Origin of the sequence: Pseudomonas sp. CCI1.1 (genome assembly GCF_034348165.1) — a bacterium.
In the GTDB taxonomy this organism is placed as follows: Bacteria; Pseudomonadota; Gammaproteobacteria; order Pseudomonadales; family Pseudomonadaceae; genus Aquipseudomonas; species Aquipseudomonas paracarnis.
This window is the reverse complement of record NZ_CP133780.1, coordinates 5556980-5671464: the sequence shown is the minus strand read 5'-3', so window position 1 is coordinate 5671464 and position 114485 is coordinate 5556980. Positions and strand designations below refer to the sequence as shown.

At 54.0% G+C, this 114485-nt stretch carries 109 protein-coding genes, 4 tRNA genes and 7 pseudogenes (2 of these 120 running past the window's edge); 70 read left to right on the top strand and 50 right to left on the bottom strand.

The annotated features are described in order from the left end of the window. The 9 genes and pseudogenes from RHM69_RS25650 to RHM69_RS25610 form a co-directional block, all read left to right on the top strand. Positions 1–298, top strand: partial view of a hypothetical protein gene (locus tag RHM69_RS25650; RefSeq protein ID WP_164545322.1) — the 3' end only. It extends 386 nt beyond the left edge of the window; 298 of the gene's 684 nt are visible here — the last part of the coding sequence; its start codon lies off the left edge, out of view; its stop codon occupies positions 296–298. 68 nt (positions 299–366) lie between these two features. Further along, on the top strand, positions 367–1092 hold the full coding sequence (locus RHM69_RS25645; RefSeq protein ID WP_008437331.1) for a PFL_4669 family integrating conjugative element protein: 726 nt from the start codon (positions 367–369) through the stop codon (positions 1090–1092). Positions 1093–1097: 5 nt separating this feature from the next. After that, positions 1098–1637: a DUF3158 family protein gene (locus tag RHM69_RS25640; protein WP_008437334.1), complete on the top strand. Its 540-nt coding sequence runs from the start codon at positions 1098–1100 to the stop codon at positions 1635–1637. A gap of 15 nt (positions 1638–1652) precedes the next feature. Further along, positions 1653–2117 (top strand): single-stranded DNA-binding protein, encoded by a 465-nt coding sequence (locus RHM69_RS25635; protein WP_008437336.1) that lies wholly within the window; start codon positions 1653–1655, stop codon positions 2115–2117. A gap of 110 nt (positions 2118–2227) precedes the next feature. Beyond that, positions 2228–2653, top strand: a complete 426-nt coding sequence (locus RHM69_RS25630; protein ID WP_008437339.1) for a hypothetical protein — start codon at positions 2228–2230, stop codon at positions 2651–2653. A 178-nt stretch (positions 2654–2831) separates the two neighbouring features. Then, complete coding sequence (locus RHM69_RS25625; protein ID WP_073845721.1) at positions 2832–3029, top strand: CrpP family ICE-associated protein; 198 nt, start codon at positions 2832–2834, stop codon at positions 3027–3029. Between the two features lie 99 nt (positions 3030–3128). Beyond that, a pseudogene (gene topA / locus RHM69_RS25620) lies at positions 3129–5032 on the top strand (type I DNA topoisomerase). A 110-nt stretch (positions 5033–5142) separates the two neighbouring features. Beyond that, entirely contained in the window at positions 5143–7023 is a 1881-nt protein-coding gene (locus tag RHM69_RS25615) for a hypothetical protein (RefSeq protein WP_019818088.1), read from the top strand. Next, complete coding sequence (locus tag RHM69_RS25610) at positions 7020–8975, top strand: DEAD/DEAH box helicase (RefSeq protein ID WP_024073377.1); 1956 nt, start codon at positions 7020–7022, stop codon at positions 8973–8975. The genes RHM69_RS25615 and RHM69_RS25610 overlap by 4 nt, the downstream gene beginning before the upstream one ends. Positions 8976–9230: 255 nt before the next feature. On the opposite strand, the gene RHM69_RS25605 is transcribed toward RHM69_RS25610, so the two are convergent. Genes RHM69_RS25605 through RHM69_RS25585 form a run of 5 tightly spaced genes read right to left on the bottom strand, consistent with a single transcriptional unit; the run spans position 9231 to position 12675 of the window. Continuing rightward, positions 9231–9779: an arsinothricin resistance N-acetyltransferase ArsN1 family B gene (locus tag RHM69_RS25605; RefSeq protein WP_008437347.1), complete on the bottom strand. Its 549-nt coding sequence runs from the start codon at positions 9777–9779 to the stop codon at positions 9231–9233. 19 nt (positions 9780–9798) lie between these two features. Beyond that, on the bottom strand, positions 9799–10533 hold the full coding sequence (gene arsH, locus RHM69_RS25600) for an arsenical resistance protein ArsH (protein WP_008437348.1): 735 nt from the start codon (positions 10531–10533) through the stop codon (positions 9799–9801). Continuing rightward, complete coding sequence (locus RHM69_RS25595; protein ID WP_008437349.1) at positions 10533–11003, bottom strand: arsenate reductase ArsC; 471 nt, start codon at positions 11001–11003, stop codon at positions 10533–10535. The genes arsH and RHM69_RS25595 overlap by 1 nt, the downstream gene beginning before the upstream one ends. Before the next feature lie 9 nt (positions 11004–11012). Further along, a complete protein-coding gene (locus RHM69_RS25590; protein WP_008437350.1) occupies positions 11013–12302 on the bottom strand; it encodes an arsenic transporter in 1290 nt (429 codons plus the stop codon). A 22-nt stretch (positions 12303–12324) separates the two neighbouring features. Then, the gene (locus RHM69_RS25585) at positions 12325–12675 is read right to left on the bottom strand and encodes a metalloregulator ArsR/SmtB family transcription factor (RefSeq protein ID WP_008437351.1); all 351 of its coding nucleotides are present in this window, start codon (positions 12673–12675) and stop codon (positions 12325–12327) included. Between the two features lie 456 nt (positions 12676–13131). Here RHM69_RS25585 and RHM69_RS25580 point away from each other — a divergent pair, with 456 nt between their 5' ends. The 15 genes and pseudogenes from RHM69_RS25580 to RHM69_RS25510 all read left to right on the top strand — a co-directional run bounded on the left by RHM69_RS25580 (position 13132) and on the right by RHM69_RS25510 (position 27381). Then, positions 13132–14289 carry a TcpQ domain-containing protein gene (locus tag RHM69_RS25580; RefSeq protein ID WP_019818090.1) on the top strand — a complete coding sequence of 386 codons (1158 nt, stop codon included), beginning with the start codon at positions 13132–13134 and terminating at the stop codon, positions 14287–14289. Next, entirely contained in the window at positions 14289–16103 is a 1815-nt protein-coding gene (locus tag RHM69_RS25575) for a PilN family type IVB pilus formation outer membrane protein (RefSeq protein ID WP_019818091.1), read from the top strand. Before RHM69_RS25580 ends, RHM69_RS25575 begins: the two co-directional genes overlap by 1 nt. Before the next feature lie 3 nt (positions 16104–16106). Beyond that, positions 16107–17438 (top strand): annotated as a pseudogene (pilO2, locus tag RHM69_RS25570) (type 4b pilus protein PilO2). Continuing rightward, positions 17428–18000 (top strand): type IV pilus biogenesis protein PilP, encoded by a 573-nt coding sequence (gene pilP / locus RHM69_RS25565; protein WP_008437355.1) that lies wholly within the window; start codon positions 17428–17430, stop codon positions 17998–18000. Before pilO2 ends, pilP begins: the two are co-directional and overlap by 11 nt. Positions 18001–18012: 12 nt before the next feature. Beyond that, positions 18013–19572 carry a GspE/PulE family protein gene (locus RHM69_RS25560; RefSeq protein ID WP_019818093.1) on the top strand — a complete coding sequence of 520 codons (1560 nt, stop codon included), beginning with the start codon at positions 18013–18015 and terminating at the stop codon, positions 19570–19572. After that, positions 19562–20701 (top strand): type II secretion system F family protein, encoded by a 1140-nt coding sequence (locus tag RHM69_RS25555; protein WP_019818094.1) that lies wholly within the window; start codon positions 19562–19564, stop codon positions 20699–20701. Before RHM69_RS25560 ends, RHM69_RS25555 begins: the two co-directional genes overlap by 11 nt. 88 nt (positions 20702–20789) lie before the next feature. After that, positions 20790–21242 (top strand): type 4 pilus major pilin, encoded by a 453-nt coding sequence (locus RHM69_RS25550; RefSeq protein WP_171902656.1) that lies wholly within the window; start codon positions 20790–20792, stop codon positions 21240–21242. 10 nt (positions 21243–21252) lie between these two features. Next, positions 21253–22194 carry an ATPase, T2SS/T4P/T4SS family gene (locus RHM69_RS25545; protein WP_008437359.1) on the top strand — a complete coding sequence of 314 codons (942 nt, stop codon included), beginning with the start codon at positions 21253–21255 and terminating at the stop codon, positions 22192–22194. Next, the gene (pilV, locus tag RHM69_RS25540; protein WP_019818096.1) at positions 22184–23500 is read left to right on the top strand and encodes a shufflon system plasmid conjugative transfer pilus tip adhesin PilV; all 1317 of its coding nucleotides are present in this window, start codon (positions 22184–22186) and stop codon (positions 23498–23500) included. The genes RHM69_RS25545 and pilV (RHM69_RS25540) overlap by 11 nt, the downstream gene beginning before the upstream one ends. Next, a complete protein-coding gene (locus tag RHM69_RS25535) occupies positions 23433–23870 on the top strand; it encodes a hypothetical protein (RefSeq protein ID WP_124356003.1) in 438 nt (145 codons plus the stop codon). Before pilV (RHM69_RS25540) ends, RHM69_RS25535 begins: the two co-directional genes overlap by 68 nt. A gap of 57 nt (positions 23871–23927) precedes the next feature. Beyond that, positions 23928–24368: a type IV pilus biogenesis protein PilM gene (gene pilM / locus RHM69_RS25530; RefSeq protein ID WP_019818097.1), complete on the top strand. Its 441-nt coding sequence runs from the start codon at positions 23928–23930 to the stop codon at positions 24366–24368. 931 nt (positions 24369–25299) lie between these two features. Further along, a complete protein-coding gene (locus RHM69_RS25525; RefSeq protein ID WP_073451708.1) occupies positions 25300–25599 on the top strand; it encodes a hypothetical protein in 300 nt (99 codons plus the stop codon). 304 nt (positions 25600–25903) lie between these two features. Further along, the gene (locus RHM69_RS25520) at positions 25904–26155 is read left to right on the top strand and encodes a hypothetical protein (RefSeq protein ID WP_008437363.1); all 252 of its coding nucleotides are present in this window, start codon (positions 25904–25906) and stop codon (positions 26153–26155) included. A 95-nt stretch (positions 26156–26250) separates the two neighbouring features. Next, a complete protein-coding gene (locus tag RHM69_RS25515) occupies positions 26251–26787 on the top strand; it encodes an STY4534 family ICE replication protein (RefSeq protein ID WP_019818099.1) in 537 nt (178 codons plus the stop codon). Between the two features lie 108 nt (positions 26788–26895). Then, the gene (locus RHM69_RS25510) at positions 26896–27381 is read left to right on the top strand and encodes a hypothetical protein (protein ID WP_322255321.1); all 486 of its coding nucleotides are present in this window, start codon (positions 26896–26898) and stop codon (positions 27379–27381) included. Here RHM69_RS25510 and RHM69_RS25505 read toward each other — a convergent pair. Beyond that, the gene (locus RHM69_RS25505; protein ID WP_004577240.1) at positions 27304–28266 is read right to left on the bottom strand and encodes an IS30-like element ISPpu17 family transposase; all 963 of its coding nucleotides are present in this window, start codon (positions 28264–28266) and stop codon (positions 27304–27306) included. The two genes, RHM69_RS25510 and RHM69_RS25505, sit on opposite strands and share 78 nt — an antisense overlap. A 273-nt stretch (positions 28267–28539) precedes the next feature. On the opposite strand from RHM69_RS25505, the gene RHM69_RS25500 reads away from it, so the two are divergent. The 3 genes from RHM69_RS25500 to RHM69_RS25490 all read left to right on the top strand — a co-directional run bounded on the left by RHM69_RS25500 (position 28540) and on the right by RHM69_RS25490 (position 29866). Continuing rightward, positions 28540–28875 (top strand): hypothetical protein, encoded by a 336-nt coding sequence (locus RHM69_RS25500; protein ID WP_019818101.1) that lies wholly within the window; start codon positions 28540–28542, stop codon positions 28873–28875. Positions 28876–28952: 77 nt separating this feature from the next. Then, positions 28953–29558, top strand: coding sequence for a DUF3275 family protein (locus RHM69_RS25495; RefSeq protein WP_019818102.1), 606 nt, complete (start codon positions 28953–28955; stop codon positions 29556–29558). Positions 29559–29641: 83 nt separating this feature from the next. Continuing rightward, positions 29642–29866: a hypothetical protein gene (locus tag RHM69_RS25490; protein WP_019818103.1), complete on the top strand. Its 225-nt coding sequence runs from the start codon at positions 29642–29644 to the stop codon at positions 29864–29866. Between the two features lie 485 nt (positions 29867–30351). On the opposite strand, the gene RHM69_RS25485 is transcribed toward RHM69_RS25490, so the two are convergent. Next, complete coding sequence (locus RHM69_RS25485) at positions 30352–31107, bottom strand: NADPH-dependent F420 reductase (protein ID WP_019818104.1); 756 nt, start codon at positions 31105–31107, stop codon at positions 30352–30354. An 833-nt stretch (positions 31108–31940) separates the two neighbouring features. On the opposite strand from RHM69_RS25485, the pseudogene RHM69_RS25480 reads away from it, so the two are divergent. From RHM69_RS25480 to RHM69_RS25465, 4 genes and pseudogenes are all read left to right on the top strand, one after another. Continuing rightward, positions 31941–32847: pseudogene (locus RHM69_RS25480) on the top strand (cation diffusion facilitator family transporter). A 486-nt stretch (positions 32848–33333) separates the two neighbouring features. Then, positions 33334–34008 carry a heavy metal response regulator transcription factor gene (locus tag RHM69_RS25475; protein ID WP_019818106.1) on the top strand — a complete coding sequence of 225 codons (675 nt, stop codon included), beginning with the start codon at positions 33334–33336 and terminating at the stop codon, positions 34006–34008. Further along, positions 34005–35420, top strand: coding sequence for a heavy metal sensor histidine kinase (locus tag RHM69_RS25470; protein WP_019818107.1), 1416 nt, complete (start codon positions 34005–34007; stop codon positions 35418–35420). Before RHM69_RS25475 ends, RHM69_RS25470 begins: the two co-directional genes overlap by 4 nt. A gap of 602 nt (positions 35421–36022) precedes the next feature. Beyond that, the gene (locus RHM69_RS25465) at positions 36023–36253 is read left to right on the top strand and encodes a hypothetical protein (RefSeq protein WP_019818108.1); all 231 of its coding nucleotides are present in this window, start codon (positions 36023–36025) and stop codon (positions 36251–36253) included. A gap of 187 nt (positions 36254–36440) precedes the next feature. Here the strand turns inward: RHM69_RS25465 and RHM69_RS25460 are convergent, their stop codons facing one another. The 7 genes from RHM69_RS25460 to RHM69_RS25430 form a co-directional block, all read right to left on the bottom strand. Next, positions 36441–37880 (bottom strand): ArnT family glycosyltransferase, encoded by a 1440-nt coding sequence (locus tag RHM69_RS25460; RefSeq protein WP_019818109.1) that lies wholly within the window; start codon positions 37878–37880, stop codon positions 36441–36443. Beyond that, positions 37874–38857 carry a glycosyltransferase family 2 protein gene (locus RHM69_RS25455; protein WP_024073373.1) on the bottom strand — a complete coding sequence of 328 codons (984 nt, stop codon included), beginning with the start codon at positions 38855–38857 and terminating at the stop codon, positions 37874–37876. Before RHM69_RS25455 ends, RHM69_RS25460 begins: the two co-directional genes overlap by 7 nt. Then, positions 38823–39242: a GtrA family protein gene (locus RHM69_RS25450; protein ID WP_024073372.1), complete on the bottom strand. Its 420-nt coding sequence runs from the start codon at positions 39240–39242 to the stop codon at positions 38823–38825. Before RHM69_RS25450 ends, RHM69_RS25455 begins: the two co-directional genes overlap by 35 nt. 789 nt (positions 39243–40031) lie before the next feature. After that, positions 40032–40358, bottom strand: a complete 327-nt coding sequence (locus tag RHM69_RS25445) for a DUF2790 domain-containing protein (RefSeq protein ID WP_019818112.1) — start codon at positions 40356–40358, stop codon at positions 40032–40034. Between the two features lie 149 nt (positions 40359–40507). Beyond that, the gene (locus RHM69_RS25440; RefSeq protein WP_024073371.1) at positions 40508–43660 is read right to left on the bottom strand and encodes a CusA/CzcA family heavy metal efflux RND transporter; all 3153 of its coding nucleotides are present in this window, start codon (positions 43658–43660) and stop codon (positions 40508–40510) included. 24 nt (positions 43661–43684) lie between these two features. After that, a complete protein-coding gene (locus RHM69_RS25435) occupies positions 43685–44929 on the bottom strand; it encodes an efflux RND transporter periplasmic adaptor subunit (protein ID WP_024073370.1) in 1245 nt (414 codons plus the stop codon). A 67-nt stretch (positions 44930–44996) separates the two neighbouring features. Beyond that, a complete protein-coding gene (locus tag RHM69_RS25430) occupies positions 44997–46268 on the bottom strand; it encodes a TolC family protein (protein ID WP_131672237.1) in 1272 nt (423 codons plus the stop codon). Between the two features lie 392 nt (positions 46269–46660). On the opposite strand from RHM69_RS25430, the gene RHM69_RS25425 reads away from it, so the two are divergent. Both RHM69_RS25425 and RHM69_RS25420 read left to right on the top strand, forming a co-directional pair. Further along, positions 46661–48004 carry an OprD family porin gene (locus RHM69_RS25425; RefSeq protein ID WP_024073368.1) on the top strand — a complete coding sequence of 448 codons (1344 nt, stop codon included), beginning with the start codon at positions 46661–46663 and terminating at the stop codon, positions 48002–48004. Between the two features lie 495 nt (positions 48005–48499). Next, positions 48500–49174: a heavy metal response regulator transcription factor gene (locus tag RHM69_RS25420; protein WP_019818115.1), complete on the top strand. Its 675-nt coding sequence runs from the start codon at positions 48500–48502 to the stop codon at positions 49172–49174. A 761-nt stretch (positions 49175–49935) separates the two neighbouring features. Here the strand turns inward: RHM69_RS25420 and tnpC (RHM69_RS25415) are convergent. Beyond that, positions 49936–50780, bottom strand: a pseudogene (gene tnpC, locus RHM69_RS25415) (IS66 family transposase); the annotation flags it as partial. 233 nt (positions 50781–51013) lie between these two features. On the opposite strand from tnpC (RHM69_RS25415), the gene RHM69_RS25410 reads away from it, so the two are divergent. Continuing rightward, positions 51014–51295 carry a DUF411 domain-containing protein gene (locus RHM69_RS25410; protein WP_181125140.1) on the top strand — a complete coding sequence of 94 codons (282 nt, stop codon included), beginning with the start codon at positions 51014–51016 and terminating at the stop codon, positions 51293–51295. 124 nt (positions 51296–51419) lie between these two features. On the opposite strand, the gene RHM69_RS25405 is transcribed toward RHM69_RS25410, so the two are convergent. The 4 genes from RHM69_RS25405 to RHM69_RS25390 form a co-directional block, all read right to left on the bottom strand. After that, a complete protein-coding gene (locus RHM69_RS25405; RefSeq protein ID WP_073844972.1) occupies positions 51420–51818 on the bottom strand; it encodes a zf-TFIIB domain-containing protein in 399 nt (132 codons plus the stop codon). Positions 51819–51864: 46 nt separating this feature from the next. Further along, positions 51865–54324 carry a heavy metal translocating P-type ATPase gene (locus RHM69_RS25400; RefSeq protein ID WP_024073364.1) on the bottom strand — a complete coding sequence of 820 codons (2460 nt, stop codon included), beginning with the start codon at positions 54322–54324 and terminating at the stop codon, positions 51865–51867. A gap of 514 nt (positions 54325–54838) precedes the next feature. Next, a complete protein-coding gene (locus RHM69_RS25395) occupies positions 54839–54970 on the bottom strand; it encodes a hypothetical protein (RefSeq protein WP_024073362.1) in 132 nt (43 codons plus the stop codon). Between the two features lie 265 nt (positions 54971–55235). Beyond that, positions 55236–55670, bottom strand: a complete 435-nt coding sequence (locus RHM69_RS25390) for a MerR family transcriptional regulator (protein ID WP_024073361.1) — start codon at positions 55668–55670, stop codon at positions 55236–55238. 93 nt (positions 55671–55763) lie between these two features. Here RHM69_RS25390 and RHM69_RS25385 point away from each other — a divergent pair, with 93 nt between their 5' ends. Then, positions 55764–56726 carry an arsenic resistance protein gene (locus RHM69_RS25385; protein ID WP_024073360.1) on the top strand — a complete coding sequence of 321 codons (963 nt, stop codon included), beginning with the start codon at positions 55764–55766 and terminating at the stop codon, positions 56724–56726. 38 nt (positions 56727–56764) lie between these two features. On the opposite strand, the pseudogene RHM69_RS25380 reads toward RHM69_RS25385, so the two are convergent. The 5 genes and pseudogenes from RHM69_RS25380 to RHM69_RS25360 all read right to left on the bottom strand — a co-directional run. Then, positions 56765–56986 (bottom strand): annotated as a pseudogene (locus RHM69_RS25380) (transposase domain-containing protein); the annotation flags it as partial. Between the two features lie 104 nt (positions 56987–57090). After that, positions 57091–58752, bottom strand: a complete 1662-nt coding sequence (gene ltrA, locus RHM69_RS25375) for a group II intron reverse transcriptase/maturase (protein WP_024073359.1) — start codon at positions 58750–58752, stop codon at positions 57091–57093. 578 nt (positions 58753–59330) lie between these two features. Continuing rightward, positions 59331–60638 (bottom strand): annotated as a pseudogene (gene tnpC / locus RHM69_RS25370) (IS66 family transposase); the annotation flags it as partial. A 61-nt stretch (positions 60639–60699) separates the two neighbouring features. Continuing rightward, positions 60700–61035 carry an IS66 family insertion sequence element accessory protein TnpB gene (gene tnpB, locus RHM69_RS25365; RefSeq protein ID WP_024073357.1) on the bottom strand — a complete coding sequence of 112 codons (336 nt, stop codon included), beginning with the start codon at positions 61033–61035 and terminating at the stop codon, positions 60700–60702. Next, positions 61032–61337 carry a transposase gene (locus RHM69_RS25360; RefSeq protein ID WP_093235877.1) on the bottom strand — a complete coding sequence of 102 codons (306 nt, stop codon included), beginning with the start codon at positions 61335–61337 and terminating at the stop codon, positions 61032–61034. The genes tnpB and RHM69_RS25360 overlap by 4 nt, the downstream gene beginning before the upstream one ends. Before the next feature lie 191 nt (positions 61338–61528). Here RHM69_RS25360 and RHM69_RS25355 point away from each other — a divergent pair. Then, positions 61529–61760: pseudogene (locus RHM69_RS25355) on the top strand (DEAD/DEAH box helicase); the annotation flags it as partial. Positions 61761–62019: 259 nt separating this feature from the next. Here the strand turns inward: RHM69_RS25355 and RHM69_RS25350 are convergent. Then, a complete protein-coding gene (locus tag RHM69_RS25350; protein WP_010466230.1) occupies positions 62020–63000 on the bottom strand; it encodes an IS5-like element IS1384 family transposase in 981 nt (326 codons plus the stop codon). Positions 63001–63113: 113 nt separating this feature from the next. Here RHM69_RS25350 and RHM69_RS25345 point away from each other — a divergent pair, with 113 nt between their 5' ends. The 21 genes from RHM69_RS25345 to RHM69_RS25245 all read left to right on the top strand — a co-directional run bounded on the left by RHM69_RS25345 (position 63114) and on the right by RHM69_RS25245 (position 80023). Continuing rightward, on the top strand, positions 63114–63830 hold the full coding sequence (locus RHM69_RS25345) for a hypothetical protein (protein ID WP_024073356.1): 717 nt from the start codon (positions 63114–63116) through the stop codon (positions 63828–63830). A 40-nt stretch (positions 63831–63870) separates the two neighbouring features. Next, on the top strand, positions 63871–64623 hold the full coding sequence (locus RHM69_RS25340) for a TIGR03759 family integrating conjugative element protein (RefSeq protein WP_024073355.1): 753 nt from the start codon (positions 63871–63873) through the stop codon (positions 64621–64623). Then, the gene (locus tag RHM69_RS25335) at positions 64608–65165 is read left to right on the top strand and encodes a lytic transglycosylase (RefSeq protein WP_008437382.1); all 558 of its coding nucleotides are present in this window, start codon (positions 64608–64610) and stop codon (positions 65163–65165) included. Before RHM69_RS25340 ends, RHM69_RS25335 begins: the two co-directional genes overlap by 16 nt. After that, entirely contained in the window at positions 65162–65665 is a 504-nt protein-coding gene (locus tag RHM69_RS25330) for an integrating conjugative element protein (RefSeq protein ID WP_008437383.1), read from the top strand. Before RHM69_RS25335 ends, RHM69_RS25330 begins: the two co-directional genes overlap by 4 nt. Positions 65666–65672: 7 nt before the next feature. Next, positions 65673–65957, top strand: coding sequence for a hypothetical protein (locus RHM69_RS25325; RefSeq protein WP_024073354.1), 285 nt, complete (start codon positions 65673–65675; stop codon positions 65955–65957). After that, the gene (locus RHM69_RS25320) at positions 65917–66327 is read left to right on the top strand and encodes a hypothetical protein (protein WP_008437384.1); all 411 of its coding nucleotides are present in this window, start codon (positions 65917–65919) and stop codon (positions 66325–66327) included. The genes RHM69_RS25325 and RHM69_RS25320 overlap by 41 nt, the downstream gene beginning before the upstream one ends. A gap of 3 nt (positions 66328–66330) precedes the next feature. Beyond that, positions 66331–68547 carry a type IV conjugative transfer system coupling protein TraD gene (gene traD / locus RHM69_RS25315; protein WP_024073353.1) on the top strand — a complete coding sequence of 739 codons (2217 nt, stop codon included), beginning with the start codon at positions 66331–66333 and terminating at the stop codon, positions 68545–68547. Between the two features lie 18 nt (positions 68548–68565). After that, positions 68566–69321: a TIGR03747 family integrating conjugative element membrane protein gene (locus RHM69_RS25310; RefSeq protein ID WP_008437388.1), complete on the top strand. Its 756-nt coding sequence runs from the start codon at positions 68566–68568 to the stop codon at positions 69319–69321. A 9-nt stretch (positions 69322–69330) separates the two neighbouring features. After that, entirely contained in the window at positions 69331–70809 is a 1479-nt protein-coding gene (locus RHM69_RS25305) for a UvrD-helicase domain-containing protein (RefSeq protein ID WP_008437391.1), read from the top strand. A 75-nt stretch (positions 70810–70884) separates the two neighbouring features. Beyond that, entirely contained in the window at positions 70885–71196 is a 312-nt protein-coding gene (locus tag RHM69_RS25300) for a hypothetical protein (RefSeq protein ID WP_008437393.1), read from the top strand. A 157-nt stretch (positions 71197–71353) separates the two neighbouring features. Beyond that, entirely contained in the window at positions 71354–71662 is a 309-nt protein-coding gene (locus RHM69_RS25295; protein ID WP_178110642.1) for an RAQPRD family integrative conjugative element protein, read from the top strand. Next, positions 71659–71898, top strand: coding sequence for a TIGR03758 family integrating conjugative element protein (locus RHM69_RS25290; RefSeq protein WP_008437400.1), 240 nt, complete (start codon positions 71659–71661; stop codon positions 71896–71898). Before RHM69_RS25295 ends, RHM69_RS25290 begins: the two co-directional genes overlap by 4 nt. Before the next feature lie 18 nt (positions 71899–71916). Beyond that, positions 71917–72255 (top strand): TIGR03745 family integrating conjugative element membrane protein, encoded by a 339-nt coding sequence (locus RHM69_RS25285; protein ID WP_008437401.1) that lies wholly within the window; start codon positions 71917–71919, stop codon positions 72253–72255. Between the two features lie 13 nt (positions 72256–72268). Then, complete coding sequence (locus RHM69_RS25280; protein WP_008437403.1) at positions 72269–72649, top strand: TIGR03750 family conjugal transfer protein; 381 nt, start codon at positions 72269–72271, stop codon at positions 72647–72649. Beyond that, positions 72646–73299, top strand: a complete 654-nt coding sequence (locus tag RHM69_RS25275) for a PFL_4703 family integrating conjugative element protein (RefSeq protein ID WP_020302977.1) — start codon at positions 72646–72648, stop codon at positions 73297–73299. Before RHM69_RS25280 ends, RHM69_RS25275 begins: the two co-directional genes overlap by 4 nt. Next, positions 73299–74201, top strand: coding sequence for a TIGR03749 family integrating conjugative element protein (locus RHM69_RS25270; RefSeq protein WP_008437410.1), 903 nt, complete (start codon positions 73299–73301; stop codon positions 74199–74201). Before RHM69_RS25275 ends, RHM69_RS25270 begins: the two co-directional genes overlap by 1 nt. After that, a complete protein-coding gene (locus RHM69_RS25265) occupies positions 74191–75681 on the top strand; it encodes a TIGR03752 family integrating conjugative element protein (protein WP_024073352.1) in 1491 nt (496 codons plus the stop codon). Before RHM69_RS25270 ends, RHM69_RS25265 begins: the two co-directional genes overlap by 11 nt. Continuing rightward, positions 75659–76087 (top strand): TIGR03751 family conjugal transfer lipoprotein, encoded by a 429-nt coding sequence (locus RHM69_RS25260; protein ID WP_008437412.1) that lies wholly within the window; start codon positions 75659–75661, stop codon positions 76085–76087. The genes RHM69_RS25265 and RHM69_RS25260 overlap by 23 nt, the downstream gene beginning before the upstream one ends. Then, positions 76087–79050 carry a conjugative transfer ATPase gene (locus tag RHM69_RS25255; protein ID WP_024073351.1) on the top strand — a complete coding sequence of 988 codons (2964 nt, stop codon included), beginning with the start codon at positions 76087–76089 and terminating at the stop codon, positions 79048–79050. The genes RHM69_RS25260 and RHM69_RS25255 overlap by 1 nt, the downstream gene beginning before the upstream one ends. Further along, entirely contained in the window at positions 79047–79343 is a 297-nt protein-coding gene (locus RHM69_RS25250) for a hypothetical protein (RefSeq protein ID WP_008437414.1), read from the top strand. Before RHM69_RS25255 ends, RHM69_RS25250 begins: the two co-directional genes overlap by 4 nt. After that, entirely contained in the window at positions 79340–80023 is a 684-nt protein-coding gene (locus RHM69_RS25245; RefSeq protein WP_008437415.1) for a DsbA family protein, read from the top strand. The genes RHM69_RS25250 and RHM69_RS25245 overlap by 4 nt, the downstream gene beginning before the upstream one ends. Before the next feature lie 105 nt (positions 80024–80128). Here the strand turns inward: RHM69_RS25245 and RHM69_RS25240 are convergent, their stop codons facing one another. The 8 genes from RHM69_RS25240 to RHM69_RS25205 all read right to left on the bottom strand — a co-directional run bounded on the left by RHM69_RS25240 (position 80129) and on the right by RHM69_RS25205 (position 90302). Continuing rightward, positions 80129–83287, bottom strand: a complete 3159-nt coding sequence (locus tag RHM69_RS25240; RefSeq protein WP_008437418.1) for an efflux RND transporter permease subunit — start codon at positions 83285–83287, stop codon at positions 80129–80131. Continuing rightward, entirely contained in the window at positions 83284–84768 is a 1485-nt protein-coding gene (locus RHM69_RS25235; RefSeq protein ID WP_008437420.1) for an efflux RND transporter periplasmic adaptor subunit, read from the bottom strand. The genes RHM69_RS25240 and RHM69_RS25235 overlap by 4 nt, the downstream gene beginning before the upstream one ends. Beyond that, a complete protein-coding gene (locus tag RHM69_RS25230; RefSeq protein WP_008437421.1) occupies positions 84765–86021 on the bottom strand; it encodes a TolC family protein in 1257 nt (418 codons plus the stop codon). The genes RHM69_RS25235 and RHM69_RS25230 overlap by 4 nt, the downstream gene beginning before the upstream one ends. A gap of 99 nt (positions 86022–86120) precedes the next feature. Next, positions 86121–86462, bottom strand: coding sequence for a hypothetical protein (locus RHM69_RS25225; RefSeq protein WP_073844967.1), 342 nt, complete (start codon positions 86460–86462; stop codon positions 86121–86123). Positions 86463–86536: 74 nt separating this feature from the next. Beyond that, positions 86537–87475 carry a copper homeostasis membrane protein CopD gene (copD, locus tag RHM69_RS25220; protein WP_008437423.1) on the bottom strand — a complete coding sequence of 313 codons (939 nt, stop codon included), beginning with the start codon at positions 87473–87475 and terminating at the stop codon, positions 86537–86539. Between the two features lie 3 nt (positions 87476–87478). Continuing rightward, the gene (copC, locus tag RHM69_RS25215) at positions 87479–87862 is read right to left on the bottom strand and encodes a copper homeostasis periplasmic binding protein CopC (RefSeq protein ID WP_008437424.1); all 384 of its coding nucleotides are present in this window, start codon (positions 87860–87862) and stop codon (positions 87479–87481) included. A gap of 359 nt (positions 87863–88221) precedes the next feature. Then, positions 88222–89610, bottom strand: a complete 1389-nt coding sequence (gene copS / locus RHM69_RS25210) for a copper resistance membrane spanning protein CopS (protein ID WP_008437425.1) — start codon at positions 89608–89610, stop codon at positions 88222–88224. Further along, the gene (locus tag RHM69_RS25205) at positions 89607–90302 is read right to left on the bottom strand and encodes a heavy metal response regulator transcription factor (RefSeq protein ID WP_008437429.1); all 696 of its coding nucleotides are present in this window, start codon (positions 90300–90302) and stop codon (positions 89607–89609) included. Before RHM69_RS25205 ends, copS begins: the two co-directional genes overlap by 4 nt. A gap of 205 nt (positions 90303–90507) precedes the next feature. On the opposite strand from RHM69_RS25205, the gene RHM69_RS25200 reads away from it, so the two are divergent. From RHM69_RS25200 to RHM69_RS25180, 5 genes are all read left to right on the top strand, one after another. Then, a complete protein-coding gene (locus RHM69_RS25200; RefSeq protein WP_008437430.1) occupies positions 90508–90861 on the top strand; it encodes a co-regulatory protein PtrA N-terminal domain-containing protein in 354 nt (117 codons plus the stop codon). Between the two features lie 165 nt (positions 90862–91026). Beyond that, complete coding sequence (locus tag RHM69_RS25195) at positions 91027–91563, top strand: cupredoxin domain-containing protein (protein ID WP_008437431.1); 537 nt, start codon at positions 91027–91029, stop codon at positions 91561–91563. Positions 91564–91657: 94 nt separating this feature from the next. After that, positions 91658–91903: a DUF2933 domain-containing protein gene (locus tag RHM69_RS25190; protein WP_032899631.1), complete on the top strand. Its 246-nt coding sequence runs from the start codon at positions 91658–91660 to the stop codon at positions 91901–91903. Between the two features lie 2 nt (positions 91904–91905). Continuing rightward, positions 91906–94263, top strand: a complete 2358-nt coding sequence (locus RHM69_RS25185) for a heavy metal translocating P-type ATPase (protein WP_024073349.1) — start codon at positions 91906–91908, stop codon at positions 94261–94263. Between the two features lie 111 nt (positions 94264–94374). Beyond that, on the top strand, positions 94375–94575 hold the full coding sequence (locus RHM69_RS25180) for a heavy-metal-associated domain-containing protein (protein ID WP_008437435.1): 201 nt from the start codon (positions 94375–94377) through the stop codon (positions 94573–94575). Between the two features lie 30 nt (positions 94576–94605). Here the strand turns inward: RHM69_RS25180 and flgB are convergent, their stop codons facing one another. Next, positions 94606–95019, bottom strand: coding sequence for a flagellar basal body rod protein FlgB (gene flgB, locus RHM69_RS25175; protein WP_008437437.1), 414 nt, complete (start codon positions 95017–95019; stop codon positions 94606–94608). Between the two features lie 386 nt (positions 95020–95405). Here flgB and RHM69_RS25170 point away from each other — a divergent pair, with 386 nt between their 5' ends. The 5 genes from RHM69_RS25170 to RHM69_RS25150 all read left to right on the top strand — a co-directional run bounded on the left by RHM69_RS25170 (position 95406) and on the right by RHM69_RS25150 (position 99606). Next, positions 95406–95612, top strand: a complete 207-nt coding sequence (locus tag RHM69_RS25170) for a co-regulatory protein PtrA N-terminal domain-containing protein (protein ID WP_019821302.1) — start codon at positions 95406–95408, stop codon at positions 95610–95612. Positions 95613–95789: 177 nt separating this feature from the next. After that, positions 95790–97694, top strand: a complete 1905-nt coding sequence (locus tag RHM69_RS25165; RefSeq protein ID WP_008437439.1) for a copper resistance system multicopper oxidase — start codon at positions 95790–95792, stop codon at positions 97692–97694. 12 nt (positions 97695–97706) lie between these two features. Next, on the top strand, positions 97707–97952 hold the full coding sequence (locus tag RHM69_RS25160) for a hypothetical protein (RefSeq protein ID WP_024073347.1): 246 nt from the start codon (positions 97707–97709) through the stop codon (positions 97950–97952). Beyond that, a complete protein-coding gene (locus tag RHM69_RS25155; RefSeq protein WP_008437443.1) occupies positions 97924–98976 on the top strand; it encodes a copper resistance protein B in 1053 nt (350 codons plus the stop codon). Before RHM69_RS25160 ends, RHM69_RS25155 begins: the two co-directional genes overlap by 29 nt. 162 nt (positions 98977–99138) lie before the next feature. Continuing rightward, positions 99139–99606: a DUF411 domain-containing protein gene (locus tag RHM69_RS25150; RefSeq protein ID WP_008437448.1), complete on the top strand. Its 468-nt coding sequence runs from the start codon at positions 99139–99141 to the stop codon at positions 99604–99606. 303 nt (positions 99607–99909) lie between these two features. On the opposite strand, the gene RHM69_RS25145 is transcribed toward RHM69_RS25150, so the two are convergent. The 11 genes from RHM69_RS25145 to rluD form a co-directional block, all read right to left on the bottom strand. After that, on the bottom strand, positions 99910–100107 hold the full coding sequence (locus tag RHM69_RS25145; protein WP_008437450.1) for a DUF1289 domain-containing protein: 198 nt from the start codon (positions 100105–100107) through the stop codon (positions 99910–99912). A 43-nt stretch (positions 100108–100150) separates the two neighbouring features. Further along, positions 100151–101080, bottom strand: coding sequence for a CDF family Co(II)/Ni(II) efflux transporter DmeF (gene dmeF / locus RHM69_RS25140; protein WP_322255320.1), 930 nt, complete (start codon positions 101078–101080; stop codon positions 100151–100153). A 178-nt stretch (positions 101081–101258) separates the two neighbouring features. After that, complete coding sequence (gene istB, locus RHM69_RS25135) at positions 101259–102062, bottom strand: IS21-like element ISPsy20 family helper ATPase IstB (RefSeq protein ID WP_029241171.1); 804 nt, start codon at positions 102060–102062, stop codon at positions 101259–101261. After that, positions 102055–103554, bottom strand: a complete 1500-nt coding sequence (gene istA, locus RHM69_RS25130) for an IS21 family transposase (RefSeq protein WP_102619021.1) — start codon at positions 103552–103554, stop codon at positions 102055–102057. The genes istB and istA overlap by 8 nt, the downstream gene beginning before the upstream one ends. Before the next feature lie 569 nt (positions 103555–104123). Further along, a tRNA-Pro gene (locus RHM69_RS25125) sits at positions 104124–104200 on the bottom strand. A gap of 188 nt (positions 104201–104388) precedes the next feature. Further along, positions 104389–104464 (bottom strand) — tRNA-Lys (locus RHM69_RS25120). 5 nt (positions 104465–104469) lie between these two features. Continuing rightward, positions 104470–104546 (bottom strand) — tRNA-Pro (locus tag RHM69_RS25115). Between the two features lie 9 nt (positions 104547–104555). Then, positions 104556–104631, bottom strand: a tRNA-Asn gene (locus RHM69_RS25110). A 295-nt stretch (positions 104632–104926) separates the two neighbouring features. After that, positions 104927–107491, bottom strand: coding sequence for an ATP-dependent chaperone ClpB (clpB, locus tag RHM69_RS25105; protein WP_014716867.1), 2565 nt, complete (start codon positions 107489–107491; stop codon positions 104927–104929). Between the two features lie 135 nt (positions 107492–107626). Beyond that, entirely contained in the window at positions 107627–108352 is a 726-nt protein-coding gene (gene pgeF / locus RHM69_RS25100) for a peptidoglycan editing factor PgeF (protein WP_019817499.1), read from the bottom strand. Further along, positions 108349–109311 (bottom strand): 23S rRNA pseudouridine(1911/1915/1917) synthase RluD, encoded by a 963-nt coding sequence (rluD, locus tag RHM69_RS25095; protein WP_003188422.1) that lies wholly within the window; start codon positions 109309–109311, stop codon positions 108349–108351. The genes pgeF and rluD overlap by 4 nt, the downstream gene beginning before the upstream one ends. A gap of 149 nt (positions 109312–109460) precedes the next feature. Here rluD and RHM69_RS25090 point away from each other — a divergent pair, with 149 nt between their 5' ends. Continuing rightward, positions 109461–110486 carry an outer membrane protein assembly factor BamD gene (locus RHM69_RS25090; protein WP_003188421.1) on the top strand — a complete coding sequence of 342 codons (1026 nt, stop codon included), beginning with the start codon at positions 109461–109463 and terminating at the stop codon, positions 110484–110486. Positions 110487–110613: 127 nt separating this feature from the next. Then, positions 110614–110847: a PP0621 family protein gene (locus RHM69_RS25085; protein WP_014716865.1), complete on the top strand. Its 234-nt coding sequence runs from the start codon at positions 110614–110616 to the stop codon at positions 110845–110847. On the opposite strand, the gene thiO is transcribed toward RHM69_RS25085, so the two are convergent. From thiO to pilV (RHM69_RS25060), 5 genes are read right to left on the bottom strand one after another with little or no spacing between them, the layout of a single operon-like run. Beyond that, the gene (gene thiO / locus RHM69_RS25080; RefSeq protein ID WP_014716864.1) at positions 110834–111943 is read right to left on the bottom strand and encodes a glycine oxidase ThiO; all 1110 of its coding nucleotides are present in this window, start codon (positions 111941–111943) and stop codon (positions 110834–110836) included. The two genes, RHM69_RS25085 and thiO, sit on opposite strands and share 14 nt — an antisense overlap. Before the next feature lie 59 nt (positions 111944–112002). Further along, complete coding sequence (locus tag RHM69_RS25075) at positions 112003–112407, bottom strand: type IV pilin protein (RefSeq protein ID WP_014716863.1); 405 nt, start codon at positions 112405–112407, stop codon at positions 112003–112005. An 11-nt stretch (positions 112408–112418) separates the two neighbouring features. After that, positions 112419–112949 carry a pilus assembly PilX family protein gene (locus RHM69_RS25070; protein ID WP_019817500.1) on the bottom strand — a complete coding sequence of 177 codons (531 nt, stop codon included), beginning with the start codon at positions 112947–112949 and terminating at the stop codon, positions 112419–112421. A gap of 5 nt (positions 112950–112954) precedes the next feature. Then, complete coding sequence (locus tag RHM69_RS25065) at positions 112955–113662, bottom strand: PilW family protein (RefSeq protein WP_014716862.1); 708 nt, start codon at positions 113660–113662, stop codon at positions 112955–112957. Continuing rightward, positions 113659–114141 (bottom strand): type IV pilus modification protein PilV, encoded by a 483-nt coding sequence (gene pilV, locus RHM69_RS25060; RefSeq protein WP_014716861.1) that lies wholly within the window; start codon positions 114139–114141, stop codon positions 113659–113661. The genes RHM69_RS25065 and pilV (RHM69_RS25060) overlap by 4 nt, the downstream gene beginning before the upstream one ends. Positions 114142–114337: 196 nt before the next feature. On the opposite strand from pilV (RHM69_RS25060), the gene RHM69_RS25055 reads away from it, so the two are divergent. Continuing rightward, positions 114338–114485 carry the 5' portion of a GspH/FimT family pseudopilin gene (locus tag RHM69_RS25055; RefSeq protein WP_019817501.1) on the top strand. Its footprint extends 434 nt past the window's final position, so only the first 148 of its 582 coding nucleotides appear in the window; the start codon lies at positions 114338–114340; its stop codon lies off the right edge, out of view.

Genomic DNA, 114485 nt, shown 5'->3' with positions numbered 1-114485 from the left:
CACCACCTTGGCAGGATCCGGCATCCGTGCCGGCGACATGGCAAGTGTTGTGGCCCACAACACCCTGACAGCATCCGGCACCGGAGGTGGCAGCCATATAAGTGGTGCGGCCCGCACCACCTTGGCAGGATCCGGCATCCGTGCCGGCGACATGGCAAGTGTTGTGGCCCACAACACCCTGACAGCATCCGGCACCGGAGGTGGCCGCCACGCAAGGGATTCGGTCCGCACCGGCGAGTTTCAGCTCTTCCTATATAGAAGCCTCAACAAATCCCCTTCCATCGGGCTACGTATTTAATGCTGCGTCTCCTATAGCCAAATTGCAGCATGGGTACGTCAATCCTCTTCCCAAGGAAACACTGCACCATGGCTGATAACTTCCGGCTCAACATCGGTTCACTGCGCAGCGATGTGAAGCTCACCCTTCACACTCACCACGCCGCTCGTATATGGATGGGGCGCCCTAAAAATGACCTCAAAGCCGGCATCATTGGTCTGTCAGGGTTCTGCACTGTCGTCAATCGAATGTCTCGAGGCGCCCAACAGGATGATCCCTACTCTGACTGGTGGATGATCCTCCTCGAGGAAAAGATCAACGATTCCAAGGAAGCGTTAAAGACCATCGAAGATCGCCTGGACACAGCCATGGCCTCTCTTCCACCGGCCATCAGCATTAGCGAAAACCTCTCGATCCAGCCTGTCAGCCTCCCGCTGTACATCTCCAATCCCCTGGGATTTCAGGCTGTGTACCTGCTGACGAACTACGACGAAATTGTCAGACGCATTCTGTTGGCCCAGCACGTTGGCCTTGTCGGGCGCCACGATATGGAAACCTGGATCGACGAAGGCGCAGCGGTACTGCGGAGACTGTTTGGTCTGGCCCAGATCTATAAGTACTCAGGCGCTGCCCGCGACGACTTCGCTGCAAACAATGCCAAGGCTGAAGCAGCCCGCAAAATGTACGAGCGGTACGGTGAGCTGCCACAAGACATCCTGGAAGGCACCCGCCGTTCGAATTTCGCGCCACCGATCATCCGCGGTCAGCAGCAAACCGAGACGGATGATCATCTCGATGACCCCGTTGAGGGTTAAAGAGCATGGGCCAGATTCCCTCCAATGATGGGTCGCTGCAACAGACCGCCTTCCGGCCACTGCAACAGGAAGCCTTTCAGCGACTGCAACAGGCTGCCTCACTAAAGGGCCTTTTAAAGCCTTTTAAAGGTAAGGGGGAGCTGACCCAATTTGCCGATCTTTGCCGAGCTCAAGAATCGGACTTAAAAGCTCTTGCCCAGGAAGTGCTGAGCCAGGCCCGCCGATATCCATTCACCCTAGTTCCAGTGCGGTTGACTGAGCAGAACACCCAAGCCGGCACCCAGTTTTTGAGATGGCAGCAGGTGACAGATCGGCGGATGGGCGTAGGGGTTTGGGCAGAAATGATGGGCTCACCCAGAACACCGGAATCCATGCTGCAGGATCTTTACGTGATGGAGCTGCAGCGCATCACCTTGAATATGCAAATGAGTTTGCTGCACTCGATCACCAAACAGGCCGCCGAGTGCGCAGAAAAAATGGGCCAGGCAGAGGCCGTGTATACCGCTCGCCTGCAGCAGCTCAACAACCCAACGCAACACCAATAACCTCGGAGAATACTCATGGGCACGCCCGTACAAGGCTGGGAAGGCAATATCGGTTCTGCACCGGAATTCAAAGAATTCCCCAACGGCAATAAAGACCCACGTCGACTCATGCGAGCCAACGTTTACTTCGACAATTCGATTCCGGATGGCAAAGGCGGCTACGAAGATCGTGGCGGTTTTTGGGCGAATGTGGAGTGGTGGCACAAGGACGCCGAGCATTATTCGCAACTGTTCCAGAAAGGTATGCGAGTGCTGGTTTCCGGTCGCGCCGTTATGGACCGTTGGAAGAACGACGATGGCGAATTCGAAGCTTTGAAAATCCAGGCCAGCCGGGTCGGCATGCTGCCACACCGCGTGACCATGGTGAATCTGGCGCCTTCGCAAAACCAGAATTCGCAACAGTCCAACAGACCCGAATCGCGGCCGCAGCCAGCTCCAGGCCCGGATGAATATCCAGATACCGATCCACCGCAATTCTGAAAACAGGGGCTTAATTTTTCGGCCCATTCGTGTAGCTGTCGGTGTTGGGGGAAACAGCTCATCGTTTCCCCCGACCTCATTAGAGAACCACTACAAATTAGGACGTGCCGATGGATGAAGTTTTGAGGGACCCAACAGGGTACGTTGTCATTGGCGCAGAGCACCCAGCTTTAGGCCGTGTTTACTGGGCTTACTTTGATGAAAGCGAGGTGAATGCTCCGGACTACTACGGGCTCACCCTGGACATAAACCGAGCATCATGGGCTCCAGTTGGGTGGCGAACGGGAGAGTATCTGATGGGGGGCCGTGGAGAGACAGACCTTGATACCTGGCAAGCCCGCCGATTTATCAACACCTTGCTCGATGAATACCGCTTAGATACTGAATACCGCGTCGACTTTGACGACGACGACGAAATGACTGAACACTTATACGGCAAGCTGGAACAACTACGTGTTCAAAGCGGACAATCCACTCAGGACTTCATCGCGTGGATCAGAGTTGCGAACTGGACGGACGAGCCAGCTTCGAATTGACATCAAACCGCCAATTGGTTGGCAAAAAATCGCGCCATTCGTTAACTTTCAGGTTGAGTCACACTTCCATTCGGCTATCTCAAGCACAGAAGTTTAAAACTTCCGTTTTTGATGCAAAAAAATGCGCTATTCGTGATGTTACTGTCTGATAGATCTGTTCTTCGGGGACCGATAGCCAATGGCGCAATCTCGAACTTCTTTGAAACCAGCAGATAGGCGGCAATTCAATAACCCCCATACTGCCGTTCAAATAGCCGGTGCTGACGCCGCCCGAAAAGGGCTACGGGTGTATGACTGCCCTTACCACCATCCTGCGATGCGCGCGTCGTGGCTAAAGGGCTTTGCCCAGGAACAGCAGCTGACGCTGGACCTCTAGCCGCTAAAAGCCTCCCGTTGTGCATTGACCATTTCCCATTGAAGCCTTACCTGCCATGACGTGACAGTCCCGCTCTGCATAATTGAGAAGGGGCACACCGTGAAGCTATTGATCATCGAGGCACCTGGGAAGCTGAAAAAGCTTCAGCCAATGATGAAGAAACTGCGCCCAGGCGAACACTGGTTGGTTGTCGCCAGTGGTGGGCACATACGTGACTTGCCCGCCAGAGGGCAGGACGACAGCATGATCACCACAGGCGTCCGCAAAAATTACACACCGGTGTACGAGATCCTGGATAAGAGCGCCAAGGCCGTGCGGACCATCAAGGCCGCAGCTAAACAGGCCGATGAAATCTACCTCGCAACCGATCCGGATCGCGAAGGTGAAAGCATCAGCTGGCACATCCAGCAGGTACTGGCGGTCAAATCCTACAAACGCATCACCTTCAATGAAATCACCCTGAAGCGTGTCGCAGAGGCTCTAGCCAATCCTCGCCAAATCGATTTGAACAGAGTCGCGTCACAAGAATGCCGGCGTGTACTTGATCGTTTGGTGGGTTACCTGGTGACTCAGGAGCTACGCCGACTGATGGGCAAGCCCACCTCTGCAGGCCGCGTGCAATCGCCTGCCGTATACCTGGTGGTTTTGCGCGAGCGCGAGATCCGCAACTTTCAGGTAATCAACCACTTCGGTGTGCGTCTGAACTTTGTGGATATGAATCAGGGCACCACCTGGTATGCAGACTGGCAACCGGTACCGGATTTCGCGAGCAAAGACTTTCCTTACGTTCAAGATGCCAACCTGGCCCGACTCGTCGCCGGCACACGTAATGTCGTCGTCGAGTCCTGTGAAGACCGCAAGGCCGAGCGCCACCCACCCGCGCCCTTCATCTCTTCCACCCTTCAACAAGCAGCCAGCAACGCCTTGAAATGGGACCCGGACAAGACCATGCAAGTCGCCCAGCGATTGTATGAACAAGGCGTGATCACCTACCACAGGACGGATAATCCCAACGTACCAGACGAGGCCATGGAGGATATTAGAACCGTAGCTAGATCTATCGGATTGAAGACCGTCGACGAGCGACGTACATTCAAGGCCGCCGAAGGCGCGCAGGAAGGCCACCCCGCTATTACCCCGACGCATTGGGCTGATACAAAAGCTGGTGAGAACGACGAGGAACTCGCCCTGTACAAGTTGATTTGGGTCCGGGCGCTGGCCAGCCAGATCGAAGCGGCGGTATTCGACGTGCGTGCTGTAAAACTGCTCGCGGTTGGCCCAAATGGTAAGGCTTTGCGATTCAATGCAACTGGTGAAACCCTTTTTCATCCTGGGTGGCGGAAACTGCTCAAGGGCGATGACACAGACGATGAGGAAGATGGAGCAGCGAGCAACCCAGTTCCTGCACTCACACCAAAACAGATCATCTCTGTGCACAACGGAGAACTGCTGAAGAAGAAAACTCAGCCGCCATCCCGCTACACCAAGGCCAGTCTAATCAAAGAAATGGAGCGCCGCGGTATTGGTCGTCCCAGCACGTTCGCCTCGATCTTGAAGAACATCACCAGCAAAGGAATGATTGAGGAAAAAAGCCGCAAGCTGGTACCGGCGCCGCTGGGGGAGGAAACAATCGCGAAGCTGGAAGGGTTCTACAGTTTCGTGGAGCTCGATTTTACGAGAGAGCTGGAGCGGGATTTGGACAAAGTCGCCCAGGGCCAAGACACCTATGGAGCTGTCGTTGCGCGTCTGCATAGACGCCTGGAAGAGGAACTGTCTCAGCAACGTGGAATGCCGAGTGTGCCGATGGCGTCCGCTCCACGCCCAGCCACAGCAGGTGGCGCTTTCAACTGTCCCAAGTGCAATCAACCCCTCGCAAGGCGACAAAAAAAGGGGGCGGTGGCTATGACTTTTGGGGTTGCACAGGCTTCAAATCGAATGGATGCAAGGTGAGTTTTCCAAACTTGAATGGCAAACCAGATCTCAATAAACCCAGAGGGGTGTGACTTCTGCCATTGCCGATATAAATCACCGACAACGCCGTTACGCATTAACCCTAGAAGCCCACCATTCCTATACCTGACAGTCCTCTGCGAAATTGCAGAGGAGGTCATGGGTGAGCGTACAGAAGAGACAATCGGTGGTGGGGCTGCGCATCTTAGCGCCGAAGCTGGAGAAGTTCTCAGACCGGCAAATTGAAGTCGCCCAGACCTGGGCTTTACAATTTAACGTACCGCCCTCCCAGCTGACCTCCTTCATCGATACCTATCTGAGTTCCACTGTCCATACTCGTTGCTGGTGCGTAGCCCTGCCCTCTACAGATGATCAAACACGGCGGCTCCTGGCCAGAATCGGCGATCACCTCCAGTACTTCGATGGTCATCAGGTTAAGGCCTGCAAAATCTTCAGCAAGGACCGCGTGCATAAGAGAAAACCCACCGCAATGGTGGCCCAGCAGCTACTGCTCAGGTTTGAAAAACGCTGGTATGCAGACGTCCTACTGACCTCCTTCTGCAAGTCTGCTGGAGAGAGGGCGAAAGCCCTTTCGATTGAAGATCTAGGAAGCTTTAATCGCCGCGGCTTCGATTGGACGGCGAGCAACAATCGGTACTTCAATCCCCGCACCCGATTTTACCTGAAGCAGATTGGCAGCACGCTGAAGCAGTTTTGCCAGTGTCTGGACCAAGAGCTTTTATTCGCCATTCGTTCAGCGCAATGTCCCTCACCCAAGCTCTATAACTGGCTGGCTCAAGGTGACCGAAAACGCCGCCTTCAGGCCCTAAAAGCCCAGCCAGTACTGATTCCACTTCTGGTACTAGCAGATCAATGGCCGTGGCCGTGGGATGGGCAGCAGCAGGTATACATGAACTGCCCATGGGATGAACTTCAGGCGTGGCGCCCATACTGGAGTGAGGACCGTTATTTGATTTCCGCTGAAGAGTGCCTGGTAGGTCGCATAGCCGACGCGGGCCTCCCCCTTTCCGACACACTGGCTTGGCTGCTACAGGCGCCGCGCGCTGCAGTGCGCTACCTGGGTCAACAGCGGGTATTCGATACCGGCAGTGCATTGACCCGTATCAGCCGCGAGGGGCCACAAGGACCCTGGCATCGACTGCTGCTGGGAGCCTCACTGGGCAATCGCCGTCCTCTTAAAAAAGCGCACTGGATCACTCTCTTCGCGCTGCTGGATAAAATCCCGTATCAACTGCTGGATCAAACGCAGGACTGGAACAGGCTGCTGTCAGGGTGTCCAACTGATTGGTCGGACGACAATTGGTCCAAAATCGCCGACGACTTTCGAGACCTGAACGAGCTCTTTAACAACGTTGATGAGAGCGACGGACCAGCTTCTGGTGAAGCACTGCAGAAACTCAAAAGCTTCATTGCTACTGCTTCCTATCACCAGATCGCCAGCTTGGTGAATGGCTTTCACCTCGCGTTGATAGACATCCGTGAGGCTTTAGATGCAGTAGATCCACAAACAAGAACAGACTCTTTAACGCCCTGGAAGCCGCTGCTTTATTCAACCAGCACACCCCTCGTGAGTCCAAATGGGCTGCAAATTATCGAACTGAAGTGCCCCGCCGATCTTGATGCGGAACATCGAGCGCTGGGCCATTGCATTGATGGTTACGACTACAGTGCTTATCGGGGCATCTGCCGTCTTTTTTCGGTTCGCGAAAACGGGAAATCGTTGGCCTCTGCAGAAATCCAAATGGATGAAAGTGCCTGGGGCGAAACGTTAGCAAAATTGACTCCCAAACACCTGGTGACGATACAACTGAGAGGGCTCCGCAATCGCACACCTAAGTCGGGCTCCAGGGTTGACCGGGCCTATCAATGGTTTTGGGCAAAGATCAAATCGGGTGAGCTCGCCATTAACCTGGAATGGCCCGACCAAACACTATCCATGTCGCGCTATACAAATCGAAACCGGAAAAAAATGCATGCCCAGGCCTGTGCGGAATGGATCAACCAACGATTGAGCAGGACATGAGTCGTCCACGTCTGATGAACCGCCGGCAGGACCTGGTCGAAAAAGTCATTTTTGACGGCTATGACTTCGGGGTCTTAATGCAATACGTTGAGGGTGCGAACCGGCTGTTTCTCGAACGTAATGGTTTCTATATTCGGCGTGCCGAGCATCCTCAACATCGCTATTGGCGATTACCAAAAGGCAAGTTGCTGGATGACCTGGATGTGCTCTTCCACCGTTTGATGGAGTTGTCCGAGGACCGTTTCAATGAAAGTTGGGAGACGTTTTCACATAAAATCACAGCCGCACAAAACGACCCAGATCGGCAGGCATTCACGTGGGGGCTGACCTTTCGGATAGCTCCACTCGTTCAGGGCGGGATCCTGCTGTCAGGTGACTACCATCCTGGCGCGGTCGCCGTTTCAAGGCGCATGCACGGCGTGTTTCTCGGGCATTCCAAGTCCTGGCGCATTGACGCTGGTGCGGAAGTGGTGCGAAGCAACTTGATCCTGGAGCTTGGATTGTCGGAGGATCAGTTCGAAATCCTCGACACCGTGCAAGAGCTGCTGACCGACGGATCCGTTGTTCCAGCTGATGAAATCACCCGCATCAGTCTTGGTGGACCGCCACAAGAGCGCGCAGCAAAAGCGGCTGACGATAGCACCTCAACCGATGTGTATTTAGCCGCGGTGCCCTCAATCGAGCGCACCGGGTCCACTACCGAACAGATTAACCAGGCATTGGCTGGTTATTCTTTACTGGACCATCAACCGGCAGGCATCCGGCACTTGCTACAGCGCACAAGCGCCTTGCTTGCGGATGACATGGGGCTTGGTAAAACTCGCCAAGCAATCATTGCCGCTGCAATCCGAGCAGCTAATAGACCCATCTTGGTTATCACCCTGTCGACGTTGATCATCAACTGGCAACGCGAAATCCAGATGGTGTATCCCAAGGCCACTATCGGCCAACAGGTCTTTGATCCCTCTTCGCAATGGATTATCACCAACTACGAACGCCTTGGCGATTTTGTTCTGCATGCAGGACACTTTGAAGTGATGATCATCGACGAGGCGCACCGCCTGAAAGAGCCGACCGCCGCGTGGACACGTCACGGCTTCGACATTGCCGCCAAGATACCCAACCGTTACCTGCTGACGGGTACGCCAGTCCTCAACCGAGAATCTGAGCTGCACACGCTGCTACGGCTATCCGGCCACCCCGTTGGGAAACTGCCCTTGAAAGAATTCTGCGAACAGTTCGCCGGCAGTCAGGATTTCCGCATGAATCTGCGGGGCGCAATCGGCGATTGGATGCTCCGTCGACGCAAGGATGTCTTGCCCGGTCTCAAGGGCAAACAGCGCCAAACTTTACCCATCGAACTCACTGCTGAAGAGCGCAAGCAATACGATCAAATTCGGCTCGAAGACAGGCCTAGCCTCGCCAGGTTGGGATCACTGCGTCAGTTGCTTGAGCAGGTAAAGATTCGTGTCGTAATGGATCTGCTGTGCGAACTGGACGCGGAGGACAAAGTAATCTTGTTCTGTGAGTTCAAGGATACGGTAGGAACACTTCGCACTCGGTGCAAGCAAGCTGAGTACGGGTGCGTCACGGTTGTCGGCAGTGACTCTGTAGGCAAACGGCAGAAGGCGATCGATCAATTCCAAAGTGATCCAGAAACCCGCGTCTTTGCCGCCACTACCTCCGCTGCCGGCACCGGCAACAACCTCACTGCGGCCAACTATGTGATGTTCCTGGGCCTCCCCTGGACGCCTGGACTGCAGGACCAGGCTGAGGACAGGGCCTACCGCAATGGGCAATTGCGCATGGTCGTGGTGAAAATCCCGCTGGTGGAAAACACAATCGACCAGATGCTTTGGCAAATGCTGCAGGATAAGCGTCAGTTGGCAAGTGACCTCATTGAGCCCGACGCGGCCGGCAACGCGAGACAAGCATTGGCGACCAATTTGTAGATCTGCGGTATATCACTGCTTCTTAGTGGCTGAGACCTTGTAAACGTACTTGGAACCATTACTTTTGTTTTCTGGAATCTAATAGGCCTCCCCATCGGCAACAATAGTTTCGTTCGATATCTGCAAACTTCCGAAAGTGGCAAATCTATTTCGATTTTACCCACTTTGCTCGTATTCATTTCGAGGAGTCGAACATAATTGACTTTGTTACGTATTAGAATCTTCCCATCGCTCATAATGGCCGTCGAGACCCATTCAGAAGAGACTGATCTCACTGAAAGGCACGGACAGTTTTGGCGGACTCGTTGAATCCAGCGCGATACGCCAATATCCAACATCATGCCAAGCGCCATGCTTGAATCCTACTTCTGGATACGTACCGATGTGAGCGAAGCCTAGTGCTTCATGCAGCCCCACGCTGCCATCGTTTGGCAGCGCGATCCCGGCAAAGGCTGCGTGAAACCCTTGCCTTTTCAATGTCGGCAGCAACACGCCATACAGTGCCCGGCCGACCCCGCTACGGTGCGCTTCTGGCGATATATAAACGGTGACGTCGACCGACCAGCGATAGGCCTCACGAGCCCGGTGCTGACTGGCATATGCATAGCCGATGAGCTGGCCGTCTCGCTCCGCTACCAGATACGGGTAAGTCGGCAAAGTCGACCCAATCCGCTTGGCCATCTCTTCGACTGTGGGCGGCTCAAGCTCAAACGAAATCGCCGTATGCTCAACCATCGGTGCGTAAATTGCCTGGATGGCTTGAGCGTCCGAAATCTGCGCAATCCTTACTGTGGTGTTGCTCATCCTCTATCCCCTTGGTCGCTCAAATCGATCTTTGATTGACTCGTTTCGAGAGTGCTTCGGCGCTTTCCTTGCGCTCCGAATAGCGGTCTACCAAATACGTTTCCCGGCCCCGAACCATCAGCGTGAACTTCATCAGTTCCTCCATCACGTCCACAACACGGTCGTAGTAGGCGGATGGCTTCATACGCCCTGCGTCGTCGAACTCCAGAAAGGCTTTGGGTACTGACGACTGGTTTGGGATGGTGATCATCCGCATCCAGCGCCCGAGGATCCTAAGCTGGTTTACCGTGTTGAAGGACTGTGATCCACCGCAGACCTGCATGACGGCCAACGTCTTGCCCTGGCTGGGGCGGACAGCGCCCAACGTGAGAGGTATCCAGTCTATTTGGGCTTTGAATACAGCAGACATTGCACCGTGACGCTCTGGCGAACACCACACCTGTCCCTCTGACCACAGAACCAGATCCCGCAGCTCTTTAACCTTTGGATGGTCTTCCGGAGCGTCATCAGGGAGAGGCAGACCCGAGGGATCAAAGATGACGGTCTCGGCTCCCATTAGGGTCAGGATGCGCGCGGCCTCTTGGGTCAGCAGCCTGCTGAAAGAGCGCTCACGGGTTGAGCCATACAGCAACAAGATGCGTGGTTTGTGAGTCGGTTGCTCGTTGCCTTGCAGGCGATCCAGTGTGACGAAGTCGATTAGCGACTGATCCAGATTAGGTAGATCCAGGCTGCTTTCCGAGGAAAATTCGTCCATTACAGTTCACCTATTTGATCTAGCTCGCGCTTCAGTTCCTGCGGTGTGAGCGCCGAATGATCCAAGCTGAAGAATGCCTCGAAACGCTTTTTAATCTGGACGACGGTCGCGTCAAATGCGGCTTGGATGTCGCTGTCTGTGCCTTCTACATCGGAAGGGTCGGCGAGGCCCCAGTGGCTTTTGACAGCAGGCCCGAAATAGACCGGGCAGGGTTCGCCTCCAGCCTTATCACACACGGTGATCACCACATCCGGTGGTGAGTCCGAAAACACCTCTGAGCCTTTGCTGTAGAGATCTGTGGTGTCGATACCAAGCGCTTGCAACGTACTCACGGCGCGTGGATTCAGTTGTCCGCTTGGGAAGCTGCCCGAACTGACGGCGTTAAAACCGCTCGGGGCCAGGTGGTTGAACAACCCCTCCGAGAGAACGCTCCGGCAGCTGTTTGCCGTACACATAAATAGCACTTTCATGGGTTTCTCCTAGACAGGGATGCTCAGCCGCGACGCCAGTGCCACCAGCGTTACCAGCAAGATAGGGAGGGTGAGGATGCTGCCGACTTTGAAGTAGTAACCCCAGGTGATGCGGATATTTTTCTGCGCTAGCACATGCAGCCACAGCAACGTGGCCAGGCTTCCGATGGGCGTGATCTTGGGGCCAAGATCGCAACCGATGACGTTGGCGTAGATCATGGCCTCACGTACCAGTCCTGTAGCGTCGCTGCCCTGAATGGACAGAGCGCCGATAAGCACACTCGGCATGTTGTTCATGATCGAGGACAACAGCGCAGCGGTGATACCGGTGCCCAAGGTAGCGGCCCATAGGCCATGCTCGGCAAATATGTTCAGCAGCCCCGAGAGCGAGTCGGTTAGGCCAGCATTACGCAGGCCATAGACCACCAGATACATGCCCAGCGAAAACACGACAATTTGCCAGGGCGCGTCCTTGATGACCCTTCTCGTGGAGATGATTTGGCCTTTACCTGCGATGACCAGCAGGATCATTGCACACGCAGCAGCAACAGCGCTGATGGGGATACCTAACGGCTCCAGTGCGAACAGACCAACCAGCAGCAGGCCAAGTACCCACCAGCCAGCAATGAAGGTCGCCCGATCTCGAATCACCGACTCCGGGGCCTCAAGCTGATCCGCGTCGTACTGGGCGGGAATGTCCTTGCGATAGAACATCCAGAGCATGAACAGTGTCGCGGCCACGGCCACTAGGTTCACTGGCCACATGACAGAAGCGTATTCACCGAAACCCACGCCAAAAAAGTCTGCCGAAACGATGTTCACCAGGTTGGACACCACCATCGGCAGACTGGCGGTATCAGCGATGAAGCCTGCGGCCATCACGAATGCCAAGGTGGATGCCGGGCTGAAGCGAAGCGCCGTCAGCATCGCGATGACGATTGGGGTCAGAATCAGTGCGGCTCCATCATTGGCGAACAGTGCCGAAACGGCTGCACCGAGCAGGATCATCAGCGCAAACAGACGTCCGCCTTTGCCCCGACCCCAGCGAGCGACATGAAGCGCCGCCCATTTGAAGAATCCCGCTTCATCGAGCAACAAACTGATGATGATCACAGCAATGAAGGTCGCGGTAGCGTTCCAGACGATGTGCCACACAACCGGCACATCCCCTAGACTTACGGCGCCAGTCAGTAGTGCCAGAACGGCACCCGCTGCCGCGCTCCAGCCGACACCTAACCCCTTGGGTTGCCAGATAACAAAGACGAGCGTAACTACGAAAATCGATGCTGCGATGAGCATGAGTATGTTCCAGATCAGGATGTCAGCAGCAGGAGGCTTGGCGCACGGGTCTGTCTTCCATGGAAGCCAGCCGTCCTTGATGGTCGTTAACCCAGGACTGGTGTGCCTGCGTAGTGACGTTCAGAACATCCAGTGCCCACTGTTCAAGCTCGGGATGCAGCCGGTAGTAAACCCACTGACCCTGCCTCCGATCTGCGAGTAACCCGCAAGCACGCAGTTGGGCAAGATGCCTGGAGACCTTCGACTGGTTATCGTCCAGTGCCCAGATTAACTCGCACACGCACAACTCACCCTCAGCCGAAAGCATGAGCATGATCCGGGCGCGAGTTTCATCACCCAAGCACTTGAAGAATGTGTGTGGTGTAAGGCTCATAAGCAATCGCTCTGCATATGTGGATAATCGAATATGCAGATTTAACCACGTTCAGCCTGCTTGCACAAATGCCTGTGGCGGGAGTTAACGATGGGGATCAATGCTCACCGGTCGACCACAGGGTAACGACCAGGAGGGATTAACAATCGCCTCAGCACGCGGACGGAGATTTGATGTTCGAATGGATGTTCGCTGAACGCGATTTTGGATTCATTACTCTAGGCGTAATGGCAGGATAGCTGGTCAGGTCGAATGCAATTGAGTGGTCAGCGTGAATGCAAATGAATGCTCAGCGTGAATGGAAATGGGTGATCAGATACTAGGTAATTTTCCACCTCGGTCGCGTCATCTTTGTATAGCCTATAAATACCTATAGACGTAGTTTTCTATTTCCTACTGCGCAGCTGGTACCAGCCTGTCACCGTTCCCCTATCATTACAGGGGGCCTCTCGGCACATGATCAGGCACGTCACCACGCTCTCGCTTCTAGCGTTAATCGCCAGTTGCACGACCCAAACGGCGCAGACACCCAAGCCCGCTTTCGACAGCAGTCGCAATCCGGACATGTTGACGCCAGACCTCTATCCTGGCGGCGCCGTTCCTGAAAAAGAACCAGTAGTGCGCTATGGCCGCTACACCCTCGTCAGCACGCTGCCAGATTCTGGCCAACGTGACCTGATGGCTCAGATTATCGACATCAGCATTCCAGCCAACATGCACCCAAATGTGCATGAGGCCATGCAGTACGTGGTGGACCGTTCAGGTTATACGCTTTGCTCGGCAGACTCTGGCCACGTCAACATCCTTTACACCCGACCACTCCCAGCAGCCCAATATAAACTTGGCCCTATGACCCTGCGTAACACCCTGCAGGTGCTCGCAGGTCCGGCCTGGCAGGTGAAGGTCGACGAGGTCAACCGTCAGGTGTGCTACGTCCTGCGCCCTGGCTACCAGCTCCCGGACTCTCCACGTCCTGCATCAACTCAGATTGCTCAACTCAACACATCGACAGCTGCACAGCCTATCGCAGCGAAGAGCAATAACAATGATGCGGGCAGCCAAGTAGTAGTCGCCGCCGTTCCCCAAACAGCGCCTTTCACAACAACGGCATCAGCCGCTACCCCTGTGGCGAACGCTGCACCAGCCAAAACCGTGGCCCCTCCTACGGTGATTACCAAGGATGGCTCTACAAAACAAACGTCTGCCTTGCCGACTCAGAGTCCGGCCTCGACTTCGTCCAGCAACCCAGATGCCAAGGCCGCTTCAACTCCGAAACTGGTCACCGCGCCGTCCGCAGTTTCTGCAGCGCCAAAGCCGGTTGCGACGGACATTGCAGCGCCGAAGCCGCTGGCCCAGACATGGACGGCTTCAACTGGCTCAACCCTTCGTCAAACCGTCGAAGGCTGGGCTGAAAAAGCGGGCTGGAAACTGATGTGGCAGGTCGATGATTTGGATTACTCAATTGACGCTCCACTTCGATTTGAGGGCAGTTTCCAAGAAGCCATTGGGTCGATTTTCCCTCTCTACGACTCGGCTCCACGGTCCTTTCTGGTCGATGTGGTCGACAGTAACTCCTCACAGCGGCTGATTTTTATTACAGAGAGGAACAAATGATGACTGCTCGTCTCTGGATCAAAAGCACAGCCTTGTCACTTATCGTCGCACTGGTGAGTTCCTGTTCGCTGCAGCGTGTGAATGAATCGGCCAGCCGAGCTGAAAATGACGCTGCGACAGCCTCTCAATACAGCCGATTTCTGAGAAATCAGCAGCAAGAGTCCGCGCGCGCTACGGTGGTGTTCAGCGACAAACCATGGGTGTCCAAAAAACCGCTGGTCGCCAAGCGTGGTTTACCGCTGACCATGGATTGCGACATCACCTATCGCCCCTCATATAACGTTGGGATCGCTGAGATCGCGCAGTACATCACTAGTGAATGTGGTGTACCGGTCATCGTAGCCCCTGACGCAATCGACCCAAGTGTCCTTTCCAGTTCGACGCAGGGCAACTCAGGACCTGCAGTTCCACCTGGTTTGGGCTCTGCCGACAACCTGACCAACTTCATGCCCGCCGGCGTCATCGGCAATGTTCCGAGCAACGCCCGCTCAATGAATTCGATTGGGCTGACTGCACCCAACACATTCCCCATTAAGTACAGCGGCAAGCTGTCAGGGTTGTTGAATCAAGCGACCTCCCAGTTGGGCTTAGCGTGGAATTATTCCTCCGATGATCGAAGCGTGCATGTCACTTACTTCGACACCAAGACGTTCGACGTCTGGGCATTTGGTGATGACCAGGTCATTGAAAGCACAGTGAAGTCGGGCTTGCTGACCGCTACAGGCAGCGGGAGCAGTTCCGGTGGTGGTGGCGGCGGATCTTCGTCGACAGGTGCATCGGGTGAATCAGGCAGCAACCAGAGCACCACCGTTACCATCAAGACCTCGCTGATCGGAGACATTGAAAAAAACGTCAAGGCGATGCTGAGCCAACAGCCCCAAGGTCGGATGTTCCTCTCGCGTTCCACTGGCACCCTGACGGTAAGTGATCGACCAGAAGTACTCTCAAACGTTGCTAAATACCTGAATTCGATCAACAGCAGTATCACCCGTCAGGTGTTGTTCAACGTCAAAGTTTTCGAGGTAACTCTCACCGACACAGACCAGACCGGCCTGGACTGGACGGCTGTCTATACGTCCTTGAGCAACAAATGGGGCTTTTCGCTGAAGAATGCCACCACCGGCATAAGCACGGGCGCGGTGTCGGGCTCGTTGAGTATTTTGGACACGTCGAAGTCTCCTTGGGCTGGCTCCAACTTAATCATCAAAGCACTTTCCGAACAGGGCCGAATCTCGAACGTTCGCTCGCCGTCGGTCACCACGCTGAATCTGCAGCCGGCACCCATCCAGATCGGCAACGTAAAGAGCTATGTCGCATCAAGCTCGACAACCACTACGGCTTCCGTTGGATCGTCTACTTCGCTCACCCCCGCGACTATCACCAGCGGCTTCAACATGATGTTGCTCCCTCGAATCATCGACCAGGACAACATGTTGCTGATGATCACCCTGAGCATGAGTAGCAAACCGACCTTCACCACTTTTACGAGCAACGGCTCCAGTGTCCAGACAGCGGATTACGACACCAAGAATCTGTCGCCCAAGGTCAAATTGCGCAGCGGTCAAACCCTCGTACTGACTGGTTTTGAGGAGAACAGCGAAAACGCAACCAAGTCTGGCGTAGGGGATCCTGGATTCTTCGGTTTGGGCGGCAGCCGTGTCCGCACCACAGGGCACAGCGTACTCGTAGTGCTGATTACTCCTGTTGTTGATAGCGACACAGGCAGCCCCAGCGCGGTGATTTCACCTGCTGCCAACGAGCCTTGGGGCTCTTGCCCTACCCCACTGCTGCATTGCACAGGTTCCAAGGGGTAAGCCATGGTTGCGGAAACCTCAAAAAATGCACGCTCTGCTCGAGTCCAGGTACTCCAGTATCGTGGAAAATCATTTGTCACCGGTCTGCGCTGGCATCCGCTGGGTAGTGTCACCGGGCACATGAAGGAAGCGCGCCAGTACGGTCGTGAGCACCACCTCGACATTGTCGCCATTAGAAGAACACCAGCCATTATTCAGGCAGGTTTTGTAGCGCGCAGCGAGGAGGTCATCAAAGGGATGTACTCGCTCGCGGCCACCCTGGCTGGACAGCTGGGGGACTCATGGATCGCGGCCTGGAAAACTGAAAGCGAGATTGACTAATATGCCCTCGTTGCTGTGTATCAAGGTGGCGTGATCTCTGGCTGCGACATGATCGGCACTGGTGCTGAGGTCCGCCGCCGAGTCGCGCAACAACGCAGTCGTGGGATCAACTTCGACAACGAGTACCTGCCCCCAGAGTTCGATATGGGCGGTCAACCACTGGACGTGGCAGAGCTGCTTCAGCCGTCGCATCTAAAACGCGAGTACCGGCTACGGCCACTCGTCTTTGGGCTATCCAAACCAGAACTTGTACAGCTGGCGGTTCTTGGCGTGCTGATCGCTGCCGGCATCATCGGATGGGCTCAATGGCAGAACCATCAGGACCAGATAGCCAAAGAGGCGGCTTTCCAGGCTGAACAGCAACGCCTGGCAGAGTTGGCCAGACTGCAAAAAGAATCCGGTATGGAACAGACGCCCCAAGCGCTTGAACACCCTTGGGCCAAACGTCCATCTGTTGCAGATTTCCTGGAGGGTTGCAGCAACGTCATTTATCAGTTGCCTCTGTCCATTCAGGGATGGCAGTTCACGAGTGCCGTCTGCGACGGCGCACAGGTTTTGTCCTCCTATAAGCGCTCGGGCAATAGCACGGCCGACAAACTGATACAGGCGACGCAGGGCCACTTTTCTGATCGGCCGGCCTTCTTTGACGAGGGCAACTCGGCCACGTTGAAATTCGACATCTCTCTACCCGCAGCCGGTGATGAGCCTCTAAAAGACGCCATCGTGATGTTGGCGAACCTGTCGTCTTGGCTGCACAGCTTCACTCAAACCCCAGTGCTGAAAGAAGTGCCGGTCGTTGTGCCCATTCAACCAGCGATACCGGGCCAACCTGCGCCACCGCCGCCCCCACCGCCTCAATGGAAGCAATTCGAGCTGAGCTATGCCACTGGCATTACGCCGCTGGACTCATTATCCGGCGCACCCAGTCAGGGCTTACGGCTGCGCGAAATCACAACCAAATATGAGACCGGCCACCTTGTCTGGTCAGTAATAGGTGACCTATATGCGAAATAAAGCGCTGTGCTTTTTGTGCTCCATCCTTGCGTTAGGGGCACCATCGAGCTGGGCAGATGAGAACACCCTATCTGGGGTGAACGTCGGCGAGCTGGCCCAGATTCAAAGCCAGACGATCTTGTTGAATGCCAAAGCCGAGAAGGCCAAGGCCGAAAGATCGATCAAGGGCGAAGACCAAAGTGCGACGACGCAGCCGTCAACTGTGTTTTTTTCTCAAGGAAACCTCACACAGCCGGCTGCAGCCTCGGCGCACAGCAGTGATACACAGTCTGACTTGCCTGTCGTGAAAGCGGTATTCGGCTCAGCAAAACGGCTGCGTGCGACTCTGCTCTACAGCAGCGGATTTGAAGTAGACGCAGATGCCTCATCTCGGGAGTTACCCGGTGGCTATCGCATGGCCATCCTCTCCGTCGAAAACGTGACCCTCGAGCGTGGCGGTAAGCGCTACCCCCTCGGCTTTTCCAGTACGCCCCCGGCCAGCTTGAGCAACGTTAACAATTCAGCCCCCAGCATTACCCCATCAGCACCTATGCCGCCTGGGCTGATCCCTGGCCAACGTTGATTGAGAAGTTCGATGACGATCCTGACTGAAAAACCAGATGTCATAGAGCCTGACAGTGATGAGTCTGCTGCAGTCCTACTGACGTCGCACCAAATACTGCTGACGGCCCCTGGTGGACCGTTTGAGCTGAAACCCGAGCTGCGTCAACTATGTGCGTTGACCAGCGATGGGATTTTGTATGTGTCAGCCCAACACCAAACGGATGCCTATGTCATGGCATTCGAGGACCAGCTGGAACACGAAAATCACCACTTTGAGGTCAAGGTCTGCTCGATGAGCACAATCAAGGCACTCTACCGCGCCAATGATGATGCAAATGGTAAAGCACTATCGGCGACTGAGACGAAGCGCCAGGCCCAGGTGGTGCAGCTTTTAGGAGAAGCCCACCGGCGCAATGCCAGCGACGTCCACTTTGTCGTAGGTCACGATATCACTCGAATCTTCTTTCGCATCCACGGGCTCTTGTGGGAGGCAGAACAGCACCAGAGCCAGGTGGGCATGGAGCTCTGCTCGTCCCTCTACAACAGCATGTGCGATGTCGCGAAAGACCACTACCAGCCGCAGGTGAGCCAGGACGCCAGGGTAAAACGCGCCTATGTCGACCAACTCGGTTTGTTCGGTGCCCGAGTCGCCACTCGGCCGCTCGTAGATGGCCCTCTGATGGTTTTGCGTCTGCTGTATGACGACAAAACCAAAATGACGCTTAGTGATCTCGGTTTCCTGACGCAGCAAATTGATGCATTCAGCCGCATCCGCAGCTTGCCTTATGGGGTGAACCTGATCACTGGACCCACCGGTTCCGGCAAATCGAAGTCGCTGCAGGTAAACCTGAACCTCTTGCACGAAGAGTGCGGTGGAACAAAACACATTCTGACGATGGAAGATCCACCTGAATATCCACTTCTCGCCAATCAGTCACCGCTGGGCGCCGGTGAAACCTGGAATGACGGGATCACCAATTCCATGCGACTCGACCCTGACATTCTCATGTATGGGGAGATCCGGGACCTTGCATCAGCACAAGCGGCTTTCCGCGGCGGTATGACTGGTCACCTGGTGCTGACGACACTGCACACCAACAACGCTGTAGCAGCTCTTCAACGACTGATCGACATGGGTGTAGACCGACACCTGGTTACTGATCCTGCACTGATGACAAGCGTGGTCAATCAATCCCTCTTGCCCGTGCTGTGTTCCCACTGCCGCGTCCCCGCACGCGAGCATCTCGGGCAGCTCAACAGTGCGCTGGTGCAGCACTTGCGCGATTTGGAAGCGATTGATGAGACCTACCTCAAAGGACCGGGATGCCCGCATTGCAAAGGCTTGGGCATCACCGGTCGCACGGTGGTTGCGGAAACTTTGCTCACCGACCTTGAATTCATGCGCGTTTTCAATGGGCAGGGTGCAAGTGCGGCACGTCGCCACTGGGTCAAGGAAATGGGCGGTATTACCAAGACCGCACACACGATCATCAAACTGAAACAAGGATTAGTAGACCCCCGCCACGCCGAAATGACGGTGGGGCCGTTGGACTTTGACCGGCAAATCCTGGAGCTCGCTCATGCTGAGTGACGTCAGAGCGATGCTGAATCGTTGGGCAGAGACCTTCTATGCCAAGCAGTTTGGCAAAAACGAAAGAATCCAGTTCTACGAGAGCCTGATGGGCATCCTTGAGGATGGTGTGTCGCTTGAAGACGCACTGCACACGGTGGCCAGAGCATTCAGCGATAACGGGCAGAAGCTCCATCCAGTGTCCCTTGCCTGCAGGGATATCGCGCAATCGGTAAAAGGTGGGAAATCGCTGAGCATTTCCTGCGAAGGCTGGGTTCCCTATGACGAGAACTCTTTGATCGCTTCCGGGGAAGACACCGGCAACCTGGTGCAGGCATTTCGGGACTGCGTGAGGATCATCGAAGTACGTCAGCGGATCAGCAAACTCGTAGCGTCCGCCACCGTTTTCCCCTCCATGGTGTGGAGCGTCATGGCGGCGTTGCTGTATGTGATTGCAGTGTGGATGGTGCCCTCCATGACACGACGCTCCAACCCCGAGGCGTGGACCGGCGTGCCGGCCTTCCTCTATGCCCTATCGAATTTCGTGACCCACTACGGGCTAGTGACGCTGATAGCTGTAATCGTCTTTATCCTCATATCGATCATCACTCTACCCGTGTTTTGCGGCCTTCAGATTACGGCCGCCAGCCCTTCGTGGAAGCTGCAGTTGAACAAGCTGCTCCAGGTCCTGCGAGTCCGAGCAGAGAGGCTCCCGCCTTGGTCAGTCTACAAGGCGCTCCACGGATCGATCTTTCTGCTCAACATGGCTGTGATGCTGCGCTCCGGCATCAACCAACTAGATGCGCTGACCTCTCTTCAACGCAATGCCTCTCCATGGTTGAAAGAGCGCCTGAGCGCCATTCATTACGGAGTGAGCGCCGGCAAAAACTTCGGTACCGCATTGAAGCTTGCGGGTCATCAATTCCCAGACCCCATGGCGATGCATTTTCTGGAAGTGCTCGCCACCCGCAAAGGCTTCGCTGAGTCGATGGAACGGTTTTCCAACCGGTGGCTGGAGCAAACGCTTCAGCGCGTCGAAGCCATCGCCAAATCTCTTATCGGCATGTCCTCCATGGCCATGGGGGTCATGATGATTCTGGTAGTGGTCGGGATCTTCCAGTTGGCCGGCAATGTGACTGCAACGCTTTAAATCAAACCTAAATGAGGTACTGGAAATGCCAACAAACACTCAAAACAACCAACGCGGATTTCTCTCCCTGGACGGGATGTTCTGGTTGATGCTGATCGCGGTGGCACTTGGTTTCATCGTGTTCATGGGCTACAGAACGTTCGGCAGCTCGGACGTCACCATTGAACAGAGCAATCTCGGCACGTTGCTGAGCAATACCAAACGACTGAAAAGCACCACGGGCTACGCCACGGCAGGCACCAACTTGGCGCCTTCTTTGATCAACCTCGAGGCAACTGGCGGCATGAGCATCAACGGTAATGCCCTGTCCAACCGCTGGAACGGCGCAGTGACCGTAATGAGCAACGGCATGACCTTCACCATCACAGAATCCAACCTTCCGAAAAATGCCTGCATCACCCTTGCCTCGAACATGGCCAAGGACAAACAGACAACGACGGCGATCAATGGCGGCACTGCAATTGCCGGCGAAATCACTGCGGTGGCAGCTGCGACCAGCTGCTCCTCGGACGCCAATACCATCGCTTGGACTTCGTACTAAGGAACTCAGTGTGAGCGTGATCTCTGATGCTGAATTCGTCGACCTGTACCTCGGCGATGGATTTGCCGACGCCAAAGGTCTCCCTGGGCAGGCACGAAGGGTTGAAGCGCCCGCCGAATGGCGGGCAGACCTTGAGCGCTTACGGGCGCAGTGCGAGGAAAAGCACAAGGCAACCCAGGATCCAGAGTTCGCCCTAATTGAAGATGGCGTCGTCCTTCGTGTAACCCAGTTGCTGGATTTGAATGGCAAGCCTGTGTTTGTCGTAAGCAAATCCTCAGTCCAGATCCGTCCATTGGACATGCTGGGTCTGCCCGACTATCTGCAGGACGCGCTGATGAGCGACACGGTACGCGGCCTGATATTTATTTGTGGGGAAATGGGCACAGGGAAAACCTCAAGTGCTGCATCACTGGTGAAAGCACGTCTCGAGGCCTGGGGAGGCATTTGTGTGGCTGTAGAGGATCCTCCAGAACCATTTTTGAATGGCAGGCATGGGAGTGGGCGCTGCATTCAAGTTCCGGTCTCTCGCCGGATGGGGGGATACGAGGAAGCTTTGATCCTAGCGCTGCGCACAAGAGCCGATTTCCTGTTCGTGGGAGAAATTCGCGACAGCTCGACAGCAGCACAAGTAATTCAAGCCTCGATCAATGGCCATCTCATTATCAGCACAGGTCATGCCGGCAGCGTTACTCAAGGCATTGAACGTATATCAGCCCTGGCTCAGCCGTTACTCAATAACGCCCGAGAGCTGCTCTCCAAGGGGTTGGTGGCTGTTCTTCACCAGTCCTTATCAAGTGGCAACGAAGGAAGTCGTCGATTAACCCTGCAGAGCCTGCTTTTCACAGGCGATGACGGACCGGGCATCCGAGAGAAAGTCCATGCAGGAAAGATCACGATGCTCGATCACGACATCGCTCACCAATCATCAAGGAGTCTCTGGAATGACCAGTAGGATCAAGCAGCGGGGGTTCTTGAGCTTGGACATGGCGATCGGATTGGCCGTTTTCTCCGTTGTCGTCACTTTGGCGATCGCATGGCAAATCAAGCAGATGGATTCTCAGGACTATCGAATTGCGGCTGATCAACAGAGAACCATTTCAGAGGCATTGGCCAAATATCTGAAGGATAACTACAGCGTGGTGCTGGCCAACGCGGCAGCAACCGTACCGGTGCAAATAACCGTTCCGATGCTCGTCAACACCAACTACCTTCCTGCAGGTTATAGCCCCACTAACGCCTTTGGGCAGACCATTGTCGGCCTCGCCCGGAAACCCAACGCCAATCAACTGGAAGTGATTGTGGTTACTACAGGTGGGCAGACGATTCCTGAAATGGGTATTCGAACCATCGCTGAAAATCTCGGAGGACCTGGTGGGTTCATCTCTTCTGCCAATCCGAACATCGTCCAGGGCGTGCGGGGTGGATGGCAGGTAGCACTAAGTAACTATGCTATAGCTCCTGGCCCAGGACATACAGCTAGCGCACTTTTTCTTATGGATGGAGCGTTGGCTAATGACTATCTATATCGAAACGCAGTGCCCAATCATCCAGAATTCAACACGATGAATACTGATATCACGATGGGCAACCACAATATTAACAACGCAGGAAGTATCACAGCGTCAGGCAACATAACAGCTAACGCCGACATTACAGCTCGAAACGTTATCGCCACAGCCAATGTTAATGCCGCTACTGCAACCATTACCGGTGATACCAGCACAGGTGGTTGGTTCAGAACACGTGGTGACACAGGCTGGTACAGCGAAAAATGGGGAGGCGGAATTTATCAAAATAGCCCCAACTGGGTCCAAGTTTATAACGACAAAAACTTTTCAACCGGAGGTGAACTATGGGGTGGAAAGATAACCTCGACGGGCAAGATAACGGCCTATGATCGCATTCAGACAAATGAATATTTGTCCCTGGGAGGCATAGCTACCGAGGGGCAACAGTGCAGTGACCGAACCCTTCTTGCAAAAAGCGCCGCGGGAATAACGTTGTCCTGCGAACAAGGCTTATGGAAAAGACCAGGTGGGTGGGAATTCCAGCTGATCCAGGGCACCTGCCAGGCGCCTGCCAGAGGAAGTGTGACCTGCTCCCTTGGCGACACTACATGGAAGTCATGCTCTTTAACTGGCGCTTTTGGCATCGGGGATAGTGAGACTGGGTACATCTTCAGAAATGCAAGTGGATGGTTTCTCTCCACATCTCGACTTTCCTGGCCAGGTCTTTTCTATTGGAGCTGCTTCAAATAAAGCATCCATTTATAAAATTTCAAAAACGTTTTATAGTATGTTTATGGGGATTATTGCAGTGCAGACGCTTGAGAATAACGTTGAGTATAGTGCTGGAGAATTACAGACCTGGCTAAGCACCCGAAGCAGGATATGCTCAACTGTGCTATGGCGTCGCGCACTAGAAGAAAAAGAGGCATTCGAGGTCGGCGAGTTCACTTACAAGTTACAACCAACGGCCTCTGGTCGTTATTTAGTAAAAAAGATCGCCACTATGGAATTAATCAATCCACAACGCAAACCAATGAGCATCAAGCGAGCCGCAAAGTGGACTGTCATTGCGCTTGGCCTAGTAGGAATTTGCTTAACATTGATTATCCTCACGAAATAGTTTTGTTATTGACGCGTAGGTGGTAACAACCACCATTTTGTGGATGGAGCTCATATCATGACAATGCAATGGCTCGTTTTGATGATTGTGCTCATTGCCTCCAGCATTTTCATGGAGAACCAACATCAGGACCAACGTACATCCGACTACGCTACCCTCGACTCACTGGGTCGCGGCTTTCTGGTGTACCGATCTGCCGCTACCGAATATGCCCAGGCCAACCCGGGCTTCAGCGGAGTACCGAGCGATTCTGCGCTCAACCTACCTGGGTGGTTTGTGAAACCTGTGGGCGTAGGTTCTTACATCTCATCAGGAACGGCCTATACTTATTTTGATGGGGTTGCACCGTCAGGCTTGCCTTCTGTGCTGGTAGACCTGACAAAGACAACTACCGTTGGTTTAAAGCGTTCAGGAATGCTGATTTCACAGATAACTGGGGCGACCGGTATAGCAATTCCGTCCCCTGTTCCCGAAGGTGCGGTCGTCGCAGTCAATTAGTCTGAGTCGACCGACTTTGAAAGGCGCCGGGTTGCATAAGCTCCGGCCTATCAACATAATGATCACAACAACGTTTCCACCCCGTTGGCTACTGGCGGTCATCAGTAGCGCCCGGTGATGCGGCTTGCCTCATCACCAACCCCAAAGCACGCATAGCTCCGGGAAGGGCGTGCGGACCTGGTTCAGAGCTCTCCCTGTGTCTCCCTGTTCAAGCCAGACACGCAGCCGTCTAACTCGTGAATTGCGAGTTCAAAGGCACATAGGGCTCTGTTGAGGTTCGAAGCACCGTAGTCTAAGGGCCACACTGGTGTTGTGGCCCACACTTTTTAAAGCTCACACAATAGGTAGCCTGATCATCTTGCAAAGGATGATCAGGCTACCTATTGGTAGCTGCTTTTCCTTGCCGGTGGCCCGCCGGCGAAACGCAGGGCTCCCTTTGTGCGCGGATGCGTGCCTTATGCTAGCTGGCCTCAGCCACGATAATCGGCCAGGTGTTGGAAGTAAGACGTTCAGATCACAGCCCAGGGATCAACAACGCCTTCATCCCGCACAGGTGGTATTTTTTTCTGAAAGACGCTACTTACTACATCCGAGAGTGACTGTTGACCCAGCTACTCTCGGTAGCTTCTCCTGTCGACCTGAACCTTCTTTGCCCTCCGCGAAATATCCCTCTCCGCTTGACACATCACCATCCCCCCTTCGATGATATGGACGTGCTTTGCTGACGTCGTCAGCATCATGCCCAGGCAGTCAGGATCTTGAAGACTGCGACACGATGTTCGTGTCAGATCCGCCCAAGACCGCTGAGCTTCTGGTAGCGCGGTCGGTCGACAATCGTCGATGGAAGCACCTTATGCAACTCACCTCGCGGGGAATCACTTCCCCAACGGGGTCAGTGGGTTCTCCGCATTCAACCTGCAGGAGAATCACCATGTCCAAACTTGCTTATGGCTTCGGTTTCGCGCTTGGCACCATCACGCGACAGTTTCTGCGTGCGGTAAAGAAAACCAGCGCTGCGCCCACAGCTATCCATACCAAAGCAGCTCCGTTGCTTCCACCGCCCTGCGTACCTGAGCGTCTCGTACGTGAGATGGATCATGTACCGGCAATAACTCGTAAAGGTGTCGACCTGAACCTTTGGTACGCGGCTAACACTCGAGTGGTCGAAAAGCCAGCTCGGAAACCGCGTAAGAAGCCAGCTGCACGCTCGTTGGTGCCAGCAACTTGCTAAGTCTGCGTCCTTCGCCTCTGTAGGGAGCCTTCCCAAAGGGAAGGTTTCCTCAGAGTTTTCACGGTAGGGGCTTGACAAGCGACAATCGTATTTCCATGATCTGCACATGTATCGCTGACGTCGTCAGCAACATGCCCAAGTAGTCTGGATCCGCAAGACTACGATGCGGTTTTCTGCATTGATCCACTCCCAAGATCGCCATAGCTTCCGGTAGCGCGATCAGTCGACTTAGTCGATGGAAGCACCTTTCCCACCCATGACGGGCCTACCCCGTCAGGGCAGGCCTCTCACTTTTGGAGGTCTGATGAAAACTGAACTGGCTCTCTACCAGGCGTTGATTTCGATTAACGTCCCGGAACAGAAGGCAAATGCTGTTATTGAAGCTTTGGAGACCGACATGCTTTCACGTTTGGCTACCAAGGCAGATTTAACTGCTCTTGCTGCAGAGTTCAAATCTGAGATTTCACAGCTTGAAGTCAAGCTCACCATTCGCATGGGCGTCATGTTGTCTGCAGCTGTCGGTGTAATGATTGCTGCAATGAAGCTGATGCATTAAACAACCTTAAGCTCCACCCACCCTCGCGGGGAATACTTTCCCCCTAGGGCGAAGTGTTTCTCCGCTTTCTGTTATTTCGAAACTGGAGAATCACCATGAGCACTAATCAATCCAACGAAGCAAAATTCTTCGACCTTCACACCACTGGTATCGGTTATCTCAACCGTATCCGTGAAGTGAAACCTCGCGGCAAAGGTAAGCCATTCATGGCAGTTACCGTTGCGGCTCTGCGCGGCTCGATGGATGATGCCGAGTATTCCTATATCGACTGCAACGTGGTCGGCGCTGAAGCTGAAAAGCTGATTCGTCGCAGCCAAGCAGCCGTTGAAGCCGGAAAGAAGGTCCTTGTGAGCTTCCGCATCGGTGATATCTGGACCGACGCATTTACCTACGAGAAAGGCGATAAAAAAGGTCAACCTGGAGCAAGCCTCAAGGGACGCCTGTTGTTTATCGGCTGGATCAAGGTGGATGGCCAAACCGTCTATGAAGCAAAGCCTCGTGAAGTAGAACCAGTTGTTGAAGACGGCGAAGCGGAACCTGAAGCACAGCTCGCAAGCGAAGAAGCATCCGAGCCAGTAGCAGAGGAACAATCCAAGCCAACGCCCGCTAAACAGCAGCGTACGGCATCTTGATTCACTTTGTTGAAAGGCACCCTTCGGGTGCCTTCATTATTATCAAAGTCCGCAGGGAACACCTCCCTTCCGGGCACGGTGATTCTCGTCCGTTGGAGACTCACCTTTATGAACACGTTATTTACGCAATCTCTCGATATACGCGTTGCTTATGCAAAAGCGGAAATCTATGGCGACGAGATTACCCAATATGAGGCTGAGATCGAGGCTCATATTCTGGGTGCCGACGCGTACCGCGCCGGCCAGCCGATCGTACCCGAGCTGTTCAAAACCGTTCCTGCGCTCAGTCGAGCTTGGGGCGAAGGAGTGAACGCGGCCATTAATGGTGGCGGTTGGTCACGCTTTACTGAAGAAGACCAGCAGCAGCAGCTAATAACACCGGAACCATACATTGTGTCGGATTTTGCATACGGGAAACTTGCATTCGCCGAGTGCGGTATCGAGTACCCCCTCCAAATACTGAAGAGCGCTGCGGGCTATTACATTGGTACCGCTGATGAGTTTGAACCCCTGAATTCAACACATAAGTGCAACGCTCACCCCTGTATGCACTTCGTACGGCGTCTTCCAGCCCAAGCGCTTGCGCGGGCGTAGATTGATCCTCGCTACTGTCCGATTGACGGCTTCGACGGTCAGCTTGCTGAAGTCGCTGCCCTTGGGGAAATACTGGCGGAGCAGACCGTTGGTGTTTTCATTGGTGCCACGTTGCCAGGATGAATAGGGGTCTGCAAAAAAGACCTGGCACTGGCTCCGTAGCGCGATGCGTTCATGCCCGGCAAACTCCCTTCCGTTATCCAGCGTCAGCGTGTGAGCGGCATGGCCCTGAAGCATCAGATTGATCGCCCGCGTTACCTGCCGGCGCGTTCTGCGCTTGACCGGATAGGCGCTCAGATAGCCGCTTTTGCGATCAACCAGGGTCACCAGGTTACCGCCCAGTCCATGTACCGTATCGCCCTCCCAGTCCCCCAGGCGCTCGCGGCTTTCGACCTCGGCTGGGCGTTCACTGATTGACACGCGATTACGCAGCTGCCCGCGCCGATCGTGGCTTCCATAGCGTTTCCGGTAGCGCTTTCGGCGATGTCGCAGATAGGTATAAAGCTCACCACCGGCGCGCTGTTCGGCGGCAATGAACCGATAAATCCACTCATGGCTGACCGCCCGGCTTGGCTGCTCCTGCTTCAACCGCTGGGCGATCTGCTCCGGACTCATGCCATGCTTGAGCCACACCGGGAGATGATGGCTGAGCCATGTCGCCGGCTTGCAAAACTTGCGCGCACCCGCTCGACGAGCATCACTTTCATGGGCCGCAGAAACAGCCTTGTAGATATTCTGGGTGCTGTTGCGGCGAACCTCGCGACTGATCGTCGAGGGATGCACGCCGACCCGCTTTGCAATGCTCGCCTGGCTCTCTGCGGCGCTCAAGCCAGCCTCAATCTGGTAACGTTGTCCCTGAGTCAGCTGCCGGTAATGCGTAGTCATCTGCGCTTGAATCCTTCGGTGTGAGAGCCTGGATTCTACCGGTGGCTGGCTCTCTGCCTCTCGTTTCAAGCGTTGCGCTTATTCTATGAATTCAGGACCGGTATCAAGGGAGTCCGAAGAATACTACCGCAGCGAATATGCCGCGAAACAAGCTTTTGACCTCAACCTCTGGACACAACGCCACGTGTGCTGGTCCTGACATAACCAAAACATACCTAACCGGGAAACCACTTCCCGGACGGGCCGGGTGGTTTCTCACACCTGGAGATAAACATGCAAAGCACCACTAACCTCGTGTCGTCTGACCTGCTCAAGCTCCCGGTCGTTTTAACACCCCGGGCCTGGCAGGAAGCGGTGCATATTGAAAACCCTCAGGATGCAAGTGTTGTCAGTGAGCGACTGGGCGAAGTTGTCCTGGAGGCCTACCGAGAACTGCACTTGCAACCTGACAGCACACAGATCCATTTCGGCCTCTATCGTTTATTGCCTGCCGGCAATAGCACTGATCGAGTCTGGCTGGACCTAAAACTTGACCGTATAGAATCACCGCCAGGCGTTTTCTATCTGTACATCTCACTCAAGGAAGAAACTCATACTTCTTGCCCGTAATCCTTCGACAATCACAGCACTGCCCAAAGCCCGACACCTGTCGGGCTTTTTTCATTCGTAGCAGTGTGGAGCTGCCCATGATCAACATCCCCGGCCAACTGGCCATCCGTACCATCAGCGGCCGTAATGGCGAATTCAACGTCGGACGGCTTTCGACCTCTATCGGTGAGTTCGTGATCAAAGACGCACTCCTCGATCAGTACGATGAAGGCAAATACCGAGGCGACTTTCTGATAACGGAGATCCGTCCTTCGTATTACTCCACAGCAGGCCGCCTGATCGTTGAGATCCGTGCAAGGCTGGAAAGCATGAGCCTCGACGACGTCGACAATCTGACACCAGAAGACGCCGCCAGGCTCTCGCCAAACGAGCCTGACCCTATGGATGAAGAGTCTTCTTCCAACCTCTCCAAGCCTGTGCAGCGTAATAATCCGCCCGCCCTACCGGCCACCAATAAACAGGTATCAAAAGAGGATGCCCCGTTCGGGATGACCCCGACCGGCGCAACCAACGACCTCGAGGCAGATGCCGAGTTGTTCGGCACAATCTGGCCTCTAAGCTATACAGTCAGGCTGGACACAACTGTTGATCGTCAGCAACTACGCCAACAGTGCAGTCGGCTCTCGGAGCTCGGCTATTTACACAACTTCAAACTGCAGGTATGGAATATCTCCAATACCTAACGATGCCGGCGATACGCCAAGCCAATCGGCACATTCATGAGAGGCTCCCTCCTGGGCGCTCCTCGACTCAACAGGAGCAGCACATGAATCTAATCTTCAATAACCTGACCCAACAAATCCTTGAAAACATCGAAGATCAGCTCGCCAATAACGAGGTATCGACGAATGAGGAGCTTTGGGACTTCTTCGTAGAGGAGCTCGAAATGACGGCAGAACAAGCCGATGGCGCCGTTGCCCTTCGCCCCAAATACCTGGGGCAAATCTTTCTCACTGGGCACAGCCCACTATTTCAAAACGAGACGGTCTAGTTTGGCGCGGGGAGTCAGATCGATCTGGAGGGCATCACCATCAGGCTTTGTGTTAACGACAGAAAAGCCCTCCCAAAAAGGAAGAAAAGTATAATATCGCACATAAGAACGCCGGTTTGTTAGATGTGTTTGCTCGCACGAACATCATCAATCAAATCGGCGTTCTTGTTTCTGTGTTGCCCGGAATTCCTTGAAGGTAAGCGTCCGGTAAACACGCCTTCCTGACGCCAACGCCTTAATAGTTGAGATCGGTAGTAGACCACGCCGCACGCTTGCGACGCTTTAGCTGGCGCTGAGATTGAGCGGATGCTTGAACAACGTGACGTGGCCTAGGCCGCGATACAGGACAGGTTAGGAAATTCGCGGCCTCATCCAGACGCTGAGTTAGGCACGCGTCTGCAGTGCCCTGTTTACGTAAAGAGATGAGTTTAGCGACTAGATCAATTAGGCGAAATTCTAGCAAAGAATCCCGCCTAATCCGGTAGTCAGGCCGTCCTAGCGCGATTTGTGGCAACAATTTGCTCATCTGTAAACTGACTGCCGGGAACCATAAATTTTGCGATAAGTGCGTCTCGGTTTTGAGGTGCCCGTACCTTGTCTGCCGCCTCCAGCGCCATCTTCAGCTCCGGCAATGTTAGCTCGGTGCAGTAGGCTGGTGTTCCTGGTTGCTGACGCCACGAATCTTCAAGGCTACCAGCGGCAAGCGCGATAAAGCCCGTATCCTCAACGAGATCCTGCGCGACGGCCTCTGCATGAGTGTCATCCCCTGCTACATGTAAGCCAATGCGTGTCGAAGATCCAGTTGGTTGCCGATTGTCGGCAAGAGTCGCTGCAAGGACGGCGTTCCAAGCCTTAATGACCGGGCGGCTAAACTGCTCGCTTACCCAAACGTTCACGGGCTTGCCGTCGTCAACTTCTATGATTGCCCCGTCGCGTCCCGGATAGTAATTGGACGTGTCAATGACAACGACTTTCTCGGGGACATTCTTTAACGTCTGTTTGAGATCTGGATATTTTGGGAAGGGTATCGAGAGGATCACAACGCCTACCTCGGACACTGCCTCTTCCTTGGTCACAGCGTGTGCGCCGATTTCACTGACCAGGTTTTGAAGGCTTTCGGGGCCTTTCGAATTTGCCAGCTTAACTTCATGGCCGCACGCGACGAGCTTGCGGGCAAGGGTAGCCCCAATATTGCCGGCGCCGCTAACTCCGATTTTCACTTCAATAACCTCCTCACCCACAACCAATATTCAAGTTGCTACCTGGCTAGGTGTGCGAATGAATCAAGCGTGTCGCAAAGCCGCTGCGATCTGGGGTGAGCACGCATGTCGCTTGACTCAGGTAAATACGACTCTTCAAGAATGAAAGGTTACGCTGTCGGTAATCGGCACACGATGCCAGCGTCTAGCGGCATCCAAATTACCGCCATTCGCCCCTTTTGGGTCGGTAGCGACGACCACTTTCGACAATCGGTGTTAATGGTTAAGCCTCAGTCCGTTCCGCATCTCAACGGTGTCATCGACCTAACCCCTCACATCGAACGGCACTCTCGAGCTCCGTATCGCCGAGCATCATTTCAAAACCCGCGGTTTCTTCCTTACGAGATAGTTCAGTGATTAAGGAATCAGAATTTGCGATGAAAATATTGACCGCGGCCGGCGTTAAAAAACTAGGTAATTATGTTACTCAGCAGCGTTGCGAGGAGTTTGAGGTAATTTCGTGTCTGTGCTTAGCGACACCGCTACGTAGCGTAAATTTTTAGCTAGCCGTATTATTTTTGACGACGGATAACGAGATAGCTACAGCAGAATTACAATTCTGACACAATCCCAGCGGAACCTTCTTTTTTTGAGCCGTGTCAAAGTAGGCTGTTGACTAGCACCGTATCGCCGGCTAGAGGAGACGCAGGTCTGCAAAAAATCGCATACCAACAACATACTTTCATCCTAAACTACAATTAGTTTAAATGAGTTTTATTAGCCGTTCTGAAAGGTAGGATCCATATTTGTGTTTTTGTTTGTAGCGATGAGAATCTAGATTGAAGCCAACCACTACATTAGGCAAGGAGAAGCATGTGGGATCCAATCACGCTCATGGCGGTGCCGCTCTACGTGAAGGACACCAGAAAAAACTACTCATGGCGCTTGCCCTGACTGGTATTTTTATGATTGCGGAGGTTATCGGAGCATGCGTTACCGGCAGCCTAGCCCTGCTGTCTGATGCATCACATATGCTCACAGATACTGCTGCTCTGGCAATTTCACTGATTGCTCTCCAAATAGCCAAGCGGCCAGCGGACCAGAAACGGACTTTTGGATATGCTCGCATAGAGATCCTAGCCTCAACGTTCAATGCCTTATTACTCTTTATGGTCGCTGCCTACATTTTGTACGAGGCGTATCAGCGCTTGCTAGTACCGTCGGAGATTGCTACCGGTGCGATGATGTGGATCGCAATTGGGGGTCTTTTTGTGAACCTGATATCGATGCGTCTGCTCTCCTCTGCCAGCAGTGAAAGTCTGAATCTCAAGGGAGCCTATCTTGAAGTCTGGAGCGACATGCTTGGTTCATTGGGCGTGATCATAGCGGCACTTGTCATCCGATTTACAGGTTGGAGCTGGGTCGATACGATTGTCGCCGTAGCAATCGGTATATGGGTGTTTCCACGTACTTGGCAGTTGTTGCGCGAAAGCTTGGGGGGTACTTATGGAAGGGGTACCCGACAATCTCAATATTGCGGAAATAGAGTCCCTGATACTTGGAGTAGATGGGGTCATGGAGGTCCATGATCTGCATGTTTGGGCTCTAAGTAGTGGCCGCAATATCCTGACGTCGCACGTAGTCGTGCGAGATTCATTAAATCGAGATGTTATTCTCGCATCAGTCATTGACGCGGTGAGTAAATCGTTCGAAATTCATCACTGCACGATTCAAATGGAGCAAGCAGCCTTTCATGATAATGCTCCGAAGCCTTCACACTAGTCGTTTTTTTGATGACGCTAATTGTTGTATTTGCAGGCAGAAGCCCTAAGAAAAATCGACTTAAGATGCGTTCCCCAAGACTATACGCGCTTTTAAATATGCATTACTGCCACCTCTAAATTTAACGACTAATCGAGTTGACCGGCGGCCAATATTAAAGGAGCCTTCAGGCAGATTCGCCTGCTACGCGCACTGAAGGCATCCGCCAGCTTTGGCCTTAAAAACCTTACCATTGACAGATTCTCGATTATTCCAAACAATCAATTTATCATAACTATCAATAATATTGCGCAAAAATTACAAATTTGCAAAGCTTACGCGCATTTAGCCAATTCGCGCTAGGATCAGTTATTATTGAGTTAATGTAATGCGCATGAAAATAAATAATGAAATTAAACACCAAGCACACAGCAGTACTACCAATCAGCGTATAACCACACTGGCGGCCGATTGGACTATTATTTTACTCACATCCTGAGATAAGTTATGCGCGTTCTAGTTGTGGAAGACGAAACCAAAAACGTAGAATACCTTCAGCAGGGCCTTTCTGAAAGCGGGTACATCGTAAATATAGCAAACAATGGTGTTGATGCCGCTCACTTATTCAATACTAATATTTATTCGTTTCTGCTTCTCGATGTGAACCTCCCTGACATCAATGGCTTGGACCTTTTGGAAGTCATTAGAGAAACCAGCCGGGTCCGCGTCATTATGCTGACTGCCTGGGGACGAACCAACGACAAGCTCAAGGGTTTGGACGGTGGCGCAGATGACTACCTCGTCAAGCCCTTCGAGTTTCCCGAGCTGCTTGCTCGCATGCGCTCGCTGCAAAGACGTGGCGACGAGCTTTTTGAGAAAAACGCGCTGAGAATTTCGGATGTAGAGCTCGACTCTGTGCGCCATCGGGTGTTCCGTGGATCTACACGCATAGACCTCAACACCAAGAAATTTGCTCTCCTGCACCTTCTCATTAGTCGAGCTGGCAAAGCACTTACACGCTCTCAGAGCATCTGGCTGATATGGGACATGAACTTTGACTGCGATAATAACGTTATTGACGTCTCTATCCGGCGATTACGCTCGAAGATCGATGATCCATTTGAGACCAAGCTCATACATAAACTTCGAGGCATAGGGTACGTTCTGGAGGAGCGCGCATGAGGCCGTTCAGTCTGGCTGTGAAGCTGGGATTCAAAGTCGGTTTGATGAGCGCAGCGCTGCTCCTCCTTTTCGCCACCTTTGGGTATGTGATGGTGAGCCAAGCTCTCGAGAGAAACTCCCGAATGGACCTCGAAGTGAAAATGGCGGGTATGACTCACAACCTATCCGCTATCACTAGTATCGCTGATGTCAATCCAGACGCGCACCAGCTAGTTGACTTGGTCATGGGGCACAATAATCTGTACGTCAGCATCTTTGAGTCAGGACAAACGCAAACTCCACTGCTCTCAATAGGTTCGAAGGCAGTCAACCTGGAAGTGCACAAGTTCAAGCCAACCGAGCAGGTTAAACAGCACGAGTGGCGTGACTCCACGGGTCGCCCGCTACTTAGCGCTTCGCGAGTAATGAATCTAGGCGATGGAACCGAAGTTAGTGTGTTCATGACCATGGACCAGTCAGCCAACCAAGCCCTGCTCGATGCATTGCTAACCTGGGCGCTGATGGTCTCGCCTCTTATTCTCTTGCTGATCTTGGCCATTGGATGGTGGACTGTGCGCAGAGGACTACTGCCTCTGACCAAGTTCTTGAGGATTGCCTCGAAAATTTCCACCGAGAGCCTTGATCATCGCCTACCAACGAAGGGGATGCCGGCAGAACTGAAGAAGCTCGGCGATGGAATCAATATCATGCTGATGCGTCTAGATGATGGGGTTCAGCAGCTATCGCAGTTCTCGGACGATCTTGCTCACGAACTGCGTGCACCTTTGTCCAATCTCATGGGTAAGGCTCAGGTTGCGCTGACCCGGGAAAGGTCTCTTCCTGAGTACCGAGAAGTCTTGGAGTCGTGCACGGAAGAGTTGGACCGCATGAGTCGAATGGTTTCCGACATGCTATTTCTAGCCCAGGTCAGCCACCCCGCGTCAATGGTAGAATTCGAAAATGTCTGTTTGCTCGACGAAATTCAGCGGGTCTGCGACCTCTTCAGCATTACGGCCGAAGAAGGCGAAATACAACTCCAGCTCACAGGAAATGGCGTGGTGCGTGGCAATCAGATAATGATTCAACGAGCCATCTCGAACCTTGTCTCGAACGCGATTCGCTACTGCCCAAGAGGCCGGACGGTTTACGTGAAAGTTCAACGCGGTGCTAACGGAACTACCTTGAGTGTTGGTAACCCGGGGCGCGGAATCGCCAAGGAACACCAGGTGCATTTGTTCGAGCGGTTCTACCGTGTAGACAAAAGCCGAGCACGAAATGAAGGTGGTACGGGTCTGGGCCTAGCTATAGTACAGTCAATTATGGGATTGCATCAGGGTTCTGCGAGCGTAGAAGTGACTGATCAGAATTTTACCTGGTTTCACCTCAACTTTCCCGACACCCAAATGAAGCAAACGCAAATGGGCGCAGCCTAGGTCCCGTATATGGAGGGGGCCGATTTTAGAAGAGCTCTCTTTTTTACTTGAAAGCTTTAATGCCTGAGGGCTGCCGTATTGTTTTGGTCTTTAGCTCGACGTCTAGAGGGGAAGGCAGCCCTACCCGAAAATATGGCGAGCAGCCACATATAACGCGACCTTATCGGCACGCCCCCCCCCCCGCCTTAAACTCTTTCACGCCCCTCTGAGTGAACCACAGACGGAGTCAAAAAAATTCGACAGCCAGTTTGACTAACCGCCAACGGCGCCGCATTTGAGATGCCAGCTAATCTAGCCGTTAGCTTCGATGCGTAAACAAAAATATCCAATCGCTGCTACACAGTCTTTAGATCGTTTATGGCTAGCTTCCACTAGTGGCAAAAAATCCAAAAACATCAATGGCTTAGATATCACATTAAAGGTTATGAAAGAAAAATAGCCTGCTTCGGAGCTTTCACAAACACAAAATTTATACCGTTTCACCAAACGCATAAATTACGAAATTGTAATGATTCCCTCACCCTGCTGTTAGCTTCAAAATCCTAAACTATCAAACCACAAAGGCTGCTAGTTAAGCAGACCTAGTAAACATCGAGGGCACAATGAAATTCATAAAACTCCTCTCTATTGGTATCGTACTGACTGGATTTATGAGTTCCGCTTTTGCTGAAGACGGTTTCGAGCGAACCAAAAATTTCAAAGATAACTTCCGAGCCGAGCAAGCTCGTCTATGGGGTCCTGATGTATCGGAGAAAAGTAAGCAGAAAATTGCTCAAGAAAAACAGAAAGAACCTAAGGGCATTAGCAGCAAGTCGACAACTAAGAGACAGTAAAAAACAATTAACACGATCAAAGCCATCGACAAAAAGCCAGATTAATATCTGGCTTTTTAGCAACCTCTCCCTAATTGTACTTATTAAATAATTTTTCAGCATCAAAGATAAATCCTGAGATGGATTATTCACTTTAAACTGAAAAGCAGCTAGAAATTTAAATACTCTCTTCGCCGGGCTCTTACTTTCAACGGGAGCCAGTAGCACTATCTCCTAGAATATTTTCACCATCCTGTGCAGTGTCCTTCCAGCGGCATAGAAGCAGTTGGCTCGCGTTCGTTTCAGTGATTATTTTGCAACCAACGTCTACAGGTAGATCAGAATCGCTGTCGCGCAAACGCCTGGAAAGGTAGAACGATCTGTCGCGAGGCCACTTGTCAGGATCTTTGATGCTTTTGGACATTCCCCGGCTATAAAACTCCGACGAATACGAGCGGCGGCCAGGATAAATCAGGGGGCCCGATTGAGACGACTGCACATCCAGCCAGGCCTGCACTAAATCTCGCTGGTTCTGAGGACGATCCTCAAGCACACCGTTATAGATAATACCGGCGCCCGCGACTGGCAGCATCAGAGCGCTCGCTGCAGCAGCCCAAGCAGTCTTTCTGCCCACTTCGCTGATACATTCGGCAAGGAGTAGCGTCCATGCAGGCAGAGCAGGAAGAAGATAGGTCCAGAGAATGTTACCAGAGAAAGTAAAGAAAACAGGTGTCGCCAATGCCCAAAGCCAAAGGTATACATCGAAGCGCTGCATCGTCCCACGCCTGCTAATAACGAGGGGTAGAAAGAAAGTCCAAGGAAGCAACGCTAAGCCAAGCTGAATCCATATGGTGCCGTAGGGCTTGGCGTGAGCACTCCCGTAGAGATCCCCGGCCCAATCACTTACAACATATCGGCTCCAGTGCTCGCCGACAAAAAAATACTCAAGGAAACCCGGCGTCTTCATTTCGGCTGCAATGTACCAAGGCACTGATATACCTAACATGAGAGCAATCCCCGTTACCCAAGGAAGCCTCAATACCCGATTCCATTGCTTGTAGATGACGATCCAAAAAAATGCTGGCGCGCCCATCAGTACCAAGGTCAGTGGCCCTTTAGCAAGCAGGCCCAAGCCGAGAGCTAAGAACATAAGGTAGGCATCCCCTTTGCCTGCGCACTTCATCCAACGCCAGAAACCATAGCTGGCCAACAGGATCGAGAACGATAAAACGGGGTCAGTCAGCACAACACCACTGGACACCAAGCCCAGCGCCGTGCCGGAAAAGATGATGGCTGCCCAAATGCCCGCCTTGCGCGATACCTCCTGTGTCGCGAGCCTGATGATGATGAAGCAGCTTGCCAAGTGGAGAAACCAGGCTGGGAATCGAGCAGCAAACTCATTGGTGCCGAATACCGTCATGCTCGCCGCTTGGGTCCAGAAAGACAGCGGTGGCTTGCCCCAAAATGGAACTCCGTAATCGAACATCGGAGTCACCCAGTCACTCAGTTCAACCATCTTGCGTGCCATTTCAGCGTAGCGTGCTTCAGAGGTATCCATCAGGGGATATACGCCCAGCCCCAGGAGACGCAAAAGCAGAATCGAACTCAGGATGAACCACAATGTTCGCTCGCTTTTCAAATTCAGCATTTCTTACCCTCGAGTGAGGAAGCCGGAGGATGAATAGTCATGGGTCGCGCTTCATTATTACTATTTAGAAAATAAAGGGGGCGGCGTTTGACCTCCGCGAGCGTTACGCCTACGTACTCGCCCACCAGTGCAACACCCACGCACATGAATGAAGCAATTCCGACAAGCAGGTGATGGATGTCAAAGGAGCCTGCTACCAGTACTGCGAGCAGGTAGCAGATGCTGGAGACAAAGAAACTGAAGCTAATGAGACTGAATATACGAAGCGGCTTGCGGGAGAAGCTGAGAATACTTTCGATGGCTAGGTCCAGCAGGCTAGCGGCGTTCCACTTGGTATTGCCGGCATGACGGGAAGTGCGATTGTAGGGTAACTCAATGGTGCGAAAGCCTACCCAGCCGATCAAACCCTTAAGAATTCTGGAGCGTTCGTCCAGCGCTCTTAAGGCGGCCAATGGAGCAGGACCAATCAGACGGAAGTCACTGACATCCACCGGAAGATCAACTTTCTCCACCAGGCGCTGCATGATCCAGTAATAGCTACGTGCACTCGTGCGTTTTAGCCAGGAGTCGCCAGTTCGCAAGTCGCGTTGCATGTTCACAACGTCGTAACCCATCTGCCAATGATATACCATACTCGAGATGAGTTCAGGTGGATCCTGAAGGTCGACATCAATGAAGATCAATGCGCTACCGCGTGCATGGTCGATCCCTGCACTTAACGCAGCCTCTTTTCCGAAGTTCCGACTTAGGAACAGGCATCGTACATTTGATCCATCTTGATAGTGTCGAAGTAGGTCTGCAGTTTGATCGCTACTACCATCGTCGACATAGAGAATCTCGCACGAAACAGGCAGGCGCTTTACAACTCTGGTGATGCGCTTGTGAAATTCCGGAATGGTTTGCTCTTCTTGAAAGCAAGGAACCACTATTGTTAACAAGGGGTCAGCGCGTTCGGAAAGCCGATGTGATGTCCGCATGATTGAATGTCCAGAAACGATGCGCAGTGAATCCGAGCGCAGTTAGGGTTAAAGTCACTAAAATCTGAGAGACAAGCGGTGAGAGATTGAATTTAATCAGAACCCACATACCTACACCATTACCGATATTAGTTGCCAACGAGACAAGTACAAACCTGATAGGTTGAAGCTTATAAATTCCCGTCGCCACGAAACTGAGCCTTCTATTACCAATATAGCTAATAATAGCGCCTATCACGCCTCCGCCAACGCTGGCTAACACTGGATCAGTAACTCCATTTACAATAAGCAGGAGAAATACAAAATAGTGCCCCCCGGTTGCTACGAATCCAATGCCTAGATAACGAATAAGCAAAGCTATGATCGACATGCTTGTATTTTCCATCTACAAAGACTAAACAACCCGAAGTGAAAAAAAAGTGAACTGCATGTAATTTCAGAACTAAATGATGCAGCACCTCGACAATAGCTGTGCCACCCAACAAACACCAAAAAACCCTAATAATAAACTGAACAAATAACTCTAGCATGATCCAGAGATTACAATTCTGATAAGAGCATATACATGATGGCACTTTAGATCTTGGACAATTAAGCACTTTCTCAAAACATGAAAACCAGTAACGACACCAATAATTACACCAATTAAGTATCAACTTACCAACCAGTGATCCATTTTCTCACGAGCGCCCATCAGTTTAAACAAGAAGCAACCTGCTAAACGTACGTGTCGTCGAGCTAAGCCCATATATTCAGTGTTTATTTTTGGTTGGGTAGCAAGCTAGTACGACCCAGAACTTGCTGCCACACCATCGACTTTCGTTTTTCGTTCAAAGCCTGAGGACTCACCTAAAGCAATTATCCGGAGTTAAGTCTTTAAGTAAGCCTAAGCCCCGAGCCAATTATAAACTTTCCAATAAACACCCTTATCAAGCCGCACTTCGACTGAGTCAGTGCTCATGCTTTGCCTGGATGTCACAGAAATCAGTTTTTTTCAAAATTCGCTGCTTCTGAGTGCAAATTCGCCGGCCTAAATTTTTTAGCTGGACTTGACTTACTTTTGGGGAGGGGGGCAAGGACTGACAATCTTTGGTTAAAACATGTCAAGGACCATAGAAAACGCCAGGCATCGCCTGGCGTTTTTCTATGGCCTCTAAAAATCCTATCGATGCATTCAATTTTTGTTGTTGACACATTGGGAAAACAAAGAATAACGAATCGTATTAAGCTCACCCCGCGAGTCTTCGTAGGTCATCAACCGTTGATACACCTCGCAAGTACGGGGATCCTGGGACTGACGCACAAATTTTGCAACATCAATCTTCATTCCATACTTGTAGTCCTGAATCTCTGGTATTGGCTTATTATTTTTCGCCGCATAGCTAGCCACGGCGTTCTGATGTTCCTGAATATATTGCAACTGCTTCTTTTCGGAAAACGTAGTAGCTTGTGAAACTATAGGCAAAACAGCTAGGGCTGCCGCAATGATAAGCTTTTTCATAAGGTCCTCTCAATATCAATCTTATTGGGAGTAACCTTATCAACTCACAGGCATCACCGGCATGACGGTAAACTTACAATTTTGAAAGGTGACAACAATATCCAGAATGAAAAGCCCACAACGTTGCTATGGGCTTCTGTTATGGGCTATCAGCTACCCGCTTCATCACCATCATCATCTTTGCGGTGTGCCCATTGATACAGAGCAGGAAGCACCAACAGAGTAAGCACGGTAGACGAAAGAATCCCGCCAATCACCACTGTCGCCAGTGGCCGCTGAACTTCAGCACCGGTACCTGTTGCGAGAGCCATCGGGATAAATCCGAGGGATGCGACTAGGGCTGTCATCAGAACGGGCCTTAACCGTGTCAACGCGCCTTCATCTACCGCTTGCCGGAGGGTACGTCCTTCCTCCCGCAGCCCGCGGATAAAAGAAATCATAACCAGGCCGTTTAGAACTGCCACACCGGACAGCGCAATGAAGCCAACTCCCGCCGAGATAGACAGCGGGATATCCCGCAACCACAGTGCAACTACACCGCCGGTGAGTGCGAATGGAATTCCGGTGAAGACCAGCATGCCATCCTTCAAGTTGTTGAACATCAGGAACAGCAGTGTCATGACCAGAAGCAATGCGACTGGAACAACGATCTGCAGACGCTTGGCTGCTGATTGCAACTGCTCAAACTGGCCACCCCAGGTAGTCCAGTAGCCTGCTGGGATCTGCACAGTAGCCAGCGACTTAGTCGCTTCTTCAACGAACGAGCCTAGGTCACGGCCTCGAACGTTTGCACTAACTACTACCAGCCGTTTCCCATTTTCGCGGCTGATCTGGTTCGGGCCCAACTGCAAGTCAAGATTAGCGACTTGGGACAGAGGAATGAACCCTATCTGATTAGCATCCTGAGCAACATTAGCAGGCACAGGAATCAGCAAGCTGGACATACCCGCTACGTCAGTGCGCACGGTCTCAGGCAGTCGCACCACCATATCGAACCGACGATCGCCCTCATACAATGTACCTGCCTGGCGGCCACCCACAGCAATAGCAATTGAGTTTTGCACATCCGCGATGTTCAAACCGTAGCGTGCTGCTTTTTCGCGGTCGATGTTGATGGTTAACACAGGAAGGCCGGAAGTCTGCTCAACCTTGACCTCCGATGAGCCCGGTACCGCTTTAAGCGATGCCGCGATTTTGTTGGCGGTGCTGTTGAGCGCGTCCATGTCATCGCCAAAAACTTTCACCGCAACGTCACTACGCACGCCCGAAATCAGCTCGTTGAAACGCAACTGGATCGGCTGGGACAACTCATAGTTGCTTCCCGGGACACCTGCTGCGGCTTTCTGCACCTCAGCGATCAGCTCATCACGAGGCTTATTGGGATTTGGCCACTGATCCTGAGGCTTAAGCATTATGTAGGCGTCAGAGGCGTTAGGCGGCATTGGATCAGATGCGATTTCTGCAGTACCCGAGCGTGCGAACATCCGCTCTACTTCTGGGACCTGCGCTATTACCGCTTTCTCCAGGCGCTGTTGCATCTCGACGGACTGAGTAAGGCTCGTTCCGGGCACTCGCATAGCCTGCATCGCAAAGTCGCCCTCACTAAGGCTGGGAATGAACTCGCTACCCATACGACTTGCAAGTATACCGCTAAGTACGACCAGAGCTACTGCAGCCGAGAACGCAATGTTCCGGTGCCCAAGAACCCATTGCAGTATCGGCTCATAGCGCTGTCGGGCGGTGCGCATTACCACGCCCTCCTCTTCCTTGACCTTGCCAGTGATGAACATGGCGATAGCAGCAGGAACAAAGGTTACGGAAAGAATCATTGCCCCCAGCAGCGCCATTACGACAGTGAATGCCATGGGGTGGAACATTTTTCCTTCGACGCCGGTTAGGGCGAAGATCGGCAGATACACTACCATGATGATCAACTGGCCAAATATCAGTGGCCGGCGAGCTTCACCTGCAGCGGCAAAGACTTCATGGAAGCGTTCTGCTTTGGTGAGTATGCGACCATGCTTGTGTTGCGCATGAGCCAGTCGGCGGATCGCGTTTTCTACTATAACCACGGCACCATCTACAATAATGCCAAAGTCGAGTGCTCCCAAACTCATTAGGTTTGCACTAACCTTGTTGTTGAACATACCTGTGAAGGTAAATAGCATGGACAGCGGGATCACCATTGCGGTGATCAGTGCTGCGCGGATGTTGCCGAGGAACAGGAAGAGAATAGCAATTACCAGAATCGCGCCTTCCACCAAGTTCTTCTTCACCGTCGCAATGGCTTTTTCAACCAAGTTGGTACGGTCATAAACGGTCACAGCAACCACGCCCTTCGGCAGGGTGCGGTTGATGTCGGTCAATTTGGTGGCCACAGCTTGGGACACTGTACGACTATTTTCACCAATCAGCATAAATACGGTACCGAGTACTACTTCGCGACCATTCTCAGTAGCAGCCCCCGTTCGCAGTTCTTTACCGATGCTGACTTCAGCAACGTTGCTGATGCGAATCGGCGTGCCATCTACACTGGTAATTACGATGTTGGCAATATCTTCGATATTGCTTACCTGACCCGGCGCACGAATGAGCAACTGCTCACCATTACGCTCGATGTAACCGGCGCCCACGTTGGCGTTGTTGCTTTCCAATGCAACTACCAGGTCATTAAGTGTCAGCTTGTAGGTAGCCAACCGCTTCGGGTCCGGCGCAATCAGAAACTGCTTGGCGAAGCCACCGATGGTGTTGATCTCGGCAACACCAGGGACGTTGCGCAGCTGCGGCTTGATAATCCAATCCTGGATCACTCGCAGGTCGGTGGGAGTGTAAGGAGTACCATCTTCTTTGAGTGCGCCATCTTCCGCTTCAACGGTCCACAGGAAGATTTCACCAAGCCCGGTGGATACAGGCCCCATGACGGCCTCGACCCCATCTGGCAACTGTTCCTTTGCAACCTGCAAACGCTCGTTAATGAGTTGGCGGGCAAAAAAGATGTCAGTACCGTCTTTGAAGATCACGGTGACCTGTGACAAGCCGGAGCGAGATAGGGATCGGGTTTGCTGAAGGCCCGGAAGACCGGCCATGGCCGTTTCAACTGGAAACGTGATCCGCTGTTCGGTTTCCAACGGCGAGTAACCAGGGGCGCCAGTGTTAATCTGCACCTGGACGTTTGTGATATCAGGCACCGCATCAATGGGCAGTTTTTGGTAGCTGTAGATACCTATACCGGCCATGATTAGAACTGCGATCATTACTACGATGCGCTGCTCAATGGCGAATCTGATGATACGTTCAAACATAAGAAATCATCCTGTAAATTCGCATCAGTGGCCATGCTCGGCAGACGCTTTGCCAAGCTCAGACTTGAGCGTGAAGCTGCCACTGGTTGCCACTTGGGCACCCGATTGGAGGCCTTCGGTTATTTCCACATAGCCACCGGCACGGCGACCTAGAGTTACCCTGCGAGTGTCGAAGCCCTCAGTGGTCCTCACGAAAACTGCAGTTTTTTCCTCGACGGTCTGCACCGCTGACTCTGGAACAGCTACAGCAACTTGATCAGTTTGTGACGTGACTGCGATGCTCACGAACAGCCCCGGTCGCCAGGCCCCATTGGGATTGGTCAGAGTGACACGGACGGGCGCTGCACGATTCTGCTCGCCCAAAAGGCTGCCTACGTAACCCACCTTGCCCTCGACCTCAGCCTTCATGTCAGGAGAAGAAACCTTTACCGAGCGGCCAGTCACGACCTTTCCGAGATCGCCAGGAGGAACCGCGAAAGTTGCCCACACCTGATTAAGATCGGACAGGATGAAAGCATTGGTTGCCTCGCTGACCACCTCACCGACGGTCAGGTGCTTTTCCACTACAACTGCGTCGAAAGGCGCACGCAGTTCATAGCGGTTACCGCCTGCAGAATTGACCGAAGCGCCGATTGCTCCGACCTTTTGCTTAGCGTTGGCCAGTGATATTTCAGCTTCTTGCAAAGCTTGTCGCGCCTGAAGGTAATCTTGCTCGGCGGAGATTTTGTCCTGCCACAACTGCTTCTCGCGGTCAAAAGTCAAGCGTGCCAACTCAACACGTCGCTGTGCAGCTTGTTGCTCACTGCGCATATCCGAGATCTGTTGACTGGCAATCACCGCAAGGACTTGGCCCTTCTTGACCGACTCGCCCAGGTTCGCCTGAACGCTTTCAACAACTCCAGGAACGCGAGGTACCACATGTGCGGTGTGGTCCTCATCAAACCGTATTTCGCCAGGAAAAGTCACAATAGTGCTAATCTCACGGGGAGCAGCTGCTTCCAGAACGACGCCCGCAGCCTCAATCTGCTCGGCGCTAAGCGTCATCTTGCCCTCTTCCTCATTGGCATTTTCGCTGTGGCCTTCCTCACCGTGACCTTCATCCCCCCCGTCTTTAGCAGGTGCTACAGCAGTTCTCTCATGGCCATCTTCAGTGCCATGTTCGGCCTTACTGACTGGAGGCTGCTCGGAACTGGAGTTCCAGGCGAAACTGCCAAATCCGAGGACTGCCACAGCGATTACCGCGAGCGCGATCTTGCGTTTGTTATCCATTGCTACTCCTGCTGATCTTAGGTACCGGCTTATTCAAAGACGCATACAAGGAAAATGCCTGGCCTGTTCAGCGCGTATTGGCAGTCAAGCCGACGTCGCCATACACCCTTTCCACTTGAGCACGCGCATTGGTCGCAGCCGCCAAAGAGTCGAGGTACTGGCCACGAGCAACTATCAAGGTGCGCTGAGCATCCAGCACTTCGATGAAACCGAATTTGCCCATCTCAAATCCACGAGTTGCGGTATCCACGGCCTGTTGAGCTGAAGGCAGGATCGTCTTGTCATAGGACTCGACCTCCTGCATGGCGGTAGCCCACTGATTCACTGCGGTTTGAGTTTCGGAACGTAGCCTGAGCTCAACAGCGTTTCGCTGGTCTCGGGCCTGATCTGCGCGGCGAGAAGCGGAAAGAATGTTGCCCTGATTGCGATCAAACAGCGGTAAAGGCATCGACAGCCCCACGACATTGACCCTCTCGCGAATAGAGCGGTCGTATTGGCTACCAACACTCACGGTGAGATTCGGGATGCGCTGCGCCTTTTCCGCGCCTAGTGAGGCATCGCTCTTATCTATTTGAGCAAGCGCTTGACGCATATCTGCGGTTTGATCGAGCTTCGCCAGTAATTCTGTAGCTTGCGGCGGCTTGCCGGGAGATAGGTCTGGCGAGTCAAGACGATCAAATGCAGTGACCGAACTGCCTATTAACTGGGCCAATTGCTGGTAAGCCGTTGACTTCAAGGTTTCAGCGCGCCTTACCTGTAACTTGGCTTCAGCCAGTTGCACCTGAGCGCGCGTGGCTTCCACCGGCGAGGACTTACCGGCACGCACCCGTCCATCGACGATGCGCAGACCGCGTTCGGTGAGCTCCAATGATTGTTTTGCCAGATTCAAGCCGGTCTGAGCTCTCAAAGCAGCGTAGTAAGATTGAACAACATCTGCACGAAGGCTATTGACTCGACGGTCCAGCTCTAACTGCGCGACGCTTTGACCGTAGGTTGCAACCTCGACACGAGCACGTCGCTTGCCACCCAACTCTAACGGCTGACTAAGCGCGACAGTCGTCGTGCTGGTATTACGACGGGTGTCTTCTACTTGATAAGAAATTTCAGGATTGGGGATGAGTCCAGCCTGCTTGCGCACTCCTTCAGAGATTCCGATCTCTTGACGTGCTGCTGCAAGATCGGGGTTAGCGTCTATTGCCGTCGAAAGCGCTTCAGCCAGACTGAGACTCTGGGCAAATGCGGCAGGCACCCACAATCCAGACAAGACCATACAGAACACAAAGACTTTCAAAGGAAAGATGGGGGTTTTAGATAAAGCAATGTGATTATACCAGGGCACTTTGATAGTCCTCATGCACAAACTTTGATAAAGCTTGGCGAGAACGCCTAAACAGCTGCCAAGCTCCTCTGGATCAGGTGATGGCACTCTAATCAGCGATCACTATCAGAGGGGTGGCTATAAAATTACAATTTCGTTAGAAACCCTGGGGGGATAGTCGAAATAGAAAGCTTTCAGGCGAAACGCAGGGATTTAGTGAAAAAGATTCTGGAAGCCCTGCAACGGTGGAAATACCTGATAACAGAATTGTAATCACCCCGCCACCGACTCGTTATCTTTGATCTGCAAATATGACCCAGGCGCTATTCTAAGTGCTCCACCGGGCCAAAACAACAGACTATACCCGCGTAGGTAAATCATAATAAAAACTGCCGTAATCAAAGGAGCATCGCATGAGACACAAAGTAACTTTGTATTTGGCTGCGGTTTCAGCTTTTTCTGGAAGCTATGCCCTCACGGCACAAGCGGAAGGTAAACCAGAAGGTTTTATTGAAGGTAGCAGCCTTACTGTTCTAAACCGCAACTTCTATTTCAATCGTGATAATCGTGATGCATCTGCGCCGACTTTCAACAGCGGCAAAGGCAATACCAACGGTTATTCCGAAGCTTGGGCACATGCGATAATCACTAAATTCAACTCTGGTTTTACGCAGGGCACTGTGGGCTTTGGTATAGATGCGTTTGCAATGATTGGCATCAAGCTTGATACTGGTGGCGGGCGCAACGGTGGCCGTAGCAGCTTTGACGTGCTGCCTGTTAACGGTGACGGCGAAGCACGTGATGAATACACTAAGGTGGGTGGAGCAGCGAAGTTTCGGCTGTTTGATACTGTCGTAAAGGTTGGAGATGTTTTCCCCGCAACACCCGTCGTGGCATCGGGAGATTCTCGCTTACTCCCTGAAAGTTTCCGCGGCGTGACGGTCGAAAATAGTAGCATTCAAGGCCTAACCTTGCAGGGTGGTCGACTGCATGCGATGAGCCAGCCTGGTTCCAGCAACTTGAACGATAACTTTGCCACATTTTATGCCGGCCCGGTCAACTCGCCTTGGATTGGGTACGGCGGCGGTGATTACCAAGTCAACGACAACATCACGGTGAGCCTTTACGCCAGCCAATTGAAGGATGTTTGGAATCAATACTATGCCGGTAGCAGCCTCACTTACCCACTCAGCGATGATTTGACGCTTATCGGCGGATTCAACTACTACAAAGCTGTAGATGAAGGCAAGAAGCGCCTGGGCGAATTCGACAACAATATATGGAGCGCCAAGCTCGGCGTCCGGTACGGTGCGCATACTCTTGCACTGTCTCATCAGCGAAACAATGGCGATGACGACTTCGACTACCTTCGTCAATCAGACTCAATCTTCGTTGACAACTCAATACAGTACAGCGACTTCAACTCACCGAAGGAACGCTCTTGGATGCTGCGCTACGACTTGAACATGACCAGCTACGGTATTCCGGGGCTATCGTTCATGACTCGTTATGCCAGAGGTTCTGGTGCAGACTATTCGAACGCCAATCAATTCTATATGCGCACTGATGGTAACGGCGATCCGCTCACGAATCAAAAACGTTGGGAGCGTGATATTGAAGTCAAATACGTCGTACAAACAGGTGCGGCGAAAGATCTTTCCTTGCGATTACGTCAAGCAAATACTCGTGCCACTGCATTCGAATCGGACTTGGATGAAGTACGCCTGATCGTTGAATATCCACTTTCGATACTGTGAGCCCTAAACAAGATCGATTTATTCATGTGACTCGCCTAAAACAAAAATAGCGAGCTTAAAGAATTCACCTTGAGTTGCTTAAATGCTCCTTTGGTAAAAGGTGAATATTTTGCGCCCCCCTGGGGCGCTTTTTTTTACCTAAAATTCGAGTAAATCTTCGAGTACGCGCACCGCGTCCCGATGGAGTTCATGACTGCACCAGTGACCGCCTTCTTCAGCATGAGAAAAATCGCCCTCATCTGCACGGAATAAAATGGCCATAATAAAAAAAACAACCCAACATTTCATAAGGTCAATTCAGCAGTAGAGAAATAACCCGCAACTGGTTGGTCCGAGCCACGATATAATATATCGCGATGTTATCAAGTGTATTGCTCACTGATTACAAGTACGTTATTTAGCCCCCACCCAAGTGGTTTTGAATTATCATTCCTGCCAATGATGACAGCGCATTCGCGTAGTTAAAACAGCTCAGTCATATCGAGACAAAATCCAATGCGAATTCTGGTAATTGAGGACGAAGTAAAAACTGCCGAATATGTGCGCCAAGGCCTTACGGAGAGCGGTTATATCGTGGATTGCGTACATACCGGATACGACGGGCTTTTTCTGGCCAAACAACATATGTACGAGTTAATCATCCTAGATATCAACCTGCCGGAGATGGATGGGTGGCAGGTACTTGAATTGTTGCGAAGAAACAATTGTCTTTGTAGAATTATGATGCTTACTGCTCGAAGTCGCTTGGTTGATAAAATCAGAGGACTAGAGAATGGTGCAGATGATTACCTAATTAAGCCTTTTGAATTCCCGGAACTGCTTGCTCGAGTTCGCGCACTGATGCGCAGGTCTGATAATCCAGCATCTGTTGAGATCATTCGCGTAGCCGATCTGGAGCTGGATCAAAGCCGTCATAGGGCGTTTAGAGACGGTCAGCGTATCGACTTAACAACGAAGGAATTCGCACTTCTGCACTATTTAATGAGAAATACGGGAATTGTCCTGAGTCGTACACAGATCATATCTCAGGTATGGGACATGAATTTCGACTGCGATACAAATGTTGTAGAAGTTTCAATTAGAAGATTAAGAGCCAAGATGGATGATCCTTTTGAAAACAAACTGATACATACACTCAGAGGCGTAGGATATGTTCTAGAAAAACGCTAGCGTGCTGTTCTTGAAGCAATCACATACGCTCCTGTGATTTCGCCGACTCACGGGCACTTCAGGTTTCATCCAAGTTTGTCTTTCACTTGGCGCTTCTGGCCTACCGCGTCGGATATACATTTCGGCGCGCAAAAAACTTGCTAATCGAAGCTTTCAACTCGCCTACCGGTCCAAAACCGTGGTGCGAAAAAACACCATACCCCCCCGAAACAGCGCTCGATAATGCTTATCCACAAGCTGGATTTCAGTGTCCAATGTATGTGGAAGCGTTCAGACCCGCTTTCACTTTAGGTATTTGTGAGTAACGTAGTTGCCGATGATAAAGTGTAGTTCAAGGAACGTGGATTTTTATCAGTTGATACTCTCATAATCTGGTGAGACGAACTACGTGACGGTGCCACGGCGCACATATCCATGTAGTTGCGTGTGGATATGATAAATCTACCGGGGCATGAAGCCTAAGCATGCCATGGAGTGGACAATACGGTCGTGACTTAAAGGTCGCATACTCTATGATCTCTGAAGGCGAGCAAGTGAATCACTCCGGCTCTCTAGATACCTTGCAAGCTCATTGCATAACGCTTTTAAACTCTACAGTGAAAGCTACATATTGAAACGATTACGGCGTTTTGCGTTGATGGTTGACGATATTCGACACCTCCCCTTGCCGTCGGGTTAAGCCGTCACACTTGCTCAATCGTCAGAACTTTTGCATTAGCTTGAGTATCGCCATAAGCGTCCGGGCATCACGCCTTGCGTGATTAAAAAGATTGCGGCAGCAACTGATCGATTTCACTCGCCCGCTGCGTCGGCAGCCGCGTGAGAGCATCCTTCAGATATGCATACGGATCATGACCATTCAGGCGCGCAGACTGGATCAGACTCATGATCGCTGCCGCACGTTTTCCGCTGCGTAAGGCCCCTGCAAAGAGCCAGTTCTTGCGCCCAAGGCCCTATGATCGGATCTGGTTCTCTGCCCAGTTATTGTCTATGGGTACAGCCCCGTCATCGAGGTAGCGCGACAGCGCTGCCCAGCGTTCGAGACTGTAATCGAGTGCTCTGCTGATGGCTGAGACTTCAGGCACGAGGTCACGCTAGGCAATCAACCTGGCGTGCAGCATATTCATCACCCGTACAGCTTTTTCTTGCCGTATTCGGAGTCGTAAATCCGGCCCCAGATCGCGACTTCGCTTTCAATTTCGTACAACAACTGGATATAACGCAGAGCTTGCTCCGCAAGCGTGCTTTTATTCTTAGCGTGCAGCTCAAAGAAATTACGTTGCGCATGAGCCATTCACCCGATCTCGGTCACGTCTAGTTCGAAGCTGGCTTTGTAACCGACACAATCATCGCAGACCAGCTTGTCCTTCCAGTCATTCAGGAAGTTGCGAGCGTGTTCTCCGGCGCGGCTAGGGCTGAAGTCGTGAACCACCGCTGCCGCGTCCGAGAACTGGCTGGTGGCATAGGACCAAATATAAGAACTGTGGGTTTTCTTAGTTCCCGGCATGAGCATTTGCACAGGTGTCTCATCGGCTTGAATAATCTGCTGCCCGAGAACCACGTCGCGCAGCGCATCAACCAGCGGCTGGAACTGAACCCCAGTCACGGCCATCTGGCCACCGTCGGTGAGGCTATGCACGCTAACTCCTCCTCTCTTTCTCTTCGTTAAGTAGCATCAGCCATGAATTCATTCAAAAAGACCGTTCAAGTCATTGCACTCGTTGCAACGCTAAATGCAGCCTCATTGTTACAGGCAGCGTAATCAATTGCCGTCTACAAAGCCCCTAACTGTGGCTGCTGGACCAGGTGGATCGCTTATCTGAAGGAGTGGTCGACTATATGGAAAACAACATTAGCGATATGAACGAGAAGCTCGGCGTACCCGTAAATCTGGCGTCGTGCCACACGGGAGTTGTAAGTGGGAAATTCGTCGAAGGCCATGTTCCGGTCACACAAATTGCTGAACTAAGTCGACGAGCCAATCTGGACGGAATAGCTGCCTTCGGTATGCCCGTGGGATCGCTCGGAATGGAGTCAGGTGACCGACGCAGCGCCTACCCGGTAATTGGGATGAGCAAGTCAAGGGGAGAGACGGTTTTACAGGATTTTCGGGCCCGCTAGTGGCTGAGGAACCGCTCTACTAAACTGGTTGAATACCGGATACCGGGTTTCGAAAAAGCTACAGCCGGCTGATCAAATCTTCCGGCTGGAGTCTGATTAGCGGATCGCTGTATCCAAGCAAATATTAGTCGAAAATTTCCCGTAAAAACGATTTCTTATGATAAACCTGCTCTTCCTGATGCCTCGACTGATTCTGATGGCCGTTCTGATATCCGTCCCGCCAACCACCACCGTGACCAGGCTGCGGCGCGGAGTGGCCGTGCTTAGTGCCGCGTTTGTTGTCATGGTGGCCAGAAGACGGCTGGGCATACACAGGTTCAGACGGAGGTGTACCTTGCAGCGACTGAGATACGCTCTGTGGAAGAAAACGAGCTTCTTGTTCTTCCTGCTGGCTACGCTCGATGATCTTGTCGAGTTCTCCCCGGTCAAGCCAAACACCTCGACATTGCGGGCAATAGTCGATTTCAACGTTTTGACGTTCCGACATTACCAACAGTACTTCTTTGCAAACTGGGCAGTGCATGGTTCTCTCCTCCAGCGAATGAGCTATATAAAACGCAGCAGCCATTTCACCGACGCAGCAGCCGCAAGCCATTGAATACGACGAGCAAGCTCGCCCCCATGTCGGCGAAAACGGCCATCCACAATGTCGCGAAACCAGAGAGAGCCAACGCCAAGAAGACAACTTTTATGCCCAGAGCCAAAATGATGTTTTGCTTTAGAACCGAGGCGGATCGGCGACTCAGGCTGATAAAGTACGCGATTTTTCGAGGGTCGTCGTCCATGATCGCAACGTCAGCTGTTTCGAGAGCTGTCGCTGTCCCTGCGGCTCCCATTGCGAAACCTATATCGGATTGCGCTAAGGCGGGGGCGTCATTAACGCCGTCACCAACCATCCCAACGGCGCCATATCTGCGTTTGAGTTCAGCGACTGCAGTCTGCTTGTCCTCTGGCATCAGATTTCCACGGGCATCCTCGATGCCCAATTGCTCAGCGATCGACCTCGCCGTCGCAGGATTATCCCCAGTCAGCATTACTGGAACCACGTTCAAAGCCTTCAAAGCAGCCACAGCTTCAACACTCTCCGGTCGGACTGTGTCTGCGACCGCGAATATCGCGGCGGGGCCGCTATTGCCGCATAGCACGATCACCGTTTTGCCAGTTTCCTCAAGCCGTGAAAGTCTGGCCTCCAGCTCCGAAGAACACACGCCCAACTCCTCAACCAAACGATGGTTGCCTAGATGCCAAAGATGACCGTCGATCGTGCCTTTCACGCCTCGGCCATTTAGCACACTGAAGTCACTGACAGGCAGAGCCACAGCGCCAGGCTGCTGCGATTTCCACCCATTGACCAATGCTTTCGCTACTGGGTGGGTACTTTGCTCATCAAGACTCGCAGCAATCAAAGTTGCCTTCTCGATAGACAAGTCACTGAATATATCTGAGTCAGTCAGAACTGGCTTGCCCTGAGTCAACGTGCCTGTTTTATCCAGAGCAACCACCTTCAGCAGGCGCCCGCTTTCCAGGTAGGCACCACCCTTGATCAAGATTCCATGCCGTGCGGCTGCGGCAAGACCACTCACAACAGTGACAGGCGTTGAGACGACCAAGGCACAAGGACACGCGATGACCAACAACACCAGGGCCTCATACAACCATTCACCCCACGTACCACCAAGCAGCACTGGGCCTAAAACGGCAACAAGAAATGCCACCGCCACTACGGCTGGGGTGTAATACCGTGCGAACTGGTCAACGAACCTCTGCGTCGGCGCCCGCTGAGACTGCGCATCCTGAATCGCGGCAGCAATACGAGCGAGCGTACTTTCGCCAGCGACTGCCGTGACAGTCGCCTCCACGACGCCGTCTGTCACGATACTGCCAGCATATAGCGGATCCCCCTCTGCCTTATCTACTGGCAAGCTTTCACCAGTGATAGGGGCTTGGTCGAGAGCAGCACGACCAGATTCCACCCTCGCATCCAGCGGTACCCGCGACCCTGTGCGAACACGAATACGGCTGCCGAGAACGACATTCTCAACCGGGTGTTCTTTCCAGCCAGCTTCGGTCATGACTTCCGCAGTCTCAGGAGCTAATGCAGTCAGCGATTTAATCGCGTTACGCGCTCGCTCAAGTGAGAGTGCTTCGATGGCTTCGGCAATAGCGAAAAGGAAAACCACCATCGCGGCTTCCGGCCACTTGCCAATCACCATGGCACCCAAGACAGCCAAAGACATCAAGAAGTAGATGTTCAATGTGAAGTTCTTTACAGCGATCCACCCCTTCTTCAGAGTTGGTAGACCAGCAGTAAGAATGGACAGCGCAGCCAAGGACATTACAGGCAAAGAACCCTCCTGTCCGGTCGTCCAAGCGATCACTTCAGCGGCGATGGCAGCTAGACCGCTGACCGCCAGCAGCCCTTTCAAGCGCGTCGTCAGAGCAGGTGAAATGGCATTCGGGGTTGCGCCGGCCTCGATGAGATTGGGCCCCATATCCAGCGCGGTCAAAGCGATGACTATCGCCTTCGGATCATCCAAGCGATGATGCACTGTCAGCTCACGATCCAACAGATTGAAATCAAGTCGTGCGATGCCAGGCATCGGCTCTAAGCGATTACGAATTAGCCGCTCTTCGGTAGGGCAATCCATCTTATCAATGCGATACCGAACCAGGGTCGTGCCTTCTGGCTCAGCCATGGCCGAATGTGAAGTCACCGCCCCTGCGGAATCCACTTTGCTCAAACAGCAATGGTCGGCATCGGAATGGGCTTGAGCTGAAGTGCCATGATCGTGTGCGCTATGGTCTTGATTATGGTCGGTGGACTTGGCTCCACAAGGCTGAGAATCCTTCGAACCGCACGCATGCGATCCCGTTCTGCCCAAGCTCTCGGCGTGATCAGGCCCATGCTCAACATGATGTGCACGAGAATGAACCTGTTTGGCGAAGGTCTCGCGGGGGTCAGCAGAACAGCAATCGTCCGACTTCGGCACGAGGTGCAATTTGGCTTTCGACGGGTTTTCCTGGCTCATGACGCATCTACCAATAAGGATATGGCGTCATTGAACAGCCTGTAGTAGCTACAGTGTCAAGCAATGAGTTTGAAATTTCGACTGGGCCGAGGGCGCCGCTCGAGTCTACGTCCCTCAGTGCGAGCGCCTGATAGCTGCATGCTGCGATGCATCAGCCAGGTTGGTCAGCACCTCAAATGCCCACTCAGCTTTCACCCTGGGAGTCATGCATATCGAGCAAGTCGTCAATCGCGTTGTGAAGCCTACGAGTAAACGTTTGGAGAAATCCGCCATGATGGTTTTCGACGCCATTGGCATGTGTCGGCTGTAGACCTCTCTAAGCGCTCATTACCATCGGTAGCCGACAGGGTTAAGGGTAGAAATATCCAGAAAGCTCCTCGACACAGTCGCACCAGCATGTCCTCCTCAACAACCCTACTACAAGCTTTTCGGCATTAATTAGGAGATGCCCACTGGAAATCCGGTGACACCTGCTAACCGAGAATAAAACCCCGCCATGTCTGGCGGGGTCTCATCAATCACCCTTCTTGTGCTTATGCACGTCCAGGTCGGGATGCTTAGGCTTGTTCTCGGGGGTTACACGGCGACGCTGGTCTGTCTTGCCGGTTGATTCGGCAATTGGCTTGGGCCCAGGTTTGATGGCCATAGAACTTGCTCCTTCAGTTGATAGGTATATGCCCTGGCAAACGTCTGCCGTGTAAGCGTTCGCTCAGTACGGTCACGAGATTGAGGGCCCCAAACACTATAGCTTGATATTTTTATGCCAGCAGTGGCGCACCACTTTAGTAAGCGTCTGCCGAACACATCTTGCACCAGCCCGTTTGGTGTAGACGGACGCTCGAAAGACCCTGTCGAGACTATCGCGCTATTCGGTTTCAATGGCAGCTTGCTCCCCTATGCTCTTGACTCGTCTAGGAGCAGCAACCAGAGCGAGCCCCAGCAGCGGGTTCGAACAGTGACTCAATAATCGTACAGTCTGGAGTGTTCGAGCCTAGGCATCTTGACTCACACGTGCCTGCCATTGAGAGCAGCTCTATCCGGATCTGCAGGAGCTTAGCTACCTTAGATTCCACTTCTGCCAAGTGCTTCTTGACCACCGACAACGCATCAGCACACGGACGATCAGCATCTGCCGCGAGCGCAATGAGTTCGCGGATATCGTCGAGTGGAAAGCCCAGTTCACGATTCTGCCTGATGAAGATGAGTCGTGACCGATGCTTTTCGGTATAGATTCGATGCCGCCCTGTCGACCGTAGGGCCGGAGGGAGAAGGCCTATTTTCTCGTAGTAGCGAATCGTTTCAATGTGGCAACCCGTTGATTTCGACAGCGCTCCGATTCCTGACATCCAAACTCCCCAAGCATTTTCTTGAACCTGTAGTAGCTACAGATATTAACCTGCTCAATCGAAAAATGATTTCACGCGTTTTAAGGGCATTCCGTGGACAGAGAACAGCTAGAGAAGAACCAGATTCCCGTTTACTTCGTCGCGGTCATTGTCGCGGCTATCGGGGGCCTGCTCGCACCTGATGCCTCTCAAGCGTTAGGTGCGTTGGTGACACCAGCCATCGCTGTGCTGATGTACGCCATGTTTCTGCAGATCCCATTCTTGGATCTTCGCAAAGGGCTTGCAAACAAGCGTTTCATGACCGCGCTGCTGACCGCCAATTTCGTCGCCATCCCCCTGTTGGTTTGGGCGTTGACGATGGGCCTAGCCGACCACCCGGCGATTTTGGTGGGCGCACTATTGGTCTTGCTGACGCCTTGTATCGATTATGTTGTTGTGTTTACCCATATCGGTAAGGGCGACTCCAAACTGACTCTGGCGGCAACACCATTACTACTCGTGCTTCAGCTTGTGCTACTACCCCTCTATCTAGCCTTCATGGTGAGTGATGACTCGGCGGTGGTTATATCGGTCGGCCCATTTGTTGAGGCCTTCGTAGTGCTGATCGCTTTACCCTTGGTCTTGGCAGTAGCAACAGCTGCCGGGGCAAAGGGGTCACGCATCGTTGAGGGCTGGAACAATGTATGGGCTTGGATGCCTGTGCCAGCTATGGCGGCTGTATTGGTCGTAGTGATCGGCTCTCAGATTTCAACGGTGGTCAGAGACATGGACAAGCTGCTGCCTGTTATTCCCGTCTACATTGGTTTCATGCTCTTGGCACCCGTGGTGGGTGCGCTGGTGGCTCGGGCGTTTAAGTTACCGGCTAGCACGGCAAGATCTGTCGCTTTCAGCAGTTCGACACGAAACTCATTGGTAGTTCTACCATTGGCATTGGCCTTGCCCGAGGAAATCAGAGGGCTCGCTGCGGCAGCAGTGATTACTCAAACGCTGATTGAGTTGGTCAGCGAACTAATTTACATCCGAGCAATTCCTGCTTTGGTGTGGCGCAAAATGTAGATGCCAGGGAAGACATAAGCACAAAACACCCTGCGCGATTAAACAGGTGCCCACCTGTGCGGCAGCAGCTTGTTAATCTCACTCGCGCGCCGCGTCGGCAGGCGCGTGAGAACATCCTTTAGATAGGCGTACGGATCATGGCCATTCAGCCGCGCTGACTGGATCAAGCTCATGATCGCCGCAGCCCGTTTTCCGCTGCGTAGCGACCCGGCGAAGAGCCAGTTCTTGCGCCCAAGAGCCCATGGCCGGATCTGGTTGTCGGGTAGTCAGACGCGGTTGCCCGCGTCCAACCCCCTAAGAACCGTGCATGCGAGTTTCCCAGCACACGGCTCAAGCCTCTGCTAAGGCGCCATTGGGCACCCGGTTATACATCGTCGACATTGGCAAATTGCACATCTCGTGGGCAACGCAGGTGGTAAATCTCAAGATTAGCCGCAGCGTCCGTCCCGCCATGACCTAGCTTCACAATATGGCGACTGTGCCACGGTGTGTCTTTGGTCACCGGCTTGAAGCAGGCGCAGCACCTGCCGCCCTGTTGCACCCATACCCGATACAGCTTGGCTCGACCTTTAACGGAAGTGAGCATCTTCTTGCCCCAGCGGGACTCGAAGTACTCATCCCATGCAGGGTCGTGAGGGTTGGCAGCAGCCTTAATCTTGATATGTCGCACAATCGGTGTGTCTGAGGCGTCTACTAGCGTGTACTGACGCTTCCGACCATCGGCGGATTTTTCAGTACACGAGAACACCCAACGGCGCGCCCCTTGTACTTTGAAATACCGATCCTTCACCCATCGGCGTGTCTTGCGAGGGTGGCGACGTACCGCCCATCGCCAGAGCATTTCCCACACTGCGCTGTCCACCTGGTTGAAGACCTTCTTGGCGACGACATGACTGTGATAGTTCGCCCAGCCCCGTAGAACCGGGTTGAGCAAACCTATCAAGTTAGCCTGTCGTATCGTTTTGTTGGTCTTGATCAACTCTCGCAGCTTGGCAAGTAGAGCCCCGATGTTCGCCTTGGACGGCTTGATCAGGAGCTTGCCGTTGTACTTGCGCAGGTTCCATCCGAGGAAGTCGAACCCGTCCCCTATGTGCGTTATCTTGGTTTTTTCCGGAGAGAGGACAAGTCCACGCTCTGCCAGAAATTCAACCACGGCGGGCCTGACTTCATTCTCCAGCCATTCTTTCGAACAACCAGTGATGATGAAATCATCTGCATAACGCACCACGCGCATTTTTCGGGCTGTCCACTTCGCGTTGGGAAATCTCTTCGCCAGCATCGCTTCCAACCCATCCAGCGTCATGTTCGCCAACCCCGGGGATATGATGCCTCCCTGCGGGGTTCCGGCGTGGCTGGGGAATAGCTGCTTTTGGTAGACATAACCAGCCCGGAGCCATTTCTGCAAAATCGCCTTGTCCATGGGAATGTTGGCGATCAACCAGTCATGGCTGATATTGTCGAAACAGCCTTGAATGTCGCCCTCTAACACCCATTCCGCGTTTGCTTTTCGTGACAGCACACCAAAGCACTGTGCGACGGCATCCGCAGTTGAGCGTTCCGGCCTGAACCCATAAGAGTTCGGGTCGCCGGTAGTTTCCGCTATCGGTTCCAGAGCCAGCAGATGAAGCGCCTGCATGGCCCGGCATTTCATCGCGGGAATTCCAAGAGGTCTCGTTTTGCCGTTTTTCTTCGGAATAAGCACTCTCCGAAGCGGGAGCGGCGAGTAACCTCGCCGCGTCAACGACTCTATCGCGCCGAGCTTGGCCCTAGGCGTATTCCAAGTAACCTTGTCCACGCCGGGGGTATTTTTGCCTTTGTTTTCAGACACCCGTTTCACAGCAAATGCCTTGCCACTGAACGAGTGAGTCAGCAGCCATTGCAGGGCTTTCACCTTGTTATGTCTGCCATCTTGTACAGCCTTCACAATACGCGCTTGCAGCCCTCTGACACGACGTTGTACGGCGATCCAATCGATGCTGTCCCACGACGTGCCGGAAGGTGCACACGCCAATGCTGCTGCGTTCATTTGCTCTCCTTCCGTTGAAAGGGTTCTACCTACTCTCGTGTGAAGAGAGACCATGAGGACGTCTGCCCGCTTTCGCGTGAAGTGATGTTTCAACCTCTATCCAACCCATTACAGGACGGCGTTCGCTTTTTCCTCGTTCCTTCGCCCGCACCGCCATGGGCAATTTTTACAAACGGCTTTCCCTGACGGGAGCGATACGGGATTTCCACGTTCCGCTTACTGAAGTGCGTCGGGTTAGGTGCCTGCTATCGACCGGGAGGCATGTGGGTCACGAATGCGTAGTAGAAAGACGCAGTTCCCACCTCCATTACCATTTTGGTTCGAGCGTGTAAGCCATTTCCGCTCGCTTAATTTAACGATCGTTGCGCAGATTCACGTGTGTTCACCATACCAACTATCTAGCACTTGTCCGGCCATGGCTGCCAGAAGGGTACGCCTCTCACGATTGGTACCCCGCACCTTGCGGCGCCTCGTAACATTGTCGAAGGCGCTCTTGATTCAGCCTTCTAGATTCACCCGGTGACACGGGTGGTTCCCACCAAGGGGGAACAACTTCATTAAGCGACTTCGTGTCGCACCTCCGCCCAATTATTATCAATGGGAACCGCCCCGTCATCGAGGTAGCGCGACAGCGCTGCCCAGCGTTTAAGGCTGTAATCGAGCGCTCTGCTGATGGCCGAACCTTCGGGCACAAGATCACGCTGCGCGTTCATCCAGGCATGCAGCCTATCCTTCACCGGTACGGCTTTTTCTTGCCGTATTCGGCGCCGTAAATCCGGCTCCAGGTCTCTGACTTCTCTTTCGATTTCGTACAACAACTGGATATAGCGCAGGGCTTGCTCGGCGAGCGTGCTTTTATTCGTAGCGTGCAGTTCAAAGAACTTGCGCCGTGCATGGGCCATGCAGCCGATCTCGGTCACGCCGAGTTCAAAGCTGGCCTTGTAGCCGCCAAAATCGTCGCAGACCAACTTGCCATTCCAGTCCTGAAGGAAGTCGCGAGCATGCTCTCCGGCGCGACTGGGGCTGAAGTCATAAACCACCGCTGCCACATCCGAGAACTGGCTGGTAGCGTAGGACCACACATAGGAGCGGTGGGTTTTCTTTGTTCCCGGCATGAGCATCTGCACCGGTGTTTCATCTGCGTGGATGATTTGTTGCCCAAGCACTACTTCGCGCAGCGCATCGACCAGCGGCTGCAACTGAACTCCGGTCACGCCAACCCATTGAGCCAAGGTTGAACGTGGAATCGCCAAGCCCGCTCGACCTAAGATCGATTCCTGACGGTAAAGCGGCAGATGGTCAGCAAACTTGGCGATCATGACGTGTGCGAGCAGGCCCGAAGTCGGGATGCCCTTATCAATGACCTGCGGCGGAACCGGTGCCTGGATCAGCGTTTCGCAGTTATCGCAGACCCACTTGCCACGGACATGGCGTTCGACGGTGAACACGCCGGGCGTGTAGTCCAGCTTCTCGCTAACGTCCTCACCGATGCGCTTCAGGGCGCAGCCGCATGGGCGGTGAGTGTTGTCCGGTTCGTGATGGATCAACGTTCGCGGAAATTCTGCCGGCAATGCCGTGCGCTTGGGCCTTAGCTTTTCCTCGGTCGCCTCTGGTGCTATTTGCAACGCCTGAAGCTCGGCCTCAATCGCCGCGATATCAGTATCGATCAGGTCATCTAGCAGGCTGGCCTGTTCAGGATTCATCTGCTCGCTGCGCTTGGCAAACTTCAAACGCTTGAGCTGGGCGATCTCGTGGGTCTGTTTCTCAATGACTGTTTGATCACGGTTGATTTTCTTGCCCATAGTGTCGACTTGCGAGAGCAACTGCGCTGCGAGGACGCGCAGTTGATTGGGAGACAGTTGGTCGAGATTGGGCGAAGAAGTCATACGCCGGACTTTGCCAGAGCGGGCGTTTCGCGACGATAGACCGATAGGCTAATGGCTGCCGTTAAAGCAGTGTGATCGAGCCTCCAGAACCTGCGCGTTGCCATGGCAGCCCCAGCAACAACGTTTGAAGTTGCTCGGCATCCAGTTCCATCTCAGGACCATGGCGGATGCCAGGCCAGTGGAACTTGCCTTGGTTTAACCGGCGCGCCGCCAGCCATATTCCGAAGCCGTCATGCACCAGCACTTTCATGCGATTGGCGCGGCGGTTGGCGAACAGATAAGCGCAGTGCGGCTGCGCCGCACCGAACACCGCGATCACCTTGGCTAGCGCCGTTTCGGTGCCTGCGCGCATGGCCATCGGTTCGGTGGCGAGCCAGATGGAGTCGATGTGAATCATCGCAGAATATCTCGAAGAAAAGTCGCGCAGGCGGCAGCACTTTCAGTGGGCCAGTCCACTTTGATGATGGCGCGCGGGTGCTGTATTTCAACGCAGATATTCGATGATGCTGGATGGGAGTTCGCCCCCGCAGGTGGGTGTGCCGGAATTTTCTGCGTTTGCAGCCGAATCCATTTGTGGACGAGGTTTGCGTTGAGGCTATGGCCGAGCGCGACGCTGGCAATCGAAGCGCCTGGTTGGGCGCACTCTTGAATGATCTGGGCTTTGAAGGATTTGGAATAGGAACGGCGTGTTGGCTGCATGAAATACCCGCTTGAAAGGCTAGAATTGGTGTCCACTTAATTTAAATGCACACCATGTCTTCGCTTTGCAGAGCTGGGTAGATGACCTGGCCGGACGGTTACCCACTTTATTCTGACTCCGCAGATCATTATCACGGGTTTTTAAGACTTTACTCCGCGCAGTGGGGCTACGGTATATGGCTTTACCCAACACCTTGCAACAGGCATTTCGACGGTGATGGCGGATTGGGCAAAAGCAGCCAGTGAGGGTGTTTTTTTGGCTATGCCGGCAGCTCTCAGATTACTTGCCTGCAGTTGATGGCCAAGAAAATCGCCGTGATTCAAAGCACGTCGGGAGATGTGCCAGATTCTGGTCTCGACTCGCTGAACCAAGATGGTGATTCAGTTGAAATGACACTTGCAAGGCAGCTCATTGCTTCATAGTTTGACGGCCACCTTCGGGTGGCCATTTTTTTATAACGATCCCAATTTACCAGCGGCCAACTCGACACTTCAAAAACCATGCGTCCTGGAAAACCTATTTCCTGATGCACCTAAGGATGGTCTGAAGTAGCCATGTATTTCCCCGGCATACCACCTAGCGCAACTTTTAAACTCGCCAAATGATCAAAAAACAATCAATTCGACGAGTATTTCTTACGTTTTCGCCACCCGGACCCCACTCCGGTGGCCATTTCCCGCATTACAGGCGCACCTCTCCTGCATTCGTCAGTAAATGTCGGCGCGCCATCCACAGGTTCGACAGAGCGAACAGTGTCACCAGTTGCGCCGTGTTTTTGGCCAAGCCGCGAAAGCGCACCTTGGTGTAACCGAACTGGCGCTTGATTACCCGGAACGGATGCTCGACCTTGGCGCGCACCTGAGCCTTGGCCTTTTCAATCTTGCGCTTGGCTTTGTACAGCACGCTGCGCTTATCGAGTTTTTTGTAGGTGCTGCGGCGTGCCGCCACCTGCCAGATAACTTCACGTCCTTCATGCTCGGGCCGCTTTTCGACACCGGTGTAGCCTGCATCGGCGCAGACCACGTTTTCGTCGCCATGCAGCAATTTGTCCACCTGGGTGACATCCGCCACATTGGCCGCCGTGCCCACTACGCTGTGCACCAGACCCGATTCGTCATCGGCGCCGATGTGGGCCTTCATGCCAAAATAATACTGGTTTCCCTTCTTGGTCTGGTGCATTTCCGGGTCGCGCTTGCCGTCCTTGTTCTTGGTCGAACTGGGCGCATTGATCAGCGTTGCATCGACGATGGTGCCCTGGCGCAGCGACAGGCCGCGGTCGCCCAGATAGCCATTGATGACAGCGAGGATGCCGGCCGCCAGCTCGTGTTTCTCCAGCAAGCGGCGGAAGTTGAGAATGGTGGTTTCGTCGGGGATGCGCTCCAGGTTCAGCCCGGCAAACTGGCGCAGGATCGTGGTTTCGTACAGCGCTTCCTCCATCGCTGGATCGCTGTAGCCGAACCAGTTCTGCAGCAGATGCACACGCAGCATCGCCATCAACGGGTAGGCCGGACGGCCACCTTCACCTTTCGGATAATGTGGCTCGATCAAAGCAATCAAGCCCTTCCACGGCACCACCCGATCCATCTCGATCAGGAACAACTCCTTGCGGGTTTGCTTGCGCTTGCCAGCGTACTCGGCGTCGGCGAAGGTCATCTGCTTCATCGGGAAACTCGGTGGGTGGGGTCGCGGTATTTTGCCAAATCAGAAAGTCTTTTTCAGAGTTTCCCTAAGAGACTGGTTTGAGAGGGTGTATTCGCTTTTGCGCGAGGACGCCCATGAACCTACCACGCCCTACTCGAACCACAGCGATACTCAGTCTGTGCCTTGCATTATTGGCAGGCATTCTGTGTTATGAGCATCATCAACTCTCCCAACTCCGCACCAGCTTGGCTGCGACTGCAGACAAAGAGTCGCTCGATGCGTTGTTGACGCGGCTTGGCAAAGTCGATGAGCGACTGGGCACGGTAGCCGGCAACCACCTGGTGACCAACGAGGACTTCCGAGCCGGGCAGCAGGCTTTATCGAATCGAATTGATGCCGCACAAGCGTATGCAAAGCAAGCGACGGAGTCAGCGCAAGAAATCTCTCAAAATGCTGCGTCTGCTGGTGAATTGCTAGTCCTCAAAGCCAGCGTCGAAACACTCGATAGCCGTCTTCAAGAACTCAGTCAGTCACGCATCAAACAAACCACTGCTGTGCCCCTCAAGCCCAAGCCTAAGCCCGTTGCCCGCCAACCAAAGCGGCCAAAACCGCCCGCTACCGCCACTGTCACACCGCAAACACCCCCTTTTACCGTTGTCGGTATCGAGTATCGCGGCGGTGAACGCTTTTTGTCCGTAGCACCGCCTGGCAGCACGCAGTTGAATCAAATTTACCTTATCCGACCTGGTGACGCTGTGGCGGGCACCGCCTGGCGACTCAACGCGCTGGACGGAAGATCCGCACGCTTTGACGTGGCCGGAACACCTCAAACCGTAACCGTCGCGCAATAGGACCTCCTTTATGCACTCCCCTACCACTTCCTCGAAAACAATGAAGCCCAGGAACATTTTGGGTTTCATTGCAGGCTTGGCCACCTTCGCGTTTGCATACGGCTGTCATGCGGCTTCGGGGCAATCAACGTCGATCTCGAACACTCAGAACAGTGAAGTTCACAACTCTTCTCAAGGAGCAAGTCAGACAGAACTCGCCCGCGAGTGGGGATTGACCCCCCAAGAATGGTCCCGTTTTCAAACTGTGATGGAGGGTCCTCGCGGAATCTATTCGCCAGGCCTGGATCCTCTGACAGCACTTGGCATCGAAGCGAAGTCGGAGGAGGAGCGGCGACGCTATGCAGAGCTGCAGGTGCGAGCCGAGCGACAGCGTATCGATAAGGAACTGGCGTACCAAAGGGCCTATGACCAAGCCTTCGCACGTCTTTACCCCAATGAAAAAGTCATCCAACTATCGTCCAACCCTGCATCTGCTCCTGGCTCGGGAGCGTTAACTGCTGTGAAAGGCACTGGACGACTAGCCGTTTTTGTTCAAGACAGTTGCAACGCATGTATTGACCGCGTCAAAGACTTACAAAACCAGAAACAGTCCTTTGATCTGTACTTCGTTGGTAGTCAAGGTGATGACGAAATAATTCGCCGCTGGGCCATCTTGGCTGGAGTCGAACCGGCCAGCGTGAGAAGCCGACAGATCACATTGAATCACGATGCCGGTCGATGGCTTGGCCTTGGACTCGGCGGTGAGCTGCCGGCCGTGGTACGCGAGGTGAATGGACAATGGCAGCGTCTGTAATTCGCGCGGCTTTAACGGGGGGGCTACTGCTCACCGCGGCATTTGCTAACGGTGCCGAGGTTCCGCCACCGGCCTATCAGTTGATTGCCCTGCCTGCCGGCGTTCCGTCCGAGGTGCTGTACTCCGTTGCACTGCAAGAGAGTGGCACCCGACTTCGCGGCCAGATCGTCCCCTGGCCCTGGACGTTGAATGTCGCCGGCGCCGGATATCGCTTTGCGACACGCAGCGATGCTTGCAGAGCGTTGATGATCGCCCTTCAGACCGCAGGCCCAAATAGAGTCGACGTCGGGCTTGGACAAACCAACATCGGTGCCAACGGCCACCGTTATAGCTATCCCTGCGAAGGGCTGGATCCGTACAAAAACCTCTCGGTTACGGCCCAGATCCTGGCTGAGCAAAAAGCCAAAGGAGGCGACTGGATCACCGCTGCTGGTCGGTACCACCGCCCTGCCGGAGGCGAACCCGCTGCCCGATACCGACGAGCTTTTGCCAAACACCTCAGCCGGGTCACCGGTATCAACCTGATGGCGAATAATCCATGAATAGATTGCTGCATCTGCCTGTTTTGCTGTCTTTGGCCTCCCCCATGGCAGTGCATGCCACCTCGCTGATTGTTGTTGAAGACCGAGGGGGTGTTTCCGCTCTGCCCTACTACCAGTACTTGGCTCCAGAACCTACTGAGCAGTCAGCACAGTCAGAGAATATTGGTGTGCGTGGGCAAGGCTCGTTTCCAGTGCGCTCTGACCAACTGACACCCGGGCAGGTACAGGGCCGGGTAATCAATGCACCTGGCCTGCAACCATTGTTTCTTGTAGGCGACGATGAAAGCTCCAGAAAGTGGTTATCACAGCGCCGCGATCAGTTACAGCAACTGCAGGCAGTGGGCCTTGTGGTTAACGTGGCCAGCGCCGAGCGGTTTGCCGAAATCCAACGATGGGCAGGAAATCTACAGTTGGTCCCGGCTCCATCAAATGATCTGGCACAGCGCTTGGGAGTCCAGCATTACCCGCTGTTGATCACTGCCACAACGATCCAGCAGTAACCAGGGTATGGCCTCTCTTACGCACATCACCTTGGTCATCAAGCAACCAGATGACCCACGAGCAGGCCAACTGCTTTTTGAACAGGTCACCTATGTCGCCAAGCTCTATGGCGGCACCGTCATCGCCCGCGTACCTGGTGACGAGGTGGAGCTATGTCAGCGGCTAAAAGAACGACTGCCCGAGGCAGTTGAGCAAGCGAGGCAAGAGTTGGCCAATTCATCATCACGCATGAAAGGAGGATCCCGGCCCCATGAAGCTGACCAAGAAGCAACGCTGCGAGCTTCACGCTAAATTCGCGGGCCATTGCGCATACTGCGGTGTGCTGTTGGGTGACCGGTGGCATGCGGACCACATGGAAGCAGTATGGCGAGAACCAGAGAGGGTGGACGGCAAGTACTCCGGTGCCATCATTTTGGGGCGGCCAGAGAACCACGCCATCAGCAACATGATGCCCGCGTGCGTGCCGTGTAATTTGAGCAAGGCAGCGATGCCACTAGAAGTCTGGCGAGAGCGCATTGCTGGACACGTCAACTCCCTTAACAGCTACCACCCCATATACCGCCTGGCCAAGTCCTATGGGCTGATCGCTGAGACAGGCAAGCCAGTCGTTTTCCATTTCGAAACAGTGGGGCCATTGTCCCCTTTCACTCATAGGAAGTGATCCATGACCACCTCCTACACCATTGAGTCGTTACTACGCCCTGCTGTTGAGCTGTACACAGTTTGCGTATGTGCCGCTGCGGCGTTGCTCTGTATTTTCGCGCCCTGGGCGGTTGCTCTGACGCCTTTATTCGGCATGGTTGCCGGTACAGGCTTTCTGGGTCTAGGGTTCGTCCGCCTCAAACAAGCGTTGGTAGTGCTGCGTTACCGGCGCAATATTCGGCGCCTACCCCACTACACCATGACCAGCAAAGACATGCCGGTCAGCAATGAGCGGCTATTCATCGGTAAAGGCTTTCGCTGGACCCAAAAACATACTCAGCGGTTGATGGAGACTTACCTCCCAAAGTACGCCGAGTATGTCGAGCCCACGTCTATCTATACCTTTGCTCGCAGAATTGAGGAGCGTCTGGAGTTCGCACCCTTTCCACTCAAATTGCTGTCAAAGGCTACCTCGTGGGATGTGCCATTTAACCCGGCGCGTCCACTTCCTCCAGTCGGGGGGCTACCGCGCTTACACGGTATAGAGCCGAACGAAGCGGATGTCAGCCTGCCACTGGGTGAGCGGGTTGGACACTCCCTTGTATTGGGGACTACTCGTGTTGGAAAAACCCGCTTGGCAGAGTTGTTTATCACCCAAGACATCAGGCGTACCCGCCGTAGCCCCCGGCGCCGCGTTCATATGGGGCGCCGCGTGCAACCCGTTCATCGAAGCCAGCGCAATGTAGAAATGGACCTGGACCGCGAAGTGGTGATTGTCTTCGATCCTAAAGGCGACGCAGACCTCCTGAAGCGCATGTACATCGAATGCAAGCGCGCAAACCGACTGGAGGAATTCTACGTGTTCCACCTAGGCTGGCCCGATCACTCCGCTCGCTACAACGCCGTCGGCCGGTTTGGTCGGATCTCGGAGGTTGCCACCCGCATTGCCGGCCAACTTTCGGGGGAAGGCAATTCCGCGGCATTCCGGGAATTCGCCTGGCGTTTCGTCAACATCATCGCGCGCGCCCTCGTGGCACTGGGACGTCGGCCGGACTATGAACAGATCCTCAAGCATGTGACAAACATTGACGCGCTGTTTATTGAGTATGCGCAGAAGCACTTTGCTGAAAATGATCCCAAAGCCTGGCAAACCATCGTTGAGCTGGAAGGAAAGATCGATCGTAAGAACCTCAGTTTCGCCATGAAGGATCGACCGCTACGCGTGGTGGCCCTGGACATGTACCTCACTCAGCAACGCATCTCCGACCCAGTGATGGAGGGTCTGCGATCAGCCGTACGCTATGACAAAACCTATTTCGACAAGATCGTGGCCAGCCTTCTGCCATTGCTGGAAAAACTGACCACAGGCCGGATTGCAGAGCTGCTATCTCCCGACTACATGGATCTTGAGGACCCACGACCAATCTTTGACTGGATGCAGATCATCCGCAAACGGGCAGTGGTCTATGTCGGCCTGGACGCTTTATCTGATACAGAGGTAGCTGCAGCGGTGGGCAACTCGATGTTCAGCGACCTGGTGTCAGTTGCGGGTCACATCTATAAGTTTGGCATCGATGATGGCTTGCCCGGGGCCACCGGCGGCAAGGTAGCAATTAACGTACATGCGGACGAATTCAACGAACTGATGGGCGATGAATTCATACCGATGATCAACAAAGGCGGTGGTGCCGGCATGCAGGTCACGGCCTATACCCAAACCATGAGCGATATTGAGGCAAAAATCGGTAACCGGGCTAAAGCTGGCCAAGTCATCGGTAACTTCAACAACCTGTTCATGTTACGTGTACGTGAGACTGCAACCGCCGAGCTGCTGACCAACCAGTTGCCAAAGGTCCAGGTGTTTACCAGTACACCAGCAAGCAGTGCAAACGACGCTATTAACGGCAACACCGCTTTCACCTCTAACACTCACGATCAGATCCAAAGTGTCAGCGTACCGATGATCGAACCGGCGCATGTGGTTGCCCTACCCAAGGGGCAATGCTTTGCCCTGATAGAGGGCGGGAATTTGTGGAAGATTCGTATGCCGTTGCCGGCAAGCGATCCCGATGAAGTGATGCCCAAGGATCTTCAGGCCTTGGTTGAGGGCATGCGTAAAGGATCCGGAACCAGCAGCGACTGGTGGCAAGCACCGGGATATGACGCACTAAGTGAGTCGCTTCCTGATGACTTGGTAGACGACTTCCGCCAGATGGCCAATAACGGAAAAGCCGCATAGGCTTGAAGGAACAGAGCCATGGCCGATATCGCGGAAAAAGCCCAGCAACAGCAGGAAGGTCAAAAAAACTTCCTGGGCATGCTGTTCTCTACCCCTTTTCATTTCTTGGGGGTGATGTTCGGCTCCTTGCTCGGCGCCATCGTCGTTGAATGGCTTTGCATGTACACGTTCTGGCCGGATGCCGGCTGGAAACATGCTCAGCAGATGTTCCAACATGAACTGGGCTGGCTGTCCCAGGATCTGCTGCACAGCGTTGTCATCAAAGAACCGGGGCGTACGGCAACCTGGCTGGCACAAACGGTCTATGACTGGCTGATGGTGAAAACCGGCATGCAGGACAATATAAATGCACTGACACAGTACGCTCGCTCAACATCACCACAACAAACGGGAACCTTGAACCTTCGCTACGAACTCGGTCGGGCGATGATCAAATTCCAGGACTATGGCTTAGCCGCGTTATACACAGTCCTGACCTTCTGTGTGCGAATGGTCATTCTGACGTTGACGATTCCGCTGTTCGCACTGGCGGCGTTCACTGGCTTGGTCGATGGCCTGGTGCGGCGTGATCTACGAAAATTCGGCTCCGGCCGCGAGTCAAGTTACCTGTATCACAAAGCCCGGGGGACGATCATTCCGCTGACCATCGTGCCCTGGACGGTCTACCTGGCCATCCCCATCAGCATCAGCCCCCTTTTGATTCTGTTGCCCTGCGCCGTGCTGTTGGGTGTGTCCGTTTACATCACCGTTTCAAGCTTCAAAAAATACCTTTAGGAGCTGCCCATGCAGTGGACACAAGAACAGCAGCCCATCATCCATTCCACGGCTGACAAGCTACTGGTTCAGGCTTTTGCCGGTACCGGCAAAACCACCACACTGGTGGGCTACGCCACACAACACGCCTCGGTGAAAATGCTCTACCTCTGCTACAACAAATCCGTCGAGCTCGCTGCCAGGGGCCGCTTTCCACGCAGAAACGTGGTGTGTAAGACGGCGCATGGCCTCGCATATGCAGTCTATGGCAGTCAGTACGCCACCAAGCAGACCAATAACTTACGCCTGACGGACATCGCAAGGGCCATCAACACCCAGGACTGGGAGCTCGTGCGGGATGTCCTCAGCACGCTTAACAACTTCATGGCCAGCGCCGATGACGAGTTGGGCCGTGTGCATTTTCCCAGATTCCAGGGGCAACGAATGCTCACAAGTGCCCAGGAACGTTTCCTGAACAATGCTTTAAACGTGGCTAAAACCATCTGGAACCGGATGATCGATCTGCAGGACACAGCAATGTCGATCACCCATGACGCTTACTTGAAGCTGTATCAGCTAAGCAAGCCCGACCTGAGCGAACGATTTAACGCCATTCTGCTCGACGAAGGTCAAGACGTGAACCCAGTTATTGCCGACATAGTAAAAATACAACGGGTCCGCAAGGTGGCAGTCGGCGATCCCCACCAGCAGATCTATCGCTTCCGCGGCGCAGAAGATGCGCTCAACAGCGACTGGATGGCCGACGCCGAACGTCACTACCTGACCCAAAGCTTTCGCTTCGGCCCTGCCGTCGCGCATGTGGCCAACATCATTCTTTTTTACAAGGGTGAGACACGAAAGCTGCAGGGGTTAGGTTGCAATACCCTGGTTAAACGGGCTCTGCCTGAAGAGCTACCGCATCGCACGTTTATCCATCGTACCGTGACCGGCGTCATCGAGAACGCCCTGCAGCTGGTCGCAAGCAACCCCAAGATTTTCTGGGTCGGCGGTATCGACAGCTACTCGCTACGCGATCTGGAAGATTTATACCTATTCAGCCGCAACCGTAACCATGAGGTGCAGAACCGCAGGCTGTTGAGAGATTACCGGGACTTTTCACAGTACGTGGAAATAGCCGAGGTAAGCCAGGATACGGAGATGTTGCGATCGATCAAGATCATTACAGCCTATCCGGACCTGCCCCAGCGGATCCAAACCCTACGTTCCCGCTCTGTAGATAACGAGCTCGACGCCACCGTGACACTCACGACTGGGCACAAGGCCAAGGGGCTGGAGTGGGACTTTGTCAGCCTGTATGACGACTTTAGCGCTGATCCGCTTTCACCCGATATCGATCAAGGTCGTAAAGATGACGAGTTGAATTTGCTGTACGTGGCGGTGACGCGAGGGATGAAGATCCTAGCGTTGAACTCAATGGTGCTTTCTATCATGCAGCGCTATGTCGATGCTCGGACCTCTGCACTCCAACCTCAGAAATCACGCGCTTAGCAACAAACTATTTCAGATTGCTGGCACGCGCTTATTATTGAAACCCTGGTAGCTCTGCACATTGAGGACGTCGCCATGGGCCGTCAGAAATTTGAATACCACACTGAGTTCTCTCCCTTTCAGTACGTTGTCAGAACCAAAAAGCTCTTCATGTTCAAGTCCGAAGAGCCCACCACTGAACCCGACACCCAGGGTTTTCTGGAAGATTCTGAACGTCAAAACCGCCTTGCTCAATTAGGCAGCGAAGGCTGGGAGCTGGTCAGCGTGCAGCCCGTGGTCAAAGGAGAAGTCAAGGTTGGCAATCAAAACGCCCAAGGCTGGGCTTACGGATTCGCCTTGCCCATCGGGTATCTGCTGTTCTTCAAACGCCCTATCCACTGTGATTGATGGTGTCAGTACCGTCAGAAGAAATCCTTACAGTCCTGAATATGGTTTTCTTGCGGCGACCATAGCTTGATCACGGCAAGCTGACGGCATCAGGAATGACTAGAGCCCAGCCGTGATCCAGTACCCGCGTCTCACTGCACTCACTTGCCGACTTGCCTTGCCAGGCCTCATCGCACTTTTTGGATGCGGCCTGCCTGTCTCTCATGCGACCGCTGCTTCAGCCTCCGAACAGGCCAACCTGGACGTGATGATCCGCCAGTTGAATGCCTTAGAGGACACCGCACGTCGTAGCGCTCAAGTGGCCGACGAACCTGGCAAGCGTTACTTCTTCGATTACCAGCGTCTAGCAGGTGATATCGCTCGAATTCGTCATGGGTTGGAGGGCTATCTAACCCCAACCCGAGCCCAGCCTCGTGATCCTGTTGAGCTGTCAGGCCAATACACGACCGAAGGACGCAAGCCATGAGCATGAGCGGCGCTCAGGCTGCTGCGTTTCAAGCGGCAGGAGGATTTCCTGCCTCGACGAGCTACCTGTTTTTCGTCGGCGTCGCTGTAGCCATCATCTTTATGTGGGGCGCCTGGGCTATCTGGAGCTGCTACCGAGGATGGGCCACTGGCAACCTTGATCGAACGATTGCCTCGACCTCGCTCGTCCGCATCCTACTGCTTTGCATGATCCTCACCACATTTGTTCTTAGTTGACCCTATGGGAGATACACCATGACTTCATTCTTAAAACCGGGCCGCATGCTGATCGGGTTGCTTGCTCTCCCCCAACTGGCCATGGCGGCTCTTCCGCAGTCTCAGCCTCCTACCCGGGGGGAAGGCTCTAACCTGATGCAAACCATGCAGAACTACGCCTTTGACGGTTTTACTTTGCTTGGCCTCATCATCTGCGCAGTCATTTTCAGTGGCGTTGCTTGGCATGCCTTCGGCACCTACCACGAAATTCAACTTGGCAAGAAAAAATGGGGAGATCTGGGGGCGACAGCCGCCGTTGGCGTCGCCATCCTCGGTGTCGCCATTTTTCTGGTCACCAAGGCTTCAAATATTCTTTAAAAGAGCCGTGGCCATGACAGAACTCTCAGACGATGGGACCCTGATTTTCCTCCCTGTGCGATTGAACAATCAGCCAGTCATCATGGGCGGCCTTACCGCTGACGAAATGTGGGCCACCTTGGCGTTGAGCACCGGCGCAGGGCTGGTTATCGGTATTCCGGCCGCGATATTGACCCAGATTTGGGCACTTATCATCGGCGCCGCCATGCTCTGTGCTGTCCTAGGGCTGTTTCTTGCCAGTCGTTTCTTGCGTCGGTGGAAACGCGGCCGACCTGATACATGGCTATACCGCCAGATGCAATTGAACATCGCGCGGTTCTTTCCTACCTGGAATAAAGCCCTGCTGATTACTCGTACAGGTGCGTGGACCTGTCATCGAACGGAGGTTCAATGACTTACCGTAAAAAAGTAGACGCCCAACTGGCCCACATTAACAGCCTGCGCATGGTCATTGGTTTTCTCATTGCCCTGGGTCTGTACATGGCTTATGGCTGGCAGAGCGCACCGCGTGACCTAACTGTTCATGTACCTCCAGATCTACGTTCAGGTAGCACCCGTAAGTGGTGGGATATTCCACCGGAGTCGGTATACGCCTTCGGTCTGTACATTTTTCAGCAGATGAACCGTTGGCCCGTTGACGGTGAAACCGACTACGAGGACAACATTACCCGCTTGGAAAGCTACCTGACTCCCAGCTGCAAAGCCTACTTGCAGAAAGATTTCGAGCTACGCCGCAATAGCGGGGAACTGCGCAAACGTGAGCGGGGTGTATTTGAAATTCCAGGCAGAGGCATCGACGATAAGTCTGAGCAACATATTGAACAGCACAGCATCAATGACTGGACCGTCAACCTGGACATCACCGCTGACGAGCACTACGGCGGGGAGCGCGTAAAGCGGGCATTTGCTCGCTATCCGTTAAGAATTATCCGATTCGACGTCGATCCCGAAAAAAACCCATTCGGCTTGGCCTGGGACTGTTATAGCAGTAATCCACAACGCATCGAAGTCTCCGCAGAAACGACCAGAGCAGGAGGCAAATGATGACACGCCGCCTACTGATCATCGGGCTCGTAGCCCTTCACTTCTGCGGGTTGGCCAACGCCGTCGAAATCCTGCGCTGGGATCGTATCCCTATAGCACTGCCCTTGATCGTGGGTCAGGAGCGTATTGTCTTTGTGGACCAAAACGTACGGGTGGGTCTGCCTCGTAACCTCGTCGACAAACTGCGCGTGCAGAGCACCGGTGGTGCCCTCTACCTGTTGGCGAAAGAGCCGATTGAACCGACTCGCTTACAGCTGCAGAACATGAACTCCGGTGAGATCATGCTCGTGGATATCATCGCAACGGTAGGGAAACCAAATCAGGTCGCATCCGAGCCGGCTAAAATTGTAGCCGGGGACAGTCCCGCCCCGCGTTACGGCCAAGTCAACGCCAAACCTACAAGCAACCATTCAACTTCTTCCACGGCCCAAGCCAGCGCTCAAGCCGAGGAGGATGAGGACGCGCCGAAACCGCGTCGTGAGACCCCTCTTCCGGTGGTCATGACGCGCTATGCCGCACAGATGCTTTACGCGCCCCTACGCACCGTTGAGCCCGTGGAGGGGATTGCTCAGATCAATCTGAAGCGCGGTTTGGACCTCACCACCCTAATGCCGATATTGCCGGTCGAAGCCTCTGCGTTGGGGTCGTGGCGGTTAGACGAGTATTGGGTCACGGCGGTGAAGCTACGTAACACAAGCGCCCAAAACCTCACATTGGATCCGCGTGACCTGATGGGTGACTTTGTCACCGCGACTTTTCAGCATCCCTACCTTGGCGCCAAAGGTGATTCCAGCGACACCTCGACGGTCTACTTGGTGACCCGTGGTCATGGTCTAGCCGAATCGTTATTGCCGGCCGCCATCAGCCAGATCGATCCGAAGGGAGGCCGTCGTGAAGAGTAATCCACTTGTTAAATACCTGGTCATACCGTTCGCGATCCTGGCGATATACGTAGTGGTCAAATTATTCAATCGCGAAAGTGCCGACCAACAGGTTCATGCGCCGGAAACGGTTGTACTTAGTACGAAGGAGGCTAAAAAGCTTGGGGTTGACGGAGATACACCCAGCGACACATTGCGCACCATTGTCGTGGAAAGCAGACAACTCAAGGACCAAGTCTCCAATGCTTTGAAGAACAATGACGAACTAAAGCAACAGAACATCGAGCTGCAAAAACGCCTGCAGAACATCGACCTCAACGTCGATAACAAACTGCAGAACGTTCAGCAAACGATGAAGCAGGAGGCGCAACAACAGAGCCAAACCCTCTTGGACACACTGCAGCAGCAGTACAATACCCTGAGCAGCAAATCGGGCAGTGGCAATGAGTCTGGATCTGATTTGCCGATCGGCTTCGGCGTTCAGCCAGGTGACGGTCAAGGCTTCAAAGGCGGACCTGGCGCGGACGTTGTTTGGATAGAGCCGCAGGACGCAACGCCGGTCGATGTCAACGGCAAGCCCATCGCTGCAGGGACAAATCAAACGGCAAGCGGCTTCAACTTCCCGACCTCTTTTGGCGAGTCCGTGGACCGAGGACAAAATGCACTGCGCACGGGCGCTCAAAGTGTTGCGAATGAAATCTCGCCACAGGAGGCCCGCAAACAGGTGCGCAAGGTCTACACCTTGCCGCAGAACTCGACATTGATGGGTTCGGTGGCCATGTCCGCGCTGATCGGCCGGGTGCCCATTGACGGCACTGTCAACGACCCCTACCCGTTCAAGGTATTGATCGGGCCGGACAATCTCACGGCCAACGGCATCGACTTGCCCGACGTCGCCGGCGCGGTGGCCAGCGGAACGGCTTCCGGCGATTGGACCCTGTCTTGCGTACGCGGTCAGATCAAAAGCCTGACGTTCGTCTTCAATGACGGCACTGTGCGCACGCTGCCACAACCTCAGGAAGAAACGAATAGCAGTCAAAATAGTAACAATCAGAACAATGGCAACCAAACCACCATTCAGGGTGGCCTGGGCTGGATAAGCGATGCCTATGGCATTCCTTGTATCAGTGGCGACCGCAAAAGCAACGCCTCGCAATACATTGGCTCGCAGGTACTGATTACCGCCGCCGGCGCAGGTGCTGCCTCCCTCATCAAGTCAGATGGAAACAGCGGCTCTTTTATAAACCCTCAGTCCGGGACCATCGGTTCTGTCGGCGGCTCGGGCAGTGAAGCCATGGGCAAAATTATTGGCCAGGGCGTCAATGACGTCTCCAGCTGGGTCAACAAACTCTACGGGCAAGCCTTCGCAGCGGTGTATGTACAACCCGGGGCAAAGATAGCTGTGCACCTGGACCAGCAACTGACCATCGATTACGAACTCAATGGCCGCAAGGTCAACTATCGCTCAGGAGCCCGTCATGTTTCGACTGCGCTTGACTAATCATGGCTTAAAACTAGGTGCATACCTGGCCATCGCCCTACTCGCCTCGGCCTGTTCCACCAACAAAGACGAATTGCTCCCCCATGGGGACCGCACAATGATGGACGTTTGGGATCAAGGCTCCAGCGGCTCAAGCAGCTCGAGCAGCCGCCAATTGCTCGATGCACGCCAAGATCTTCGTCGGCCTCTGGAGACGAGGGAAACAGACAACACCATGTTCACACGTACCGCACAAAACGAGATCTACAGCCAATTTAAACGCCTACCCAATCCCGACCTGGTGATGTACGTCTTTCCTCATTTAGCGGGTTCAGACCCGGCACCGATCCCAGGCTACACCACGGTGTTTCCGCTGTATCAGCGGGTGCAATACGCCATGCCTGGCGAACGCACGGAGGCATATTGATGGGTTTTTTTGAACGATTCAAAACGCGACGGGCGACAGAGCGTGTGGAACCTGGCGTAACACCAGGTTCGCCGTTATCTGACGATGTGCAGGGACCAGCAACCGAGACGTTTGAGGCTGCTACAGAGCGTTACTACGAACGCCTTGCTGCCATGGGTATTCCCTCGCCGAGCGATTGGCGTAACCCAAAGAAAAAGCCAGCCACAACCGCTGATGCTGACCGTCTATACCACGTCAACCCCTCCTTCGTAGACCTACTGCCGTGGGTAGATTACCTGCCTGCAGAAAAAGCCATGCTATTGGAAGACGGCGTGTCTCGTGCTGCCTTTTTTGAGCTGACACCGATTGGTACTGAAGGTCGGGATCCCGAATGGTTACGCAAGGCCCGCGACGCCCTGGAAAACGCCCTCCAGGACTCCTTCGACGAGCTTGAAACCTCACCCTGGGTGGTTCAGCTCTATGCCCAGGACGAAACCAGCTGGGACGATTACCTTCAGCAACTGCATGACTACGTTCAACCACGCGCACAAGGCAGTGCATTCACCGAGCTTTATTTGAAGCTGATGAAGCAACACCTGGAATCCATCTCCAAACCAGGCGGGCTGTTTGAAGACACCAAGGTCAGCCAACTGCCCTGGAGGGGCCAACAGCGCCGCGTCCGTGTTGTTGTCTACCGCCGTACCCAAGGCGCGCAAGCGGATGTGCGAGGCCAGGCACCAGGTCCTTACCTGAAAATCATCTGCGATCGCTTGGTGGGCGGCTTGGCGAACGCCGGCATTAAAACCCATCGCATGGATGGCCACGCCATTCGCCATTGGCTGATTCATTGGTTCAATCCACGTCCCGATCATCTTGGCCCTGCCGATGCAGATATTCGCCGCTTCTACGAATTGGTGTGCAAGCAAGCACCTGGTGCTGCAGAGGGCGAGCTGCCGCTCGCCAGCGGCACTGACTTCTCGCAAAACCTGTTTTATCGCGAACCACTGTCAGATATAGAGAAAGGTCTGTGGTATTTCGACGGCCTTCCCCATCAGGTGGTGATGCTTGACCGCTTGAGGGATGCTCCCAAGACCGGGCACTTAACCGGTGAAACCCGAAAGGGCGGTGATGCGCTCAACGCACTGTTCGACAAAATGCCAGAGGACACCATTCTCTGTATCACTCTCGTGATCACCCCGCAGGACATTCTCGAAGGGCATCTGGAACAGCTTTCACGCAAGGCAGTTGGAGACACTCAGGCCTCGATCCTGACACGCGAAGACGTCGCCACCGCCCGTCAGTTGCTCGGGCGCAAGCACAAGCTGTACAGAGGTAGCGTAGCGTTTTACCTGCGGGGTAAAGATGATGCCCAGCTGCACGAACGCAGTTTGCAACTCAGCAGCGCATTGCTGGGTGCGGGCATGGAGCCGGTGGAACCTCGGGATGAAGTGGCACCGCTGAACTCCTACCTTAGATGGCTACCCGGCAACTTCGACCCCAATGCGCGCAAAGCACTGGAGTGGTACGCACAACTGATGTTCGCCCAACACATTGCGAACCTGGCCCCCGTCTGGGGTAGGTCGACCGGAACCGGGCACCCGGGTATTACCCTGTTTAACCGTGGGGGAGCGCCGATAACCTTCGACCCGCTGAACAAGCTGGACCGGCAGATGAACGCGCATTTGTTCATTTTCGGGCCTACGGGTTCAGGTAAATCGGCCAGCGCGACAAACATCCTTAGCCAAATCATCGCCATCTATCGGCCACGTCTATTCATTGTGGAGGCTGGCAACAGCTTCGGCTTACTCGGTGATTTCGCCAAAAAGTTGGGTTTGACGGTAAACCGGGTTCGACTTGCACCTGGATCGGGTGTCAGCCTCGCGCCATTCGCTGATGCCGTGAAGCTCATCGAACCCAGCCAAAACGTGAAGATTATCCAAGCTGATGATCTTGAGGCGTCGGACGAACATCTGACTAGCCAGACCGAGGATGAACAACGCGACATCCTGGGCGAGATGGAAATTGCGGCCAGGCTGATGATCACCGGTGGTGAAGAAAAAGAGGATGCCCGTCTTACTCGTGCCGACCGTAGCGCCATCCGCCAATGCATACTGAATGCAGCGAAAAAATGCGTGACGGAGCAACGTATCGTTCTGCCGGAAGATATCCGTGAAGCGCTGCGAGAAATGGGACTCGAGCCCGGTATTCCAGACGCCCGAAGCTCACGATTCTTGGAGATGGCGGAAGCCTTGTCCATGTTCTGTATGGGCACCGAAGGCGACATGTTCAACCGTCCTGGCACCCCATGGCCAGAAGCGGACATTACCATTGTCGACCTTGCCACCTATGCGCGAGAAGGCTATAGCGCACAGATGGCCATCGCTTATATTTCCCTGCTCAACACGGTCAACAACATTGCCGAGCGTGACCAGTTTAAAGGCCGTCCGCTGATCTGCTTCACCGACGAAGGCCACATCCAGTTGAAGGTCCCACTCCTATCCCCCTACTCCGTCAAGATTACCAAAATGTGGCGAAAGCTCGGCGCCTGGTTCTGGATGGCCACCCAGAACGTTGACGACGTGCCGCCAGAGGCCTCAGCCCTGCTCAACATGATCGAGTGGTGGATGTGCTTAAACATGCCGCCTGATGAGGTGGAGAAGATCGCGCGGTTTCGTGAACTGACTCCTGCACAGAAGTCGATGATGCTGTCAGCGCGTAAAGAAAGCGGCAAATTCACCGAGGGCGTCGTGTTGTCCAAAAGCATGGAAATGTTATTCCGGGCGGTACCACCGAGTTTGTATCTGGCCCTGGCCATGACCGAGCCGGAAGAGAAAAAGCAACGCTTCGACATCATGCAAGCCAAAGGCTGCAGCGAGCTGGATGCGGCCATTGAAGTTGCTGCAACGCTTGACCGCTATCGCGGTATCGAACCTCACATCATTACTTTCCCCGAGCAAGTCACGGCCTTGGAGCGCCAAGCATGAGAGCATTGAATTCCCTGACCCAGAACCTTATAGAAAGTCTGACCCAGCTGCTTGAACAACCGGGTGAAGACGCCCTTCAAACCCTTGAGGTGTGTGCCCCCGTTTTGATAGAGCAACTGCAACAGGTTTTGGTTCGTGCGGTGGATCGTCGTGACATCGAGTCCCAACTTCACGCGGTGTTAGCCAATTGGCTGCTACAGCACCCACAACCCGAGAATGCTGAGAACGCTCTTCTTGAGGCCCTTCGTAAACAAGCGCTGCTTTCATCGAAGCCAGCAGAGGCTCGGGCATGATAGGCCTTCGCAAATATTGGTTGATGCTGGGGTGCGTTTTGGCAGGCACATCGATGGCCTGCTTAGCCCTCACTCGAAGTGAGATACCATCCCCGCACAACACAGGCCCGTGGTTGTTTGGTCCTTCCAAAGCACGCTGGACTGTGACTGAGTTCGCGGATCTGGAGTGCCCCTACTGCAAGACGTACACACCTGCGTTGAAAACCTGGATACAGCAGCAGAAGGATGTAAACCTGCAGTGGCATCATCTGCCACTGGATGTGCACGGTCCGACCGCATTACACGAAGCCAAGCTCGCTGAATGTGCGGGGGCGCTTGGTGGCGCACCTGCCTTCTGGCAAGCCATTGACCAGATTTTTGACCGGACCCGTAGCAACGGTGAGGGTTTCAATGGGCATCTGAACGTCGTTGATGTTACTTACCAGGACTTATTGTCCTGTGCAGCTACCGACAAAGTGATCGCCCGGCATGTTGGCCAACAGGTCGAGGAGGCCCTCAAAGCGGGCATTACGGCAACTCCTACTGTGATAATTAAAGACAACACGACTGGCAGCTCCGTAAAGCTTGAGGGACCAGCTGACGGGGTATTGTTATTATCAGCTCGTGATTGGCTGGCTCAAAAAAAGAGCTGCGACGCTCTGCAAAAGTCGAACGTTAAATCACTTAGCCATTGTCATTAAATGAGCTTGCATTCCATTCATACATTTTCATGCCCGGCATGTCCTACGCGTGGGCCGAAAGAGACAGCGCAAATACGGTGTTTGCAACTGCAATCAGGGTCAGTTTCATACGACTTTTTCTTGAGGATTGATGGGCTCAACTGAGAGGTGCCGGCGACGCATCAGTCGATAGGCTGCCGGAATGACAAACAGCGACAGCAAGGGCGCGGTAATCATGCCTCCAACCATGGGTGCCGCAATTCGGCTCATCACCTCGCTGCCGGTCCCGCTGCCCAGCAAAATGGGTAACAAGCCAGCAATGATGACAGCCACAGTCATGGCTTTGGGCCGAACGCGCTGGACAGCGCCTTCACGAATCGCGGCCATCAGCCCGTGCTCGGTCCTATCGCCGAGGTCTTCACGCTCAGCCCAGGCGTTCTTCAGATAAAGCAGCATAATTACGCCAAATTCGGCAGAAACACCGGCCAAAGCGATAAAGCCGACACCAGTGGCGACCGACAGGTTGAATCCCAATAGATAGAGAAACCATACCCCACCAGTCAGTGCGAATGGCAGAGTGGCCATGATCAGCAAGGCCTCATCGAAGCGAGCAAAGGTTAAATAAAGCAGCACGAAGATGATCAACAGCGTGGCAGGCACCACCAGCTTGAGTCGTGCGTTGGCCCTTTCGAGAAATTCGAACTGTCCTGCGTAGCTCAGGCTCATACCAGGCTGCAACTTAACCTGCTCGCTGACGACCCGTCGTAGATCGGCGACTACCGAAGCAATATCCCGTCCCCGCACGTCGATATACACCCAGCCTGAAGGTCGGGCGTTCTCACTCTTAAGCATCGGCGGACCATCGCTGACCTTGATCTTCGCAACGGTGCCAAGAGTGATCTGGCTGCCTAGAGGGGTATAGATAGGTAACTGCTCCAGAGCGCCGAGTGAATCCCGCCACTCACGAGGGTAACGTACGTTAATTGGGAAACGAGCCAACCCTTCAATCGTCTCCCCGACGTTTTCACCGCCGATTGCGCCGGCCACGATCGATTGCACATCGGCAATATTTAACCCATAGCGGGCCGCAGCTTTACGATCGATATCCACATCAATATAGCGGCCACCGGTCAGTCGTTCGGCCAACGCTGAACTCACACCTGAGACATCCTTGGCAACACGTTCGATGGCTTGGGTGACGGCATCGATCTCCGTCAGGTTGGTACCGGCAACCTTCACACCAATAGGGCTTTTTATGCCAGTGGCCAGCATGTCGATGCGGTTACGAATCGGCGGTATCCAGATGTTGGTCAATCCTGGGACACGCACCGCTTGGTCTAGCTCCTCAACGAGCTTTTCCTGGGTCATGCCTGGGCGCCACTGTTCGTGTGGTTTGAATTGGATGGTGGTTTCGAACATTTCCAAAGGTGCTGGGTCAGTCGCGGTTTCAGCGCGGCCGGCTTTGCCGAAAACGTGTTCGACCTCTGGAACTGTCTTTATCAGACGGTCAGTCTGTTGAAGCAGTTGCGCGGCCTTCTGCGCCGATAATCCAGGCAGAGCTGATGGCATATAGAGCAGGTCCCCTTCGTCCAGCGGGGGAAGAAACTCACCACCCAGACGAGAGATCGGCCACAACGCGCTGACAAAGACTAGCAACGCAACCAGCAGCGTTATTTTAGGTCGATGTAATACGGCGTCCAGAGCGGGTTCGTAGATCCGGATCAACCAGCGATTTAGCGGATTCTGCTGCTCATTGGGAATTCGTCCACGAATCCAATACCCCATCAACACCGGTACGAGAGTTACCGACAGTCCAGCCGCTGCGGCCATAGCGTAGGTTTTGGTGAACGCCAATGGACCGAATAGACGTCCTTCCTGAGCCTCCAGCGTGAACACCGGAATGAACGACAGGGTGATGATCAGCAGACAGAAGAACAATGCAGGTCCTACCTCGGCAGCCGCTTCAGTCATCACGTGCCAATGACGTTCACCTTTCAGTTCCTCCCCAGGATTGGCCACGTGCCAAGCCTCGACCTTCTTGTGGGCATTTTCAATCATCACCACGGCAGCGTCGACCATAGCGCCGATGGCGATGGCAATCCCGCCAAGGGACATGATGTTGGCGTTGATACCCTGATAGCGCATCACGATGAAGGCGATCAGCACCCCAACCGGCAGGGAAATGATTGCCACCAGAGATGAACGCAGGTGCCAGAGAAAGATTCCGCAGACCAACGCGACGACGATGAACTCTTCGATCAGCTTGTGGCTGAGGTTTTCCACGGCACGATCAATCAACTTGCTGCGGTCGTAGGTGGTGACGATTTCAACCCCCGCCGGCAGACTGCTTTTCAGCTCGTCGAGTTTGGTTTTGACCGCCGCAATGGTTTCACGAGCATTCTTCCCGCTGCGCAGAATCACCACGCCGCCGACGGTCTCACCTTCACCGTCGAGTTCGGTAATGCCTCGACGCATCTCAGGCCCTAACTGAATCGTGGCAACATCGCCCAACGTGACCGGCACACTGCCCGCGCCCAGTTTGAGCGGGATGGCGCGAAAGTCATTGAGCGTCTTTAGGTAGCCGGAAGCTCGTACGATGAACTCTGTCTCCGCCATTTCCAGCACGGCTCCACCGGTTTCCTGATTGGCTTTGCCGATCGCCTCGGTCACCTCAGACTGCGTGATACCCAAGTTCGCCAACTTTAGCGGATCGAGCTGGACCTGATACTGTTTGACCATGCCACCTACGGTGGCAACTTCCGCAACGTTCGGCAGCGTCTTGAGCTCGAATTTGAGAAACCAGTCCTGTAGGGCTCGCAGTTGCGCCAGATCGTGCCCACCGCTGCGATCAACCAACGCGTACTGGAAAATCCAGCCAACGCCAGTGGCATCAGGTCCTAAGGCTGGCTTAGCACTGGCTGGTAGGCGGCTTTGTATCTGGCTCAGGTATTCCAACACCCGCGAGCGGGCCCAGTACAAGTCAGTTCCGTCTTCGAACAGCACATAAACGAAGCTGTCGCCAAAGAAGGAGTAACCGCGCACAGTCTTGGCCCCAGGTACCGAGAGCATGGTGGTTGCCAGTGGATAGGTCACCTGGTTTTCGACGATCTGTGGGGCTTGGCCTGGGTAAGGTGTACGGATAATTACCTGAACATCCGACAGGTCTGGCAATGCATCGATGGGCGTACTTTGAACCGCCCAGATCCCCCATGCCGTGACGAACAGCGTCGCCAGCAACACAAGAAAGCGGTTGGCCACCGACCAGCGAATAAGGGCCGCAATCATGGCTGGCCCCCAGAGCGTTCCAGACGTTCAACACGCAGACCATCGTCCGTCTGGCTAACAGCGATCCGAACCTTGTCGCCCGTTTTTAGGCCCTTCATCAGAGCAGGAGTGGCGAGAGGGAAAGTCATCGTCATGCCTGGCATACCCAATGTCTTGAAGGGACCGTGGGCGAGCGTGACTTCTTTGTCGTTGATCTCAACGATCTGACCATCGGCCTCATGCAAAGCGCCAACGGGCATAGTAGATGGCGAAACGTCCAATGAGCTTGCGACAACGCCCTTGAGACTGGCCTCCGAGTCGAGCAGGAACTGGCCAGAGGTCACCACTTTCTGCCCCTCTTCCAAGCCTTTCAATATCGCCGTCTTGCCATCGTTATCCTGGCCTAGCTGCACCTCCACCGGGCGATATCGACCAGCGTCTTCAGAGAGCATGACCAACGCACGTCGACCGGTACGAATGACGGCCTCGCTCGGCACCCACAGAACACTTTGCTCCGTTGAACGATTGAGGCTTACCTGTGCGGTCAAACCTGGTCTGAGTCGGCCATCTGGATTGGGTAACTCAACTCGAACGCGAAGTGTGCGACTGTCCGAACTGGTTTCCGGAAGAATCGCACTGACGACGCCCTTGAGCACAACTCCAGGGAATGCGGATAAACGCGCTTCAGCTGCTTGCCCTACTACGATTGACCCAGCTTCCGCCTCTGGTACAGCCACGGCCAGCCAGACACTGCTCAAACCATTAACACGAGCCAACGTCTCGCCTGCGGCCACCGTCATACCTTCACGCACACTCAGCTCTTGAAGCACACCACCAATAGGGCTGGTCAGCGTCAGGTTCGATTGAACTTTGCCAGTGCGCTCAACTTGAGCAATTAACGTAAGTGGCATTCCGGTTAGCCGCAGTCGCTGCCGGGCCGCTGTCAGCAAGCCAGCATCGCCACTACGCTTGAGGGCGAGAAATTCCTCCTGAGCAGCTGCCCACTCCGGCACCAAGATATCTGCCAAGGCGGCATTCGCTTTCAGCACATCACCAGGTGCGTGGGCATACACACGCTCGACAAAACCCGCTGTACGGGCCTGAATGACTGCAACGTCCCGTTCGTTGAAGGCCAGCACACCTACCACGTTCAGTGTCGAGGCAAATACGCCTCGACTGACACTAGCCAGTCGCACACCAAGGTTCTGAGTCAGGCTTGGATCAATTCGAATGGCAGCGCTGTCCCCCTTGGTATCTGCGTATTGAGGGATCATCTGCATGTCCATGAAGGGTGACTTACCCGGTTTATCGAATTTCTGTTGTGGGTACATGGGATCATACCAATACAGAACTTTTCGATCGGCAGAGGCTTTGGGTTCATGATCCGGTACGACACCAGCTACTCCGCTCATTCGCGGTTGGGCTAACCAGTAACCCCCGGCAACACCCAAGGCAATCGAGATGCCGATGATTAAAGTCCCTTTCCATAATTTAAAAATCATTGAGCGGACTCCCCGTAAGAGAAATACAGGCGAGCGCTGGTCAGGGCACGTTGCTCTTCAACGTCAACCTGCTTGAGACGGGCTTCGATGAGTTCGCGTCGGGCGGCAACAACCGAGTTCAAATCACCCTTGCCGGAGCGGTAGCTGGCCATCGTGAGTTCGACCTTTTCTTTAGCCAACGGCAACAAGCTTTCCTGATTACGGCTGACTGCACGATTGAGGCGCTCGTAGTCAGCCAACTCATCCTCCAGTTGCTGGGTATGCTCGCGTGACAGGGCTTCGCGCTCAGCCTCAAGCTGGTTTAGTTCGGCGTGCTTGGCCGCAATCTTGGGGTTTTGCCGAGAGTTAGGGAACAGCGGGAGATCCCATGAAAACTGCACGCTGACCATGTCACCGAATTGTTGGCCTCGGTGCTGATAATCGAATTCCCAGCTCCAGTCAGACTGCTTTTCCGCCTCAGCTTCACGGATCTTGGCTTGTGCTTCACGGGTCATCGGCACAAAAGCCGCTAATTCGGGGTGATGTTGCAGCTTATGGGAGTAACCTGAGGTCTCAATAGGCCAATCAGGCAAACCGCCTACCGGTTTGTCATCGGCGGCAGGGCCAATCCAGCGCTTGAGGGCGGCCCGGGCCTGTGCACGTTGACGAACTAAATCATCCTGCTGCTCAGCCAGTTGAGCAGCTTCCTGTTTAGGTGTCACCGCATCGGCGGGTTGGGCTCGGCCACCCGCAATCTGAGCTCTGACGGTATCGGTCAGAAGACGGTTTTCTTTGTAGAAGTCCTGGAACAACGCATCTTTACGCTCAACCGAGTAGCTTCTGATCCAGGCTAATGCCGTGGACTGTCGGACGTTCAGACGCGCCACTCGACGCTCGGCTGACGCTCGATCAACAGCCGCATCCGCGACCTCGATACGTGCTTTGCGCTTGTCGCTGTTGGGCATCTCCTGCCTAATCCCGACCACTTGCATGGTCATGAAGTCCTGGTCGATGCTCCATCTGTCGGGTCCACCAATGGGGTAGTTCTGCACGCCCAGCAGTAGCTTGGGATCGGGTAGTTCGCCGGCGGGAATGGCCGCGCTAGTGGCTGCTTGAATTTTGGCGTCTTGTGCGGTCAACGATGGTGCATTGTTTTCGGCCAGACGCAGCGCTTCATCGAATGTCAATGCGCTAGCGAAGCTCGGCAATGCAAGTACGCTTGCCGCCAGGCCGGCCAGGAAGGACCAACCTGTGCAACAGCACTTGGAGTTCATGTTCACGATTCCTGTGATGATCCACCGCGCGCTTCATAAGACATGCGCGCAGATATGCCATCCCGCTAACGCGGAATGAGGCTCAGTGTGGTACAGGAATCAAGTACGTGGGGGTCGCCATACCCCTGAAGAGGTTTGTACGAGCGGGAAATGGCTGGAGAATGATAGAATGAGAGGACTGGACAGGGTGATAGGAGGCTTGATGATCGATACTTGCAACATGCCGCCAGTTTTGCATTCCTGACCGGGCTTACAAGGTTTGCCATGCTCGGTGGGACTTTTCATGTCGTGGCAGCAGTCTTGCCCCATACCATCCATCATCGCCATGCCCATGGTTTTCATCGGGCATGGTTCAATCGATGTCTGAACACCCGCCATCCCGCTGAGGGGAAGCGCCAAGCTAATCAGGAAAATTAGGCAAAACCGCAGGTAGCGTTTCATGAGCTGGAGTGTAGACGGTGCAAATGGCCCTTACAATTCACCCTTGAGACTCCTTAGTCGGCCATCACCAACCGCTATGCCGCGCTCATTTCCATGACCGGGCTTAAAGTACCTAACCATGCGACTAGACAAATAATGATGACTGCCATTGAAAATTCGAGCTTCATGCTACGGCGCAAGGCATTGACCGCGACAGCATAGTCTCCATTTCGAACAGAACGTTCCAAGAGCGGGCTTAGGTGAAAACGGTTGAGCGTCGCTAATACGATCATCCCGGCAAAGAGCAGGACCTTCAAAAATAGCAACTCGCCATAAGTGCTGAGCATCACCTCATCCAGATTTGGCCCAACGATAAATAGGTAGTTCGCCACTCCCGTAATGCTGATGATCACTACAATCACCGCGCCGGCCGATTCAAACCCTGTCAGTACCCGAGCAAGAATTCGTGCTTCTCGCTCACCTTTCAGTGATTTCAAACGCAGCAGCAGGGCAAATGCCGCTAGCGCACCCAACCAACCGCCTGCGGCCAAAAGATGGAAGATATCGCTAATAAAGTGCCAGTAGCGACGGCTCCCCTCGTCCATTGCTCCGTGCCCTGTCCATGCCAGCGTCGCTAGCGCAATCGCGCCACAGACAGTGACAATCCAAAGACTCAGTGTTGGAAAGCGCTTGTTCAGGGAAACGCCAATAATGGCCGTCACCAACGCCCCTATTCGGACCATCCAGGTCAAACCGACGTCAGTCCCCATGAGAACCATTTGAAAGATATGGTGATGTAGCTCCATGAAACCCGACACGCCACTCATTGCTTTCGCAAGTAACAACATGGCGGCAAGGGACAGAGCTACACCTACAGCAGAAGTACTGTAAAGAAGCGACTCAAAATTCAAAACTGTTCCCGATATTCTTTCTTTTCCCCTGAGGCTATAAAGACCAAAAATTGCCAGTCCAAATAACAGCATCAGGTCGAAATAAAGAGCAAAGCGAACAACGATATTTAATGAGTCGCTCATGAATCATTTCACTTTGAAAGAAAAGTTGCCGGTAATCGGGTGAGTGTCCGAGGAAACGGCACGCCATTCGACTTTGTAAGTACCCGTGGTCAATGGCGATGCGGGTGTAATAACCATCGTCTTCGGATCACCGCCACCTGCCACGTTAGCTTTTACGCCCATAGGTGAATTCGGCATACCAGGCATATCGGTCATAATCAGCTTTGCACCAGAGAACTGAGTCGTTAGATTCTCAGAAAAGTGCAGTTCGATTTTAGACGGAGCCGCCGCATCCGATCCTTCAGCGGGAGTAGAAGAAACCAGCTTTGGATGCGCCTGAGCAACTGCACTCAGAAGCAAACCCGCAGTCAGCGCAACAGCTACGGTGGTAGTTTTAAGGAATGACATGCAAGACTCCTGACAGCAAAAGCTGTTGGTTCTAGGTTTTTAGGGAATATCTAGTTTTTTACTTTTTGACGCTCGTTAAAACCACTGACGAATACCTAGCAAATTCCGTGTTCTAGGGCCGGCTGGACAGGGAGGAATCACAAGATTTCCAACGTCACAGTGCGAGTACACGATGCCACATGAACGCAAACTGTTCGATTACATTTCAGTCAGCTTGGGGCGGGTTTTTGGCACTGATCTGCCCGGATACGGCGCCAAATACGCGACTTTCTTTGGAACGCTCCAAGAGTTTTCTCTCATCCAAAAACGATCCTATTGAGCTAACCACATGTTGCCTGCATACATATGAACAAGGTGTCTTAGACCTTTCTTGCATCAGCACATGGGAGTTCAATATGAAAGGCTGTTATTCCGTTTAACGACGTACACCATATTTTTCCGTCATGCGCTTCAATGATAGATCGAGTAATCGATAAACCTAGCCCTGCATTACTTGGACTTCCTTCTCTGCGAGCTGGGTCCACGCGATAAAATCGATCAAACAGCTTTTCAAGATGCTCGGACGCAATGGGCTCTCCCGGGTTCTCCACAGAGACTGATATTGAAGTTCCTTTCTGCCGAATATCGACAGTAATACACTTTCCTTCGGGGGTGTACCGGAGCGCATTTGAGAGCAGATTAGAGATGGCCCTGTCGAGCATGAGTACGTCACCTCGGACGCTACCCCTGCCTGTGACCTTCAGGTCGATCCCTCGCTCATCAGCCAGCAAACGGTAGTACTCGAGTAATTTCTCTACTACTGCTACCAGGTCAATCGGTTTGTTTTCATGTGTAATTAGACCGTTATCTGATTTCGCTAGAAAAAGCATGTCATCAATCATACGTCCCATACGTTTCAAGTCATCAAGATTTGAGTACAGATTGTCCTCGTAGTCCTCAATATTTCTTTTTCTAGATAAAATCACTTCAGTGTGAGTCATCAAATTGCTAACGGGTGTCCGTAATTCGTGAGCAATGTCCGCAGAGAAGTTCGATAAACGAACAAACGCATCGTCCAGTCTAGATAACATTGCGTTGAACGAGAGCACCATCTGCTGGAGCTCTTGGGGAACGGGACCTAATGGAATACGCTCTTTGAGCGATTTAGCTGACATCGAAGCTGCTACCTGAGTGACTAGGCGAATAGGTCGTAGTCCACTACGCGCTACCATCCAGCCCAGTGCAGCACTGACCAGCGCGCTTATCACCAGTCCTATCCAAAACCATCGTTCAAGCGTCTCGAAGAAGGCCATATGTTGAGTAACATCAAAGATCAACATCACTGTCAATGGCTTGTCCTGCCCCGTCACTATGGCTTGCGCCGTCACGCCTCGAAATATCTGCTCCTGGTCTCGCCACTCCCAGACATTGCTGTTTGTGACCGTTCGGAAGTCTTCAGGAACTACGATCGGACCTGGGTCAGCAAACAGGAGCTTACCGTCACCATCGATGATAAGAGCTGTCAAATCACGATGAGCACCAAGCAGTGCCTCCAGCTCAGGCTTAACATCACTGAATTGATCAATGCTGTTCAACCCAGTCAAAATTCTTTGCGTCGAGTGAAGCTTTTCGTTCAGCGCCTGCTGATCCAGCATCTTGAAATGATGCCGGCTGAGGTTGTTAAAACTGAGTCCAGCGACGGTGAGCACAGCCGTTACAGCTAGCATGAACATCAGGCTCATGCGCGTAGTCAGGGACATTCGCTTCATTCCGACCCCGTCCCCGAATCCGGCGCATCCAGCATGTACCCCATGCCTCGAGAGGTGTGGATAAGCTTGACCTCAAAATCATCATCAATCTTTGCTCTGAGCCTCCTGACAGCAACCTCGATGACGTTAGTATCGCTGTCAAAGTTCATGTCCCAGACCTGGGAAGCAATAAGCGACTTGGGCAGAACCTCACCTCGACGACGGAGCAGCAATTCGAGCAACGCAAACTCTTTGGCCGTTAGATCTATACGTTTGCCTGCGCGGATAACCCTGCGTTTGAGGAGGTCCACCTCCAAATCAGCCAATTTCATATGGGTTTGGGAGGGGGCAGTGGTACCTCTACGCAGCAGCGTTCTGACGCGAGCCAGCAATTCAGAAAATGCGAAGGGTTTGATCAGGTAATCGTCAGCCCCCAGCTCAAGTCCTTTTACCCGATCCTCAACTCGGTCTCGCGCCGTGAGGAAAAGCACAGGGACATTTTTTCCGGATGCTCTCACTTTCTGAAGTACTTCCCAGCCATCCAGCCCAGGCATCATCACATCGAGAATCAGCAGGTCATACGCCTCGCTCAAGGCGTGCTGAAGCGCGTCTTTGCCATTGGTAAAACGATCAACATTGAACCCCGCCTCGGTGAGTCCTTGCTGCAAATAAATACCTATTTTGGGTTCGTCTTCCGCAACCAGAAGTCTCATGGGGATGGCTCTCGAATAATTGTGAGGCTGAGTCTGCAATGAAATGCCTCTGCCAACCAGCAACTGACAGAAAAGTAATATTGGCTTCAGGTAGATGTCAGCGAGTGCTGTCTAGGGTTCGAGCATGAGTACTTTCTGGTGCTCGACCGACTCTTAACCATGAAAGCTAGAGGAGCCGGAAAACAAATCAAAAAGGAGCTTCCTCATGAACCGTTTAAAAGTCCTATTCTTTGCTAGTTCGATACTCATCTCAGCATCTGCGTTGGCTGAAGGTGGTGCAGATCGGATTATGGAGCGCATGGAAAGCCTGCGCGATAAAGCCGAAGCGACCTTGGTACAAGCTGAAAAAGCTCCTGAAGGGCAGCGCCATGTTCACATGGCCGAGCATATGAAAATACTGGGCGAGATCATGGGCCAGCTTCATCTAGATCATCCAAAAGCATCAATGTCACCTCAGGAACATCTCGCCTGGATGGAAAAACACGACGCCATGGTTGATGACGTTTTGAACCAAATGCAGCGCGAGCACAAACTGATGCTTTCTGAGAACCATCAGTAACCGAATAACTCCTACGGGGCTCTCTGAACCGCCCACTAGACACGGCGTCATCTGGGCGCCGTGTTTTCTCAGGAAAACTGACAGAAATGTAGTGTTCAAGTCAGTTAACGCTCAGCTCTATCCCTTTAGCATAGCTAGTATTTTCCACTGGCTCTCGAGGTCACCATGAAAACTAAGCTCATTACTCCAGTTATTGCGGCAATCACCCTACTCCTCGGCGCTACGGCGATGGCCAGCGTAGGTCATGGGAAAGAGGATATCGGTCAGCCTGGAGTCGCCTCAGAGGTCACTCGCACGGTTGATGTAGAGATGGGTGATATTTTCTTCAAAACTAAAAGCATCGACGTAAAGCCCGGTGAAACGGTTCGCTTTGTACTTCACAACAAAGGGGCGTTGCTGCACGAGTTCAATATCGGCCAAGCCGCTGCTCACGCGGCGCACCAAAAAGAAATGGCGAGCATGTTCCAGAATGGAACGCTTACACCCACCGGAACTGGAAAAATGTGGGGCAACATGGGCCATAGCATGGGAGGCATGAAGATGGTTGGAATGGAACACAACGACCCGAATAGCGTGCTGATCGAGCCAGGGGCAACCAAGGAGTTGATCTGGACCTTCAACAACACAACTGGACTTCAATTTGCCTGCAACGTGCCAGGTCATTACCAGTCGGGGATGGTCGGTCAATTTGACTTGAAGTAAGCCTGAACCGACCGCTAAAACCGCGTCGACGCAAGAGTTCGCTATGCTCTGAGGCAGAGATCAGAGCAACACGCTCACACACGGGGTCTAGATCATGGATAAGCATCAGCATCCGGCTGGAAGCACCTCCCCACCATTTTGGAGGCGCAAAACAGGCGTTGTACTGATCATGCTCATTGCGATCGGTGCCTTTTACGGGGTGCGGGAACATTTCACCCACGTTTATCCGTATTTGCCCTACCTCATCCTGTTGATCTGTCCATTGATGCATTTTTTTGGACATGGACATGGCGGACATGACCATGGCGATCAGGCAGGAACCAACAAGGAAGAGAAATAGCTATGCCCACTCCACCGAGCCACCACGATCACGGTCCCGCCCACGCTGCCTCACCCAATGACGGTGGTCTACGCGACCCGGTGTGCGGTATGGCGGTTATACCTCCAAGTAAATTTGGCGAGTCTTACCAAGGACAGACGTATCAATTTTGTAGCCAGAAATGCCAAGAGAAATTTCGGGCAGATCCAGAACGCTACATTGGTAATCATCCCAGCGCTGAACCCAGCAGCGCCGCTATAGAGCCCACGCTACAGGTAGCCACTGAGTTTACCTGTCCTATGCACCCGGAAATAAGACAGCCAGGGCCCGGCAATTGCCCTAAATGTGGCATGACATTAGAGCCCGTCATGCCCGCGCTTGATGACGATGACAAACCCGAGCTCCTGGATTTCACCCGCCGCTTTTGGTGGTCGCTGCCTTTAACCGTAATGGTGGCCCTTCTAGCCATGGCGGGTCACTCATTACAAATCTTCCATGGTTCGGTTCAAAACTGGATCGAGTTCGCTCTTGCCACTCCGGTCACCTTATGGGCAGGTTGGCCCTTTTTTGTAAGAGGCATAGCATCCGTTAGAAATCGCAGTCCAAACATGTGGACTCTGATTGGTTTAGGTACTGCCGCAGCCTATCTTTACAGCGTCGCGGCAACCCTATTTCCCCAAAGTTTTCCCACCACCTTCATGCAAGATGGACGCATCGGCGTCTACTTCGAAGCCGCTGCGGTCATCATCTCGCTCACCTTGCTTGGGCAGATTCTTGAGCTCAAAGCACGGTCACAAACCTCCGCCGCCATTAAGTCCCTTCTTGGCCTATCTCCCAAGACTGCACGCAGGATCAACGCCGATGGTCAGGAGGAAGACATTCCTCTTACCCATGTTCACTTGGGAGACCATTTGCGGGTCAGACCTGGTGAAAAAGTGCCAGTTGATGGCTCTGTACTCGAGGGAGAAAGTGCGGTGGATGAATCCATGCTCACTGGTGAACCTGTGCCGGTCATGAAAAGAGCAGGGGATAGTCTGATCGGTGCCACGCTTAATACTCATGGAAGCTTGGTGATGGAGGCGCGAAAGGTCGGCGCTGACACCATGCTGTCGCAGATAGTACAAATGGTCGCACTAGCCCAACGCTCCAAAGCGCCCATGCAACGAATGGCCGACTCGATCGCCGGCTACTTTGTGATGGCGGTTATCGCGATTGCGTTGCTGACCCTCATAGGTTGGGGACTGTTCGGCCCGGAACCCAGCTGGGTCTTCGGCCTGATCAACGCTGTCGCCGTGCTTATCATCGCTTGTCCCTGTGCTCTGGGTCTGGCAACGCCCATGTCGATCATGGTTTCGACGGGTAAAGCCGCCAGTATGGGTGTGCTGTTCAGAGATGCCAGTGCCATCGAAAACCTTTGCAAGATCGACACACTGATTGTCGATAAAACGGGAACCCTGACAGAGGGACGGCCGGTATTTCACAGTGTGGAGGCCACACCAGATTTCAACCCACGCGATGTGCTTCAACTGGCCGCTAGCCTTGATCAAGGCAGCGAACATCCTTTGGCACACGCCATCGTCGATCACGCCCGAACTGAAAATATTGCGCTCACCAAGCCTGAATCGTTTGAGTCCGGCTCAGGGATTGGGGTGAGTGGTCTCGTTGATGGCAAGAAAGTACAGCTGGGCAACACTGCACTGATGGAAGCTGCCGGCGTGAGCACAAAGGTCTTACAAGAACGTGCAGAGTTGTTGCGCCTTGAAGGCATCAGCATCATCTATCTAGCAGTTGACGGGGTCTTGGCAGGATTACTAGCGGTCTCAGACCCGATAAAACCGACCTCTAAAGAAGCAGTCACCAAGCTTAAGGCTGATAACGTAAAAATCATCATGGCCACGGGAGACGGGCTCACCACCGCACGTGCTGTCGCCAAGGAGATGGGTATTGAAGAGGTTCATGGTGAAGTGAAACCTCAGGACAAGGAGCGCCTGGTGGCGGACCTCCAGCAATCCGGTCGAAAGGTTGCCATGGCCGGCGACGGTATCAACGACGCACCGGCCTTGGCGCGAGCAGATGTGGGCATTGCCATGGGTACAGGGACTGACGTCGCGATGAATAGCGCGCAGCTCACGCTGGTAAAAGGCGACCTGATGGGGATTTTACGGGCACGGGCACTTTCGGTTGCAACGGTAAAAAACATGCGGCAAAACTTGGGGTTCGCCTTCCTTTACAACTCAATGGGTATTCCCCTCGCCGCAGGCCTGCTCTATCCACTGACGGGGCACCTTCTGTCTCCAATGATTGCTGCGTTAGCCATGAGCGTCAGTTCTGCGTCTGTAGTTTTCAATGCTTTGAGGCTGAGGAATACCCGAATTGAATGAGCGTAACCGATGCTCACAGCCCGCTATACATAACTCTTGACCTTACCGTGGTGTCAACGTTGATCTTGTTGTTGCGGTGAAAATAGACTGCTCAGCACAAGAGGAATAACCATGTTCGTCTTAAACGTATCAGGCATTGGTTGCGGTAGCTGCGTCAGCAAAATCACCAAAGCAATTCAGTCACTGGACAGCGAGGCTATGATTTCCGTGGATCGCGCAGCAGGTAAGGTAAGCGTTGAAAGCAGTGAAAACCCAGAGCAAGTCCGTAAAACTGTCGAAGCACTCGGTTTCCCTTCCCAAATCAGCGCCTGAGGCGCTGATTCCCTCGCTGGGTAAAGTTTATTATTCACCTCGCAGAGCTTTAAGTAGCCCCTTAAATGCTCCATTTAATCTAGTAAAGGCGGTTTCGAAATGAATTTCATTTTCCGTATACTTTGCGACCTCGACCTGTTGATCCACAGTATTTTGATCAATGGAAGGTTGGTTCGGCGTACTGTAAAGCAAAGCACCGCCGTGAATATCACTTACTAATTCGTTTACGGCAATATGTTTTGGGTTTGTTGTTTTTAAAGAGAACGGAGTAGCCAAACCTCCTTTTGTTTGGCTAGCCAGTACAGCAGAAAAGTCCAAGTCCCTGGCCTTAAAGTTAGGAGTGTCGGCATTAGCGATATTATTGCTAAGTACCTCAGCTCGTTGGCTGCGAAAACGTAATGCTCTTTCTGCGGAGCCAAGCGCTTTGTCAAAATTAATACTCACCGGTGGCCACCTTTAGTTACGCTGCCATTTAATTCCCACCTATCGAACACTCAAGTGCTTAACGTAGTGCGTCCGAGCCGATGTATGATTTCAGCGAAAAACTCAAAAAACGCCACGCCATCGTGCAGTGACCGGAAACTTACAACGCCGCACAGGTAAATTTTAGATGGTGGATGGAGGTTATGTGTCGTTGGATAGCTTAGACCTTACGGACTAATCACTCTGCATCTCAAGAGAAATATCGCAACCTGACACAACTGTAATATTGGCCTAAGCTTCCTGACAGGGGATGAGTCTTATAGTCCTATTGAGCCTCAAGCTCACCCCCTAGAGTCAACGACTGATGTGGATTCAGGGGTCACCAATAATCATCCGAGGCCCCCCAAATGAACCCTATCAAAACCTTGTTCGTCATCGCGGCTCTGACCGTCTCTTCTTTGGCTATGGCTGAAGGGGGTGGTGACCGGACTTTCGCACGCATGGAAGTGGCCAGGAATAATTCGATGGAATCGTACCGAGTAGCTCAAACGCAAAATGCCCAACATCCCGTCGCTGAAAGCAAAGCCAAGGCGATGGATCACAAGAATTGCTAAATAGCTAGCCCTCCAAGCTGACAGAAATGTAATCACTGCGGTGGTTTAAATGTGGCAATTTCTGAGCTCGCTTGCCGTAAGAGTTTGTCTTTTGTGACGGTGGGCAAAGCTGATCCGGGCAACTCATGATCGGTTGTTTCGCACGGCTTCCCTTTTGACTGATTGGAAATAAACGGCATGCATTCCAAAACCTCTAGACGGACATTCGTAAAAGGCTTGGCCGCTGGTGGCATTCTCGGCGGCTTTGGCCTTTGGCGCACTCCAGTATGGGCGGTGACAAGTCCAGGTCTGCCGAGCGTACTCACCGGCAATGAATTTGATCTGTTTATTGGTGAAACACCTGTAAACATTACCGGCTCGCCGCGAACAGCCATGACCATCAATGGATCATTGCCAGGACCTTTGCTGCGTTGGCGCGAAGGAGAGACAGTCACCCTGCGTGTAAAAAACCGCCTGGACCAAGACACCTCAATCCATTGGCACGGGATCATTCTGCCGGCCAATATGGACGGTGTACCTGGCTTGAGTTTCCATGGCATCGCACCCGACGGCATGTACGAGTACAAGTTCAAGGTTCATCAGAATGGTACGTACTGGTACCACAGCCACTCGGGCTTACAGGAGCAGGCAGGGGTTTACGGGCCAATCGTTATCGACTCGAAAGAGCCTGAACCTTTTCAATACAACCGCGACTATGTGGTGATGTTGACTGATTGGACCGATGAAGATCCTAGTCGCGTCATGGCCAAGCTTAAGAAACAGTCGGGCTACTACAACCACCATAAACGCACCGTTGGTGATTTTATCGACGATGTCAGTAAGCAAGGTTGGTCAGCTACAGTAGCTGACAGGAAGATGTGGGCTGAAATGAACATGAGCCCAACCGACCTTGGAGACGTCAGCGCAGATACTTACACCTATCTCATGAATGGCCAGGCGCCAAACGGTAACTGGACCGGTATTTTCAAGCCGGGTGAGAAGCTACGACTACGCTTTATCAACGGCTCGGCGATGAGCTATTTCGACGTCCGCATTCCTGGTTTGAAAATGACCGTTGTGGCCGCCGACGGCCAACACGTCAACCCAGTGAGTGTTGACGAATTCCGCATCGCCGTAGCTGAAACGTATGACGTGATCGTAGAGCCTGCCAGTGAAGAGGCTTACACCATCTTCGCCCAGTCTATGGATCGGACGGGTTATGCACGCGGAACCCTCGCTCTTCGTGAAGGGCTAGTTGCTCAGGTACCTGCTATAGATCCACGTCCAATCGTCACTATGGATGACATGGGGATGGGCGGTATGGCTGGTATGGACCATGGCAGCATGGCTGGTATGGGCGGCGCAGAGAAGACACCAGGTGACATGTCCGGCATGGCGGGCATGGCGGGCATGGACCACAGCAAGATGACCGGTATGGACCAAAGTGACATGACCGGGATGACCGGCATGGACAGCGGTGACATGACTAACATGGCGGGCATGGATCACAGCAAGATGGCTGGGATGGGCAATGGTGATATGTCAGGGATGGCTGGCATGGGTGGTATGGGTGGAGAAATGCAGACACACCCTGCCTCTGAAACCAACAATCCCCTGGTTGATATGCAAGCCATGAATCCAACGCCAAAGCTAAGTGATCCGGGCATAGGCTTGCGGAACAATGGTCGTCGAGTGCTCACTTACTCCGACTTGAAAAGCACTTTCCAAGACCCTGACGGCCGCGAGCCAAATCGTACCATCGAGCTTCATTTGACCGGTCACATGGAGAAGTTTTCGTGGTCGTTCAACGGCATCAAATTCTCTGACGCCGAACCGCTGCGCCTGAAGTATGGCGAGCGTCTGCGCATCACCTTGGTGAACGACACCATGATGACACACCCCATCCACCTTCACGGCATGTGGAGTGACCTTGAGGACGAGAACGGCAAGTTCATGGTGCGCAAGCACACGATCGATATGCCACCAGGTACCAAACGCAGCTATCGAGTCACCGCTGATGCCTTAGGCCGTTGGGCATATCACTGTCACCTGCTTTTCCATATGGAAATGGGCATGTTCCGTGAAGTACGGGTTGATGAGTAAAGGAGACGATCTGTGAGCACATACCGAAATCGTAATTCCCTCGTGGGTTGCCTCTTTGCCGCTGTCCTGCTGGGTGGACTCTCGTCCACGGTGCTGGCAGAGGAAAATGGCAGCGACCATTCAACCACTGTTCCTGTTACAGCAACGGACAAGCCAGCAACGGCAAACGATTCGAAGCTAGATCACGGGGCGATGGACCATAGCCAGATGAGCCATGAGTCGATGGATCATGACCAAAAAACCAAAAAGGCAGATTGAGATCATGACCAGTAAGTTTTTACGCCCAACGCTGATGGCACTTGCAGTCTCTACCGGTCCAGCATTCTTTTTCATGGCTCAAGCCGCTGAAGAGATGGATCCGTCGATGGCGATGCCATCAAGTGCGGACGCAAAGTCTTCAACTGCACAAAAATCCAAACCCGCCAAACCGAAAGATGCCGCGATGGATCACTCCAAGATGGACCACGGCTCAATGGGAGCCATGGACCATAGCAAGATGGGGGCTATGGATCACAGCGATAACGGGCAAATGGACGGTATGGAAAGCATGGATGGAGGGGCGACTACCACAAGCCGAACCCCAATCCCCGTACTTACCGACGCTGACCGGGCCGCCGCTTTTCCAGACTTACCAGGCCATGGTGTGCACGATAAAAAAATTAACTCGTTCATCCTCCTGGATAAATTTGAGTACCAAGACGCTGACAACGGTAGTGCGCTGGCTTGGGATGCAAAAGGGTGGATCGGCGGTGACGTCGATCGCCTATGGTTGCGTTCGGAAGGCGAACGTACCAATGGCGTAACCGAGAACGCTGAACTTCAGGCTCTGTGGGGACACGCCATCGGTCCTTGGTGGGATGTCGTCACCGGCATTCGACAAGACTTCAAACCTGGGTCACCTCAAACATGGGGAGCGCTCGGTATTCAGGGCATGGCCCTCTATAACTTTGAAGCTGAAGCGACTGCTTATATTGGTGAGAACGGTCAAACCGCAGCTCGGTTTGAAGGCGATTACGACATCCTGTTGACCAATCGCCTGATCTTGCAGCCGACCGCCGAAGTAAACTTGTACGGGAAAAATGATCCTCAGCGCGGCATAGGATCTGGATTGGCCAACACCGAACTAGGCCTGCGGTTGCGCTACGAAATTACTCGTCAATTCGCACCCTACATTGGTGTTAGCTGGAATCGCTCATATGGTAAGACGGCTGACCTAGCCAGCGATGAAGGGGAAAAGACAAACGAGGCCCGGTTTGTAGCTGGTATTCGGATGTGGTTCTGAGCGATTTGAGCACTAGCCCTACGAATTCAAATGATCGGGGAGTTGGCTCCCCGACTCTAAAGTAGATCCTTCAATGTAACCTTTGCAGCGGCATGAACGCTTGAGTGGGGTTCTATTGCTTCGTAGAACATCTCGCCGTCTCCAAGGGAAAAGGAAATATTCATGACAGGTAGCTTCCGACTTTCAAGTCGATTTCTGCGTATTGCAACATTCGCTGCGCTGTTCATCGGCTCAACGGCTCAAGCGGCGCAGGCCCTGACCATCGATGTGCATCGAGATGCAAACTGCGGATGCTGCAAAAAATGGATTCAGCATCTTGAGGCCAATGGCTTCACCGTCATTGATCATGTAGAAACCAACATGAGTGCTGTCAAACAAGATCTAGGTGTCGCTCCACGACTCTCGTCTTGTCACACTGCGATGATCAACGGGAAGTTTGTTGAAGGTCATGTGCCAGTTGAGCAAATAATTGCGATGAGTAAGCGTGACGACCTTCTCGGGATCGCTGCTCCTGGAATGCCAGCAGGTTCTCCAGGAATGGAAGTCGACGGAGTACATGAGACCTACCAAATAATCGGCCTGACCAAAGCCGGCGTAGATCAGGTCATTGCTGAATACCCCGCAAACTAATCCCACCTCATCCATTCGGCCACAGCATGGTCCCAGCTCATGGCCATGCAGCGGGACATGCTATGTTGATTTCATTCTCAAGCAATACGCAAAGGACGATCAGCAACAAGCTGTAAAGGCGCGCCTGCGCCGAATCGGATAACCCCGTACCGCTGTCCTCAATAACAATTTGAGATGACGCCATGCTCCGTCTGCTGACAAGCACTGCGCATCTGACCACGATAGTGCTAAGTTCGGGTGGCGTTGCCACTCAGCTTGCCTTTCCGAATCTGGACATCTGTCTCGGCTGAAAGCGTAGAAAAGTTAAATTACAGTGGTTTGAGAGTTCTTTTTTTGCAGGCTTTTCAGACGCAGGGTCGCGCGTTGTACAGCGGCCATTTTTTCTGGACGCTTCATTCGTTTCCATTTTCTGATGTCTTCCTTGGTGCGACCGCAGCTGACGCACAGTTCGCTGTTCAACTGGCAGACAGAAGTACACGGATTCTCGATGTCCTTGGCCATTGGTCAATTCCTCGGCGAACTTATGCGAACTACGGGCTCATTGCTAAGCCTGAACGGCGACCTGATCGGGTGAAACAGCGCCCGGCTTCGTGCGGTACTCAACTGTCAGATGAGTGATCTCATGAACTGTCGCAAGCCGTTCTCGTATGTTTTGTGCATTCACTGCTGGGCTGCCTAGAACACTCACAATAGCGGCGCGGGCTTGCGGCCCTACCTGCCAGACATGAAGATCTATGATCGAAGCATCTCCCTGTCGCTCAACCAGTTCACGAATCTCTTCAGCGACATGATCATCTGTCTGGTCTAGCAATACACTCGCAGTCACCCGCATCAACGACCAAGCCCAGCGTGCGATGACAACTGCACCCACAATCCCCATTGCAGGGTCGAGCCAGACCCAACCAAGGTAACGACCAGCAAGCAGTGCTGCGATGGCCAGAACCGAAGTCAGTGCATCTGCAATGACGTGAATATAAGCAGAGCGCAGATTATTGTCATGACCATGTGCATGGTGAGATTCATCTTGGCCGTGGTCATGCCCATGGTGATGATTATGACCGCCAGACAGCAAAAGCGCGCTCACCACATTCACTGCTAATCCGACAATTGCGATAAGAGTCGCTGTCCCGAATTGCACTTGAGTCGGTTGAAAGAGACGAAATAGCGACTCTCCGGCAATTCCCAAAGAGACCAGTCCCAAAATCAGAGCAGATGCGAAGCCACCCAAGTCTCCAACCTTGCCAGTTCCAAAACTGTAGCGAGCATTTGAGGCATGTCTTTTTGCGTAACCGTAAGCAGCTGCGGCTATGCCAAGTGCTCCAGCGTGTGTTGCCATGTGAAATCCATCAGCAAGCAACGCCATTGAGCCAGTGAGATAACCTGCGGTGATTTCAGCAACCATCATTACGACGGTCAGAGCCACTACCCACAAGGTTCGCTTGGCGTTTTCTTCATGTGATTTCCCCAGGAACATATGGTCGTGTGTTGGCGCTGATTGAAAACTGACCCACCCTGCCGATTGAAAATTGACCCAGGACGGATTGCTGATTTCTGTCCCAGCAATTGTGGATAAGCTTAGCAGCAGTGGGCCGATTCAAGACGCATCAACCCCCACCGCATGTAGGCATGCAGCAGGGTATTTATGGTGCGGATCAAAATGGCTCATCGTCCTCGACATCATCTCCGTCCTTGCGCTTTCGTTCCCGTGACTTGATCTTTGTCTGGGCGGCCAAGGTGCTGTGTTGTAGGCGGTAGGACTCGTTGCCCGTTTCGACGATGTGGCAGTGATGTGTCAGCCGATCCAACAACGCGGTGGTCATCTTGGCGTCGCCAAACACACTCGACCATTCCGAGAAGCTGAGGTTGGTGGTGATGACCACGCTGGTGTGTTCGTACAGTTTGGACAGCAGGTGAAATAACAGGGCACCGCCGCTTTGGCTAAAGGGCAAATATCCCAGCTCATCCAGTATCACCAGGTCTGTGCGAAGCAGTCCCTGGGCGATTCGCCCTGCCTTGCCATCGTACTTCTCACGCTCCAGCAGATTCACCAGATCCACCGTGGAAAAGAAGCGCACGCGTTTGTTGTGGGCCGTGATTCCGGATACAGCCAAGGCACTGGCCAGGTGTGTTTTCCCGGTTCCAGGGCCGCCAATGAACACGACATTCTGCGCCGTTTCAGTGAACGCTAAGCTGGATAGATCGCTGACCAGCCGGGCATCAGCGCTGGAAGCGCTGAAGTCAAAGCCAGCTAAGTCACGGTGCATGGGGAGTTTTGCCATGTTCATCTGATGATTCACCGAGCGCACCGCGCGATCCGCATGTTCCTGCTGAAGCAGATGTTCCAGCAGCCATTTCGATGAAGCCGTCGACGCTGTTCCTTGAGAGACCAGTTCTTCCCAAGCACTGGCCATGCCGTGCAGGCGAAGTTCTTTGAGTTCAGTCATTAGGTCACGCATTGCGATTCTCCTCATCGGTCGCACGGAGCCGGTCGTAGCGTGCTGTATTGGCAACAGGCGCGACCTTGAGTTGCAGGCTGGTTTCTACACTGGGAGGTAGTGCGGTGGAGGTCAGGCGGGCAAGGACATTGAGGATGTGATCGGCGCTCAGACTTCCCGATTCAAGTACCAGCTCCACCGCCACCAGCACAGGTTCGAGCCCCGCAATTGGCACAGCAGCCAGTACCTGCATCATGATTCGATCACCGTTGGTGTGACGCCTCAGTCCTCGTTTGAGAAGCCGTAACGGTTTTGGCAGATCAGCAAATGGCGCACCGTTGCGCAATGCACCAGGCTTGCGTTCGATGAGTGGGATGTAGTGCTGCCAGTCAAAACTGACCTGATCTCGATCAAAGAGGCGCTCGTGACTGGCGATCACCGTTTCGTCAGCAATGACCACGATCCGCGAAGGGTACAAACGGCTACTGACCCACTGGCCGACGCGCTCACATGGCACTGAATAGCGATTTCGCGCCACGCTGATCAGGCAGGTGCTGGAGACCCGCACGGTACGCTCGACGTAGCCATCAAATGCCGTCGGCATTGGCATCATTTCGACCTGCTCCAGCTCTAAGACCTCGGCCACCGTCAGCCCGTTGTACTGCGGATGCACCAGTTCGCTCCAGAGCGACCGACAACGTTGGCCGAGCCAGACATTCAGTTCCTCGAAGGTGTGAAACATACAGTTTTGAGCATCGAGCCAGATTCGCCTCCGGCTGTCCTGAACGTTCTTTTCGACGATGCCTTTTTCCCAGCCAGAGGCCACGTTGCAGAAGTCCGGATCGAACAGATAGTGCGCGCACATCACGGAAAACCGGGCGTTGACCGTGCGCCCTTTGCCTTTGTTGACCTTGTCGACAGCCGTTTTCATGTTGTCGTAGATGCCGCGACGCGGCACACCACCCAACGCTCCAAACGAACGGGTGTGGGCATCAAACAGCATCTCGTGGCCTTGGCTGGGGTACGCAACTAACCAGAATGCGCGGCTGGCACACAGCTTCATGTGGGAGACCTGGATACGTCGAAAAAGACCACCGATCAGCAGACCTTCTTCGCTCCAGTCAAATTGAAAGGCCTCACCGAGCGCAAACGTCAGCGGTACAAAAGCGCGTAAAGACTTGCCTTGCTCGCCTCGCCAAGAGCGCACAAACGCCGTGAGCTGGCTGTAACCGCCGTCATAACCCTCGGCTTTGATCTGCTCAAAAAGTGCTTTGGCGCTCCTGCGGTTGTGTTTTGGCCGGAACGAATCGGCCTTGAGCGCCTGCTCCAGGGTCTCGTGAAAAGGGCTGAGCTTATTGAAGGTTGCGCACCGTTGGTACGCTGGCTGAATGGCTTCGGGCGCTCTGACCCATTTTCGGATGGTGTTTCTCGACAGCCCGGTACGCTTGGCTATCTGATGCAGCGAGAGCTTGTCGCGGAAGTACATCCGCCGGATTTTTCCCAACATTTCCATGCTGATCACCCTGTGTTCTCCTGCTCGAAAAGTGAGCAGAAGCAGTTGAACACCTGGGTCAGTTTTCAGTCGGCAGAAGAGCCTCTACTGGGTCAGTTTTCGGTCAGCGGCAACACCCAAGAAGCTGCCAGCTCCACAACAATCTAGCAGCACAGAGGTCAGTATTGATCGGCGGACCAAGTCGACTGGCCGAAGCGCGCTACAGAAGGCTCTCGAGCTCGCATCTGCGCAACTGCATCGCGAGTCAATGACATGCTCTATGGACCCACCAGTAGATCAAGTAGAGCAGAGTCTACTATTGACGCTAATGGCGAGCGGGCTTGGTGTCGGCACATTCAGGAAACGCACCTCAACTGAGCATTCAATGCGAAGCTCATCATTTTCCAGAGCATCGCCCTAGTACGCTCATAATCAAAGCGCACTGGCTATAGGGAATTCTGGTTGGCCAGAGGCTTTCGCATGCCCGGAATAAAGAACCAGGTCGAAATCCGGATTTTTTCCAGACGAACGGTACGACTTTGCTCAAGGCACAAAAAAAGGCGTCATAAAGACGCCTTTTTCATTAAATATGGTCGGGGTAGGGGGATTCGAACTCCCGACATCCTGCTCCCAAAGCAGGCGCGCTACCGGACTGCGCTATACCCCGGAATGCGCATCGCAAAGCCTATGCACATTGACATCATGACGAACCGAAACTACTGTTCGCCTCAGACGGCTGCATGTCTACGGCGATATCTAAGTGCTGTAACACTTTCCAAAACCGTAAAACCGCCTCTATCAGAGCTAGAACCTCTGATTCTAAGATTTGATTCCAGCGTCAACTGGTCTCAAAAATGGTGGGTCGTGTGGGATTCGAACCTACGACCAATTGGTTAAAAGCCAACTGCTCTACCAACTGAGCTAACGACCCAAATATGGTCGGGGTAGGGGGATTCGAACTCCCGACATCCTGCTCCCAAAGCAGGCGCGCTACCGGACTGCGCTATACCCCGGTTTGAAATTGGCTCCGTGACCAGGACTCGAACCTGGGACCCAATGATTAACAGTCATTTGCTCTACCGACTGAGCTATCACGGAACTACATATTTCAAATTTACTGCTGTGTTGCTTCCTCTTCGACCCTGTCCGTATCGCTACGTTAGCGTCTCTGAGGCGCGCTATTCTACAATCTTAAAAACCCCTGTCAACCCTTTAAATTGCTTTTAAGACAATGATTTGCGCTTCTTTCTGATTTCTTCTTGGGGAGAAGAAACCCGTGGGCTGACGTTGCTGCGGGGCGCACTTTACAAGCCTTTGCCTTACAGTTCAACGCCCTATCGAAAAAAAAGGCCCCGCAATGCGGGGCCTTCTCTGGTTGCGCCAAGCGCAGGCCTTAATGGAAGACGATTTCGTCGTCTTTCACCGTCGCCGTGACGCGGGTGCCAGGCATAAAGCTGCCCGACAGGATCAGCTGCGCCAGTGGGTTCTCGATCCAGCGCTGGATCGCACGTTTGAGTGGCCGTGCGCCATACACTGGGTCGTAACCGACCGCGATCAGCTTGTCCAACGCTTCGCTGCTCAACTCCAGGTCCAACTCGCGCTCAGCCAGACGGCTACGCAGGCGGCCCAACTGAATTTCGGTAATGCCCGCGATCTGATCCCGCGCCAGAGGCTCGAAGATCACCACTTCGTCGACCCGGTTGATGAATTCCGGACGGAAGTGCGTGGTCAACGCATCCATCACCGCCGCACGCTGGGCTTCACGATCACCCACCAATTCCTGGATCTGAGCCGAGCCCAGGTTGGAGGTCATCACGATCACCGTATTGCGGAAGTCCACCGTGCGCCCGTGGCTGTCCGTCAAGCGACCATCTTCCAGCACCTGCAGCAAGATGTTGAACACATCCGGGTGCGCCTTCTCGACCTCATCCAGCAGGATCACCGAGTAAGGCTTGCGCCGTACGGCTTCGGTCAGATAACCGCCCTCTTCGTAACCCACATAGCCTGGTGGCGCACCGATCAGACGAGCCACCGAGTGTTTCTCCATGAATTCGGACATATCGATCCGCACCATGGCCTCTTCAGTATCAAAGAGGAACTCGGCCAGGGCCTTGCACAACTCGGTCTTACCCACACCGGTTGGGCCGAGGAACATGAACGAGCCGCTTGGACGGTTCGGGTCGGACAAACCTGCCCGGGAACGCCGAACCGCGTTGGACACCGCCACCACTGCCTCTTCCTGGCCGATGACGCGCTGATGCAACAGGCTTTCCATCTTCAGCAACTTGTCGCGCTCGCCTTCGAGCATCTTCGACACGGGAATACCGGTCCACTTGGAGACCACTTCGGCAATTTCTTCCTCGGTCACCTTGCTGCGCAGCAACTGGTTCTCAGGCTTGCCGTGCTGGTCAACCATCTGCAGGCTGCGCTCCAGGTCCGGGATCACCCCGTACTGCAACTCGGCCATGCGGTTCAGGTCGCCTTTACGGCGCGCCGCTTCCAGTTCCTGACGGGACTGCTCGATCTTTTGCTGGATCTGCGCCGAACCCTGCACTTCGGCTTTTTCCGAGGTCCAGATTTCTTCGAGGTCCGAATACTCGCGTTCCAGGCGAACAATTTCTTCCTGGAGTTTTTCCAGACGCTTCTTGGCCGCTTCGTCTTCTTCTTTCTTCAGCGCCTGGGATTCGACTTTCAGTTGAATCAGGCGCCGATCCAGGCGATCAAGCACTTCCGGCTTGGAATCGATCTCCATACGGATGCGGCTGGCCGCTTCGTCGATCAGGTCGATAGCCTTGTCCGGCAACTGACGATCAGTGATATAGCGGTGGCTCAACTTGGCCGCCGCGATGATCGCACCGTCGGTAATAGCCACCTTATGGTGGACCTCATAGCGCTCTTTCAGGCCCCGCAGGATCGCGATGGTGTCTTCTTCGCTGGGTTCTTCCACCAGAACTTTCTGGAAGCGACGCTCAAGGGCTGCGTCCTTTTCGATGTACTGACGGTATTCGTTAAGCGTAGTTGCACCGACGCAGTGCAACTCACCCCGCGCCAAGGCGGGCTTGAGCATATTGCCGGCGTCCATGGAGCCTTCGCCCTTACCGGCGCCGACCATGGTGTGCAATTCGTCGATAAACAGAATGATCTGCCCTTCCTGCTTCGACAATTCGTTAAGCAAGGATTTCAAGCGCTCTTCGAACTCACCCCGGAACTTGGCTCCGGCAATCAGCGAGCCCATATCCAGAGACAGCAGGCGCTTGCCTTTGAGGCCGTCCGGCACTTCACCATTAATGATGCGCTGAGCCAGGCCCTCGGCAATCGCGGTTTTACCCACGCCAGGTTCACCGATCAACACCGGGTTGTTCTTGGTGCGACGTTGCAATACCTGAATGGTGCGACGGATTTCGTCGTCACGGCCAATCACCGGGTCCAGCTTGCCTTCTTCGGCACGCTTGGTCAGGTCGACGGTGTATTTGTCCAGGGCCTGGCGCGACTCCTCGTGGTTGGGGTCGTTCACCGCTTCGCCGCCACGCAGGTTGTTGATGGCGTTTTCCAGGGCCTTTTTGCTCACGCCCTGGCCCAGCAACAACTTGCCGAGCTTGCTGTTGTCGTCCATGGCGGCGAGCAACACCAATTCACTGGAGATGAACTGGTCACCTTTCTGCTGGGCCAGGCGGTCGGCCTGGTTGAGCAGGCGCGCCAGATCCTGGGACATATTCACGTCCCCGGTGGGATTCTGGATTTTCGGCAGTTGGTCGAGCTCTTTGCTCAACTCCTTGCGCAGGCTGTTGACGTCAAAGCCCACCTGCATCAGCAAGGGTTTGATAGAGCCACCCTGCTGTTCCAGGAGTGCCTGCATCAAGTGTGCAGGCTCAATGGCCGGGTGGTCGAGGCCCACCGCCAAGGATTGAGAGTCGGACAAGGCCAACTGTAATTTGCTGGTTAAACGATCAATACGCATTAGTCACCTTCCTTTTGAGCAGGCCGGAGCTATGAACAAACACATCCTGAATGAAGAAACCTGCCAGATACCCTTATAGATGGGGTGGATTCTGGGCGTTTCAAGCGGCGGACGGTTGATACAGATCAGGACAGTCTAGCGTTCAAGCCAGATAAGGGAGGCGAATCGGCCCGTACGTGGGCTTCGGCGATAAGAAAAGAAACGCGGGTCGGTCACAGTGCACAAACCGCCACCATACACAGCGCTAACACCGCGCGCGGCCAGACGCAGGCGCGCCAGCTGGTAAATGTCGGCCAGGTACTTGCCAGGGTTGTGGCTGGGAACAAAGGCCTCAGCGGTGGCACGCAGTTGCTGCATGAACACTTCACGCACTTCCGGGCCGACCTCAAAGGCTTGTGGGCCTATGGCAGGGCCGAGCCAGACCAGAACGTCTTCGGGTGCGCTATCCAGGCTTTCGAAAGCGGCCTCCAGCACGCCGGCCGCCAAACCACGCCAACCGGCATGGGCTGCGGCAACCCGGGTGCCCGCTCGATCACAGAACAGCGCAGGCAGGCAATCAGCGGTCATGGCTGTGCAGGCGATGCCAGCGGTGCTGGTCCAACTACCGTCAGCCTCGACAGTACGGCCCGGATCGGCCTCAACCACGCGAGTACCATGGACTTGACGCAACCAGGCAGGCTGGATATCGAAGGCCTCACTCAGGCGACGGCGATTCTCAAGGACGGCCTCGAGGCTGTCCTCGACATGATCACCCAGGTTGAGGCTGTCGAACGGCGCCAGGCTGACGCCGCCCGCACGGGTGGTGACGCAGGCTTTTACCCGAGCCGGCGCGGGCCAGTCAGGTATCAGCCAGTCACTCATCCGACAAACGCCTCGCGATCTTGCTTGAGCAGCGACAGCAGCCAGACCAGATCGTCTGGCAGTGGCGATTCCCAGCTCATGCGCTTACCGCTCGTCGGATGATCCAGTTCCAGGAAGCGTGCATGCAGTGCCTGGCGCGGGAACGTCTTGAGCGACTCAACCATGGTCTGGCTGGCCGCCGGCGGAATACGGAAGCGGCCACCGTAGGCCGGGTCGCCGACCAACGGGAAGTTGATGTGCGCCATGTGCACGCGAATCTGGTGGGTACGCCCGGTTTCCAGCTTGACCCGCACATGGGTGTGGGAACGGAAACGCTCCAGCACACGGTAGTGGCTGACGGCCTGCTTGCCACCTTCCATCACCGCCATACGCTGGCGCTGCTGGCCGTGACGACCAATGGGTGCGTTGATTTTGCCACCGGCCACAACGACGCCGATCACAATGCACTCATAGATGCGGCTGACGCTCCGGCTCTGCAATTGCGTAACCAGTTGCGTCTGCGCCTGAATGGTCTTGGCCACCACCATAAGGCCGGTGGTGTCCTTGTCCAGACGGTGAACAATGCCGCAGCGCGGCACATTGATGATGTCCGGCACGTGGTGCAACAGGGCATTGAGCAAGGTGCCATCAGCGTGCCCGGCGGCCGGGTGAACCACCAGGCCTGCGGGTTTGTTGATGACCAGGATGTCGTCGTCTTCATAGACGATATCCAGCTCGATGTCCTGAGCAACCCATTCTCCCTGGGCTTCCTGCTCGGCAGTCAGCTCAAGAATCGCACCGCCATGGACTATGTCTCGCGGGCGGATAACCGCTCCATCCACAGTCAGGCGGCCGTCTTTGATCCAGGCGGAAAGGCGCGAGCGCGAGTGCTCAGCGAATAATTGTGCGGCGACTTGATCGAGGCGTTGGCCGCCCAATTCGGACGGCACCTCTGCGCGAAGTTCAATTTTATCGGACATGCTCAGACTAGGCGTGGCGTAGCCTTTGGTTTCGGCTGCGCGCTTGTGGTTAAATACGGCGTCTTTTGCCCCGAGGCTTTCAACGGGGCGCTCATCATAACAGGACGGCCCCGCCCAAGACAGCGGCCGTCATAGGGACGCAAGCCGCCATGCAAGTGAAACACCTGCTGCTGATCGCCATCCTCGCCATGACTGCTGCTTGCTCGTCAACAAAGGACGTCGTCGACGAAAACCTGAGCGAAGTCGAGCTGTACCAGCAAGCTCAGACAGACTTGGACAATAATAGCTTCACCAGCGCCACAGCGAAGCTGAAGGCATTGGAGTCGCGTTACCCGTTCGGCCGCTATGCCGACCAGGCCCAGCTTGAGCTGATCTACGCCAACTACAAGAACGCCGAGCCGGAAGCTGCCAAGTCCGCTGCCGAGCGTTTCATCCGCCTGCACCCGCAGCACCCGAACGTGGACTACGCCTACTACATGAAGGGCCTGACCTCGTTCGACCAGGATGTTGGCCTGCTGGCGCGCTTCCTGCCGCTGGACATGACCAAGCGCGACCCGGGTGCTGCGCGCGACTCCTATAACGAGTTCGCCCAGCTGACCAGCCGCTACCCCAACAGCCGCTACGCGCCGGACGCCAAGCAGCGCATGATCTACTTGCGCAACCTGCTGGCTTCGTACGAGATCCACGTGGCCCACTACTACCTGACCCGTCAGGCTTATGTGGCCGCCGCCAACCGTGGCCGCTACGTGGTGGAAAACTTCCAGGAAACCCCGTCCGTGGGTGACGGCCTGGCCGTGATGACCGAGGCTTACCAGCGTCTGCACCTGGACACACTGGCGACGACCAGCCTGGAAACCCTGAAGCTCAACTACCCCGACCACCCTAGCCTGAAAGACGGCCAGTTCGTGCCTCAGGTTGCCGAAGCGGACAACCGTTCGTGGCTGAGCAAGTACACCCTGGGCCTGATCGAGTCCCGTCCACCACTGCCGCCGGGTGAAACTCGCGCCAACCAGGACGTGATCAAGATGTACCAGGACGCCAAGGACGCTATTCCTTCGGATCTCAAGCCGCACGACGAGAACGGTGACGTGATCGAAGAAGAAGAGCCGCAAGCCCTGGGCAACAACCAGGACCGCTCGTGGTTCAGCTACATGACCTTCGGTGTGTTCGACTGATTGTTCGACGCAACGCAAAAGGGAGCTCTGAAGGAGCTCCCTTTTTTATGAGCGAGTATTTATTGCCCTGTGCGCCCGTGACCACCTTGGCTAAACTGGCGCATTCCTTGTCGAGAAACTGCCCATCATGCTTCGTCTACTGTTCTGGATTGCCGTCATTGCTGCCGCGGTATGGTTCTGGCGCAAATTCAAAAAAAATGCCTCCCATCAGCAACGGCCTGCCGAACCGGATGCGGCCCTGATGGTGCGTTGCGCCCACTGTGGCGTGCACCTGCCGCAGGACCGCGCACTGAGTTCACGCCAGGAATGGTACTGCACCCAGGCGCATCTGGAACAAGGGCCAAAGTCTATTCAGCGTTGAGGCGACCTGCGGGGGCGTAAGGCGCTGGATCGATGATCGGAGCCCGCGCCAGCAGCAAGTCGGTGAACAACTGGCAAGATGCCGGTGCGAGTACCAGACCATTGCGGTAATGCCCGCAATTGAGCCACAACCCCTTGAAGCCAGGGACCTCACCGATAAACGGTATACCTTCGGGGGAGCCAGGCCGTAAACCGGCCCAATGCCCGACCACCTCGGCGTCCGCCAAGGCGGGAATCAGTTCCAGCGCAGACGCCTTGAGGCTTTCCAGCGCGGTGTCGGTTGGCGTCTTGTCGAATCCTTCATGCTCCAACGTGCTGCCGATCAGGATGTGCCCATCCCGCCGGGGAATCGCATAACGCCCCTTGGCCAGGACCATGCTGGATAAAAAGTCGGACGCGCATTTGTACAGGATCATTTGGCCTTTGACCGGCTCCACGGGTAGCCCCAAGCCCAGCGTACCCAACAATTGTCCGCTCCAGGCGCCGGCCGCGAGCACCACCTGATCCCCCAAAACCTGGCCCGTAGCGGTATTCACACCCACCACCCTGCCGTCGCCGAGCACAAAACCCGACACATCGCATTGCTCGCAAATCGTCACGTTCGGCAACGCCAGCAGGGCCGCCTTCAGTGATTTGACCAGGCGCGGGTTGCGTACGTTGGCCACATCGGCCATGTAGATCGCCTGAGAATAGCCGCCCCCCAACACCGGCACCGCGTCATGGGCCGCAGATACGTCCACCTTGCTCAACGGTCTCCCTTCACGGGCAGCCCAGGCCAGTGCTTGCGCTTCGTCATCCAGGTCGAGCCAATACAACCCCGTGGTATGTACCTCTGGATCGACGCCGGTCGCTGCAAACAGCCGTTGCGCCAGTTGCGGGTAAAAATCCTGGGACCAATGGGCCAAGGCAGTGACCGCCTGGCTATAGCGCCACGGGTACAAGGGCGAGACAATCCCACCGCCCGCCCAGGAAGACTCTTGCCCAAGCCCACCGCGCTCCAGCAGCGTGACCGCCTGGCCCTCACTGGCGAGGTTGTACGCCGTCAACAGCCCGATTACTCCGCCGCCGACAATCACCACTTGCTGTTGCTTAGCCATCATTTGATCCAGCCGATAAACAGGGAAAGGCGCGCCCGGCGCCCACGCTTCAAGTACGCTCATCCTTGCCCCCAGCAGACCTTGGGCGACATTTCAGGCCCTGCTCCCGGGTTGCCGCGCATACCGGTGCTGGTCAAGCTGAATGCTGCGCATGCGTCGTTCGCCATGACCGAGTCCGCAGCGGGAGTGGCGAGCAGGTCAAAATCCTGAGGGTTGAGGACGGTACTGATTCTATAATGATCATTGCCCGCGCTGACGTCGCCTGCATCAATAAAAGTGCCATTCCTCGTATAAGAACGCTCCAGGTGCTGGGCCTGTTCGCTCAACAACGCGACGATCTGCGCCCGATACACCTTCTTCACCTGGCTGAGGTACCCGGGATACGCAATCCCGGCCAGCAACGCGATGATCGCCACGACGATCAGTAACTCAATCAGGGTAAAACCCTGGCTCTCCTTGCCCATCCGATTGCTCCTTATTGAAGTTGCCGCCATAAGACCCGTCGAAACTTGACGCGGCCGCCCTCCTCCACCCGTGCATAGACCGTCTCCAGCACCGTGCGCGTTTGCCCCGCAAGCCCGACCGAGGTGACACGAAAAAGTGTGCCTAAGGTTTGGGGGGGTAAATGAGCAAGCCCTGCACCTTCCCCAAGAGATTGAATGCCATAAAACCCATCCTTCAAGGCGAGCCAGGTGACCGCCGAGACCGGGTTCGTCCCGGCCGCCGTCAAGGAAGACGCTTCAGCAGGCGGCGCACAACGGATGATCGAGTGGCAGACAGGCATCGCCTGGCCAACCTTTTGCACGGTCGACTCCCCCAATCTCAGGCCGCTTTCGGCAGATTGAAACGATTGATTGCGATGCCACAGGCTGCTCGCGACTTTTTGCTGGGAGACCGCAGCCTGTATTGATGACAGTCCCACTTGCGACAGCACCAACAGGAACACCAGACTGATCAGCAGCACCATCCCGGTCTGCCGTACATGAATGCCGCCATGCATGATCATTGCCCCTACCCCAGCCGATTTCGCAGTGCCGCCACGACACTATAGGTCTGGTCCTTCACCCGCCCAGCGGGGTCTTGAAGGGTCATGAGGATGCGCACGCTACGTATCAGCGACTCATCGGCGGGATGGCTGTCATAGCGCTCCACAACTGTTGATGCCGAGGTGGCTGCCATGCCGAAGCTGACGTCGAATGCCCTTACGTTATCCATCAATACCGCCCTGGCCGGCGCCGCCGGGGTACTGATCTTCAACTGGCCCGATTCGTAGGTGTAGGTAAGTTGGCGTATGCCAAAGCGAAGTTGGCCGGGCTCGGCGCCGGGTGGCGTGCCTGCATAAGCCCTGGCCGCCTCCTTGCAGTCGGACAATACTGTCCAGTCAGGCCTGCCGACGCCATCGCCGACATTCGCGGTCACCAGCGTCAATGACTTCGCACTCCCTGCCGCTTCCCAGCTTATCGGCCGATCAAAGGCAACCGGAGCATTGTCGATAGCCGCCACGGCCAAACACCCCAGCATGCCCGCCTGGCGAATATCCTGGGTGATCTTGCTCAGCACAAAGCGCGCATCATCCTGCAGCACCATGGCGGCCTGCTGGCTGGCATGGGTCAATCGCGAGCTGATCAGTATCTGGCTTGCCCCCAGTATCATGACCAACCCGATGGCGAGCGCCAGCAACACTTCCACCAGGCTGAAACCTCGCCCAAGACGCTTCATTGCGACACTCCCTGTTCATTGCTGATGCGACTGGTCAGGGTGAAGGTTTCCCGCGCCCCAGGGCGATTTGCTGCCCGAGCATCCGCCCAACTGATGCTGATGGTGACCTCGTGCCCGTTCACCACCACTGATCCTTTGGCATCCTCGCCGGCAAAACCCATGATATTGGCTTCGAAATCGTGCAGGTCCAGGTCACGTACGCTGGCGGTGGCAGTGCTGGGTGGCGCCAGCTCCGCCCGGCCCCATGTGTAATCGGCGCCAGCATTGCTGCGAATGCGGTCGAGCATGTCGTAGGCAATAAAACTGGCTTGGCTGGTCATCCTGGCGCTGTTGGTGTACTTGAGCGCGTTGAGTTGCAGCACCGCAGCGCCCATCAGGCCGATCGCCAAAATCAACAGCGCGACCAGCACCTCGACCAGTGTCATGCCGGATTGGCGCAAGTGAGCAACGCGCAGGAATCGGTTCTGGCAGGCAGGCATTTCCGTCGTCATCCATGTCGAAGGCCGGAGAAAAAAGCAGGCAAGGCCTGCTGTGCGACCCAAGACTAGCGTCGGTTTTCGAGCGGCGCTGCTCCCGGAACAAAGGGAAATACTTTGGACATAAAGGCCATCATCCAGCGCCAAGGACCAAGCGCTATACCTAGAAAACCCACTCGTGCCCATGGAGGGAACGCACATGAAACAAAAAGGATTCACCCTGATTGAAATGCTGCTGGGGCTGATCGTCACCAGTTTTCTCGCGCAACTGGCCGTACCCGGTTTCAAGGGCTTGCTTGAATCGCAACAACGACAAAACGCGGCCCAAGCACTCGCCTCCGGGCTGC

Excerpts from the sequence above, each read along its gene's own strand:
- RHM69_RS25515 (WP_019818099.1), top strand. The coding sequence starts at position 26,251 with ATGAGCACTAATCAATCCAACGAAGCAAAATTCTTCGACCTTCACACC.
- tnpB (WP_024073357.1), bottom strand. The coding sequence starts at position 61,035 with ATGATTCACATCGACTCCATCTGGCTCGCCACCGAACCGATGGCCATG.
- RHM69_RS25395 (WP_024073362.1), bottom strand. The coding sequence starts at position 54,970 with ATGGCCATCAAACCTGGGCCCAAGCCAATTGCCGAATCAACCGGCAAG.
- RHM69_RS25510 (WP_322255321.1), top strand. The coding sequence starts at position 26,896 with ATGAACACGTTATTTACGCAATCTCTCGATATACGCGTTGCTTATGCA.
- RHM69_RS25090 (WP_003188421.1), top strand. The coding sequence starts at position 109,461 with ATGCAAGTGAAACACCTGCTGCTGATCGCCATCCTCGCCATGACTGCT.
- RHM69_RS25340 (WP_024073355.1), top strand. The coding sequence starts at position 63,871 with ATGAAGCCCAGGAACATTTTGGGTTTCATTGCAGGCTTGGCCACCTTC.
- RHM69_RS25335 (WP_008437382.1), top strand. The coding sequence starts at position 64,608 with ATGGCAGCGTCTGTAATTCGCGCGGCTTTAACGGGGGGGCTACTGCTC.
- RHM69_RS25635 (WP_008437336.1), top strand. The coding sequence starts at position 1,653 with ATGGGCACGCCCGTACAAGGCTGGGAAGGCAATATCGGTTCTGCACCG.
- RHM69_RS25070 (WP_019817500.1), bottom strand. The coding sequence starts at position 112,949 with ATGATCATGCATGGCGGCATTCATGTACGGCAGACCGGGATGGTGCTG.
- RHM69_RS25455 (WP_024073373.1), bottom strand. The coding sequence starts at position 38,857 with ATGCGGACATCACATCGGCTTTCCGAACGCGCTGACCCCTTGTTAACA.
- istA (WP_102619021.1), bottom strand. The coding sequence starts at position 103,554 with ATGGAAATGTTGGGAAAAATCCGGCGGATGTACTTCCGCGACAAGCTC.
- RHM69_RS25310 (WP_008437388.1), top strand. The coding sequence starts at position 68,566 with ATGGCCGATATCGCGGAAAAAGCCCAGCAACAGCAGGAAGGTCAAAAA.
- RHM69_RS25330 (WP_008437383.1), top strand. The coding sequence starts at position 65,162 with ATGAATAGATTGCTGCATCTGCCTGTTTTGCTGTCTTTGGCCTCCCCC.
- pilP (WP_008437355.1), top strand. The coding sequence starts at position 17,428 with ATGCGAAATAAAGCGCTGTGCTTTTTGTGCTCCATCCTTGCGTTAGGG.
- RHM69_RS25230 (WP_008437421.1), bottom strand. The coding sequence starts at position 86,021 with ATGAACTCCAAGTGCTGTTGCACAGGTTGGTCCTTCCTGGCCGGCCTG.
- RHM69_RS25345 (WP_024073356.1), top strand. The coding sequence starts at position 63,114 with ATGAACCTACCACGCCCTACTCGAACCACAGCGATACTCAGTCTGTGC.
- RHM69_RS25065 (WP_014716862.1), bottom strand. The coding sequence starts at position 113,662 with ATGAAGCGTCTTGGGCGAGGTTTCAGCCTGGTGGAAGTGTTGCTGGCG.
- RHM69_RS25460 (WP_019818109.1), bottom strand. The coding sequence starts at position 37,880 with ATGCTGAATTTGAAAAGCGAGCGAACATTGTGGTTCATCCTGAGTTCG.
- RHM69_RS25250 (WP_008437414.1), top strand. The coding sequence starts at position 79,047 with ATGAGAGCATTGAATTCCCTGACCCAGAACCTTATAGAAAGTCTGACC.
- RHM69_RS25610 (WP_024073377.1), top strand. The coding sequence starts at position 7,020 with ATGAGTCGTCCACGTCTGATGAACCGCCGGCAGGACCTGGTCGAAAAA.
- RHM69_RS25165 (WP_008437439.1), top strand. The coding sequence starts at position 95,790 with ATGCATTCCAAAACCTCTAGACGGACATTCGTAAAAGGCTTGGCCGCT.
- RHM69_RS25280 (WP_008437403.1), top strand. The coding sequence starts at position 72,269 with ATGACAGAACTCTCAGACGATGGGACCCTGATTTTCCTCCCTGTGCGA.
- RHM69_RS25630 (WP_008437339.1), top strand. The coding sequence starts at position 2,228 with ATGGATGAAGTTTTGAGGGACCCAACAGGGTACGTTGTCATTGGCGCA.
- RHM69_RS25390 (WP_024073361.1), bottom strand. The coding sequence starts at position 55,670 with ATGTCAGGAATCGGAGCGCTGTCGAAATCAACGGGTTGCCACATTGAA.
- RHM69_RS25470 (WP_019818107.1), top strand. The coding sequence starts at position 34,005 with ATGAGGCCGTTCAGTCTGGCTGTGAAGCTGGGATTCAAAGTCGGTTTG.
- RHM69_RS25590 (WP_008437350.1), bottom strand. The coding sequence starts at position 12,302 with ATGCTCATCGCAGCATCGATTTTCGTAGTTACGCTCGTCTTTGTTATC.
- RHM69_RS25450 (WP_024073372.1), bottom strand. The coding sequence starts at position 39,242 with ATGGAAAATACAAGCATGTCGATCATAGCTTTGCTTATTCGTTATCTA.
- RHM69_RS25225 (WP_073844967.1), bottom strand. The coding sequence starts at position 86,462 with ATGAAACGCTACCTGCGGTTTTGCCTAATTTTCCTGATTAGCTTGGCG.
- istB (WP_029241171.1), bottom strand. The coding sequence starts at position 102,062 with ATGCGTGACCTAATGACTGAACTCAAAGAACTTCGCCTGCACGGCATG.
- RHM69_RS25205 (WP_008437429.1), bottom strand. The coding sequence starts at position 90,302 with ATGAGACTTCTGGTTGCGGAAGACGAACCCAAAATAGGTATTTATTTG.
- pilV (WP_014716861.1), bottom strand. The coding sequence starts at position 114,141 with ATGCCTGCCTGCCAGAACCGATTCCTGCGCGTTGCTCACTTGCGCCAA.
- RHM69_RS25525 (WP_073451708.1), top strand. The coding sequence starts at position 25,300 with ATGTCCAAACTTGCTTATGGCTTCGGTTTCGCGCTTGGCACCATCACG.
- thiO (WP_014716864.1), bottom strand. The coding sequence starts at position 111,943 with ATGGCTAAGCAACAGCAAGTGGTGATTGTCGGCGGCGGAGTAATCGGG.
- RHM69_RS25235 (WP_008437420.1), bottom strand. The coding sequence starts at position 84,768 with ATGATTTTTAAATTATGGAAAGGGACTTTAATCATCGGCATCTCGATT.
- RHM69_RS25085 (WP_014716865.1), top strand. The coding sequence starts at position 110,614 with ATGCTTCGTCTACTGTTCTGGATTGCCGTCATTGCTGCCGCGGTATGG.
- pilV (WP_019818096.1), top strand. The coding sequence starts at position 22,184 with ATGACCAGTAGGATCAAGCAGCGGGGGTTCTTGAGCTTGGACATGGCG.
- RHM69_RS25645 (WP_008437331.1), top strand. The coding sequence starts at position 367 with ATGGCTGATAACTTCCGGCTCAACATCGGTTCACTGCGCAGCGATGTG.
- RHM69_RS25500 (WP_019818101.1), top strand. The coding sequence starts at position 28,540 with ATGCAAAGCACCACTAACCTCGTGTCGTCTGACCTGCTCAAGCTCCCG.
- RHM69_RS25575 (WP_019818091.1), top strand. The coding sequence starts at position 14,289 with ATGACTGCTCGTCTCTGGATCAAAAGCACAGCCTTGTCACTTATCGTC.
- RHM69_RS25320 (WP_008437384.1), top strand. The coding sequence starts at position 65,917 with ATGAAGCTGACCAAGAAGCAACGCTGCGAGCTTCACGCTAAATTCGCG.
- RHM69_RS25445 (WP_019818112.1), bottom strand. The coding sequence starts at position 40,358 with ATGAAAAAGCTTATCATTGCGGCAGCCCTAGCTGTTTTGCCTATAGTT.
- RHM69_RS25435 (WP_024073370.1), bottom strand. The coding sequence starts at position 44,929 with ATGGATAACAAACGCAAGATCGCGCTCGCGGTAATCGCTGTGGCAGTC.
- copS (WP_008437425.1), bottom strand. The coding sequence starts at position 89,610 with ATGAAGCGAATGTCCCTGACTACGCGCATGAGCCTGATGTTCATGCTA.
- RHM69_RS25170 (WP_019821302.1), top strand. The coding sequence starts at position 95,406 with ATGAACCCTATCAAAACCTTGTTCGTCATCGCGGCTCTGACCGTCTCT.
- copC (WP_008437424.1), bottom strand. The coding sequence starts at position 87,862 with ATGTCATTCCTTAAAACTACCACCGTAGCTGTTGCGCTGACTGCGGGT.
- pgeF (WP_019817499.1), bottom strand. The coding sequence starts at position 108,352 with ATGAGTGACTGGCTGATACCTGACTGGCCCGCGCCGGCTCGGGTAAAA.
- RHM69_RS25580 (WP_019818090.1), top strand. The coding sequence starts at position 13,132 with ATGATCAGGCACGTCACCACGCTCTCGCTTCTAGCGTTAATCGCCAGT.
- pilM (WP_019818097.1), top strand. The coding sequence starts at position 23,928 with ATGACAATGCAATGGCTCGTTTTGATGATTGTGCTCATTGCCTCCAGC.
- RHM69_RS25560 (WP_019818093.1), top strand. The coding sequence starts at position 18,013 with ATGACGATCCTGACTGAAAAACCAGATGTCATAGAGCCTGACAGTGAT.
- RHM69_RS25325 (WP_024073354.1), top strand. The coding sequence starts at position 65,673 with ATGGCCTCTCTTACGCACATCACCTTGGTCATCAAGCAACCAGATGAC.
- RHM69_RS25585 (WP_008437351.1), bottom strand. The coding sequence starts at position 12,675 with ATGAGCCTTACACCACACACATTCTTCAAGTGCTTGGGTGATGAAACT.
- RHM69_RS25350 (WP_010466230.1), bottom strand. The coding sequence starts at position 63,000 with ATGAAGCAGATGACCTTCGCCGACGCCGAGTACGCTGGCAAGCGCAAG.
- RHM69_RS25425 (WP_024073368.1), top strand. The coding sequence starts at position 46,661 with ATGAGACACAAAGTAACTTTGTATTTGGCTGCGGTTTCAGCTTTTTCT.
- RHM69_RS25290 (WP_008437400.1), top strand. The coding sequence starts at position 71,659 with ATGAGCATGAGCGGCGCTCAGGCTGCTGCGTTTCAAGCGGCAGGAGGA.
- RHM69_RS25420 (WP_019818115.1), top strand. The coding sequence starts at position 48,500 with ATGCGAATTCTGGTAATTGAGGACGAAGTAAAAACTGCCGAATATGTG.
- RHM69_RS25180 (WP_008437435.1), top strand. The coding sequence starts at position 94,375 with ATGTTCGTCTTAAACGTATCAGGCATTGGTTGCGGTAGCTGCGTCAGC.
- RHM69_RS25245 (WP_008437415.1), top strand. The coding sequence starts at position 79,340 with ATGATAGGCCTTCGCAAATATTGGTTGATGCTGGGGTGCGTTTTGGCA.
- RHM69_RS25595 (WP_008437349.1), bottom strand. The coding sequence starts at position 11,003 with ATGAAAGTGCTATTTATGTGTACGGCAAACAGCTGCCGGAGCGTTCTC.
- RHM69_RS25405 (WP_073844972.1), bottom strand. The coding sequence starts at position 51,818 with ATGCACTGCCCAGTTTGCAAAGAAGTACTGTTGGTAATGTCGGAACGT.
- RHM69_RS25440 (WP_024073371.1), bottom strand. The coding sequence starts at position 43,660 with ATGTTTGAACGTATCATCAGATTCGCCATTGAGCAGCGCATCGTAGTA.
- RHM69_RS25260 (WP_008437412.1), top strand. The coding sequence starts at position 75,659 with ATGTTTCGACTGCGCTTGACTAATCATGGCTTAAAACTAGGTGCATAC.
- RHM69_RS25300 (WP_008437393.1), top strand. The coding sequence starts at position 70,885 with ATGGGCCGTCAGAAATTTGAATACCACACTGAGTTCTCTCCCTTTCAG.
- RHM69_RS25305 (WP_008437391.1), top strand. The coding sequence starts at position 69,331 with ATGCAGTGGACACAAGAACAGCAGCCCATCATCCATTCCACGGCTGAC.
- RHM69_RS25625 (WP_073845721.1), top strand. The coding sequence starts at position 2,832 with ATGGCGCAATCTCGAACTTCTTTGAAACCAGCAGATAGGCGGCAATTC.
- RHM69_RS25360 (WP_093235877.1), bottom strand. The coding sequence starts at position 61,337 with ATGCAGCCAACACGCCGTTCCTATTCCAAATCCTTCAAAGCCCAGATC.
- RHM69_RS25410 (WP_181125140.1), top strand. The coding sequence starts at position 51,014 with ATGGAAAACAACATTAGCGATATGAACGAGAAGCTCGGCGTACCCGTA.
- RHM69_RS25505 (WP_004577240.1), bottom strand. The coding sequence starts at position 28,266 with ATGACTACGCATTACCGGCAGCTGACTCAGGGACAACGTTACCAGATT.
- RHM69_RS25400 (WP_024073364.1), bottom strand. The coding sequence starts at position 54,324 with ATGAGCCAGGAAAACCCGTCGAAAGCCAAATTGCACCTCGTGCCGAAG.
- RHM69_RS25550 (WP_171902656.1), top strand. The coding sequence starts at position 20,790 with ATGCTGATCGCGGTGGCACTTGGTTTCATCGTGTTCATGGGCTACAGA.
- RHM69_RS25270 (WP_008437410.1), top strand. The coding sequence starts at position 73,299 with ATGACACGCCGCCTACTGATCATCGGGCTCGTAGCCCTTCACTTCTGC.
- RHM69_RS25465 (WP_019818108.1), top strand. The coding sequence starts at position 36,023 with ATGAAATTCATAAAACTCCTCTCTATTGGTATCGTACTGACTGGATTT.
- arsH (WP_008437348.1), bottom strand. The coding sequence starts at position 10,533 with ATGGACGAATTTTCCTCGGAAAGCAGCCTGGATCTACCTAATCTGGAT.
- RHM69_RS25495 (WP_019818102.1), top strand. The coding sequence starts at position 28,953 with ATGATCAACATCCCCGGCCAACTGGCCATCCGTACCATCAGCGGCCGT.
- clpB (WP_014716867.1), bottom strand. The coding sequence starts at position 107,491 with ATGCGTATTGATCGTTTAACCAGCAAATTACAGTTGGCCTTGTCCGAC.
- RHM69_RS25490 (WP_019818103.1), top strand. The coding sequence starts at position 29,642 with ATGAATCTAATCTTCAATAACCTGACCCAACAAATCCTTGAAAACATC.
- RHM69_RS25075 (WP_014716863.1), bottom strand. The coding sequence starts at position 112,407 with ATGGGCAAGGAGAGCCAGGGTTTTACCCTGATTGAGTTACTGATCGTC.
- ltrA (WP_024073359.1), bottom strand. The coding sequence starts at position 58,752 with ATGAACGCAGCAGCATTGGCGTGTGCACCTTCCGGCACGTCGTGGGAC.
- rluD (WP_003188422.1), bottom strand. The coding sequence starts at position 109,311 with ATGTCCGATAAAATTGAACTTCGCGCAGAGGTGCCGTCCGAATTGGGC.
- RHM69_RS25555 (WP_019818094.1), top strand. The coding sequence starts at position 19,562 with ATGCTGAGTGACGTCAGAGCGATGCTGAATCGTTGGGCAGAGACCTTC.
- RHM69_RS25475 (WP_019818106.1), top strand. The coding sequence starts at position 33,334 with ATGCGCGTTCTAGTTGTGGAAGACGAAACCAAAAACGTAGAATACCTT.
- copD (WP_008437423.1), bottom strand. The coding sequence starts at position 87,475 with ATGAGCGACTCATTAAATATCGTTGTTCGCTTTGCTCTTTATTTCGAC.
- RHM69_RS25150 (WP_008437448.1), top strand. The coding sequence starts at position 99,139 with ATGACAGGTAGCTTCCGACTTTCAAGTCGATTTCTGCGTATTGCAACA.
- RHM69_RS25185 (WP_024073349.1), top strand. The coding sequence starts at position 91,906 with ATGCCCACTCCACCGAGCCACCACGATCACGGTCCCGCCCACGCTGCC.
- RHM69_RS25200 (WP_008437430.1), top strand. The coding sequence starts at position 90,508 with ATGAACCGTTTAAAAGTCCTATTCTTTGCTAGTTCGATACTCATCTCA.
- RHM69_RS25155 (WP_008437443.1), top strand. The coding sequence starts at position 97,924 with ATGACCAAAAAACCAAAAAGGCAGATTGAGATCATGACCAGTAAGTTT.
- RHM69_RS25520 (WP_008437363.1), top strand. The coding sequence starts at position 25,904 with ATGAAAACTGAACTGGCTCTCTACCAGGCGTTGATTTCGATTAACGTC.
- RHM69_RS25275 (WP_020302977.1), top strand. The coding sequence starts at position 72,646 with ATGACTTACCGTAAAAAAGTAGACGCCCAACTGGCCCACATTAACAGC.
- RHM69_RS25145 (WP_008437450.1), bottom strand. The coding sequence starts at position 100,107 with ATGGCCAAGGACATCGAGAATCCGTGTACTTCTGTCTGCCAGTTGAAC.
- RHM69_RS25285 (WP_008437401.1), top strand. The coding sequence starts at position 71,917 with ATGACTTCATTCTTAAAACCGGGCCGCATGCTGATCGGGTTGCTTGCT.
- RHM69_RS25605 (WP_008437347.1), bottom strand. The coding sequence starts at position 9,779 with ATGAGCAACACCACAGTAAGGATTGCGCAGATTTCGGACGCTCAAGCC.
- RHM69_RS25190 (WP_032899631.1), top strand. The coding sequence starts at position 91,658 with ATGGATAAGCATCAGCATCCGGCTGGAAGCACCTCCCCACCATTTTGG.
- traD (WP_024073353.1), top strand. The coding sequence starts at position 66,331 with ATGACCACCTCCTACACCATTGAGTCGTTACTACGCCCTGCTGTTGAG.
- RHM69_RS25240 (WP_008437418.1), bottom strand. The coding sequence starts at position 83,287 with ATGATTGCGGCCCTTATTCGCTGGTCGGTGGCCAACCGCTTTCTTGTG.
- RHM69_RS25640 (WP_008437334.1), top strand. The coding sequence starts at position 1,098 with ATGGGCCAGATTCCCTCCAATGATGGGTCGCTGCAACAGACCGCCTTC.
- RHM69_RS25255 (WP_024073351.1), top strand. The coding sequence starts at position 76,087 with ATGGGTTTTTTTGAACGATTCAAAACGCGACGGGCGACAGAGCGTGTG.
- dmeF (WP_322255320.1), bottom strand. The coding sequence starts at position 101,080 with ATGTTCCTGGGGAAATCACATGAAGAAAACGCCAAGCGAACCTTGTGG.
- RHM69_RS25195 (WP_008437431.1), top strand. The coding sequence starts at position 91,027 with ATGAAAACTAAGCTCATTACTCCAGTTATTGCGGCAATCACCCTACTC.